94 protein-coding genes, 1 tRNA gene and 1 pseudogene (1 of these 96 cut by a window edge) are annotated in these 105,675 nt (G+C 40.5%); 90 read left to right on the top strand and 6 right to left on the bottom strand.

Annotated elements, in window-relative coordinates; genetic code table 11:
• From BLO53_RS07545 to thiI, 12 genes are all read left to right on the top strand, one after another.
• Positions 1-255, top strand: the final stretch of a protein-coding gene (locus BLO53_RS07545) for a pyridoxal phosphate-dependent aminotransferase (protein WP_092060217.1). Its footprint begins 942 nt before the window's first position; 255 of the gene's 1,197 nt are visible here — the last part of the coding sequence; the start codon falls outside the window, past its left edge; its stop codon occupies positions 253-255.
• Between the two features lie 99 nt (positions 256-354).
• Entirely contained in the window at positions 355-843 is a 489-nt protein-coding gene (locus BLO53_RS19190) for a DUF6465 family protein (protein WP_092060219.1), read from the top strand.
• 419 nt (positions 844-1,262) lie between these two features.
• Positions 1,263-5,564: a S8 family serine peptidase gene (locus BLO53_RS07555; RefSeq protein WP_092060221.1), complete on the top strand. Its 4,302-nt coding sequence runs from the start codon at positions 1,263-1,265 to the stop codon at positions 5,562-5,564.
• Positions 5,554-6,351, top strand: a complete 798-nt coding sequence (locus BLO53_RS07560; RefSeq protein ID WP_092060223.1) for a hypothetical protein — start codon at positions 5,554-5,556, stop codon at positions 6,349-6,351. Before BLO53_RS07555 ends, BLO53_RS07560 begins: the two co-directional genes overlap by 11 nt.
• 224 nt (positions 6,352-6,575) lie before the next feature.
• Positions 6,576-7,607 (top strand): heat-inducible transcriptional repressor HrcA, encoded by a 1,032-nt coding sequence (hrcA, locus tag BLO53_RS07565; protein WP_092060225.1) that lies wholly within the window; start codon positions 6,576-6,578, stop codon positions 7,605-7,607.
• A 45-nt stretch (positions 7,608-7,652) separates the two neighbouring features.
• Complete coding sequence (gene grpE, locus BLO53_RS07570) at positions 7,653-8,327, top strand: nucleotide exchange factor GrpE (protein WP_242875334.1); 675 nt, start codon at positions 7,653-7,655, stop codon at positions 8,325-8,327.
• Positions 8,328-8,400: 73 nt separating this feature from the next.
• On the top strand, positions 8,401-10,284 hold the full coding sequence (gene dnaK / locus BLO53_RS07575) for a molecular chaperone DnaK (protein WP_026488990.1): 1,884 nt from the start codon (positions 8,401-8,403) through the stop codon (positions 10,282-10,284).
• A 94-nt stretch (positions 10,285-10,378) separates the two neighbouring features.
• Positions 10,379-11,554, top strand: a complete 1,176-nt coding sequence (gene dnaJ / locus BLO53_RS07580) for a molecular chaperone DnaJ (protein WP_026488991.1) — start codon at positions 10,379-10,381, stop codon at positions 11,552-11,554.
• A 248-nt stretch (positions 11,555-11,802) separates the two neighbouring features.
• Positions 11,803-12,840 carry a 50S ribosomal protein L11 methyltransferase gene (prmA, locus tag BLO53_RS07585; RefSeq protein WP_092060227.1) on the top strand — a complete coding sequence of 346 codons (1,038 nt, stop codon included), beginning with the start codon at positions 11,803-11,805 and terminating at the stop codon, positions 12,838-12,840.
• Entirely contained in the window at positions 12,840-13,592 is a 753-nt protein-coding gene (locus BLO53_RS07590) for an RsmE family RNA methyltransferase (protein WP_092060229.1), read from the top strand. The genes prmA and BLO53_RS07590 overlap by 1 nt, the downstream gene beginning before the upstream one ends.
• 96 nt (positions 13,593-13,688) lie before the next feature.
• Positions 13,689-14,846, top strand: a complete 1,158-nt coding sequence (locus tag BLO53_RS07595) for a cysteine desulfurase family protein (RefSeq protein ID WP_092060231.1) — start codon at positions 13,689-13,691, stop codon at positions 14,844-14,846.
• 14 nt (positions 14,847-14,860) lie between these two features.
• Positions 14,861-16,063: a tRNA uracil 4-sulfurtransferase ThiI gene (gene thiI, locus BLO53_RS07600; protein ID WP_092060233.1), complete on the top strand. Its 1,203-nt coding sequence runs from the start codon at positions 14,861-14,863 to the stop codon at positions 16,061-16,063.
• A gap of 98 nt (positions 16,064-16,161) precedes the next feature.
• On the opposite strand, the gene BLO53_RS07605 is transcribed toward thiI, so the two are convergent.
• Complete coding sequence (locus BLO53_RS07605) at positions 16,162-16,392, bottom strand: HPr family phosphocarrier protein (protein WP_013282005.1); 231 nt, start codon at positions 16,390-16,392, stop codon at positions 16,162-16,164.
• 120 nt (positions 16,393-16,512) lie between these two features.
• Between BLO53_RS07605 and mtaB the strand changes: the two genes are divergently transcribed.
• The 13 genes from mtaB to BLO53_RS07670 all read left to right on the top strand — a co-directional run bounded on the left by mtaB (position 16,513) and on the right by BLO53_RS07670 (position 28,208).
• Entirely contained in the window at positions 16,513-17,883 is a 1,371-nt protein-coding gene (gene mtaB, locus BLO53_RS07610) for a tRNA (N(6)-L-threonylcarbamoyladenosine(37)-C(2))-methylthiotransferase MtaB (RefSeq protein ID WP_242875335.1), read from the top strand.
• A gap of 115 nt (positions 17,884-17,998) precedes the next feature.
• A complete protein-coding gene (locus BLO53_RS07615) occupies positions 17,999-18,277 on the top strand; it encodes an IreB family regulatory phosphoprotein (RefSeq protein ID WP_026488997.1) in 279 nt (92 codons plus the stop codon).
• Entirely contained in the window at positions 18,277-18,702 is a 426-nt protein-coding gene (gene ruvX, locus BLO53_RS07620; protein WP_026488998.1) for a Holliday junction resolvase RuvX, read from the top strand. The genes BLO53_RS07615 and ruvX overlap by 1 nt, the downstream gene beginning before the upstream one ends.
• Positions 18,703-18,704: 2 nt before the next feature.
• A complete protein-coding gene (locus BLO53_RS07625) occupies positions 18,705-18,968 on the top strand; it encodes a DUF1292 domain-containing protein (protein WP_026488999.1) in 264 nt (87 codons plus the stop codon).
• Between the two features lie 60 nt (positions 18,969-19,028).
• On the top strand, positions 19,029-20,708 hold the full coding sequence (locus tag BLO53_RS07630) for a ribonuclease J (RefSeq protein WP_092060235.1): 1,680 nt from the start codon (positions 19,029-19,031) through the stop codon (positions 20,706-20,708).
• A 30-nt stretch (positions 20,709-20,738) separates the two neighbouring features.
• A complete protein-coding gene (locus BLO53_RS07635) occupies positions 20,739-21,191 on the top strand; it encodes an endolytic transglycosylase MltG (protein ID WP_092060237.1) in 453 nt (150 codons plus the stop codon).
• Entirely contained in the window at positions 21,184-21,825 is a 642-nt protein-coding gene (locus tag BLO53_RS07640) for an O-methyltransferase (RefSeq protein WP_304528431.1), read from the top strand. Before BLO53_RS07635 ends, BLO53_RS07640 begins: the two co-directional genes overlap by 8 nt.
• Positions 21,826-21,872: 47 nt before the next feature.
• Positions 21,873-23,138 (top strand): peptidase U32 family protein, encoded by a 1,266-nt coding sequence (locus BLO53_RS07645; protein ID WP_026489002.1) that lies wholly within the window; start codon positions 21,873-21,875, stop codon positions 23,136-23,138.
• 97 nt (positions 23,139-23,235) lie between these two features.
• The gene (locus tag BLO53_RS07650; RefSeq protein ID WP_026489003.1) at positions 23,236-25,347 is read left to right on the top strand and encodes a glutamine synthetase III family protein; all 2,112 of its coding nucleotides are present in this window, start codon (positions 23,236-23,238) and stop codon (positions 25,345-25,347) included.
• Between the two features lie 130 nt (positions 25,348-25,477).
• Positions 25,478-25,550, top strand: a tRNA-Gln gene (locus tag BLO53_RS07655).
• 118 nt (positions 25,551-25,668) lie between these two features.
• Entirely contained in the window at positions 25,669-26,394 is a 726-nt protein-coding gene (locus BLO53_RS07660) for an acyl-[acyl-carrier-protein] thioesterase (protein WP_092060239.1), read from the top strand.
• A gap of 54 nt (positions 26,395-26,448) precedes the next feature.
• Positions 26,449-27,282, top strand: coding sequence for a CvfB family protein (locus BLO53_RS07665; RefSeq protein WP_092060240.1), 834 nt, complete (start codon positions 26,449-26,451; stop codon positions 27,280-27,282).
• Between the two features lie 11 nt (positions 27,283-27,293).
• Complete coding sequence (locus BLO53_RS07670; protein ID WP_092060242.1) at positions 27,294-28,208, top strand: CPBP family intramembrane glutamic endopeptidase; 915 nt, start codon at positions 27,294-27,296, stop codon at positions 28,206-28,208.
• A gap of 159 nt (positions 28,209-28,367) precedes the next feature.
• Here BLO53_RS07670 and BLO53_RS07675 read toward each other — a convergent pair whose 3' ends face one another.
• Positions 28,368-28,556: a YjfB family protein gene (locus tag BLO53_RS07675; protein WP_026489006.1), complete on the bottom strand. Its 189-nt coding sequence runs from the start codon at positions 28,554-28,556 to the stop codon at positions 28,368-28,370.
• A gap of 282 nt (positions 28,557-28,838) precedes the next feature.
• On the opposite strand from BLO53_RS07675, the gene BLO53_RS07680 reads away from it, so the two are divergent.
• From BLO53_RS07680 to BLO53_RS07815, 28 genes are all read left to right on the top strand, one after another.
• On the top strand, positions 28,839-29,921 hold the full coding sequence (locus BLO53_RS07680; RefSeq protein ID WP_026489007.1) for a PucR family transcriptional regulator: 1,083 nt from the start codon (positions 28,839-28,841) through the stop codon (positions 29,919-29,921).
• Between the two features lie 41 nt (positions 29,922-29,962).
• Positions 29,963-30,703, top strand: coding sequence for a cell division ATP-binding protein FtsE (gene ftsE / locus BLO53_RS07685; RefSeq protein ID WP_051197022.1), 741 nt, complete (start codon positions 29,963-29,965; stop codon positions 30,701-30,703).
• Positions 30,693-31,589, top strand: a complete 897-nt coding sequence (gene ftsX, locus BLO53_RS07690; RefSeq protein WP_026489009.1) for a permease-like cell division protein FtsX — start codon at positions 30,693-30,695, stop codon at positions 31,587-31,589. Before ftsE ends, ftsX begins: the two co-directional genes overlap by 11 nt.
• A gap of 21 nt (positions 31,590-31,610) precedes the next feature.
• Positions 31,611-32,813: a murein hydrolase activator EnvC family protein gene (locus BLO53_RS07695; protein WP_242875337.1), complete on the top strand. Its 1,203-nt coding sequence runs from the start codon at positions 31,611-31,613 to the stop codon at positions 32,811-32,813.
• A gap of 18 nt (positions 32,814-32,831) precedes the next feature.
• Complete coding sequence (locus BLO53_RS07700) at positions 32,832-34,148, top strand: S41 family peptidase (protein ID WP_242875338.1); 1,317 nt, start codon at positions 32,832-32,834, stop codon at positions 34,146-34,148.
• A gap of 137 nt (positions 34,149-34,285) precedes the next feature.
• Complete coding sequence (locus BLO53_RS07705) at positions 34,286-35,068, top strand: PP2C family protein-serine/threonine phosphatase (RefSeq protein ID WP_092060244.1); 783 nt, start codon at positions 34,286-34,288, stop codon at positions 35,066-35,068.
• 6 nt (positions 35,069-35,074) lie between these two features.
• Positions 35,075-36,121, top strand: a complete 1,047-nt coding sequence (locus BLO53_RS07710) for a serine/threonine protein kinase (RefSeq protein WP_092060246.1) — start codon at positions 35,075-35,077, stop codon at positions 36,119-36,121.
• Positions 36,118-36,363 (top strand): hypothetical protein, encoded by a 246-nt coding sequence (locus BLO53_RS07715; RefSeq protein WP_092060248.1) that lies wholly within the window; start codon positions 36,118-36,120, stop codon positions 36,361-36,363. Before BLO53_RS07710 ends, BLO53_RS07715 begins: the two co-directional genes overlap by 4 nt.
• 77 nt (positions 36,364-36,440) lie before the next feature.
• Positions 36,441-38,432: an excinuclease ABC subunit UvrB gene (gene uvrB, locus BLO53_RS07720; RefSeq protein ID WP_092060250.1), complete on the top strand. Its 1,992-nt coding sequence runs from the start codon at positions 36,441-36,443 to the stop codon at positions 38,430-38,432.
• A gap of 49 nt (positions 38,433-38,481) precedes the next feature.
• Positions 38,482-41,358, top strand: a complete 2,877-nt coding sequence (gene uvrA, locus BLO53_RS07725) for an excinuclease ABC subunit UvrA (RefSeq protein ID WP_092060373.1) — start codon at positions 38,482-38,484, stop codon at positions 41,356-41,358.
• Positions 41,359-41,548: 190 nt separating this feature from the next.
• The gene (locus BLO53_RS07730) at positions 41,549-42,541 is read left to right on the top strand and encodes a rod shape-determining protein (protein ID WP_013281982.1); all 993 of its coding nucleotides are present in this window, start codon (positions 41,549-41,551) and stop codon (positions 42,539-42,541) included.
• A 90-nt stretch (positions 42,542-42,631) separates the two neighbouring features.
• The gene (locus BLO53_RS07735; RefSeq protein WP_092060252.1) at positions 42,632-43,462 is read left to right on the top strand and encodes a flagellar hook-basal body protein; all 831 of its coding nucleotides are present in this window, start codon (positions 42,632-42,634) and stop codon (positions 43,460-43,462) included.
• A gap of 115 nt (positions 43,463-43,577) precedes the next feature.
• On the top strand, positions 43,578-44,414 hold the full coding sequence (locus BLO53_RS07740; protein WP_092060254.1) for a flagellar hook-basal body protein: 837 nt from the start codon (positions 43,578-43,580) through the stop codon (positions 44,412-44,414).
• A 30-nt stretch (positions 44,415-44,444) separates the two neighbouring features.
• The gene (locus BLO53_RS07745; protein ID WP_026489019.1) at positions 44,445-44,852 is read left to right on the top strand and encodes a hypothetical protein; all 408 of its coding nucleotides are present in this window, start codon (positions 44,445-44,447) and stop codon (positions 44,850-44,852) included.
• A gap of 165 nt (positions 44,853-45,017) precedes the next feature.
• Complete coding sequence (gene recD2 / locus BLO53_RS07750; RefSeq protein ID WP_092060256.1) at positions 45,018-47,288, top strand: SF1B family DNA helicase RecD2; 2,271 nt, start codon at positions 45,018-45,020, stop codon at positions 47,286-47,288.
• Positions 47,272-48,042, top strand: coding sequence for a ComF family protein (locus BLO53_RS07755; RefSeq protein ID WP_092060258.1), 771 nt, complete (start codon positions 47,272-47,274; stop codon positions 48,040-48,042). Before recD2 ends, BLO53_RS07755 begins: the two co-directional genes overlap by 17 nt.
• Positions 48,043-48,061: 19 nt before the next feature.
• Positions 48,062-48,469, top strand: coding sequence for a class I tRNA ligase family protein (locus tag BLO53_RS07760; protein ID WP_092060260.1), 408 nt, complete (start codon positions 48,062-48,064; stop codon positions 48,467-48,469).
• 9 nt (positions 48,470-48,478) lie between these two features.
• The gene (locus BLO53_RS07765) at positions 48,479-48,874 is read left to right on the top strand and encodes a hypothetical protein (protein WP_026489023.1); all 396 of its coding nucleotides are present in this window, start codon (positions 48,479-48,481) and stop codon (positions 48,872-48,874) included.
• 4 nt (positions 48,875-48,878) lie between these two features.
• Entirely contained in the window at positions 48,879-49,823 is a 945-nt protein-coding gene (locus BLO53_RS07770) for a hypothetical protein (protein WP_026489024.1), read from the top strand.
• 2 nt (positions 49,824-49,825) lie between these two features.
• Positions 49,826-50,683 (top strand): diadenylate cyclase CdaA, encoded by an 858-nt coding sequence (cdaA, locus tag BLO53_RS07775; RefSeq protein ID WP_026489025.1) that lies wholly within the window; start codon positions 49,826-49,828, stop codon positions 50,681-50,683.
• Entirely contained in the window at positions 50,680-51,963 is a 1,284-nt protein-coding gene (locus BLO53_RS07780) for a CdaR family protein (protein WP_092060262.1), read from the top strand. The genes cdaA and BLO53_RS07780 overlap by 4 nt, the downstream gene beginning before the upstream one ends.
• Positions 51,964-51,976: 13 nt before the next feature.
• Positions 51,977-53,326, top strand: a complete 1,350-nt coding sequence (glmM, locus tag BLO53_RS07785) for a phosphoglucosamine mutase (protein WP_092060265.1) — start codon at positions 51,977-51,979, stop codon at positions 53,324-53,326.
• Positions 53,326-53,589, top strand: a complete 264-nt coding sequence (locus BLO53_RS07790) for an HPr family phosphocarrier protein (RefSeq protein ID WP_092060267.1) — start codon at positions 53,326-53,328, stop codon at positions 53,587-53,589. Before glmM ends, BLO53_RS07790 begins: the two co-directional genes overlap by 1 nt.
• A 20-nt stretch (positions 53,590-53,609) precedes the next feature.
• Positions 53,610-54,806: a DUF3048 domain-containing protein gene (locus tag BLO53_RS07795; protein ID WP_092060269.1), complete on the top strand. Its 1,197-nt coding sequence runs from the start codon at positions 53,610-53,612 to the stop codon at positions 54,804-54,806.
• Between the two features lie 75 nt (positions 54,807-54,881).
• On the top strand, positions 54,882-55,757 hold the full coding sequence (gene rfbD, locus BLO53_RS07800) for a dTDP-4-dehydrorhamnose reductase (RefSeq protein WP_092060271.1): 876 nt from the start codon (positions 54,882-54,884) through the stop codon (positions 55,755-55,757).
• A gap of 27 nt (positions 55,758-55,784) precedes the next feature.
• Complete coding sequence (locus BLO53_RS07805) at positions 55,785-56,243, top strand: divergent PAP2 family protein (protein ID WP_092060273.1); 459 nt, start codon at positions 55,785-55,787, stop codon at positions 56,241-56,243.
• A 26-nt stretch (positions 56,244-56,269) separates the two neighbouring features.
• The gene (locus tag BLO53_RS07810) at positions 56,270-58,072 is read left to right on the top strand and encodes an LIC_10190 family membrane protein (RefSeq protein WP_092060275.1); all 1,803 of its coding nucleotides are present in this window, start codon (positions 56,270-56,272) and stop codon (positions 58,070-58,072) included.
• Positions 58,073-58,197: 125 nt separating this feature from the next.
• Positions 58,198-58,635: a CAP domain-containing protein gene (locus BLO53_RS07815; RefSeq protein WP_092060277.1), complete on the top strand. Its 438-nt coding sequence runs from the start codon at positions 58,198-58,200 to the stop codon at positions 58,633-58,635.
• A gap of 60 nt (positions 58,636-58,695) precedes the next feature.
• Here the strand turns inward: BLO53_RS07815 and BLO53_RS07820 are convergent, their stop codons facing one another.
• Positions 58,696-59,637: a GDP-L-fucose synthase family protein gene (locus BLO53_RS07820; protein WP_092060279.1), complete on the bottom strand. Its 942-nt coding sequence runs from the start codon at positions 59,635-59,637 to the stop codon at positions 58,696-58,698.
• Positions 59,638-59,652: 15 nt separating this feature from the next.
• Entirely contained in the window at positions 59,653-60,744 is a 1,092-nt protein-coding gene (gene gmd / locus BLO53_RS07825) for a GDP-mannose 4,6-dehydratase (protein ID WP_092060281.1), read from the bottom strand.
• 170 nt (positions 60,745-60,914) lie between these two features.
• On the opposite strand from gmd, the gene BLO53_RS07830 reads away from it, so the two are divergent.
• The 15 genes from BLO53_RS07830 to BLO53_RS07900 all read left to right on the top strand — a co-directional run bounded on the left by BLO53_RS07830 (position 60,915) and on the right by BLO53_RS07900 (position 76,614).
• Positions 60,915-61,784, top strand: a complete 870-nt coding sequence (locus BLO53_RS07830) for an AraC family transcriptional regulator (protein ID WP_092060283.1) — start codon at positions 60,915-60,917, stop codon at positions 61,782-61,784.
• 102 nt (positions 61,785-61,886) lie between these two features.
• Positions 61,887-62,825, top strand: coding sequence for a glycosyltransferase family 2 protein (locus tag BLO53_RS07835; protein ID WP_092060286.1), 939 nt, complete (start codon positions 61,887-61,889; stop codon positions 62,823-62,825).
• Positions 62,825-63,571: a glycosyltransferase family 2 protein gene (locus tag BLO53_RS07840; RefSeq protein WP_092060288.1), complete on the top strand. Its 747-nt coding sequence runs from the start codon at positions 62,825-62,827 to the stop codon at positions 63,569-63,571. Before BLO53_RS07835 ends, BLO53_RS07840 begins: the two co-directional genes overlap by 1 nt.
• An 18-nt stretch (positions 63,572-63,589) precedes the next feature.
• A complete protein-coding gene (locus BLO53_RS07845) occupies positions 63,590-64,996 on the top strand; it encodes an exopolysaccharide biosynthesis polyprenyl glycosylphosphotransferase (RefSeq protein WP_026489036.1) in 1,407 nt (468 codons plus the stop codon).
• Between the two features lie 23 nt (positions 64,997-65,019).
• A complete protein-coding gene (locus BLO53_RS07850) occupies positions 65,020-66,156 on the top strand; it encodes a hypothetical protein (protein ID WP_092060290.1) in 1,137 nt (378 codons plus the stop codon).
• Positions 66,157-66,167: 11 nt separating this feature from the next.
• A complete protein-coding gene (locus tag BLO53_RS07855) occupies positions 66,168-66,995 on the top strand; it encodes a glycosyltransferase (RefSeq protein ID WP_242875339.1) in 828 nt (275 codons plus the stop codon).
• Positions 66,992-68,122 carry an EpsG family protein gene (locus tag BLO53_RS07860; protein ID WP_092060294.1) on the top strand — a complete coding sequence of 377 codons (1,131 nt, stop codon included), beginning with the start codon at positions 66,992-66,994 and terminating at the stop codon, positions 68,120-68,122. The genes BLO53_RS07855 and BLO53_RS07860 overlap by 4 nt, the downstream gene beginning before the upstream one ends.
• Before the next feature lie 14 nt (positions 68,123-68,136).
• Positions 68,137-69,075 carry a glycosyltransferase gene (locus BLO53_RS07865; RefSeq protein WP_092060296.1) on the top strand — a complete coding sequence of 313 codons (939 nt, stop codon included), beginning with the start codon at positions 68,137-68,139 and terminating at the stop codon, positions 69,073-69,075.
• Positions 69,076-69,077: 2 nt separating this feature from the next.
• Positions 69,078-70,367 carry a glycosyltransferase family 4 protein gene (locus BLO53_RS07870; RefSeq protein ID WP_092060298.1) on the top strand — a complete coding sequence of 430 codons (1,290 nt, stop codon included), beginning with the start codon at positions 69,078-69,080 and terminating at the stop codon, positions 70,365-70,367.
• A gap of 5 nt (positions 70,368-70,372) precedes the next feature.
• Complete coding sequence (locus BLO53_RS07875) at positions 70,373-71,584, top strand: glycosyltransferase family 4 protein (protein WP_242875340.1); 1,212 nt, start codon at positions 70,373-70,375, stop codon at positions 71,582-71,584.
• Between the two features lie 5 nt (positions 71,585-71,589).
• Positions 71,590-72,813, top strand: coding sequence for a hypothetical protein (locus BLO53_RS07880; protein WP_092060300.1), 1,224 nt, complete (start codon positions 71,590-71,592; stop codon positions 72,811-72,813).
• A complete protein-coding gene (locus BLO53_RS07885) occupies positions 72,806-73,813 on the top strand; it encodes a glycosyltransferase family 2 protein (RefSeq protein WP_092060302.1) in 1,008 nt (335 codons plus the stop codon). Before BLO53_RS07880 ends, BLO53_RS07885 begins: the two co-directional genes overlap by 8 nt.
• A gap of 11 nt (positions 73,814-73,824) precedes the next feature.
• The gene (locus BLO53_RS07890; RefSeq protein ID WP_092060304.1) at positions 73,825-75,435 is read left to right on the top strand and encodes a hypothetical protein; all 1,611 of its coding nucleotides are present in this window, start codon (positions 73,825-73,827) and stop codon (positions 75,433-75,435) included.
• 37 nt (positions 75,436-75,472) lie between these two features.
• Positions 75,473-76,042, top strand: coding sequence for a chromate transporter (locus BLO53_RS07895; RefSeq protein ID WP_330388843.1), 570 nt, complete (start codon positions 75,473-75,475; stop codon positions 76,040-76,042).
• On the top strand, positions 76,039-76,614 hold the full coding sequence (locus BLO53_RS07900) for a chromate transporter (RefSeq protein ID WP_092060308.1): 576 nt from the start codon (positions 76,039-76,041) through the stop codon (positions 76,612-76,614). The genes BLO53_RS07895 and BLO53_RS07900 overlap by 4 nt, the downstream gene beginning before the upstream one ends.
• A gap of 143 nt (positions 76,615-76,757) precedes the next feature.
• Here the strand turns inward: BLO53_RS07900 and BLO53_RS07905 are convergent, their stop codons facing one another.
• Positions 76,758-78,512, bottom strand: coding sequence for a DUF6044 family protein (locus BLO53_RS07905; RefSeq protein ID WP_092060310.1), 1,755 nt, complete (start codon positions 78,510-78,512; stop codon positions 76,758-76,760).
• Positions 78,509-79,654: an N-acetyl sugar amidotransferase gene (locus BLO53_RS07910; RefSeq protein WP_092060312.1), complete on the bottom strand. Its 1,146-nt coding sequence runs from the start codon at positions 79,652-79,654 to the stop codon at positions 78,509-78,511. Before BLO53_RS07910 ends, BLO53_RS07905 begins: the two co-directional genes overlap by 4 nt.
• Positions 79,655-79,734: 80 nt before the next feature.
• Between BLO53_RS07910 and BLO53_RS07915 the strand changes: the two genes are divergently transcribed.
• The 22 genes and pseudogenes from BLO53_RS07915 to BLO53_RS08020 form a co-directional block, all read left to right on the top strand.
• Positions 79,735-80,871, top strand: coding sequence for a glycosyltransferase family 52 (locus BLO53_RS07915; protein ID WP_092060314.1), 1,137 nt, complete (start codon positions 79,735-79,737; stop codon positions 80,869-80,871).
• Positions 80,872-80,885: 14 nt separating this feature from the next.
• On the top strand, positions 80,886-81,578 hold the full coding sequence (pseF, locus tag BLO53_RS07920; protein WP_092060316.1) for a pseudaminic acid cytidylyltransferase: 693 nt from the start codon (positions 80,886-80,888) through the stop codon (positions 81,576-81,578).
• A 2-nt stretch (positions 81,579-81,580) separates the two neighbouring features.
• A complete protein-coding gene (gene pseI / locus BLO53_RS07925) occupies positions 81,581-82,615 on the top strand; it encodes a pseudaminic acid synthase (RefSeq protein ID WP_092060318.1) in 1,035 nt (344 codons plus the stop codon).
• A gap of 18 nt (positions 82,616-82,633) precedes the next feature.
• The gene (locus BLO53_RS07930) at positions 82,634-83,218 is read left to right on the top strand and encodes a formyltransferase family protein (RefSeq protein ID WP_176757209.1); all 585 of its coding nucleotides are present in this window, start codon (positions 82,634-82,636) and stop codon (positions 83,216-83,218) included.
• Positions 83,215-84,240, top strand: a complete 1,026-nt coding sequence (pseG, locus tag BLO53_RS07935; RefSeq protein ID WP_092060322.1) for a UDP-2,4-diacetamido-2,4,6-trideoxy-beta-L-altropyranose hydrolase — start codon at positions 83,215-83,217, stop codon at positions 84,238-84,240. Before BLO53_RS07930 ends, pseG (BLO53_RS07935) begins: the two co-directional genes overlap by 4 nt.
• Positions 84,237-85,268 carry a glycosyltransferase gene (locus BLO53_RS07940; RefSeq protein ID WP_092060324.1) on the top strand — a complete coding sequence of 344 codons (1,032 nt, stop codon included), beginning with the start codon at positions 84,237-84,239 and terminating at the stop codon, positions 85,266-85,268. Before pseG (BLO53_RS07935) ends, BLO53_RS07940 begins: the two co-directional genes overlap by 4 nt.
• A 26-nt stretch (positions 85,269-85,294) precedes the next feature.
• Entirely contained in the window at positions 85,295-86,383 is a 1,089-nt protein-coding gene (pseG, locus tag BLO53_RS07945; protein WP_092060326.1) for a UDP-2,4-diacetamido-2,4,6-trideoxy-beta-L-altropyranose hydrolase, read from the top strand.
• A 27-nt stretch (positions 86,384-86,410) separates the two neighbouring features.
• Positions 86,411-88,165 carry an ABC transporter ATP-binding protein gene (locus tag BLO53_RS07950; protein WP_092060328.1) on the top strand — a complete coding sequence of 585 codons (1,755 nt, stop codon included), beginning with the start codon at positions 86,411-86,413 and terminating at the stop codon, positions 88,163-88,165.
• A gap of 14 nt (positions 88,166-88,179) precedes the next feature.
• Entirely contained in the window at positions 88,180-89,313 is a 1,134-nt protein-coding gene (locus BLO53_RS07955) for an acyltransferase (protein WP_092060330.1), read from the top strand.
• Between the two features lie 104 nt (positions 89,314-89,417).
• Positions 89,418-91,067 (top strand): hypothetical protein, encoded by a 1,650-nt coding sequence (locus BLO53_RS07960; protein WP_143003224.1) that lies wholly within the window; start codon positions 89,418-89,420, stop codon positions 91,065-91,067.
• Between the two features lie 10 nt (positions 91,068-91,077).
• A complete protein-coding gene (locus BLO53_RS07965) occupies positions 91,078-91,569 on the top strand; it encodes a GtrA family protein (RefSeq protein ID WP_035789528.1) in 492 nt (163 codons plus the stop codon).
• Positions 91,570-91,572: 3 nt separating this feature from the next.
• On the top strand, positions 91,573-92,709 hold the full coding sequence (rffA, locus tag BLO53_RS07970; protein WP_092060334.1) for a dTDP-4-amino-4,6-dideoxygalactose transaminase: 1,137 nt from the start codon (positions 91,573-91,575) through the stop codon (positions 92,707-92,709).
• A gap of 12 nt (positions 92,710-92,721) precedes the next feature.
• Complete coding sequence (locus tag BLO53_RS07975; RefSeq protein ID WP_092060336.1) at positions 92,722-94,530, top strand: hypothetical protein; 1,809 nt, start codon at positions 92,722-92,724, stop codon at positions 94,528-94,530.
• Positions 94,530-95,075, top strand: coding sequence for a GNAT family N-acetyltransferase (locus BLO53_RS07980; protein WP_092060339.1), 546 nt, complete (start codon positions 94,530-94,532; stop codon positions 95,073-95,075). The genes BLO53_RS07975 and BLO53_RS07980 overlap by 1 nt, the downstream gene beginning before the upstream one ends.
• A complete protein-coding gene (locus BLO53_RS07985) occupies positions 95,075-96,022 on the top strand; it encodes a glycosyltransferase family 2 protein (protein WP_092060341.1) in 948 nt (315 codons plus the stop codon). The genes BLO53_RS07980 and BLO53_RS07985 overlap by 1 nt, the downstream gene beginning before the upstream one ends.
• Positions 96,009-97,685 carry a DUF6020 family protein gene (locus BLO53_RS07990; protein ID WP_092060343.1) on the top strand — a complete coding sequence of 559 codons (1,677 nt, stop codon included), beginning with the start codon at positions 96,009-96,011 and terminating at the stop codon, positions 97,683-97,685. Before BLO53_RS07985 ends, BLO53_RS07990 begins: the two co-directional genes overlap by 14 nt.
• 97 nt (positions 97,686-97,782) lie before the next feature.
• Positions 97,783-100,383, top strand: a complete 2,601-nt coding sequence (locus tag BLO53_RS07995) for an O-antigen ligase family protein (RefSeq protein ID WP_092060345.1) — start codon at positions 97,783-97,785, stop codon at positions 100,381-100,383.
• Positions 100,376-102,316 (top strand): polysaccharide biosynthesis protein, encoded by a 1,941-nt coding sequence (locus BLO53_RS08000; RefSeq protein ID WP_092060347.1) that lies wholly within the window; start codon positions 100,376-100,378, stop codon positions 102,314-102,316. The genes BLO53_RS07995 and BLO53_RS08000 overlap by 8 nt, the downstream gene beginning before the upstream one ends.
• Positions 102,317-102,318: 2 nt before the next feature.
• The gene (locus tag BLO53_RS08005) at positions 102,319-103,590 is read left to right on the top strand and encodes a DegT/DnrJ/EryC1/StrS family aminotransferase (RefSeq protein ID WP_176757210.1); all 1,272 of its coding nucleotides are present in this window, start codon (positions 102,319-102,321) and stop codon (positions 103,588-103,590) included.
• 1 nt (position 103,591) lies between these two features.
• Positions 103,592-104,215, top strand: a complete 624-nt coding sequence (locus BLO53_RS08010; protein ID WP_092060349.1) for a sugar transferase — start codon at positions 103,592-103,594, stop codon at positions 104,213-104,215.
• Between the two features lie 10 nt (positions 104,216-104,225).
• Entirely contained in the window at positions 104,226-105,323 is a 1,098-nt protein-coding gene (locus BLO53_RS08015; protein WP_092060351.1) for a glycosyltransferase family 4 protein, read from the top strand.
• Between the two features lie 133 nt (positions 105,324-105,456).
• Positions 105,457-105,675, top strand: a pseudogene (locus BLO53_RS08020) (nucleotide sugar dehydrogenase); the annotation flags it as partial.

Raw genomic sequence — 105,675 nt, forward strand, 5'->3', positions numbered from 1 at the left:
GATACCCTTGTAGAGCTTGGCTTTACAGTAGTAAAGCCCGGGGGAACCTTCTACATCATGCCTAAGGCTCTTGAAGAGAGTTCAATAGAATTCTGCAAAAAAGCCAAGAACTACGACCTTATCTTTGTTCCTACCGATGGTTTTGGGGCACCTGGGTTCTTTAGAATGGCTTATTGCATAGATACCGAGAAGGTTGAGCGTGCAATGCGGAGATTAAGGGAGTTTGTAAAAGCAGAGTATAATCAAATGCGTTGACAATGCGGGTTAAGGGGTGTAAACTCTATTTCGTAAACTGCTTTATTGTTTTAACGAGTTGCATAAATCACTTTTGATTTTTGAGGAGGAGAAAAAGAGATGGCCGAAATCAAGAAGACAGAGGCAACTGTAAAACCCGTTGCTTCAATCAAGACACCCGTTGTTGCAGAAGCTAAGATAGCAGAGGCTCCAAAGGCTACAGTTGCAGCCAAGAAGCCAGCAGCTAAGAAGCCTGCAGTTAAGAAGGCAGCAGCTACTACAGCTAAAAAGCCTGCAGTTAAGAAGGCTGAGCCCAAGAAGGCAGCAGCTCCAGCTACTAAGAAGGCTCCTGCTAAGAAGGCAGCAGCTAAAAAACCAGCTGCCAAGAAGGAAGTAGCTCAGACTACATTAAAGACAAACATTGTACTTCAGTATGCTGACAAGAACGTGACCTATGATACTCTTGTTGAGAATGCTGAGAACGTTTATCAGTATGATATGGGCAAGAACGTTTCAGATATCAAGAAGCTTGATCTCTACGTTAAGCCTGAAGAGAATACTGTATACTTTGTTGTTAATGACAAGGAACACAATCAGTACGGATTATAATTTTATAGTGCTCAAACAGTTTATAAAGTCCTGGTCAGCTGCTTGCAGTTGGCTGGGACTTTTTGCGTTAAAACAAATGATTGTATACAAAACGTTCTTTACGTAAAAAAGAACATTAATATTACACTTATTCTCGAAGGTGCATAGAAACTGCTTATCGCTGGCGATAAAATTTTATTTTAATAATTTTTTTAGAAATTGATTATTTTTTCTTGACTTAAATTAATATCGCTCGTACACTATTATCAATACGATGAAGTATGAGAGTGCTTCATTTTTTTTACCCTAAATACTTTAATGCTTAAAAGTGGTAATGGGGAAACGCTTTAAATCAAATCAGTTTTGTCAGACTATTACGTATTATCGGTAAAAATGCCCTTTTAGGTGCTTTTTTATAATATTATGTGGAGGAAAAGTGTATGAAAAGAAAAGTGGGACCCGCTAGGGTGCTCGCAGTGATCTTAAGTGCTACATTTGCACTTACTAATGTGGTCACTGTTTCAGCTACATCTGGGGATGACGCAGCTAACCTTTCCAGCAGCCAGGAAGAGGCAGCACAGGAAACAAGCGCAGCAGCTGAAGAAAGCACAGATGAGAGCGGAGTAGCTGCTTCAGAAGCAGCTGAAGAAGTTTCAGAAGATGCGCCTTTGTTCGAGAAGGTTAATCCTGAAGATGAGGATTACTTGAATGAAAAGGAAGTTTTTGAAGGTGATGTAGCAGAACTTCCAGTTGAGGAGAGAGATCCTGAGGAGCAGACTCGTGTAATCATCGTTATGGAGGGCGATAGCGTCCTTGATAAGGGATATGACACAGAGAACCTTGCTGACAATGATGCAGCTATGAATCTTTCAGAGCAGATCGTTGCCGAGCAGGAAGAGACAGTAGAAAAGATCGAGGCTGAGGCTCTTGATGGAGAAACACTCGATGTTAACTACAATCTTTCAATCATCACAAACGCTGTATCTGCAGACGTTGCTTATAAGGATATCGCCAACATCGTTGATGTTGATGGTGTAGAAGCAGTTTATGTAGCACAGCAGTATGACCCAATGGTAGAGACAGCTAACCCTGAGACAGTTACAGCTGGAGAGATGGTTGGCAGCTATACATCATGGGCTACAGGTTACACAGGTGCAGGCACAAGAATTGCTATCATCGATACAGGTATTGATTCAGATCACCCTTCATTCGATGAAGGAGCTTTCAAGGCTCACCTTGAGGAGACAGCAGAAACTAACGGTAAGAGTGTTGAGGACTACAACCTTCTGACAGCAGAGGAGATTGCATCAGTTCTTCCAAATCTTAACGTGGCACAGAGAAGTGAAGGCGTTACAGCAGATCAGCTCTATTTAAACGAGAAGATTGCTTTCGCTTTCAACTATGTAGACAAGAACCTTAATGTTACACATGACAATGATGATCAGGGTGATCATGGTACACACGTATCTGGTATTGCTACAGCAAACTACTATGTTCCTAACGCAAACTCAGATACAGGATATGCTAGACAGGATATCGGTGTTGTAGGTGTTGCTCCTGATGCACAGCTCATCACTATGAAGGTATTTGGTGCTAAGGGCGGTGCTTACAGTGATGACTATATGGCAGCTATCGAGGATGCTATCCTTCTTAAGGCTGACGTAGTTAACCTTTCACTTGGTTCATCAGCAGCTGGTTATTCAGCTGATTCTGAAGCTTACATCAATGATGTATTTAACAAGCTTCAGGGAACAAGCACAGTAGTATCAATCTCAGCTGGTAACTCAGGTCGCTGGTCTGATGATTCTTCATATGGTGTTAACCTTAGTGCAGATGTAAACCAGGATACAGTTGGTTCACCTGGATCATACTACAATGCACTTACAGTAGCTAGTGCTGTAAACAGCTCAATTACTGCCAAGTATTTTGATGTTGCTGGCCAGAAGATCTTCTATTACGATGGAAATGATACAAAGGCTCCTAAGTTTGCAACACTTGCAAAAGACGAGGATGGAACAGAGTATCCATACGTATTCCTTAATGCTAAGGGATTGCCTGCTGATTATGAGGGAGTTGATGTAACTGGTAAGATTGTATTTGTACAGCGTGGCGAGTGCACATTCGGTGAAAAGCAGATGAATGCTGAAGCTGCTGGTGCAAGCGCTGTTATTATCTACAATAACCAGCCAGGTACTATTAATATGACACTTCAGGGAAGCACAGCTGTTATCCCTGCAATTTCTATCACACTTGCTGATGGAGAGGCAATTGCAGCAGCTTCCACACAGGTTTCTGATAAGGTTTACGAAGGAACACTTACTGTAGTAGACAAGCTCGGCGTTAATTACAATGTTGCTGATGGATACACAATGAGTGATTTCTCATCTTATGGTGTTCCTGGAACACTTGATCTTAAGCCTGAGATCACAGCTCCTGGTGGAAATATCTACTCAACAACAGACAACGGTACATACGGAATCATGAGTGGTACATCAATGGCTGCTCCTTCAATCACAGGACAGAGTGCACTTGTTGAGCAGTATATCCGTGAGAACGGACTTGATGCACGTACAGGACTTTCAGTTCGTACACTTGCTCAGTCACTTCTTATGAGTACAGCAGTACCTCTTCACGAGGGTAATGATCCTGAGGGACTTGAGTATTCACCAAGATCACAGGGTGCAGGACTTGGAAATGCATACAATGCAGTTACAACACCTGTTTATGCTCTTGTTGGTGACAAGGAAGGCAACGACGGTAAGGTTAAGGCAGTTCTCGGAGATGATCCAGAGAAGAGTGGTAACTACAGCTTCTCATTTGATCTCTACAATTTAACTGATGAACCTCAGTATTACGAGCTTGATGCATCTGTTCTTACTGAGCAGATCTATGAGCAGAGCGGACTTACATTCTTTGCTGGAACATCACACAAGCTTAACCCTTCAGTTTCACTTACAGCTGATAACACAGTTCCTATTTTTGATCTTGATGGAAACGGTGTAACAGATAAAGCTGATCAGAAGGCGTTCCTTAAGGTTGTAAATGGAACACTTGAGAATGAAACATTTAAGGCACATCCAGATTTATTCGACCTTAACGATGATGGTGCTGTAAATACTAAGGACGTATATCTCTTTACAAAGAAGGATCTTTCTTCAGAGAAAGCTTTAGTTGAAGTAACAGATAAGACAACAGTTAATGTAAATATCAACCTTTCAGACAGCGACAGAGAGTATCTTGCATTGTTTGAAAATGGTATGTATGTAGATGGTTTCGTATATGTTGATGGCGATGTAGATCTTTCAGTTCCATTCCTTGCATTCTATGGAAGCTGGGCAGATTCTTCAATGTTTGAGCCATATGACTTCTTCGAAGCTAGATACAACAAGGATTATGCAGGACAGACATATTCAGGAGTTTCAAAGACTAACTTCCTGTCAGTGTTCCCAATTGGCGATACTGATGAGTACTACTTCACTCCTAACATGTTCGTAGATGAGGATGAGTACTTACCACAGAGAAATGCTATCAGTTCAGAAAATGGAACATTACTTGGTTCACAGTACTACTCACTTATCAGAAATGCTAGCAGAGTAATTACAACAATCAAGGATAAGAACACAGGTGAAGTTTACTTCGAAGATACAAAGACAGAGAACTATGCAGCATTTGTATATCAGGGAGAGTGGCAGAATTATATCGACAATACAGAGCTCAACTGGGCTGCTACAGACAAAGAGGGTAAGCCTCTTCCAGAAGGAACAGAAGTTGAGGTAACTCTTCAGGCGATTCCTAGCTACTATGACAAGGTTGAAGATCCTACTACTCTTCAGAATGCAGGTCTTTACCTTAGAACACCTATGACAGTTGATAACACTGAACCAGAGATCGTAAATGTTGCTCCAAATGCTGAAGACCCAACAAAGATCGATGTAACAGTTAAGGATAACCGTTATGTATCAGCACTTCTTGTATATGACAAGAATGGAAAGAGCCTTGAAAAGCATGCTATCAACCAGACAGAAGAAGGCGCTGAGACTGTAGTAACAATCAATAATTATGATAAGAAGATCTTTATTGATGTAGCAGACTATGCTCTTAACATTGTTGAGTATCGTATAAACAACACAGACCATGAAGAGACAGAGTTCGTTGAGTCTATCACAATTGACCAGGGTGAAGAGATCATTCTCGGAACATGGGTAATGGATAACTTTACAGCAACTGTTGGTCCTGATTGGCTTGCAGAGGGCGCTGATGGTGTTACATGGTCATCTTCAGATGAGGATGTATGCTATGTTCTTTCATCAGGTCTTTTCCTTACATTTAGTGAGGGCGAATGCATAGTTACAGCAGAGACAGTCAATACAACAGTTGATGGTGAGCACCTTACAGCTCAGATCAAGGTTATTGTAAATGATGAGCTTTATGAGGGCAGCAAAGAGCTTCCTGAGAACCTTCCTGAGGATGTTCCAGCAGAGTTCAGAGCACGCTTTGAGCAGATCAAGGCTGCAAGAGCAGCTAAGGCAGATGACAGCGCTTCAGAGGCATCAAGTGAGGCTTCAAGCGTAGTTGCTGAAGATGAAAAGACAGATGATGCAGCAGTAGCAGCTTCTTCTGAGGTAGTAGAAGAGGCATCTGACGAGGCATCTACAGGCGCTTCTGATGATGAAGTAGTAGAGGATCAGGCTGGAGAGGCTGGTTCAAATGAAGAAGTTGTAGGAGGAGAGAATGATGATTAAATTATTGAATAGGGGAGTCGTTCTCGGATTAACAGCAGCAGTTCTTTTCTCAGTAGCACCAGCACAGACAGTTGCGGCAGCAGATGTTGCCCCACTTCACACAAGTGTTACTGTTGATGGAAAGGATTCAAAGCAGACAGTTACTTATGATCTTAATCTTGATACAGTTACTACTACAGATGGTAGAGTTGCTGTAACATACGATCCTGAGGTACTTGAGCTGACAAAGGCAGCTGATAAAGTTAATTTTGACATAGAGGACTTCAATAGCGATTATTCAGATGAGGATTCAAAAGGTGTAGCATTTGCTTATGTTAATGCTAAGCCAAAGAGCCGTAACGGAAAAGTTCTTCACGTAAAGTTTGCTGTTAAGGACTGGACTAAGGCTCAGGACACTGTTATCAAGACAGAGGTATTTGGTATCAACAACGAGGATCAGGAGGTTGTTCCTGCAACTGTTATCGAAGATCAGGTTTCAGTTGGAAGAAATAAGCCAGTTACTCCTCAGAACGTTACAGCTACACAGGTAGTTGGCGGTGTTGAGATCAAGTGGACCAAGGATGAGAACGCAGATTACTACGTAGTATATCGTGCAAAGTCCGAAGAAGGACCTTACCAGAAGGTTGGTACTTCTAAGGGTGATTCACTCCTTAATGTATTCGTAGGCCAGAAGGACTACTACTATAAGGTAGTTGCTCACCAGACAGGTTCACCATCTTATGATTCAGAGCCTTCAGCTCCAGTTAAGGTTACTGTAACAAAGCTTCTTGGAGTTATTGGTGGCTGATAAGAATTTACATTAAATAATGAAGAGACCTGCATCAATTAAGGTGCGGGTCTCTTTTTTCTTTTTTTATAATTCATACATTATTAATAAATGTAGAGGTTGACATTGGATGTAGGGAGTGATATTTTATGATACAGAAGATGTTAGCACTCAAACCTAGTGAGTGCTAACACTCAAAAATACCATTCCAATGAATTTAACCGGTGAATGCAGAGGAAAGGCCTATGGAACTAGACGAGAGAAAAAGAAAAATACTTCATGCTATAGTTAAGAATTACCTGGAAACAGGAGAGCCTGTAGGAAGTCGTACCATTTCCAAGTATACAGATCTTAACCTTAGCTCAGCCACAATCAGAAATGAAATGGCTGACCTTGAGGAAATGGGACTTATCTTACAGCCTCATACTTCAGCAGGTCGTATCCCTTCAGATCAGGGCTACAGAGTATATGTAGATGAGATGCTAAGGGACAAGGAGCAGGAAGTTGAGAACATGAAGGAGATGCTTCTTGACAAGGAAGAGAAGCTTGAGAACCTGCTCAAGCAGGTTGCCAAGACTTTGGCTGTAGATACTAACTATGCAACCATGATATCTGCACCTCAGATCAGGAAGAATAAGCTTAAGTTCATACAGATTTCCAAGGTGGATGAGGGACATCTTTTAGCTACCATAGTAATTGAAGGCAATGTCATCAAGAACAAGATCATTCCAGTTGATGAGGTTTTGGATGATGCCACAATGCTCAAACTTAACATCCTTATGAATACAAGACTTGATGGTCTTGCAGTTGAGGATATTAACTTAGGTCTCATCGCTGCTGTCAAACAGGAGGCAGGTATTCACAGTGAGATCATTGGAAATGTTATAGATGCCGCAGCAGAATCTATCACAGCTGATGAAGATCTGCAGATCTACACAAGCGGAACAATGAATATTTTCAAGTATCCTGAGCTTACAGACAGTGCCAAGGCCAGCGAACTGATCAGTACTTTTGAGGACACCAAGGATCTTACCAGCATTGTTGAGGGAACTCTTTCAGCAGATACTGAGGAGACTGGAATACAGGTTTATATTGGTAATGAAACTCCCGTACAGGCCATGAAGGATTGCAGCGTAGTTACAGCAACCTACGAGCTTGGAGATGGCATGAAGGGTACAGTAGGTATAATAGGACCTAAGCGAATGGACTATGACAAGGTTATATCGACTCTTAAGAACATGAGACATGCGCTGGATGATCTTTACAAGAAGGACTAGCGCAGTTTGACATAGATTAGTGATTATCATCAGGAGGCAATTGATTTGAGTAATACAGACAAGAAAGAGAAACAGGTTTCCGAGCAGGAGAAAGAGGTTCTCGAGGATATCATGGAAGAGCTCGAACAGGAAGCAGAAGAGAGAGCTGAGAACAAGGAATCCGAGAACAAGGAAACAGAGAGCAAGGAAACAGAAAATATGGATTCAGCGGACAAGGCTGAGGCGCCTGCAGATGCTGAAGCTCACAAGAAGAAAGGACCTTTTGCCAAGAAAGAGAAAAAGGATCCACTTAAAGAGAAAGTTGAAGAACTCAATGACCGTGTCATGAGACAGATGGCCGAGTTCGATAACTTCAGGAAGAGAACAGACAAGGAAAAGGCTCAGATGTTTGAACAGGGCCAGGGTAGTGTCCTTGAGAAGCTTCTTCCCGTTATAGATAATTTTGAGAGAGGCCTTGCAGCAGTTCCAGAGGCAGAAAAGGATGGAGCTTTTGCAGATGGTATGAACAAGATTTACAAGCAGCTTATCAAAGAACTTGAAAATCTTGGAGTAACCCCAATTGAAGCTGTGGGTAAGGAATTTGATCCTAACCTTCACAATGCAGTAATGCAGGTTGAGAGTGCGGAGTACGAATCCGGAATAGTAGCACAGGAACTTCAAAAGGGATATAAGTTCCACGACACCGTGCTGAGACATAGCATGGTTGCTGTTTCACAGTGATGATCGCTTTGAATGCGATCTGAATAAATAAGATATATCAGATTATTTGTAATTATAAACGGAGGAAAAAATCATGAGTAAAATTATCGGTATCGATCTTGGTACAACCAATAGCTGCGTAGCAGTTATGGAAGGTGGTAAGCCAACTGTTATCGCTAACGCAGAAGGCGCTAGAACAACACCTTCTATCGTAGCTTTCACAAAGAATGGAGAAAGAATTGTTGGTGAGCCAGCTAAGCGTCAGGCAGTAACAAATGCAGACAACACAATTTCATCAATTAAAAGAGACATGGGTACAGACAATGGTCGTACCATTGATGGCAAGAAGTATTCTCCACAGCAGATTTCAGCTATGATCCTTCAGAAACTTAAGGCTGATGCTGAGCAGTATCTTGGCGAGAAGGTTTCTGAGGCAGTTATCACAGTTCCTGCTTACTTCAATGATGCTCAGCGTCAGGCAACAAAGGACGCTGGTAAGATTGCAGGCCTTGAGGTAAAGAGAATCATCAACGAGCCTACAGCAGCAGCTCTTGCTTATGGCCTCGACAATGAGAAAGAACAGAAGATCATGGTTTATGACCTTGGTGGTGGTACATTCGATGTATCAATCATTGAGATTGGTGACGGCGTTATCGAAGTTCTTTCAACAAACGGTGATACACATCTTGGTGGTGATGACTTTGACCAGGCAATCATCAACTGGATGGTTCAGGATTTCAAGAATAAGGAAGGCGTAGACCTTTCAGGCGATAAGATGGCTATGCAGAGACTTAAGGAAGCTGCAGAGAAGGCCAAGAAGGAACTTTCTTCTTCTACAACAACAAATATCAACCTTCCTTTCATTTCAGCAGGCGCTGATGGCCCTAAGCACTTCGATGTAGATCTTACAAGAGCTAAATTCGAAGAACTTATCCATGATCTTGTTGAGAGAACAGCTATTCCTGTTCAGAACGCTATGAAGGATGCAGGTCTTACAAATGCAGATATCAGCAAGGTTCTCCTTGTTGGTGGTTCAACTCGTGTTCCTTGCGTAGTTGAAAAGGTTAAACAGCTTACAGGGCATGAGCCTTCAAAGAGCCTTAACCCAGATGAGTGCGTAGCTATCGGTGCTTCTATCCAGGGTGGTAAGCTTGCAGGAGATGCTGGTGCTGGTGATATCCTTCTTCTTGATGTAACACCTCTTTCACTTTCTATCGAGACAATGGGTGGTGTTGCTACAAGACTTATCGAGCGTAACACAACAATCCCTACCAAGAAGAGCCAGGTATTCTCAACTGCTGCAGATAACCAGACAGCTGTAGATATCAACGTACTTCAGGGTGAGAGACAGTTTGCTAAGGATAATAAGTCACTTGGACAGTTCAGACTTGATGGAATTCCTCCAGCAATGAGAGGAGTACCTCAGATCGAGGTTACTTTCGATATTGATGCAAACGGTATCGTTAACGTATCTGCTAAGGATCTTGGAACAGGCAAGGAGCAGCACATCACAATTACAGCTGGTTCTAACATGTCTGACGAGGATATCGATAAGGCAGTTAAAGAGGCTCAGGAGTATGAGGCTCAGGACAAGAAGCGTAAGGAAGGAATCGATGCTCGTAACGATGCAGATGCATTTGTATTCCAGACAGAGAAGGCTCTTCAGGATGTAGGAGACAAGATCGACGCATCTCAGAAACAGACTGTAGAAGATGATATCAAGGCTCTCAAGGATCTTCTTGAGCAGACTAAGGATAAGGAACTTTCAGACTCTGAGATTGATTCACTCAAGAGCCAGAAGGAAAAACTCATGAACGATGCACAGGCTCTATTTGCTAAGATGTATGAGAATGCACAGGGCGCAGCAGGCGCAGGCCCTAATATGGGTGCAGGTGCAGGCCCTGATATGGGATCAGCTTCACAGAACACATCAACTGGTGACGACAACGTTGTTGATGGAGATTACAGAGAAGTTTAAGTCTTTGTTAATGGATATCTACGTTGAGTGAGAATATAATAATAGCCAGGCGGGATTTTCCGTCTGGCTATTAAGAGAATTTATCAGGAGTAATATGGCAGAACAGAAGCGAGATTATTATGAAGTCCTTGGTGTCAGCAAGGGCGCCAGTGAGGACGAAATAAAGAAAGCATACAGAGTGCTTGCCAAGAAGTATCACCCAGATATGAATCCGGGAGATGCATCTGCAGCTGAGAAGTTCAAGGAAGCATCTGAAGCTTATGCTGTACTGAGCGATCCAGAGAAGAGACGTCAGTATGATCAGTTTGGTCATGCGGCCTTTGATGGTGGTCAGGGCGGCTTTGGTGGCTTTGACTTTAATGGTGCAGACTTCGGAGATATTTTTGGAGATATCTTTGGAGATTTCTTTGGAGGCGGCAGAGCCAGAGGCGGAGCTAGAACAGGCCCTTCAAAGGGTGCGAATCTTCGTGCCAGCGTACGTATAACTTTCCTTGAGGCAGTCTTTGGTTGTGAGAAGGAACTTGAGCTTACTATCAAGGATCCATGTCCAACTTGTCATGGAACTGGTGCTAAGCCTGGTACATCTGCGCAGACATGTTCTAAGTGTGGTGGTAAGGGACAGATTGTTTATACTCAGCAGTCTTTCTTTGGCACTGTCAGAAATGTTCAGACATGTCCAGAATGTGGTGGTACTGGTAAGGTTATCAAGGATAAGTGTACAGATTGCCATGGTAGTGGATATATTGCCAGCAGGAAGAAGATCAAGGTTACAATTCCTGCAGGTATAGATAATGGACAGAGTGTAAGGATCAGAGAAAAGGGTGAGCCAGGTGTTAATGGCGGACCAAGAGGAGACCTTCTTGTAGAGGTTATCGTATCTGATCATCCTATTTTCCAGAGAGAGGGATACGACATTTATTCTGTAGTCCCTATGTCTTTTGCAATTGCAACACTTGGAGGAACAGTTATCATTGATACTGTTGATGGTAAGGTAGCCTATGATGTCAAGCCTGGTACACAGACTGATACAAGAGTAAGACTTCGTGGAAAAGGTGTTCCTTCCCTTAGGGACAGAGATACAAGAGGCGATCACTATGTAACCCTTGTTGTTCAGGTTCCTGAGAAGATTTCCAAGGAAGCCAAAGAACTTCTCAAGCAGTTTGATGAGAAGACAGGAGATAGTCTTGGAGCAGCTGATCGTGTTATGGGTTCTGGTGATAAGGGACCAGATAACGGTGGCGGCAAGAAAAAGAAGGGATTATTCAAATAACAATAATCTAAAATATAAAAATCGAGGAGAGACCTCCTTTCAGCGTTGTTCAGAGAAGTCGGTCTCCCCTCGATATTTTTGATTTTACACATCTGTATTTGTATATTTAAGTAAGTATATTTGGTTATAGATTGTTCACATATTCTTGTGATATATGTTATACTTCGTTGGTTGTAATGTTGTATACTTTGAGTGATGACTATCAAAAATACTTGGATAGATATATTGTTTGAAAGGATAAGATTCTTATGAAATGGATGAGGTTTAGGGTTCGTACCAATGAAGAGTCAGAGGATATAATTGTTAGTTATCTTGAGGACATTGGACTTGAAGGAGCGCAGATTGAGGATAATGCGCCTCTGACTGCGGCTGAGAAGGAGCAGATGTTTATTGATGCGCCTGAACTTGAGCCTGATGAGGCACCTAGCGGAATAGAGAGTGGCGTAGCTTACCTTAATTTCTTTTTGGAAATAGATGATGAGAATATGCTGACAGTAGAGCTTCCAAATGAGGATGGGGACTATGTCAAGGAGAAGAGGACTCCTGAGCAGATGCAGGCTGATATTAGGGAGAAGCTTGATGAACTTAAGACTTTTTCTGATATCGGAGATGGTACAATATCTGTTGATGTAACAGAAGATATAGACTGGATCAATAACTGGAAGCAGTATTTCCACAAGTTTTATATAGATGATATTCTGGTAATTCCTTCCTGGGAAAAGGAAACTGAGGATGACGAGAACAAGGCACAGATGGTTCTGCATATTGATCCCGGAACTGCCTTTGGTACTGGAATGCATGAGACAACACAGCTTTGTATCAGAATGCTCAAAAAGTACGTTAATTCAGAAACTGAGCTTCTTGACGTAGGTACTGGTAGCGGTGTATTATCTATTCTTGCATTGATGTTTGGTGCCAAGCACGCAGTTGGTACAGATCTTGATAAATGCGCTATTCCAGCGGTAAAAGAGAATATGGAAAATAACGGTATTGCGCCTGAAAAATTCGATATGATGATTGGAAATATTATCGATGACAAAAAGGTTCAGGATACTGTTGGATATGATAAATATGATATAGTAGTAGCCAATATTCTGGCTAATGTACTAGTACCTCTTACTCCGGTGATCATGAATCAGCTCAAGAAGGGCGGAATATATATAACATCCGGTATTATAAATACCAAGGAGGAAGAGGTTAAGAAAGCACATCTTGATGCTGGACTTGAGATACTTGAAATCCATCATCAGGGCGACTGGGTTTCAATCACATCGAGGAAAAACTGATGTACCATTTCTTTGTTGACGGCTCACAGATAACACCTGATTTTAAAAGTGTAGAGATAACAGGGAGCGATTATAATCACATAGCCAATGTTCTCCGAATGCAGAAGGGAGAGCAGTTTTCAGTAAGTATAAGAGACGATGATGAGGGTAAGGAAATCTTCTATGAAATAGAGGAGATCACGGATTCATCAGTTATTGGTAAACTCTGTTTTATTGAGAAGGTAGGCAATGAACTTCCTTCCAGGATATATCTTTTTCAGGGACTTCCCAAGGTGGACAAGATGGAGCTTATTATCCAGAAGGCGGTAGAACTTGGGGCGTTTCAGGTGATTCCTATGGCAACCAAGAGATGTGTTGTTAAGCTTGATGATAAGAAGGCAGAGAATAAGATAAAGAGATGGCAGGCTATTTCTGAGGCTGCGGCCAAACAGAGTAAGCGTGCCATTATTCCTGAGGTTACAATGCCTGTTACAATGAAACAGGCTGTAGAACTTGCCAAGGATATGGATGTGAAGCTTATTCCATATGAGAATGCCAAGGGCATAGAAGAAACCAAAAGGATTATAGAGGCCATAGAGCCTGGCCAGAGTATAGCCATATTTATTGGGCCTGAAGGAGGCTTCTCTGAGCAAGAGATTGAGCTTTGCCAGAACAATGATATTAAGCCTATCACGCTAGGAAAGAGAATCCTTAGAACTGAGACTGCAGGATTTACAATTATTTCATGGCTTATGTATCATCTTGAAAAATGATTTTTAAGCTTTGAAGTTTTCTGATTGATAAGTAGTTAAAAGGCAGATTACAGCCATTGCCATATTATTATAAGTTTTAAGAGTTAGGATACAAAAATGCAGGCATATTTAGATAATTCAGCGACAACAAGGGTCTACGACGAGGTGGCCCAGGCGGTCTATAAGACAATGACAGAGGAATATGGAAACGCATCAAGCGTTCACCATATGGGTACAATTTCAGGAGAAAGAGTTGCAGCGGCTAGGGAAACTATAGCTAATACGTTGAAAGTAGATCCTGCAGAGATTCTTTTTACATCAGGAGGAACAGAGTCTGACAATCTTGCTATTATTGGAACTGCCAGAGCTAATAAGTGGAGAGGCAAGCACATAATAACAACCTCTATCGAACATCCTGCAATTCAGGAGACAACAGCTTTTTTGGAAAAAGAGGGATTTGAAACAACTTATCTTCCTGTTGGACCAGATGGAGTGGTAAATCTTGAGGACTTAAAAGCTGCCATCAGACCAGATACTATTCTTGTTTCCATGATGTTTGTAAATAATGAGATTGGAGCTATTGAACCTATTGAAGAGGCTGGCAAACTTATAAAGTCTGTAAATCCTGAAATTGTCTTCCATGTTGATGCGGTTCAGGCTTATGGCAAGGTTTTGATAAGGCCAAGATCTATGAACATAGATCTTTTGTCAGTTAGCGGGCACAAGATTCATGGCCCCAAGGGAATAGGCTTTTTATATATCAAGAAGGGAACAAAAATTGTCAATATCTGCTATGGCGGAGGCCAGCAGAAGGGAATGCGTTCAGGAACAGAGAATGTTCCAGGCATTATTGGGCTTTCACTCGCAGCTAAAATGTGCTATGAAGACTTTGATGCCAAGATAAAGAAGCTCTATGATCTTAAGAAGTATCTCATAGATTCACTTAATGAGCGTCTTACTGATATTAAGATAAATGGACCAGAGTGGGATAAGGGAGCACCTCACATTGTGAGTGTTTCTATAAAGGGGCTTGCAGCAGAAACTGTTCTTAATATGCTGAGCAGCAAGGAAATATATGTTTCTGCGGGAAGTGCTTGTACTTCAAATAATCCTCATGTTTCAGACACTCTTAAGGCTATCGGACTTGATAAGAGCCTTTTAGAGTCTACAATCAGGATCAGTATGTCATTTATGACTACCAGGGAAGAGATAGATTATTTATTGGATACACTTTGTTCACAGGTAGAGACCATGAGAAAGTTCTACCGCCACTAAGAAAGGAATTATTTATGCAGTACCATGCTTTTATCATCAAGTATGCCGAGATTGGAGTAAAGGGCAAGAACAGATATATTTTTGAAGAGGCTTTAGTAAGACAGATAGAGAGAGTTCTTTCTAAATGCGATGGCTCTTTTTCTGTATCAAGAGTAGCAGGTAGAATCTATATTGAGGCTGAGGGCTTTGATTTTAACGAGGTTGTAGATCACCTTGGAACAGTTTTTGGAGTGACAGGAATCTGTCCTGCAGTAACAATTAATAGAGATTCAGAAAACCATCTTCCGGATATAGATGGCGTTACCAAGGCTGTTCTTGATTTTATAGATGGAGTTTACCCAGACAAACACAAGACTTTCAAGGTTAAGGTTAGAAGAGTTGATAAGAGCTATCCAATGGATTCAATGGAAATGGGAGCTGAGCTTGGTGCCAGAATACTTGGCGCATATCCAGAAATGAAGGTTGATGTCCACAATCCAGAAATTCTTCTTAATGTTGAAGTTCGTGAGAAGCTTAATATCTTTTCCGAAATTATTCCTGGACCTGGCGGAATGCCAATAGGAACAGCAGGTAAGGCAATGCTTCTTTTGTCAGGTGGTATTGATTCTCCTGTTGCTGGATACATGGTTGCTAAAAGAGGTGTAGACATTGAGGCTGTATATTTTAATGCGCCACCTTATACTTCAGAAAAGGCCAAGCAGAAGGTTGTTGATCTGGCTGGAGTAATTGCCAGGTACACAGGTAAGGTTAAACTTCATGTTATCAACTTTACTGATATTCAGATGTATATTTATGAGAAGTGTCCTCACGATGAGCTTACTATCATCATGAGAAGATATATGATGAAGATTGCTGATATTATCGCAGGTCAGACTGGCTGTATGGGACTTATAACCGGTGAGAGTATTGGACAGGTGGCTTCACAGACCATGCAGAGCCTTATGTGTACAGGAGAGGTTGTAACAGATATGCCTGTTTACAGACCACTTATAGCTTTTGACAAGCAGGATATTGTGGATATCTCTTTTAAGATAGATGCTTATGAGACATCAATTCTTCCCTATGAGGATTGCTGTACTATTTTTGTGGCCAAGCACCCTGTAACAAAGCCACGTCTTGACATTATAAAGAAGCATGAGGAAAATCTTGCAGAAAAAATAGATGAACTCATGAAAGTTGCTCTTGAGACTGATGAAGTGATCACTATAGAGAAATGAAAATAAGACCTTAGCAAGTGCTTTACACAAAAGACCATCTTAGGAAACCCTAAGATGGTCTGAAACATCTTTTTAATATGGATCTAATCCTATTAAGATTAGATCATGTAAGGCTTGAGAATCTCAAGAACCTCATCTGCGCCGTCTTCTGCATGGATATTGAGATCGATTGGCTTAGAAAGATCCAATGAGAAAATACCCATAATAGACTTCGCGTCGATAACGTATCTTCCAGAAACGAGATCGAAATCATAATCAAACTTCGTAATATCGTTTACAAAAGATTTAACCTTATCGATAGAGTTTAAAGAAATTTTAACGGTCTTCATTGAGCAAATACCTCCTTCTTTATCTTATTTAATAGTAACTAGATAAATGATAAAAGTCAATGACCTAAGAGTTAAAAGGTAATGAGTTTTTGATAAAAATAAGAAAGATTAAGAAATATTATGGACAATATTCAAAATAACGTTAATGGTATGAGAGTTGCTCTTCATAACCTTGGCTGTAAGACGAATAGTTATGAAATGGATGTAATGGCTATAAAGCTTCGCGAGGCAGGCTGTGAAATAGTGCCATTTACGGATGAAGCAGACATCTATATCATCAATACCTGCACAGTTACTAATATTGCTGATAGAAAGTCAAGGCAGATGCTGCATAAGGCCAAGAAAGAAAACCCGGATGCTATTGTAGTTGCAGTTGGATGCTATGTTGAGACGGGCATAGATGGAGTTAAGAAGGATGAGAGCATAGATCTGGCTGTAGGTAACAATAAGAAGTCAGAAATTGTCGAAATACTGAATACATTCCTTGATGCAAAGGAAACAAATAAGGACAAGACTCTTGGCGGAACATCAATCATAGATATTAACCATACAAATGAGTTTGAAAATATGCTACTTTCAGAGCTCCCTGAGCATACTAGAGCATATATCAAAATTCAGGATGGCTGTAATCAGTTCTGCACTTATTGTGTTATTCCTTATGCAAGAGGAAGGGTACGCAGCAGGGAGATGAAGGATATTCTTGCTGAAATCAAGGGTCTTATCCAGAAGGGCTGCAAAGAGGTCGTTTTGACAGGAATCCATATTGGCTCCTATGGTGTTGACCAGGGCCAGCCTATGTTGGTTGAACTTGTGGAAAATATTGCCCAGCTTGCCGGAATAGAGAGAATCAGGCTTGGATCAATAGAACCACGACTTGTAACTGAGGAAAATGCCAAGAGACTTGCGGCGGTTGATAAGCTCTGTCCACACTTCCATTTGTCTTTGCAGAGCGGATGTGATTCAGTTTTAAAGCGCATGAACAGACATTATACTGCAGCTGAATTTGCTGAAGGTGTCAGACTATTAAGAGAGGCCTTTGACAGACCTGCTATTACTACAGATGTTATTGTTGGTTTCCCTGGCGAGACAGAGGAAGAATTTGAAGAATGCAGGAAATTTGTAGAGGACATTAACTTCTATGAAATGCATGTGTTTAAGTATTCTCCGAGAAAAGGTACCGTTGCTGCCGGAATGAAAGATCAGCTTACTGACAGAGAAAAGTCAGAAAGAAGTGATGTACTTATAGATCTTACTGAGAGGCAGTCTCTTATCTACAGGAACTCTTTTATCGGGGAAAAGGTAGGCGTACTCTGGGAGGACCAAGAGGAAATCAAGGGCAGAACGTTTATGATTGGTCATACGGACAGATATGTCAGGGTGGCTATGGAAGAAACTGAGCTTGGTTTTGGAAGAGCAGTATCTGGCGAAATCACCATGGAGACTATATCTGGGCTGCTTAACTCGGATACTCTTCTTGCTGCAAAAGAATAATAGTGATTTGCTTAATTTTTTTGGCTGGTGTAGAATTAATCTAAGTATACGCAAAAGAATAAGTGAGGGTGTCGGTAGCGACACGCTCTAAATAATAAAAGATTGGAGAAAGAATATGGCAGATCAGGATTTAGGAAATACCCAGTATTTTAAGGTAGAAGTAGAACCAGAGACTGGTGTTAAGAAGGTTCTTTCTGTGGTTTATGATGCTCTTTTGGAGAAGGGCTATAACCCTGTTAATCAGATTGTTGGTTATATTATGTCAGGTGATCCTACTTACATTACAAGCCATCAGGGGGCCAGAAGCCTTATCATGAAGGTTGAGCGCGATGAGCTTGTTGAAGAGATGCTCACAGAATATATTAAAAGTAACGATTGGGCACAGCACAAGTAATGAGGATAATGGGACTAGACTACGGCTCCAAGACTGTGGGAGTTGCTATCAGTGATGAACTTCTGTTAACAGCTCAGGGTCGTGAGATAATCCGTAGGAAAGAAGAAAATAAACTACGCAGAACTTTAGCGCGCATTGAGGAGCTTATTCAGGAATATGGGGTGGAGAAGATTGTGTTGGGACTACCTCTTAATATGGATCAGACTCCCTCTGAGCGCTCACAGTTGTGCCTTGAATTCAAGGATAAGATTGAGAGACGAACAGGAATCCCAGTGATCATGTGGGATGAACGCCTTACAACAGTTGAGGCTGATGAGATCATGGATGAAGCAGGGATCAAGGGTCGAGATCGAAAAGAGTACGTTGATATGATAGCGGCGCAGATCATTCTGCAGGACTATTTGGATAACAGAGAACGGAGTTGAATTTGGAAAAGATCATATTTAGCCCAGATGGAGGCGAACCAGTAGAATTCTATTGTTTGGAACAGACTGTTATTGGTGCCAAGACTTACCTTCTTGTCACAGATGAAGAAGATGGTGACGGAGAGGCGCTTATTTTGCGCGATGACTCCGATATTAAAGATGAGCAGGCGCTTTATGCGATCGTCGAGGATGACCTGGAACTGGAGGCAGTTGCAGGTGTATTTCGCAAGCTCCTTGCCGAGGATGATATAGATCTGGATATTTAACGGGGACTTTGGTTAATATCCTATTCTACATCTCCGCCAATTACTTATGGAGGAAATAATTTGAACAAAAAGAAAATTGCAAATGCGTCCAAGCTGCAGATCATCCCTTTGGGAGGCCTTGAGCAGATTGGAATGAACATCACTGCCTTCAGGTATGAAGACAGTATTATTGTGGTGGATTGCGGTTTGTCATTCCCAGATGATGACATGCTTGGAATCGACCTTGTTATTCCTGACATTACTTATTTACAGGAAAACATAGATAAGGTAAAGGGGTTTGTAATAACCCACGGACATGAGGACCACATCGGTGCGCTTCCTTATGTACTTCACGAGCTTAATGTCCCTGTTTATGCTACAAGGCTGACAATGGGTATTATTGAGCACAAACTTGAGGAGCATAATCTTCTTAAAAAGACAAGGAGAAAGGTGGTCAAGTTTGGCCAGTCTATTAACCTTGGTCAGTTTAGAGTTGAATTTATAAGAACAAACCACTCTATTGTTGATGCTGCTGCTCTTGCTATCTATTCGCCAGCAGGAACTGTGGTTCACACTGGAGACTTTAAGGTTGACTATACACCTGTTTATGGAGATCCAATAGATCTTCAGAGATTTGCAGAAATTGGTAAAAAAGGAGTTCTGGCTCTAATGTGCGATTCTACAAATGCAGAGAGACCAGGATTTACAGCTTCTGAGAAAACTGTAGGAAGAGCTTTGGGCTTTCTGTTTGAGGAGCATGCTAACAACAGGATTATAGTAGCTACCTTTGCTTCTAATGTAGATAGAGTTCAGCAGATCATCAATATAGCTCATAAGTGCGGGCGTAAGGTTGTGGTAGAAGGCCGCAGCATGGTCAGCATTATTGATATAGCTCAGAAACTGGAGTGCATCCAGATTCCTGAGAATACGCTTATAGATATCGATCATCTCAAGGATTACCCTGAGAACAAGACAGTTATTATTACTACAGGAAGCCAGGGAGAGAGTATGGCTGCTCTTAGCAGAATGGCCAACGGACAGCACAGAAAGCTCTCAATTGGTGCGGGAGATACTGTTATCTTTTCCTCCCATCCAATACCTGGTAATGAGAAGGCTGTTACCAACATAATCAATGAACTTCAGATGAAGGGCGCGGATGTAATATTCCAGGATGTTCACGTATCAGGACATGCCTGTCAGGAAGATATCAAGCTTATCTATACACTGGTTAAGCCTAAATATTCAATTCCTGTTCACGGTGAGTACAGGCATCTGCAAGCTCAGGCTAATATCGCAAGAAGCCTTGGTATTGATAAAGAGAATATCTTTATCCTCCATTCAGGAGAGGTTTTAGAGCTTGATGATGAGAGTGCCAAGGTCAAGGGTAAAGTCCCTGTTGGAGCTATTCTGGTTGACGGACTTGGAGTAGGAGACGTTGGTAACGTAGTTCTAAGAGATAGACAACATCTTGCAGAAGATGGTATTGTAATAGTTGTATTTGGACTGGATCAGGCCAATGGACAACTGGTTTCAGGACCAAGTATTGTTTCAAGAGGCTTTGTATACGTAAGAGAGTCAGACAAGCTGATAGATGATGCAACTGATCTTGTGCTCGATGAGGTAACAGAGGCTCTAGATAAGGGAATCACAGATTGGGGCAAGCTTAAGAGCATTGTTAAGGATGTCCTGAGTGATTATATCTGGAAGAAGACAAAGAGAAGACCTATGATCATGCCAATCATCATGGATACAAATTATTGATGATGTCATGAACTTGGTTGGGAGAGATGCATGAGTGCTAGAAAATTTGCATTAGGCTTTCTTGATACTGCAGTCAAGGTAGTCTTCGTGATCTTAGTTATTATGCTCATCAGTAAGTATTCCAAAGTGGCTTATGACTATGGTTACCATATTTTTAATCAGGTCCCTGTTTCTTCAGGAACTGGCAGAACGGTTTCAGTCACTATAAAAAGTGGCGATTCTACAAGCGATATTGCTGATAAGCTGGCTGAAGTGGGACTTATAACTGACAAGACATTATTTAAATTACAGGAGAGGTTCTCAGATTATCATGGACTTGAGACTCCTGGTACCTATGAACTTAGTACAGCCATGACACCGGAAGAAATGTTACAGATCATGGCTGCAGGATCTATTGAGGCAGCTGAGTCTGGTTCAGAAGCAGCTTCTACAGAGACGGCTCCTGAAACTAACGTGGCAGGCGAGGAATCAAGCGGTGGTTGAGCAGGATAGAATGACGGCATTTATAAATTCTCTGGATAGGGGAAATGCTCCTTATCTTGATGAATTGGAGAAGAGGGCCAAGGCGGATGATGTCCCTATCATCCGCAAGGATACTCAGGCTCTACTTAAGTTCTTAATGGCACAGAGTAGACCTAAAAACATTTTGGAGGTCGGCTGTGCTATTGGCTTTTCTGCCCTACTAATGGCAGAGTACAGTGACTCTGACACCAGGATCACGACTATAGAGAAGTTTGAGAAGAGAATTCCTATAGCTAAAGAGAATTTCATACAGTATGACACAAATAATAAAATCACACTCTTAGAAGGTGATGCGACAGAAATACTTAAAACGCTATCCCCGGGGTATGATTTTATTTTTATGGATGCGGCAAAGGGGCAGTACATCAATTTCCTGCCTGATTGCCTTAGAATCCTGAATAAAGGGGGACTACTGGTATCTGATAATGTTCTTCAGGATGGAGATGTTATAGAGTCCAGATTTGCGGTAACCAGGAGAGACAGGACAATACATGCCAGAATGAGGGAGTATCTTTATGAACTCAAACATAATGATGCCCTGAATACGGTTATTCTGACTGTGGGAGATGGCATGACCTTATCTGTGCGGTTATAAGCATGATGTAACGATTTTTGTTTTAGCTTAGAAATGTGGAGAAATCAATGAAAAAACCTGAATTACTGATTCCAGCAAGTAGCCTGGAGGTACTAAAAACAGCTGTTATTTTTGGAGCAGACGCAGTTTATATTGGCGGAGATGCTTTTGGACTGCGTGCCAAGGCCAAGAACTTCAGCCCTGAGGAAATGAAGGAGGGCATAGAATTTGCACATGCCCATGGAGTAAAGGTTCACGTAACAGTTAATATCCTCGCTCATAACTACGATCTTGACGGAGTTGAGAAATATCTTCATGAGTTAAAAGAGCTAAAGCCTGATGCTCTTATAATAGCTGACCCCGGAATCTTTATGAAGGCTAGAAGGATCTGCCCTGAGATAGATATTCACGTATCGACACAGGCTAACAATACTAACTATGAGACATATAATTTCTGGCATGATCTAGGAGCCAAGAGAGTAGTGGCTGCAAGAGAACTTTCACTTCGCGAGATAAAAGAGATCACGGAAAAGATTCCTGAAGATCTTGAGATGGAATGCTTCATTCACGGAGCTATGTGCATTTCCTATTCAGGAAGATGTCTTTTGTCTAATTATTTCACAGGAAGAGATGCCAATAAAGGAGCATGCACACACCCTTGCAGATGGAAGTATTCTGTTGTTGAGGAAAAGAGACCTGGAGAATATCTTCCTGTCTATGAAAATGAGAGAGGAACTTATATCTTTAACTCCAAGGATCTATGCATGATAGAGCATATTCCAGAGATGGTAGATGCAAGGATTGACAGCTGCAAGATCGAGGGCCGTATGAAGACTGCTCTTTATGTAGCTACTGTTGCCAGAACTTATAGAAAAGCTATAGATGATTTCTTTGAATCTGAGGATAAGTACAGACAGAATATGCCATGGTACCTTGATCAGATATCAAAGTGTACATATCGCCAGTTTACTACGGGATTCTATTTTGGCAAGCCTAGCGATGAGGCACAGATTTATGACAATAATACTTATGTTAATGAGTATATCTACCTAGGAATTGTAGGGGAAATAGATAACAGAGGTTATGCTAAGTTTGAGCAGAGAAATAAGTTCTCTGTGGGTGATGAAATTGAAATCATGAAGCCTGACGGAACGGATATAAAGGTTACCGTTAAGGGAATGTATGCGGAAGATGGAACACCTGTAGAATCATGTCCACATTCCAAGCAGACACTTTTTGTAGACCTTTCAGAAAGGCCTGAGAAATACGATATTCTGAGGGTGAAATCTAGCTCGCCGGAAGTTGAGACTAATCTTCCAGATTGCGGTGCCTGAAAAAAGTGCTTTGCGTTTTGCACAATGTGTTGTAATATGTAACGGAAAAATTGAATTATAAGATCAAGGTCTTGTAGCGAAAGGAATGTGAAATCACATGGGGAACAAGGTAAATGTTGAAGAGATTTTTGGGCAGAATGTCTTTACTCTTGCCAAGATGAGAGAGAGATTACCCAAGAATGTTTACAAGGAAGTTGTAAATGTAACTGAGCATGGCGGAGAGCTTTCCAAGGAATCTGCAGATGTTGTGGCAAATGCTATGAAGGAGTGGGCAGTAGAAAATGGTGCTACTCACTATACACACTGGTTCCAGCCACTTACAGGTATTACTGCTGAGAAACATGATTCTTTTGTTGGTTCAGCTGACAAAGATGGCCGTATGCTTACTTCTTTTTCAGGAAAAGAGCTCATTAAGGGCGAGCCTGATGCTTCATCATTCCCTTCAGGAGGTCTTCGTGCCACATTCGAGGCAAGAGGATATACAACCTGGGATATCACTTCACCTGCATTTTTGAAGGAATCTGGCGCAGGTGTTACACTTTGCATTCCAACAGCGTTTTGTTCATACACAGGAGACGCTCTTGATAAGAAGACTCCACTTCTTCGTTCCATGGAGGCTGTTAATAAGCAGGCTCTGAGGATTGTAAGACTTTTTGGTAACACAACTGCTACTAAGGTCAATGTTTCAGTTGGACCTGAGCAGGAATACTTCCTTGTGGATTGGGATAAGTCCATGAAACGAGAAGACCTTATTTTCACTGGAAGAACATTGTTTGGTGCTCAGCCTCCTAAGGGACAGGAGATGGAGGATCACTATTTTGGTGTTATCCGTGAAAGAGTTGGCGAATTCATGAAGGATCTCAATGTTGAACTCTGGAAACTCGGAGTTCCTGATAAGACTCAGCACAACGAGGTTGCTCCTGGCCAGCATGAGCTTGCACCAGTCTATGAGACTGCCAACATTGCAGTAGATCACAATCAGATCATTATGGAGACAATGAAGCGTGTTGCTGAGCATCACCACATGAGATGCCTTCTTCACGAGAAGCCATTTGCAGGTGTAAATGGTTCTGGTAAGCATGATAACTGGTCACTTTGCACAGATGATGGTGTTAATCTTCTTGATCCAGGCGATACGCCTAACAAGAATGTTCAGTTCCTTTTTGTTCTTGCCTGCATTTTGAAGGCAGTAGACACACATGCAGACCTTTTAAGGCAGAGTGCTGCTGATGTTGGTAACGATCACAGACTTGGTGCCAACGAGGCTCCGCCTGCAGTTATTTCTGTATTCCTTGGAGAACAGCTTGAGGATGTTGTAAGACAGCTTATTGAGACTGGTGTTGCCAAGTCCAGCAAGAGAGGCGGTAAGCTCAAGACTGGTGTATCTACACTTCCACAGTTTGAGAAGGACGCGACAGATAGAAACCGTACTTCACCGTTTGCATTTACTGGTAATAAATTTGAGTTCAGAATGGTTGGATCATCAGATTCAATGGCCAGCTCAAATACGACACTTAATACAATCGTTGCTGAGGCTTTCTGCGAGGCAGCAGATAAGCTTGAAAAGGCCAAGAATTTCGACGAAGCTGTTCATGATCTTATCAAGGAGTATCTGACAGATCATCAGAGAATCATCTTCAATGGTGATGGATACTCAAATGAGTGGATCAAAGAGGCTGAGAGAAGAGGACTTCCTAATATCAAGTCTACAATCGAGGCAGCAGACACACTTATTACTAAAAAGGCAATTAAGCTTTTTGAGGATTTTGGTGTATATACCAAGACTGAGCTTGAGTCCAGAAGAGAGATCATTTTTGAGAACTATGCCAAGACTATCAATATCGAGGCTCTTACTATGATTGATATGGCTTCCAAGCAGATCATTCCTGCAGTAATGAAGTATGCAGGAAGACTTGCAGCAGATATCAATGCTATAACAGCGGCTGGTGTTAGCGCATCAGTTGAAATAGATGAACTCAAGGAAATCCAGATGCATCTTGGCAAGATGAAGGAGGCTCTTGATAAGCTTAAAACTCTTGAGGGCAAGGCATCAGTTATAGAAGATCAGAGAAAGAGAGCATTTTTCTATAAGGATAAGGTTCGCCCAGTAATGGATGATTTAAGAGAACCTGCTGATAAGCTCGAGCTTTTGTTAGATAAGAAGGATTGGCCATTTCCAACCTACGCCGATCTATTATTTGAAGGTTAATGAAGCGCCGCTATCTGTGTTTTAAAATACGGATAGCGGCATATTTATAATCGAATTAACGATTTTTATAAAATTTTAAAAAAAGTGCTTGCATTTTATTTTTTACATGCGTATAATTAACACTTGTCGATGGGCTATCGCCAAGCGGTAAGGCAACGGACTCTGACTCCGTCATTACGTAGGTTCGAATCCTACTAGCCCAGCTATTCAAACGGGATTGTTGGTCACAACAGTCCCGTTTTTTCTATATTATTTTTGCTTCATATTTTTTGAGTAGACCTATAACTGCTTCATTTGTTTGTTGACTCTTGGGGAGGAATTATGTACAGCTTTGACTCACGTATCAGGTACAGCGAAACGGATAGTAATGCCATTTTGACGCTGGAAGCACTTATTGACTATTTTCAGGATTGCTCGACATTTCAAACTCAGGATGGACCAGCAACCATGGAATACCTGAGAAAGCAGGGCATAGCATGGGTTTTAAATTCCTGGCAGATAGAGATCGGGCGCTTGCCAAGGCTCTGTGAAGAGGTGACAATAGGCACAATCCCATATATGTTAAAGGGACCTTTGGGACTACGTAATTTCTTTATGAAGACCAAGGATGGAGAGATGCTGGCTGTAGCTAATTCTGTATGGACCTTGTTTGATTTCAAAAAAGGAGTTCCTACAAGAGTTACTAAAGAGATAGTAGAGGCCTATCCATTAGAGGACAAGCTCGATATGGTATATGAGGATAGGAAGATTACTATTCCGGAGGGAGTTAGCTACAAGGCTGAAGAGATTGTAGTCAGGAAGAATCACCTTGATACTAACAATCATGTCAATAATGGTCAGTATATCAGAATGGCCATAGACAGCCTCGGACAGCAGGAGCAAAAAGTGATATCTATGAGGGCTGAGTACAAGAAACAGGCCCTATTGGGTGATGTTTTGTACCCTGTTGTTATCAGCAGCAATATAGGGGATAATAAGGTTTATACAGTAAGTCTCCAGGATTCAGAAGGACTTGGAGTATGTACTGTTCAGTTAAAAATGGATTAAGATGTAGTTGTTTAGCATGTGCATAGCATGTACAAAGAAAGGACGGAAGACATTATGATCAAACTTGGAGAAAAACAGAAACTAACAGTAGTTAAAAAGGTGGATTTTGGCGTATACCTGTCAGAACAGGCCGGAGCGGAGGAGAAGGTTCTTCTTCCTGCTAAACAGGTTCCATCAGGAACAGAGGTTGGATCAGTAGTAGAGGTATTTATTTATAAGGATTCTGATGACAGACTGATCGCGACTACTAATGAGCCGAAGATAATGCTGGGTGATGTAAGAATGCTCAAGGTTAAGGAAACCAGTAGAATTGGTGCTTTTATGGACTGGGGACTTGAAAAGGATGTTCTTTTACCATTTAGAGAGCAGACTAAAAAGGTTAAGGCCGGCGAAGAGGTTTTATGTGCTCTTTACATTGATAAGAGCAGCAGACTTGCGGTTACAATGAATGTATATCCATATCTTAAGACAAACAGCCCCTATGCCAAGGATGACAAGGTTATAGGTACAGTTTATGAGATGAGCGATAATTTTGGCGCCTTTGTGGCTGTTGATGATATTTATTCAGGACTTATCCCTAAAAAAGAGCTTTTTGGCAATGTGAAGATTGGTGACAGTGTTAATGCCAGGATTACTTCTGTCAAGGAAGATGGGCGCCTGAACCTCAGCATAAGGGAAAAAGCATATCTTCAGATGGATACAGATGCTCAAAAGCTTCTTGATATGATAAAAGACTGTGGTGGAAGACTTCCATTTACAGATAAGGCATCTCCTGATCTTATCAGAGAAAAGACTCAGATGAGCAAAAATGAGTTTAAGCGTGCAGTTGGCCGCCTTCTCAAAGAAGGAAAGATCACTATTGGCAAGGATTCTATTGATCTGGTTTAAGGAGAATTCTGATGGATTACAGGAGAGCTAACAGAACGTATTTGTATATGATATTGTCTACACTTGGACTAGTGCTTGCAATGTCGCTTTGGTATGCCAATGGAGGACCTACAGTATCAATTCTGGCTAATAACATCTTAAGTGAAGGAGTTGTACTTATCCCTGCACTGGCAGCGGTGTTTTACAGTGGTGAGAAGCTTTCTGTCATGATACCTTTTCATAAGATCAGGATTAAGACAGTGCTACTTGTGATCCTTTATGTGATAATGCTATTTCCGATGGTGACCTTTGTAAATGCAGTGTCCATGATATTTGTGGAAAATACTGTATCGGCTATAAGCGGGGACGTTTTAAAGATGCCGATGTGGGTGATGATTCTTTCTATCGGCATTCTGGGGCCTTTGGTTGAGGAGATTGTATTTAGAGGAGTTATTTTGCAGTCATACCAGAGAACAGGAAGAATAGTTGGTTCAATTCTTCTTTCATCTGTTTTGTTTGGTATGATGCACATGAACTTCAATCAGTTTGCTTATGGAGCTGTAATGGGAATCATGCTGGCTCTTTTGTATGAGGCAACAGGTACGATAACAGCATCATTTTTGGCTCATGCGACCTTTAACACTATAGAAGTTGTGATGATGTATGCGAATAACAGTGCACTGGATGAAGCTGCGACCATGGCTGAGGATTACATTGGCGCATCAGGTCTTGATACTATTTATTATGTCTATCTTTTTGTGGCAGCAGCCATATTTACAGTGGGAGCAATACTTATTTTGCGTCTGATCGCTACTATTGAGGGCAGGATAGAATTTCTGGAAAGTATTCCAGGAAGAAGCAGATTTGGTCTGGAACTTATAACACTACCGCTTATCATTGCCATGGTAATATCAATTTCCTACATGTATTTATATACTTTGCTATAAGAAAGCATGTTGCTTGCAACATGCTCGCGCCGAGCGCGGTTGCATTTATGCAACATTTGCCTATCGCGCGAGTGCGCATCCTTTGCGGAGCGTTTTTTATGATATAGCTATATCATAAAAAAAGACACCCATAACCTTTCGGCTATGGGTGTTTTTTTCTCAGATCCTAATGTCGATATTGGCCCCAAGGTTCGGGTTTACAGAAAGCTCTGCAGCCGAATCGATGGTGGATACTAGCGCTTCTCCAGCGCTCTCCATAGTATCCAGGCTTTTTGATAACATGGCCACACCAACATCATTAAGAACTTTGTTCTGAGATAGTGCCATTGATAAAGCGGGAATATCCATAAGCACCTCCTGTGCGACTGCAATGTACCTAAACTACAGGGGTTCATGTACATATACACTTTATCCTATCAAGTATATCGGCTAGAAGATTGGAAGCTTAATAGGGAAAAGAGTCATTATCCACACAAAAAACAGTATATGTTTTTGTAGAATATGACGGAGAAAATTGAAAAATAGACAAAAAATGCTGTTCCTTGGCTAGATTTTTTTGTACAAATATATTAAAATGTCTTTAAGTTTTTTATTATCGTAGCATATTATGTGCTGCAGAAAGAGTGATAAATGATATCGAATCAAATTCTTCAGAATACCATTGATGGGCTTAAGACTATAGCTCACGTGGATCTTTGTGTTCTAGACATTGATGGCAAGGAGGTGGCATCCACTACTACAGATATTGGAAATGTGTCCATGTCTGCAAGAAATTTTGTGGATTCTCCAGCAGATTCTCAGGAAATTCAGGGACATCAGTATTTTAAGATATATGACGAGCAGCAGCTTGAATATATTTTGATCTGCACTGGTAGTGGCGAGAATACCTATATGCTTGGCAAGATGATCGCTTACCAGATCCAGAGTCTTTTAGTTGCCTACAAGGAGAGATTTGATAAGGATAACTTCATCAAGAACCTATTGCTTGATAACCTTCTTTTGGTGGATATCTACAGTAGGGCCAAGAAACTACATATACAGACTGACGCCAAGAGAGTGGCTATGATCATAGAATCAGTAAATGGCAGAGACAATAATGCTCTTGAGATTACAAGAACTCATTTTGGAAATGGTAATGATTTTGTAACCGAGGTTGATGAAGACAATGTTATTGTGGTCAAGGACGTGAGCGATATGCTCAAGCCTTCCGAGATTTCAAAAGTGGCAGATGAAATGCTCATGGCCCTTGAGAAAGAGGGACTTACGGGAGTCAGAGTTGCCTATGGTACAGTAGTCGGTGAGATCAAGGAAGTGAGCCGTTCCTACAAGGAAGCTAAGATGGCCCTCGATGTCGGAAAGATATTCTTCGACGAACGCAAGGTTATCTGTTACAGCGAACTTGGAATTGGACGTCTTATCTACCAACTGCCAATACCTCTTTGCAAAATGTTCATCAAGGAAATATTCGGGGGTAGGAATCCTGATGATTTTGATCAGGAGACCCTTACTACTATCGACAAGTTCTTTGAGAATAGCCTGAACGTTTCTGAAACATCCAGACAGCTCTTTATACACAGAAATACACTTGTATACAGACTGGATAAGCTTCAGAAGAGCACAGGACTAGATCTTAGAGTTTTCGATGATGCGATCACCTTCAAGATTGCACTTATGGTAGTAAGATACATGAAATACATGGAGAAGTTTACATAAGCTCTTTTGCTTAAATAAGACTATCTCCGGGGGAGAATATTATGGAAAGAGGATATAGAAGAAAAAGAACAAATAGGCAGATACCGGAGGATGAGGTTATCACGCTTGAGAACGTGACTAAATCTTATTCTACGGGTGCGCCTGCATTAAACGGAGTCACCCTTCATATTAAGAGGGGTGAATTTGTTTTTATAGTGGGAGACAGTGGATCAGGTAAGTCTACATTGATCAAGCTCCTTTTAAGAGAACTGGTTCCAACTGACGGAGAAATCACAGTTCTAGGTTATAACCTTAGGAGGATCAAGCACAGCAAGATCCCTAAGTTTAGGAGAAATCTTGGAATCGTTTTCCAGGATTTCAGACTTCTCAAGGATAGGAATGTCTATGAGAATGTGGCTTTTGCCCAGAGAATCGTACAGACACCTACAAGAGATATCAAGAGAAATGTTCCTTCTATCCTTGCCACTGTTAATCTGGCTGGCAAGTACAAGAACAAGATAAACCAGTTGTCAGGTGGTGAACAGCAGAGAGTTGCGCTGGCAAGAGCACTGGTCAACAAGCCGGCAATTCTTTTGGCGGATGAGCCTACTGGAAACCTTGATCCTAACAATTCATGGGAGATCATGAAGCTCATGGAGCAGATCAATGAGAACGGAACAACTGTTATTGTGGTAACCCATAACAGAGAAATCGTTAATGCCATGAAGAAACGAGTGATCACCATGAAAAAGGGCGTTATCATAGAAGACGAGGAAGAAGGTATGTACATCGATGAGGATTAATAGTTTCTTTTATACCATTGGTCAGGGATTTAAAAATCTTGGAAGAAATAAGTGGTATACACTTGCTTCTGTAGCAACTATCAGTGCATGTCTTTTCCTTTTTGGAATGTTCTATGCCATCATCACAAACTTTCAGCATGTGGTAAAAACTGCAGAAGAGGGAGTCTCTGTAACAGTGTTCTTTAATGAGGGTACTACAGAGGACCAGATACTTGCTGTAAAGAGTGATCTTGAGAAGAGAGCAGAGGTCAGAGAAATCGTATATGTTTCTGCTGACGAGGCCTGGGAGAGCTTTAAGGGAGAGTATCTTGGCGAGTATGCGGATGGATTTACTGAGAATCCTCTTGCAGATTCAGCAAACCTTCAGATTTACTTAAATGATGTCTCAATGCAGCCAGCACTGGTTACTTATGCAGAATCTATAACAGTTGTCAGATCAGTTAATCGTTCAGAGGTGACAGCCAATACTCTTAGTGGTATTAACAAACTGATTGCTTATGTTTCTGCAGGTATCATAATCATTCTGCTGCTGGTATCTATTTTCCTTATCAGCAACACAGTTACAATGGGTATCTCAGTTCGTAAGGATGAGATCAATATTATGAAATATATTGGTGCTACGGACTTCTTTGTAAGAGCACCATTCGTGGTTGAGGGTATTTTGATTGGAATCATTGGATCTCTGATTCCCTTGACGATAGTTTATTTTGTCTATACAAGAGCAATCACCTATGTAGCTACTAAGTTTACAATGCTGAGCTCATTGCTTAACTTTTTACCGGTTGAGGTGATCTACAAACAGCTTATACCTATTTCTCTGGCTATAGGCATTGGAATCGGCTTCTTTGGAAGCTTTACAACAGTAAGAAAACACTTACATGTGTAAGAAGAAAAGGAAGTTTGGATTTTGGGAAAGAGAATTCTGTACGCTCTGTTGAGCCTGGTCATGATACTGACCTTGTGCGGGAGTAATCACATAATTGTTCACGCTGAGGTCACGGAGGAGAGCATCAAGGAAAAGGAAAATCAGATTTCCAACGCGAAAAAGGAAAGGGATTCCTTGAAAAATGCCAAGACGGATCTTGAGAAGGTCAAGAAGGAGCTTGAAACTAGCAAATCTAATCTGAATAGCTATATTACCAAGATAGATTCCTCATTAACTGAGGTTCAGAGTAATATCGATAATCTTAATGAGCAGATAACTGCCAAAGAAGCGCAGATCCAAACGACTACGGCTGAACTGGCTGCAGCGGAAGAGGTTCAGAAGAATCAGTATGAGGCCATGAAGAAGCGTATCAAGTTCATGTATGAACGTGGAGATACGATGTACATGGAGCTTTTGATGAAATCTGGAAGTTTTGCGGAGATGCTGAATAAGGCGGACTATATTGAGATGTTGTCAGCCTACGACAGGCAAAAGCTCGAGGAATATAAGGCTACTACGCAGCTGATCTCTGTGACCAAGCAGGCTCTTGAAGAGGAAAAGAAAACTCTGGATGAAGCTAAGGCGACGAAAGAGTCGGAGCAGGCTAATCTTGAGACCCTCCTGCAGCAAAAGAGCTCAGAGCTTAATACTGTGCAGGCTAACATCACAGACAAAGAGGCGGCTATCAAGGAATACGAGGAAGAGATCAAGGCTGAGAATGCAGCTATAGCGGCTCTGGAAAGAGAGGTTGCTGCAGACAAAGCTGCGCTATATAGCAGGTATACATATGATGGCGGAATGTTCACCTGGCCATGTCCGGGATATACCAGAATCTCTGATGATTACGGAATGAGAATGCATCCCACTCTTGGAATTGAGAAGATGCACAATGGTATTGATCTTGCAGCTCCGGGAGGAACACCTATTCTTGCGGCCTATAATGGAACAGTAGTGGCTGCAGCTTATGAAGGCTCAATGGGTAACTACATAATGATAAGCCATGGCGCAGGTCTTTATACGGTTTATATGCACTGTTCAGCGCTTTATGTTTCAAAAGGACAGGACGTTACAGCAGGAACCAAGATTGGAGCAGTAGGTACTACTGGCCGGTCGACTGGAAACCATCTTCACTTTGGTGTAAGACTAAATGGTGCCTATGTCAGCCCGTGGAACTATCTAAAATAATTTTTGAGGTATAAATAAGTGGACAATAAAGATTTAAATGAGACAAGGCCTGAGGCCATGTCCGTTGATGAGATACTTACTAAGGAAAATCCTGTAAGGCAAGAAAATGTTAAAGACAGAAAGCTTGCAGGAAGATTTATAGCTGGAATACTGGTAGGATTTTTGGTGGCAGTTCTGGTGGTATCTTCCCTTGCGTTTTATCTTTTGTATTATACAAGGGCCAATTACGCCGCAAGTCTTGGATTTGAAAATAGTGAAATCCTGGATGAGTCTGTGGCAAGCAAGATAAAGGCTCTTGAGAGCGTTATAGATACTTACTATTACAAGACAGATGTGGATAAACAGGAAGAGATAAATGGAATGTACAAGGGACTTATGGATTCCCTTGGAGATCCTTACTCAGTTTATTACACTGAGGAAGAACTCAATGAGATAATGAACAGCACCAAAGGTATTTACTTTGGAATAGGTGCCTATGTTAGCTTTGATAATACTCTTAAAATGGCCAGAATTTCAGGGGTTATGCCTGGAAGCCCTGCTGAGGAAGCACAGCTTTGTGTGGATGACATAATTTATCAGGTTGACAAGGTTTCTACTGAAGGCCTTTCACTTGAAGAAGTTGTTGGGATGATCAAGGGAGAAGCTGGAACTACAGTACATCTCACTCTTGTAAGATCAGGTGAAACAGAAAATGTTGAAGTTGATGTAGAAAGAGCACAGATAGAGGTTCCTACAGTAAGCACACAGGTTTATGAAGATAACATTGGTTATCTTAAGATAACAGAGTTTGACGAAGTTACTACTGAACAGTTTATAGAGGGAATGGCTGAGCTTCGCGCCCAGAATATAGAAGGCCTGATTATTGACCTTAGATCCAATCCGGGCGGAAACCTTTCTACTGTCTGCGATATAGCAAGGCAGCTTCTTCCCAAGGGCGTAATAGTGTACACCGAGGACAGAGATGGTAACAGAGAGGATTACAACTGCGATGGAGAAAACGAGATCGATATTCCTGTAGTTGTACTGGTTAACCAATATTCAGCAAGTGCAAGCGAGATTCTTGCTGGGGCTATCAAGGATTATGAGAAAGGAACTCTTGTAGGTAAGACAACCTATGGCAAGGGAATTGTCCAGAGGATATTTGACCTTAGAGATGGAACCGCAGTTAAACTTACAGTCAGCAGCTACTTTACACCAAACGGCGTCAATATCCATGGCGTTGGAATCGCACCTGATATAGAGGTCGAATATGATCCTGAAGCTTATGCTGCAGACAAGACAGATACTCAGCTTGACAAGGCTCTAGAGGTTATGCAGGAGATGCTTGACAAATAATTTCATAAATAGTATTATTCATGACTGTGTCTTTTTTATCTAAAAAGGCACAGTTTTTTCTTTTTATTCAACAGCTCGTATCGAGCACTTATTCCACTTAGGATTTGATTGTTGTTTGTAGTAAGGAAAGGGATTTTATGAAAGTAAAAGCATGTATTTATACTGACGTTGGTCAGACCAGGAACATTAATCAGGATTCTGCGCTTGTGAAGGTTGCAAATACCAGAAACCATGGAAGAATATCTTTTGTGGCAGTATGTGATGGTATGGGCGGACTTTCCAGAGGTGAGGTAGCAAGCTGCAAGGCAATAAGGACCTTGGAGTCTTGGTTTCATGAGGAGCTGAGCCTTATGCAGAATATGTCGGAAAGTGAATTATGGGATGCCATAGAAAGCTCTTTTGTCAGAATGATCAGCAGAATAAACGGGGACTTGCGAAGGTACGGCAAGCATAGAGGCCTGCAGCTTGGAACCACGCTTACGGCTCTTTTGCAGATTGGAAATAAATATATGTCAGTTAACGTAGGAGATTCAAGACTTTATGCAATTAAGAGCAGGGAAGTAGTGCGACTCACAAGGGATCAGAGTCTGGTGCAGGACAAGATAGATAAGGGAATGATCACAGAGAGTCAGGCTATAAATGATCAGGAAAAGAGTGTTCTACTACAGTGCATAGGAACGAGTCATGCCCCTGTTCCAGAGGTAAAAAGAGGAACAATAGAAGGAAATACTACTATTATCGCCTGCAGTGATGGCTTTTGGCGGACTCTTTCAGCAGAAGACATGAGGACAAAGCTTTGCCCTCAGATGTGCATAACTGATGCAGATATGTTGGATCAATGCAAGAAATTGGCGAATCTGGCTATTTCAAGAAACGAAGAGGATAATATTTCGGTAGCAGCCATGTGCCTGGAAATGTGAGGTATTATGGACAAGATTAAGCTACTAGAGCCTCTTGGAAGCGGTGGAAACAGCAGAGTCTTTCTGGGAAAAGAGATTTTTACAGGAAGAAAAGTCACTGTGAAGATGTGTAAGAGTGGAAATCTATGGGAAGCAGGTAAATATGAAAATGCAGAAGCTGGCGAAAAGAATGCTAAAGCCATGAGAAAGCTTCTTGCAGAGAAGAAAAACCTGGACAACGAGGCTAGAATCCTTGAAGGGCTAGACCACGAAGGAATTCCTAAGTTGTACCAGAGAAGCTCTGACGGCATAGTGCTTGAATTTATACCAGGTATAAGTCTTGAGAAAGTTCTTTTTGCGGAGGGTGTGCTAACGGAAAAAGAGGCTGCCAGAGTGGGATGCGAAATTGCGGAGATACTCAGGTATTTGCACGGTAGAAGGCAGCCAGTTATCTACAGAGATCTCAAGCCTGCCAATATAGTCAGAAAGCTTGATGGCCACGTGTGCCTCATTGATTTTGGGGCAGCAAGATTTTATGAGGCTTTGGAAAAGTCAGATACTCTGAATCTTGGAACATTAGGATTTGCAGCGCCTGAGCAGTTTGGAAATCTTGGACAGACTGATCCGAGGACTGATATTTACTGCCTGGGAATGACACTTCTGCAGTTGGTATCAGGAGCAAATGTTGGTGACCAGGAGGAAGTTACATCTTTTTTAAAGAAGGGCATAAAGGGCGTTTCTCCAGAATTTCTAGGGATAATCAAAAAGTGCACAAGGCCGGACAGAGAGGATAGATTTAGGTCAGTTAAAGAGATTGAGAAAGCTCTTTTGGAATATCCAAAGAAGGTAAGGCTAAGAAAGGCCAAAAGCGGGATCAAGGTTGTGGTAGCGGCAGTTATGATGTCGCTTGTAATTTCAGGCTGCCTTATAAAAGGAGAGGCTGTAAGAGAGGCAGCTGCTAATGATATGGCAGTTAGGCTTCCTGCAGTCAGAGAAAGACTTTTTGCTGCAAGAATCTGGATAGAGGGCCAGGTGGAAAACATATTAGATAGCGAGGTTTTACAGAAAAAATGATAATCTTTGTATATACGTTTGTGATAGTTCTTTTTGCTCTGGTGGTGATACTGGGAGTTGGAAGCCTTTTAGGGGATGATGCAGAGGAGCCTGTTAAGGCAAAGGAAGGCAAAGCTACGGCAGCTATGTGTACGACCCAGCTTCTTGAAAGTACAGATTATAGCCGGGAATTTGCGGAAGAGGATTTTGTTATAGAGCAGGATCTTGTATATACCTACGATTCATTGAATCTCAGCATATAAAAGAACAAATGTTCTAAAAATAGTGGACTTTGATTGTATAAAATGTTATACTTGCTCCAGAGAGGAACTGAATCGATATGGAGTTCAAATTACACAGTGAATTTAAGCCTACAGGCGATCAGCCTCAGGCAATAAAAGAGTTGGTGGAGGGTTTCAAACAGGGTAACCAGTTTGAAACCCTGCTTGGCGTTACAGGTTCAGGTAAGACCTTTACTATGGCTAATGTAATAGCTGCTCTTAACAAGCCTACGCTCATAATAAGCCATAACAAGACGCTGGCTGGACAGCTTTATGGCGAGATGAAGGAATTCTTCCCGGAGAATGCCGTAGAGTATTTTGTCTCTTACTATGATTACTATCAGCCAGAAGCTTATGTTCCCCAGACTGATACTTATATAGCCAAGGATTCGGCCATAAATGATGAGATAGACAAGTTGAGACTCTCCGCTACAGCTTCACTTGCAGAGAGGAAGGATGTCATAGTTGTAGCCAGTGTTTCCTGCATTTATGGACTGGGCAGCCCGGAGGAATTCAAGGGTATGTCTATTTCATTGAGACCAGGAATGCAGAAGGACAGAGATGATCTTATCAAGGATCTGGTGGCAATCCAGTACGACAGAAATGATCTGGATCTTAACAGGTGTAATTTCAGAGTTCGAGGCGATACAGTGGAGATTTTCCCTGCCAACGCGGATGACTATCTTATAAGAGTAGAGTTTTTTGGAGATGAGATAGACAGGATCTGTCAGATAGAACCAGTTACAGCCAAGGTCAGGAGCGAACTTACCCATGTGATGATATATCCAGCTTCCCATTATGTTGTCCCACAGGAGAAGATAAATATGGCCTGTGACAATATAGAGAAGGAACTTGAGGAACAGATAAAGTTTTTCAAGGGCGAGGACAGGCTTATTGAGGCCCAGAGAATATCTGAGAGAACAAACTTTGATGTTGAGATGATGAGGGAAACGGGATTTTGCTCTGGAATCGAGAATTATTCAAGGCATCTCAATTTTATGAAGCCTGGGGAACCACCGCTTACTCTATTGGACTTCTTTGATAGAGATTTTTTGATCATAGTTGATGAGTCACATATGACTATTCCTCAGGTTGGAGCCATGTACCACGGAGACAGAAGTAGGAAGCTTACTCTTGTAGATTATGGATTCAGGCTTCCATCTGCATTGGATAACAGACCTCTTAACTTTGAGGAGTTTGAATCCCATATAGATCAGATGCTATTTTGCTCGGCTACACCTGGTAAGTATGAGGAAGAACATGAACTGTTGAGAGCAGAGCAGGTTATAAGGCCCACAGGACTTCTTGATCCTGAGATTTCTGTACGCCCTGTTGAGGGACAGATAGATGATCTTATAGGTGAGATCAGGACAGAAGTTGACAAGAAGAACAAGGTGCTTGTTACTACGCTTACCAAACGCATGGCAGAGGACCTTACTGAATACCTTGCAGAGTCAGGGATCAGAGTAAAATACCTTCATTCAGATATTGATACTCTGGAGAGGTCTGAAATCATCAGGGATATGCGACTTGATGTGTTCGATGTACTTGTTGGTATCAACCTTCTTAGAGAGGGCCTTGATATTCCTGAGATTTCTCTGGTGGCTATCATTGACGCGGACAAGGAAGGCTTCCTTCGTTCAGAAACATCCTTGATACAGACTATAGGACGTGCAGCCAGAAACTCTGAGGGAAGAGTCATCATGTATGCTGATAACATGACTGATTCAATGCAGAAGGCTATTGACGAGACTAAGAGACGTCGTGCCATTCAGGAGAAATATAATAAGGAGCATGGCATAACACCTCAGACTATCAAGAAGGCAGTCCGTGATCTTATCGCGGTTACCAAGGCAGTTGCCAAGGAAGAAGTACGCTTTGAGAAGGATCCAGAGTCTATGGATCAGGCAGAACTTGAGAAACTTATTGGTGATGTTCAGAAGAAGATGAAGAGGGCTGCTACAGAGCTTGATTTCGAGACTGCGGCTACTCTGCGTGACCAGATGATCGAGTTGAAGAAGATACTTAATGATCTAACGGAAGGTAAGTAAGGGACTACTTACTGATCAGGAGTGAAATATGAGTACAGATAACAGAAATATGACCAAGAAGAACACCACGACCAAGAGGATACTACCCTCTGATATTCATGATTATATAAGAGTTCGTGGTGCCAATGAACATAATTTAAAGAATGTAAGTGTCAAGATTCCAAGGGAAACACTTACAGTATTTACGGGACTTTCAGGCTCGGGTAAGTCATCGCTTGCATTTGACACAATTTTTGCAGAGGGACAAAGACGTTATATGGAGTCTTTGTCTTCCTATGCCAGAATGTTTTTAGGACAGATGGACAAGCCTAATGTTGAGAGGATAGAAGGGCTTTCGCCAACTATTTCCATTGATCAGAAGTCCACTAACAAAAATCCAAGGTCAACAGTAGGAACTGTTACTGAGATTTACGATCATTTCAGACTTCTGTATGCCAGGATTGGTATTCCTCACTGCCCTAACTGTGGTCGTGAGATCAGAAGGCAGACTGTAGATGAGATGTGTGACCAGATCATGGCGCTTGGGGAGAATACCAAGATCCAAATCCTGGCTCCAGTTGTAAGGGGTAAGAAGGGTGAACACGCCAAGACACTCGACAGAGCTAAAAGAGCTGGCTATGTAAGAGCCAGGATCGATGGAAGCCAGTATGAAATATCAGAGGAAGAGATAAAGCTTGATAAGAACATCAAGCATTCTATCGAAATCATTGTAGATAGAATCGTAGTTCATGAAGACAATGAGAACCTTAGAAGACGACTTACAGATTCTGTGGAAAGCGCACTTGCTTTGGCTGATGGCCTTCTTCTGGTGGATGTTGTGGATGGCAAAGAGCTTAGCTTTAGTCAGAATTTTGCCTGCCCTGACTGTGGAATAAGCATTCCGGAAATTGAGCCTAGAAGCTTTTCTTTTAACAACCCATTCGGAGCATGTCCTGACTGCTTTGGACTTGGCTACAAGATGGAATTTGATGAGGATCTTATGATTCCGGATAAATCCCTTTCCCTAAATGACGGTTGTATCGTTGTTATGGGATGGCAGTCATCCAACAAGGAGGGAAGCTTTAGTAATGCTACCTTAAAGGCTCTTGCCAAGGCTTATAAGTTCAGTCTTGATACTCCTTACAAAGACCTTCCTGAAAAGGTAAGACATATGCTGGTTCATGGGGCAGACAAGACGGTCATGGTACACTATGAAGGCAGCAGAGGAGTTGGGGATTATCCGGTTCTTTTTGATGGCCTGATAAAGAATGTGGAGCAGAGATATAAAGAGACCTTTTCTGAGAACATGAAGGCGGAGTACGAGGAATTCATGAGAATCACCCCTTGTCCACTATGCGGCGGTCAGAGACTTAAAAAGGAATCTCTTGCGGTAACTATTGATGACAAGAACATTTTTGAGATCACCTCTATGTCGATTGGTGAGCTCCACGACTATCTTGAGAACCTGAAACTTTCTGAGCAGCAGATGCTTATTGGAGCTCAGGTACTCAAAGAGATAAGAGCAAGAGTAGGCTTTCTTATAGATGTGGGGCTTAACTATCTGTCTCTTTCAAGAGCGACAGGTACTCTTTCAGGCGGCGAGGCTCAGAGAATAAGACTTGCGACACAGATTGGCTCAGGACTTTGCGGAGTATGTTACATACTGGATGAACCTAGTATAGGCCTTCATCAGAGGGATAATGATAAGCTGCTTAATACTCTAAAGAACCTTAGAGACCTTGGTAATACGCTGATAGTGGTTGAGCATGACGAAGATACTATGAGGGCAGCAGATTACATTGTAGATGTTGGCCCTGGAGCAGGATCACACGGAGGCAAGATTGTTGCCTGCGGAACAGCAGAAGAGATAATGGAAGTCAAGGAATCCATAACTGGTCAGTATCTTTCTGGAAAGCTTAAGATTGAAGTTCCTGACGTGAGGCGCACACCCACAGGTTTTATCAAAGTGATAGGAGCTCAGGAGAATAACCTCAAGAATATTGATGTGGAGATTCCGCTTGGCGTTATGACTATTGTAACTGGCGTTTCCGGATCAGGAAAAAGTTCACTTGTTAATGAGATTCTTTATAAAAGCCTGGCAAAAGAGCTTAACAGGGCGAGAGTAATACCTGGTAAGCACAAGGCAATAGAGGGACTTGAGCAGGTTGATAAGGTTATTGCTATTGATCAGTCTCCAATCGGACGTACCCCAAGATCAAATCCAGCTACTTATACGGGTGTATTTGATATGATCAGAGATCTTTTTGCAGGTACTCCGGATGCCAAGGCAAGAGGGTATAAGAAGGGAAGATTTTCATTTAACGTTAAGGGCGGACGTTGTGAAGCCTGCAGCGGTGATGGAATAATCAAGATAGAGATGCATTTCCTTCCTGATGTCTATGTTCCATGTGAGGTATGCGGTGGAAAGAGATATAATCACGAAACTTTGGAAGTAAAGTACAAGGGAAAGAGCATCTACGATGTACTTGATATGACCGTTGAGGAGGCGCTGGGATTCTTTGAAAACGTCAAGACAATAAAGCGTAAGATCCAGACTCTTTATGATGTAGGACTTGGATATATAAAGCTTGGACAGCCTAGTACAGAACTTTCCGGTGGTGAAGCACAACGTATCAAACTGGCTACAGAGCTTAGCAAAGTTGGAACTGGTAAGACGGTTTATATTCTGGATGAGCCTACTACAGGACTTCACTTTGCGGACGTGCAGAAATTGGTTAAGATAATGCACAAGCTTGTAGAACAGGGCAATACAGTGGTTGTGATCGAGCACAACCTGGATGTAATAAAAACAGGTGATTATATCATCGATATGGGACCTGAAGGAGGATCTGGAGGAGGAACTGTGGTAGTGCAGGGAACTCCAGAGGAGGTTGCAAAGTGCAAGAAATCCTATACAGGTGCATATATAAAGAAAATGTTAAAGTGAGTATTTGAGTTTTAGGGGGACATGTACGCATGTCCCCCTAAAGTTTGCGCTGATATCAGCCGATATAACATTAGGATGGAAGGCCCTCTTTTCAAGGCGATAAAATTGGTTTATAATCGTAGTGATATTATGAGCTAATTGGCAGAACTGTAGTGTTTTGCTTTACATTTGAAAGGGGTACTTAGGAATTATGCAGTACGCAGATATTGGAATTGATTTAGGAACAGCCTCTGTACTTGTTTATATTAGAGGCAAGGGCGTAGTACTTAAAGAGCCATCAGTTGTGGCTTATGACAGAGATACAGAAGAGATCAAGGCTATTGGTGAGGATGCCAGACTTATGCTTGGCCGTACACCAGGCAACATTGTTGCTGTCAGACCACTTCGTCAGGGCGTTATCTCTAACTACAAAATTACAGAGCAGATGATGAGATACTTCATCAAGAAGGCTATTGGACGCAGAATACATCGTAAGCCTTTCATAGCAGTATGTGTACCAAGTGGAGCTACTGAGGTTGAGAAGAAGGCCGTTGAGGATGCAACTAGACTTTGCGGTGCCAGAGATGTTAAGACTATCGAGGAACCTATTGCAGCAGCTATCGGCGCAGGTATTGATATTACAAAGCCATGTGGAAACATGATTGTTGATATAGGTGGTGGTACATCTGATATCGCAGTAATTTCCCTTGGTGGAACAGTTGTCAGCACATCTGTTAAGGTTGCTGGTGATGATTTCGATGAAGCTATCGTACGTTACATGAGAAAGAAACACAATCTTTTGATTGGTGATCGTACTGCTGAAGATATTAAGATCAAGATTGGATCAGCTTATCCACGTGCTGAGGATGATTACATGGATGTCAGAGGAAGAAACCTTGTAACAGGTCTTCCTAAGACAGTAAGAGTATCATCTGAAGAGACAGAGGAAGCACTTAGAGAGCCTACATCGCAGATTATTGAGGCTATCCACAGTGTACTTGAGAACACTCCTCCAGAGCTTGCTGCAGATATCGCGGATAGAGGAATTGTTCTTACAGGTGGTGGAGCACTTCTTCGTGGACTTGAGGATCTTATCTATTCCAAGACTGGTATCAACACTATGACCGCTGAGGATCCTATGACAGCAGTTGCCATAGGAACAGGCCGTTATGTAGAATTCATTGTTGGATATCACGAGGACTGATCTGTTGTAACTAAAATGGCTGCATTGCAGCAATTGTCGTTCACGGATAGAACGTCTAACGATAAGACCAGGATGGTATGAGGAAATTGTATGGTAAAGGGTCTATACACTGCTTACACCGGTATGATCAACGAGCAACACAGAATGGATGTGCTCACCAACAATCTTGCGAATGCCAACACAAATGGTTATAAAAAAGAAGGCGCAACTGCTCAGGCTTTTAGAGATCAACTTGCGCTGAAAATAAAGGATTATACTGATGCCCCTAACACTGCACGTGGACTGGGCATCATTAATCCTGGTGTAAAAATTGGAGAAGGCTATGTCGACTGGACAGAGGGGCCAATGAGGGAAACTAATAATACCTTCGACCTCGCTATCGGTGGATATGGCTTTTTTGGTGTAGAATACACGAATAAGGCTGCTAATATTGAAAGAGATACAGCCGGTGTTACAAATACAATGTACACTAGGGACGGTAACTTTACTCTTAACAGTGAAGGTTTTCTTGTAACACAAGACGGGGATTATGTTTTGTCAGCAGAGGGCGGAAGGATCCAGCTTGATCCTAACCTTTCAACGCAGATCAATGTTCTTGGTGAGATTGTTCAGGATGGTGAAGTAGTGGCTAGAGTCGGAGTCTTTGACTTTGAGAAGACTGTTTATCCTGATGGAAGAATAAGCTATGACAACTTGGAGCACTATGGAGAGAACTTCTTTATTCCGATAGATGGCGCTGCTACAGTTGATGCAACCTACACAATTTATCCGGGTTTTTTGGAACAGTCTAATGTATCTGTTGTAGATGAGATGGTTACAATGATTGCTGTTCAGCGTAATTATGATACTAACCAGAGAATGATAACTACAATTGATGGTACCTTGGATATTGCAGCTAACCAGCTTGGACGACTTGGATAAAATTTAGAAAGTTTTAATAATATATCATAGGGAACGAACCGATATAAAGAAAGAGCAGAGATTACCAGTCACGGAGGACGGTAAGAATACTTTTTATCTCGATCGGAGGTGGCTTATGGTAAGAAGCTTATGGTCCGCTGCGACAGGTATGAATGCACAGCAGACAAATGTAGATACAATTTCTAATAACCTTGCAAACGTCAATACGACAGGTTACAAGGCACAGGGAGCACAATTTAAATCCCTTCTATATCAGGAGCTTCAGACCGTTACAACTACAGCTAACGGAGATCCGAAGCCAACGACTTCTCAAGTGGGACTTGGTGTCCGTACTTCTACAATAAACCAGTTTTTTAGACAGGGATCTTTTTTAAATAGTGATAATCCGGCAGCCATGGCTATCAGCGGTGATGGTTTCTTTGGTTATCTTGATACAGATGGAACAACACAGCTCTATACAAGAAATGGTAACTTTACCTGGGCATTAGCAGAGACTGGCGGCACAGACCTTGTCCTTACAACAGCAGAAGGTAATAAGGTCCTTGGAATAGATGATCAGGAGATAAGAGTTACAGGAAACCTTGTGGCTAGCCGTATAACAATCGGCGGCGATGGCAAGATTTATTATCCTGATGCAGATGGTGTTCCACAGCAGATACAGAATTTCCAGATTGAAATGTACCAGTTCCCTAACAGGGAAGGACTTGAAAGAGTTGGAAGTGCAGCCTGGAAAGAAACTGCTGCAAGTGGTGCTGTGATAAAAGAAAGCACAGCTGCTGGAAATGGTATAAAGCCAAGTGAGATTGTTCAAGGTTACCTTGAGGGATCAAATGTAAATGTAGCAACGGAAATGGTTAATCTTATTGTTGCACAGAGAGCTTATGAAATGAATTCTACAGCAATACAGACTACAGATGAGATGATGCAGACAGCTAACAGCTTGAAGAGATAATAGATGGCAATAGGCCAATGGGGGATAAACATGGCAGGATTGGATATCACTGGACTTAATGCTACGGCCATAACTGAATTTGCAGCAAACGAAAGCAAGAATGCTGCCACTATTGCACTTCAGAAGAAACTTGAAAATGTTTCAGACAAATCTTCTGATGATGAACTGTGGGCAGCCTGCAAGAGCTTTGAAGCATATTTCCTTGAGCAGATGTTTAAAGAAATGCAAAAGTCTGTAGATGCACTTAAACCAGAAAGTGGTGATAAATCTAACGAGACGCTGGTTGATTACTTTAAAGGACAGACTCTTCAGGATATTACAGCTACAGCTGTAGAGAAGCAAAGTAACGGATTTGCCCAGATGTTGTATGAAAATCTCAAACGAAATTACGACATACCACAGGCTCCAGGCCAGGTGGAAACTGAGTCAAACGAGTAAACGGATTCATTTGAACTTATTAGCGCATAATTCTTAAGAAAGATTAAGAATTATGCGCTTTTTATTGTGGTATCATATGATGATATAGGAATTTCGGAGAAATTTCCTATATCATAAATAATTATATGTTTTGACTCGAACAAATATGAGGAATTAATCAGAAACATGTCAGAAGAACTTGAAATAGTAAAGGGATATATAGAACATTTTATATACAAGAATGCAGAGAATGGCTATGGAGTAGTGAACCTGGTGACGGATGAAGATGAGATCATCTGTACTGGTAATTTCAAGAATGCGGATGTAGGGGATTTTCTGGAGATAAAGGGAAACTATGTGACACATCCTGTTTATGGAGAACAGCTCAAGGTAGATAGCTTCAGAGAAGTGGTTCCGGATGATGCAGTTTCGATGCAGCGCTATCTGGGGTCTGGTGCTATCAAGGGGATTGGAGAGGCCCTTGCAGCCAAGATTGTAAAGAAATTCGGAGATGATACTTTTAGGATCATAGAAGAGGATCCGCTCCAGCTTGTAGAGATAAAGGGAATAAGCGAGAAAAAGGCCAGAGATATAGCATTGCAGATGGCTGAGAAAAGAGAAATGCGTGATGCCATGATCTTTTTGCAGCAGTATGGAATTAGCAACACCCTTGCAGTGAAGATTTTTAATAAGTACGGTAGCAGGATATATAACATTATCAAGGAGAATCCTTATCAGCTGGCGGATGATATCAGCGGTGTTGGTTTTAAGACTGCAGATGAAATAGCAGGAAAGGTTGGGATAGCAGTTGATTCCGCATACAGGATCAAGTCAGGAATCCTATATTGCCTGCTACAGGCATCTCTTGATGGCAATACATATCTGCCCCTGGAACAGCTGATAGATAGGACTATAGGGATATTATCCAGTGGACCGGAGGCTGTTTTTGACAAGGAAAACATTAAGGTGCAGATAGGAAACCTTATGATGGAAAAGAAGCTTATCAGCAAGAATGAAAATAATATTTTTGCTGCAAGTTTCTATTATGAAGAACAGGGCTGTGCCGCTATGCTTCATGAACTTAATCTGACTGAACAGGTGTCAGCTTCTGAGAAGGAAAGATATCTCAAAAAAATCTGCGAAATTGAGGAAAAGAGAGGTATATCCTTAGATGATCTTCAAAGAGAAGCAGTCTTAAAGAGCATTTCCAATGGAATAGTGATCATTACAGGTGGTCCTGGTACTGGTAAGACTACTACTATCAACACAATCATAAATTATTATGCCAGTGAGGGACTGGATATTATGCTGGCTGCGCCAACCGGGCGTGCTGCAAAGAGGATGACGGAAGCGACAGGTTATGAAGCCAAGACAATTCACAGACTCCTTGAGGTTTCAGGACAAGTTAGTGAGGATGATGATGTAAGGTCTGGCGGAGTTCATTTTGAAAAGAACAGAGATAACCCCCTGGAGGCGGATGCCATTATCATAGATGAAATGTCTATGGTTGATATTCATCTTTTTTACGCCTTATTAAAGGCTCTTGTTCCGGGAACTCATCTTATTCTGGTGGGAGACAGCTCTCAGCTGCCAAGCGTTGGGCCAGGGCAGGTTTTGGGTGACCTTATAAGGAGTGGCAGGTTTCCAACAATCATATTGCAAAAGATATTCAGACAGGCAGAAGAGAGCGATATTGTAATGAATGCTCATAGGATCCACAATGGTGAGATGCCTGTTCTTGATAATAAGAGCAAGGATTTCTTTTTTCTGGAAAGAGATGACAGCAACGTCATTTATAAGCACATGATACAGCTTATAAGAGACAAACTCCCAGGGTATGTGGGAGCTAATGCTTATGATATTCAGGTCCTTACGCCTATGAGAAAGGGACCACTTGGCGCGATACAGCTTAATCTGGTACTGCAGGAATATCTTAATCCTCCGGCACCTTCCAAAAAAGAGCATACCTACGGGGACTTGATTCTCCGTGAGGGTGATAAGGTAATGCAGATCAGGAATAACTACCAGGCAGAATGGGAAGTTGTGGGCAAATATAACGTACCTATTGACTCGGGAACAGGGATTTTTAACGGCGACATGGGTATTGTAAGAGAGATAAATGAGTATTCTCAGGATGTAGTTGTGGAATATGACGAGCACAGAAGGGTCAGATATCCTTTTTCTGATCTTGATGAAATTGAGCTATCCTATGCTATTACAATTCATAAGTCCCAGGGAAGTGAGTACCCTGCAGTTGTCATGCCAATCCTGGGCGGGCCCAGAATGCTTCTTAACAGGAACTTGCTGTATACGGCGGTTACAAGGGCCAAGAGCACAGTGTGCATACTTGGAAGTAGCCAGACACTCTTTAGCATGGTCGATAATGAGCAGCAGTTAAAGAGATATACAGGACTTAGAGATAGGATAGAAGAGTTTTTTAATGCTTCAGAAATTTAGTGATAATATATGGGATTTAAAAGAGGGCGTTGTCACGGCAATTTTTCCAAGGAGATGCCCGGTTTGTGATGATATTGTTGAATCCATAAAGATTAGAAATGGAAAGCTGATCATTGGGCAGCTGATCCATGACAACTGCAAAAAGAAGATAAGGTACGTAAGGGGTGCAACATGCATGAAATGTGGAAAACCCCTTGGGCAGGCAGATAGTAGTAAGGAATTCTGTTACGATTGCAATCGGGTCAGACACGTTTATGACAGAGGTTTTTCGGTGTTTGACTACAGAAGTATTTCTGGATCTGTGTATAAATTTAAGTACATGGGAAGACAGGAATATGCAAGGTTTTATGGAAGAGCTGTATATGAGCGTTATGGCAAGGCTATCCGAAGTCTTGGGATAGATGCTATAATACCGGTTCCAATGTACAAGGGTAAACAACTTACAAGAGGATATAATCAGGCAGAAGTTCTTGCCAAAATGGTAGGGAGAGAGTTGGGAATTCCTGTGTATACAGATGCTGTTGTCAGGAATAAAAATACCCTTCCTATGAAGGAACTTGATGCCCGCGGACGCCGCAATAATTTGAAAAAGGCTTTTAATATAACGCGAAATGATGTAAAATTTAAGTGCATACTTATTATCGATGACATCTATACAACTGGAAGTACTATTGACGAGATCGCCCATGAGTTTCGGATTGCCGGTACCAGGAAGATATACTTTCTGACATTAGCAATCGGGCAAACTACTTAAAATAGACGGAGGTCACTATATGAACTTACGGAATTGTGCAAGATGCGGTAAAATGTTTAACTACATTGGAGGTCAGCCTGTGTGTGATGCCTGTAAGAAGGCTATAGAGGAAGATTTCCAAAAGGTAAAGCAGTACATAGTCGATAATCCAAGAGCAGGGCTCAAAGAGATTGCTGAAGAAAATGGTGTTACTACCAAGCAGATTCAGCAGTGGATTCGTGAAGAGCGTTTGATGTTTACTTCTGATTCTCCACTTCAGATACAGTGCGAGAATTGTGGAGCACAAATACAGACAGGAAGATACTGTGCTAAATGTAAGGCATCTATGGCTAACAACTTGAATAATACATTTGCAAAGCCTCAGCCTGCAATTCAGCAACCAGTCAAGAAGGAAGGTAAGGCTGGAATGCGCTTCCTGGATACATAAGGAGTAGCAATGTTGGATGAAGAAAAAGTCATTTTGATGACCAAAATGGCTGCATTCATAGATCGAGAAGGTAAGAAGAACGATTCTATAAACACTTATTTTAAGAGTGACTATATAGGCTATAACATTATAAAGTCAGTGATAAGTGCAACGATTGTATATGGTATTTTTCTTGGCACCTATGTTCTATGTAATTTTGAAGAGGTATTATCAAACCTCTATAATACAGAGAATCTATTGTCAGTTGGCAGGAGGTACTTGATACTATACCTCCTGCTTGTTGGCGTGTATTCACTTGCATCATATGTCATTTATTCATATCGATATTCCAAAATGCGAAAGAGTATGAAGACATATTATGGAAATTTAAAAAAGCTAGCTAGAATGTACGAAAAAAAGGATTGATAATATGACTTCATTACTTGAACTCAAGCAATACATCAACAAATTTTATATTAAATACGAAACCTACATTTCCTATGTCTGGAAATTTGTTCTTGCCCTTATAACAATAGCTGTTATCAATAACAAGTTGGGCTATATGCAGCCACTTAATAACATAGCTATTGTCCTGATGGCTTCTTTGTTGTGTGCTATTCTGCCATCCAATTGCATTGTCCTGATGGCTGCAGTGTTTATGCTGGGACACTTGTATTCACTGGCTGTAGAGAGTGCACTTATAGCTGCTATCATTATGCTGCTTATGTTCCTTTTATACTTTAGATTTTCTCCAAAGGATACATTGGCAGTACTCCTTACACCAATATTTTTCTATTTGCATATTCCATATGTGATGCCACTGGCTATGGGACTTTTGGGACTTCCTACATCCATCGTTTCCGTATCTTTTGGAGTTATCATTTATTACATGATCACATATTTTTCATCAGGAGCTAATGTTGCCAAGCTTGGAACAGACGTTGAGGAAGCATCCAATCAGTTCCAGGCAGTTCTTAAGGGTATTCTTGGAGATAAGGCCATGATGGTCATGATAGTAGCGTTTGCAGTAGCTCTTATTCTGGTATATGTGATTCGCAGATCTTCTATAGATCATTCCTGGAGAATAGCTATTGGTGCTGGAGCAATCAGCCTTATAGTTTGTATCCTTATCGGAGATTTGGTTTGCGAGACAAATATCTCCTTCTTTGGAGTTATAGTTGGAACAGTAGTTTCAGCTGCTTTGATGCTTGTTGTGGAATTCTTTGCATTTAATGTGGACTACAGCAGAACTGAGAAGGTTCAGTTTGAAGACGATGACTATTATTACTATGTTAAGGCAGTTCCAAAGGTTACAGTATCTGCTCCAGAGAGAAGGGTTAAAAGAATAAATCGTGCCAAGGAAAGGCATAGATAATTATGGATTTTCTTTTTGATTTTAACAGAACAACTTTACACATGCCCACCATAAGATTTTTCGATGTGCTTGAAATCTTTATCATAGCATTTCTTGTATATCACATTTTGGTATGGGCCAAGGATACAAGACTATGGTCTCTTCTAAAAGGGGTCATAGTTATTGTTGTGTTTATACTTATTGCAGCTATTTTCAATATGACCACTATTTTGTGGATTGTTGAAAAGGTAGTAGGAATAGCCATCACTGCTATGGTCGTTATATTGCAGCCTGAGCTTAGAAAGGCACTTGAGGAATTGGGACGAAAGAACTTTATATCGAATTTCTTTACCATCGGAGATGGCAGAGTAGAAGAGAGATTCTCAGATAAAACTTTGAATGAGATCACAAGAGCCTGCGTAGAGATGGGGAAGGTGAGAACAGGAGCTCTTATTGTTATTGAGCAGAGCCACCCTCTTACTGAGTTTGAGAGAACAGGAATTGATGTGGATGGAATAGTAACAAGCCAGCTCCTTATCAATATTTTTGAACACAATACACCTCTTCATGATGGTGCAGTTATCATCAGAGGCAACAGGATAACTTCAGCCACATGTTATCTTCCTCTTTCAGACAATATGGGGATTGGTAAGGATCTTGGAACAAGACATCGTGCAGGTATCGGTGTATCAGAGGCAACAGACGCCCTTGTTATCATAGTATCTGAGGAAACGGGCAAGATCAGTGTTGCCTATGAAGGAGAACTTGAGAGAGCTGTTGACAGTGACAGACTTCGAGAGAGGCTTAGAGTTATTCAGAACAAGCACAAGACAGATGCTCCTGTCAAGCATTTTGCCAGAAAGGCCAGGGCTAGGAAATGAAGAAATTAACAGCCAACTGGGGATTGAAACTGGCATCACTGATATTTGCAGTAATAGTGTGGTTTTTGGTAACTAATATCAATGACCCTATCACTTCAGTTAGATACACCAATATCCCGGTAACTATCAAGAATGGAAACCTGATAACTGACAAGGGTCAGGTTTATACAATACTGGATGGCAGTGATACGATAAGCTCTGTGGCTATTTACGCTCCAAGAGCTGTGATAGATTCGCTCAGCCCCAGTAACATAGTTGCTACTGCTGATATTCAGAATCTGTCCAGTCTCAATACTGTTAAGATTGATGTGACTACCAACAAGTATGTTGATAAGATTCAGAATTATTCTCTTAGTTCAGATGTGGTCAAATTGAACGTTGAGAGAAAGGCCAGCAAGAGCCTTGCTCTTAGTGCCTCGACTTCCGGAACAGTAGCTGATGGCTATGTTATAGGTGATGTTACTACAGAGCAGAATATGGTCAGGATAAGTGGACCAGAGTCCTTTGTAAACAGTGTAGTGAAGGCTTCTGTTGACGTAGATGTAACAGGCTTTACATCAAACATCGGTACTGATGCGGATATAGTTCTGTATGATGCTGAGGGTAATGCTCTAGATATAGCTCAGTCCGGTGTATCTATGAACATAAGGACTGTAAGGGTCAACATTCAGATTCTGGAGACCAAGTATGTTCCTGTCAGGTATATAGTCAAGGGTGAACCGGCAACTGGATATGCTCTTACAGGGCAGATAGATTCTACTCCTGATGAAGTATTGGTTGCAGGCAGGAGCAGCGCAATATCTTCCATTGACGAACTGATCGTAGAAGATGATAGTCTTGATGTAGCTGGACTTACAGCTAATCTTACTACTTCGGTTGATCTATCCAGTGCGCTTCCTTCAGGAATCAGCTTTGGAGACAGTGATTTTAATGGTACAGCTTCTGTAGTAGTGTATATTGGTCCGGTCGTTGAGAAAACTTTTGATATCAGCACCGATAAGATATCAATTGACGGTTCAGTAGACGGATTTGATGTTTATATCGATGATAGTGAGTATACTCAGGTGTCCTTGACACTTCAGGGACTTAGGAGCAATATAGATGCGGTAAAAGAGTCAGATATTACTGGTTCAGTCAGCATAAGTGATCTAATGACAGCCAATAATCTGACAGAGCTAAAGGCCGGAACCTATGATGGTTACATCTCCTGGAAACTGCCAGAAGGTGTATATGTTAAATCGGCAGTTAGTGCTTATGTTACTGTAAAAGAAAAGGAATAAAGAGGTTTTATTTATGAGTAGATTATTTGGAACAGATGGTGTAAGAGGTGTAGCCAATGATGAGCTTACTCCACTTCTTGCAATGCAGCTTGGACAGGCAGGAGCGTATGTGCTTTCAAAAGAAGTTAATCACAGACCTACTATCATGGTTGGCTGCGATACTAGACTTTCAGGAGATATGCTATCGAGTGCTCTTATGGCGGGGGCATGTTCTGTCGGAGCTGATGTAGTAAATGTTGGAGTAATTCCTACACCTGCTGTGGCCTATCTTACTAGGAAATACAGAGTGGATGCAGGTGTTGTTATTTCTGCTTCCCACAATCCTATGGAATTCAACGGAATCAAATTCTTTGATGGCAATGGATTCAAACTTCCAGATGCTATGGAGGATGAGATAGAAGAGCTTATCAGAAACAACATGGAAGGCGTTAAGATGCCTACAGGAGCTGGAGTTGGTAAGATCAAGAATCGTACAGATGCAAGAGAAGAGTACATCAACCACAATTTAAATGCCGTTGATATTAATCTTTCCGGAATGAAGGTTGTAATGGACTGTGCAGAAGGCGCATCTTTCTATACTTCTGTCGAGGCTATAAGACAGCTTGGTGCAGAGGTTGTAGTGATCCACAATAATCCGGATGGAACCAATATCAATGCTAACTGTGGCTCAACTCATATGGAAGAACTTATGGGAAGAGTAGTTACTGAGAAGGCTAACATTGGACTTGCCTTTGACGGCGATGCTGATAGATTCCTTGCTGTTGATGAGAATGGCAAAATGGTAGATGGCGATGAGATCATGGCTATCATCGGTAAATTTATGAAGGACAATGGCAGACTCAAGAAAGACACTATTGTTGCTACAGTAATGAGTAATCTTGGATTTTTCAAGATGGGTGATAGAGAAGGCATCAAGATTGAAAAAACTAAGGTTGGAGACAGATATGTACTTGAGCATATGAAAGAGATTGGAGCTAATCTCGGTGGTGAGCAGTCAGGACATATTATTTTCCTGGATGATAATACTACTGGAGATGGACTTTTGTCAGCGCTTCATCTTTTAGAGGTAATGGTTTCCACAGGCAAGCCTCTTTCAGAGCTTGCAAAGGTTATGGAAGTAATGCCTCAGGCACTTGTTAATGCTCACGTTCCAACACACAAGAAGGATTCTTATATGGAGTATCCTGAGATTGCTGGTGCAATTGCAAATCTTGAGAAACAGTTTGCAGGCGATGGAAGAGTTCTTATAAGGCCTTCAGGAACAGAGCCACTTGTACGAGTTATGATCGAAGGTAAGAATCAGGAGCAGATCGAAGAGGAAGCAAAGAAGCTTGCAAAGCTCATCGAGGAGGTTATGCTTTAATGGTAAGCCAGAAGGTAGTAATTACAAACCCTACAGGACTTCATTTAAGACCTGCAGGCAATCTGTGTAAGGTAGCTATGAACTATAAGTCACATATTACTTTTAGCTATGGTGAGAATACAGCTAATGCTAAGAGTGTTCTGAGCGTCTTAGGTGCTTGCATAAAGTGCGGAGATGAGTTGGAATTCAGGTGTGAGGGCCCAGATGAGCAGGAGGCAATGGATGCTCTTGTTCAGGCCATTGAAAGTGGACTGGGTGAGTAAAACAAAAAAGGGGAAGATGAATGAAGAGATTTAAAGCTTTTGTTTTGGCGGGAATAACAGCTTCAATGCTTATTGGCTGTGGTAAATCAAGCGATGATGCTGTAGTTGGTATCAGTATTGAGAAGCTTGAAGACATAGCTCCAGTTGTTGAGGCAACAACAGAGGTTTCTGAAGAAGTTGTTAATGAGGATGAACCACCACGTGAAGGAATGGTCAGAAGCTATTTTACAAACGAGTGGGTTGATGAATCTGTTAATACAACAAGGCCTTTGGCTGTAATGTATCCTATCAACAAGGAGGCACAGCCACAGTACGGACTTAGCAATGTGTCAGTATTCTATGAGATCATGGAAGAAGGCAGCATGAGCCGTCAGATGGGTATCGTTCAGGACTGGGAAAATCTTGAGAGAATCGGTAATGTAAGAAGTATCCGTGACTATTTTGTATATGCTGCTCTCGAGTATGATCCTGTAATCATTCACTACGGCGGTCCAGAGCTTTATGTAAGCGGTATTCTTACAGGTAAGACAAGACCCAATAAGGTTGATGATGTAGATAACTTAAATGGTGTTGGTGGTAAGGCAATGGGACCAGATTATGGTGCATTCTTCAGAGTTCCTGAGGGAAGTACCTCTGAGCACACAGCTTTCACAGATGGTTCACATGTAAAGGCTGCTATTGATAAGGCAGGATTTTCACTTACACACAGGGCTGAATATTTCCAGGAGGGTTCACATTTTACTTTCACAGGTTATTCAAACCCTAATACTCTTGATGCATATGCTGATGCAGTAGAAGCAACAGATATTGACATGTCTGGCTGCTACCCTGTTACCAAGTCAGCTCTTACATATGATCCAGAAAAAGAGGTATATCTTAAGACTCTTTACGGGTCAGCTCAGAAGGATGCCATCACAGGTGAACAGCTTGCTTTTGCCAATGTAGTCATCCAGAGAACTTATCATGAGGTTCGTGACAGTAACGGATATCTTGCTTATCAGATGCATGACAAGACAAGAGATGGTTACTATCTTACAAAGGGCAAGATGATCCATGTTACTTGGGAAAAGACATCAGACTACGAACCAACCAAGTACTACGATGACAATGGAGAAGAGGTTGTATTCAATACAGGAAAGACTATGATCTTTGTCATTCAGGAAAAGGGCGGTTCATTCTCAACCTTTAAGGTTAATGGGACAGAGTACGCTGATTAATGAATTGTATTTACTGCGGACGGCAGAAATGCCGTCCGTTCTGTTCAAAAAGAAATGATTTAAGGAAGGCATTTTATGGATAAGATTATTGTTACAGGCTGTAATGGTCAGCTTGGAAGAGCAATCAATAAGGAACTTTGCACAAATAGTAACATTGAGATAATTAATACAGATGTGTTTCAGGGAGATGGAATTACTCCTCTTGATATAACAAATGTTGATGCTGTAGTAAACCTTGCAAGGAAAATCAAACCTGCAGCTATTATCAACTGCGCTGCGTATACTGCTGTTGACAAGCAGGAATCCGATGTTGATCTGTCTTATAAGATAAATGCCATTGGACCTAGAAACCTTGCTATTGCAGCTACAGAAGTGGGAGCCAAACTCGTACACGTGTCAACTGACTACGTATTTGAGGGTAATGGAACAAGACCATATATAGAGTTTGATAAGACTGGCCCTGTCAGTGTATATGGCAAAACAAAGCTTGCCGGAGAAGAATTAGTCAAGCAGTTTGCAGATAAATACTTTATTGTAAGAACTGCATGGCTTTATGGTGATGGCAAGAACTTTGTAAAGACAATGCTCTCTCTTTCAGAGAAGATGGATGAGATCAGTGTTGTAATGGACCAGCAGGGAACACCTACAAGCGCCAAAGAGCTCGCTAAGGCTATATGCTATCTTTTCCCTACAGATAATTTTGGAACATTCCATGGAACTTGCGAAGGAAGCACAAACTGGGCTGACTTTACAGATGAGATTTTCAGAATTGCCGGAAAGAGCACTAAGGTTAATCATGTTACTACCAGAGAATACCTTGAGAAAAATCCTCAGGCTGCTCCTAGACCTGCCTACAGTATTCTTGAAAACTATATGCTTAAGCTTACATCTGACTATATGTTTGCAGATTGGCACGATGCGATAGAAGAGTATTTGAAAGAACTTCTGTAACAGAGGTAGGAAAGTTTGGAGAATTATATGCAGTATATTTATGAGATACTTAGTAATAAGATACTTATCGCATCATTTTTTGGCTGGCTTTCAGCACAGTTTTTAAAGACTATTATTTATATACTTGTAAATAAAGAATTTAATGCGGAAAGACTTCTTGGAGATGGCGGAATGCCAAGTTCACATTCAGCTACAGTAATGGCTCTTGTTACATCAACAGCATTTTATTATAGCTTCAGTAGCTTTGAGTTTGCAGTTTCTGCAATTATGGCTCTTATCGTTATGCATGATGCTATGGGTGTCAGAAGAGAAACTGGAATTCAGGCTAAGGTCATAAACAATATGATGGAATGGTTTCAGGAGATGAATAGCGATATTCCAGTAGAACAGAAGCTAAAAGAGTTTGTCGGACATACACCACTTCAGGTTTTCTTTGGCGCAATCCTTGGAATAGTGATAGGTATAGTGGTTTGCAACTTTTTATGATTTTTTGATGCGGGGGCAATTAGTACATGCTATCTGTTGTACTTATTTGGATATATGTTTTAATCACAACTTATTTGACGGGGTTTGCTTTTCTTAAGTTTGTAACATCGCTTGAGTGTATGCATTCGCAGAAAGGCAGTAAGGGAACCTACAAGAAATATAATACACATTTCAGGGCGAGCTTTATAGTAGCTGGTCTTGTGGTTAATACAGTTTACGCTGAACTTTTTAGTATCTTTGCAGGCGTTGGTATTGCTGCAAATGTACTTATGATTGCGTTCTGTGTACTTATTGCAGTTTATTACAGAGAGGAACTGATTGGCGACTTTATTGATGTGAGTCGCCTTTTTGTAACTGGTTATACAGGATACTACTATCTTTTGATCTTTCTTATAATGGCCTATGGAACATCACATGGGTTAATGCATTACGACTCAGATTTATATCATGCGCAGGCAATCCACTGGATAGAAGATTATGGCGTTATTAAGGGGCTTGGAAATCTTCATGTCCGTTTGGCTTATAATAGCGCTTCCTTCGCATTATCAGCGCTCTATAGTATGAGCTTTATAACAGGACAATCCTTCCATGTTATGGCTGGCTTTTGTGCTCTGATGCTAGCCTGGCAATGTCTTGATCTAAAGGATATCGTAAGGAGAGGTCATCCAATAATATCTGATTTTGCAAGAATAATGGGCATATACTATCTGTTCATGGTGTTTGATGAAATAGTAGCCCCAGCATCAGATTATTTCCTATCAACATTTATATTTTATATTGTAATAAGGTGGCTTGATATGAATGTCAAGCATGAGCGCTCTTATGTGCCTTACATCATGTTGTCACTTCTTGGGGTATATGCTGTTACTATTAAACTCTCAGCTGCTCCGATACTGATACTTGCGATCATCCCGATATACAGACTCTTATCAGGTAAAAATCCAGGCAAAAGAAAAGCGCTTTTGATCTCAGTATTATTAGCTTTTATAATTGCAATCCCATATTTTATCAGGAATCTGATAATATCGGGCTGGCTGGTCTACCCGGTAACAGCCATAAACCTCTTTGGTGTAGATTGGAAGATCCCTAAGGGAATTGCCGATTATGATGCCAAGGAGATCAAGGTTTATGGCAGAGGATTTACTGATGTTGAGACTTATGGTGATATGCCCTTAAGTCAGTGGCTTCCGCAGTGGTTTGCAGGTATTCATGGACTAAACAAGATCATGGTGATACTTGATATAGCAGCTATAGCAATCTACCTTGTTTGCCTGGTGTATTTCTTTGCTGTCGCAATCAACAAAAAGACAGAGTTTGGAAAGAAAAAGGTATTTAACATAAGTCGCCATAGCATGCTAAATTTTGCTGATTTTATTACTATTAGCACTACCATGGTTGTATGCCTTTTATTCTGGTTATTTACGGCACCACTTATAAGATATGGAGAGGTCTATGTTTGCCTTACCTTTGCAATTATCTTTGGAAGACTGCTTGTCCGTGGTTTTAATCTACTTGATGCTGATGGCATATTTGCAAAGAGACTAATCGCTATAACTGCCATCATAATAGCTGTATGGGTAGGATATAAAGGTGTAAATGTGGTCAAAGAGGATATGCCAAGGTTTAATCCGGATTATCTATTAGTTCAGCAGGATTATGGCAGGTATGAAGCAGATACTTTCCAAATATCGGGAATGACATTCTATTATCCAGTTGAAGGAGACAGGATAGGATATGATCTTTTCCCTTCTGCTCCTAAGAACATGGATGGAGAAATTGAATTTAGAGGTTATGATATTTTCAGTGGTTTCATGCCATTGAAAAATTAGTAAAGAAATTCTAAACAAATGATAAGAACCTAAAAAAAGAATAAAAAAGTCTAAAAAAGCGTTAATTTATCACGCTTAAGCTTCGAAATAAAGTATCATACTAGTAGGGAAAGAGGTGATACTTTATGAAGAAAGCATTTGCGATTTGGTTAGCTTTTTTGATGGTATCGATGATCTTAACACCAGTAACTGCCAGAGCGTCCAGTGAAGAGGATGTTCTTGATCTGATGAATTCTGTGAGGGAATCTGCAGGGCTTGATGCTTTCACAATGGATTCAGATTTGCAGGAAGTTGCCTATGTGCGGGCAGAGGAGTGTGCAGAGAAGTTTTCTCATACTCGTCCTAATGGGCAGGCCTGGTATACAGTATCAAATCTCACTAAGGGCGAGAATCTTGCTCATGCAAGAAACTTTAATCAGCAGAAGCCAGAAAATGTGGTCTATGCCTGGACATTAAGTAAAGGGCATTATGCAAACCTGGTGAGAGGGAGCTTTTCCTCAGTAGGAATTGCATATTATGTTGCCGATAACGGCGATACATATATTGCTTGTGAATTTAAATAAAAATGATCATAAAAATATACCCGGAAGAATGATTTCTTCCGGGTTTTCCTTTGCTTAATTTTATCTCTCTGCACGCATTGGATTATTGAGGAAGTCTTCATATGCAAGACGGATTCCATCATCCAACTCTGTAGTATATGTCCAACCAAGATTTGCAGCCTTAGAAACATCAAGTAATTTACGAGGAGTTCCGTTTGGCTTAGAAGGATCCCAACGAATTTCGCCTTCGTAACCAATGATCTTAGCAACCTTCTCTGTAAGCTCTTTTATAGTGAGCTCTTTACCTGTTCCAGCATTGACAGTCTCGTTGCCGCTGTAGTTATTCATAAGGAATACACAGAGGTTAGCAAGGTCGTCAACATAGAGGAACTCACGAAGTGGACTTCCATCGCCCCAACATGTAACGTAAGGAAGATTCTGCTCCTTGGCCTCGTGGAATCTACGGATAAGAGCAGGAAGTACATGTGAATGAGTTGGGTGATAGTTATCATTTGGACCATAAAGGTTTGTTGGCATAACTGAAATGTAGTCGGTTCCATACTGTCTGTTAAGGAACTCGCAGTATTTAAGCCCTGAAATCTTAGCAAGAGCGTAGGCTTCGTTAGTCTTCTCAAGCTCAGAAGTCAAAAGACATGACTCCTTCATAGGCTGTGGAGCCATTCTAGGGTAGATGCAGGATGAACCAAGGAACTCAAGCTTCTTACATCCATTTCTCCATGCAGCATTTATAACATTCATCTCAAGGATCATGTTGACATACATAAAGTCGGCAAGGGCTTCTGAATTACCCATGATACCACCAACCTTGGCAGCTGCAAGGAAAACATACTCGGGCTTTTCCTCTGCAAAAAACTTCTCTACAGCATCTTGTCTTGTGAGATCAAGTTCTGCATGAGTTCTGGTGATAATATTGGTGTAGCCCTGTTTTTCTAATTCTCTGACAATGGCAGAACCAACCATTCCGCGGTGGCCAGCCACATATATTTTTGCATTTTTCTCCACTTTATTTGCCTCCAATTACTTGTCGATACCCTTTTCAAGGAACTCGGCAAGGTTGAATTTTACGTGCTCATTGGCTCTTTCTACAGCAACCTTCTTCATGTCGTGCTCAACCATGATTCTTACGAGCTCTTCAAATGATGTTGTCTGTGGATTCCAGTGAAGCTTTTCTTTTGCCTTTGTAGGATCTCCTAAAAGGTTAACAACGTCAGTAGGTCTGTAGAAGTCAGGTGACACCTCAACGAGGACCTTACCTGTAGCCTTGTCATAACCCTTCTCATCTGCGCCTTCACCCTTGAATTCAAGTTCAATTCCAGCGTAGTGGAATGCAAGCTGTGCAAATTCACGAACAGAGTGCTGAACACCTGTTGCGATAACGAAATCTTCTGGCTTGTCATTCTGAAGGATGAGCCACATACACTCTACATAGTCCTTGGCATATCCCCAGTCACGAAGTGAAGAGAGGTTTCCAAGATAGAGTTTATCCTGCTTGCCCTGAGCAATTCTGGAAGCAGCAAGAGTGATCTTACGAGTAACGAAAGTCTCACCACGACGCTCTGACTCATGGTTAAAAAGAATACCTGAGCAGCAGAACATGTTGTAAGCTTCGCGATACTCCTTGATGATCCAGTAACCGTAAAGCTTGGCTACAGCGTATGGGCTGTATGGATGGAAAGGAGTCTTCTCGCTCTGAGGAACCTCCTCAACCTTACCATAAAGCTCTGATGTAGAAGCCTGGTAAATACGGCAAGTATCAGCAAGGCCACACTGACGAACAGCCTCAAGAACTCTAAGTACACCGGTTGCATCAACATCAGCAGTGAATTCAGGTGAATCGAATGAAACCTGAACGTGTGACTGTGCAGCGAGGTTATAGATCTCGTCTGGTCTAACCTTTCCAACTACACCGAGGATACTCATTGAATCTCCAAGATCTCCATAGTGAAGGTGGAAGTTAGGATGTCCCTCAAGGTGTGCGATTCTTTCTCTGTAATCAACAGAAGATCTACGAATGATGCCGTGAACGTCATAGCCTTTTTCAAGCAAAAACTCTGCAAGGTATGATCCGTCCTGACCTGTTATTCCGGTAATAAGTGCTTTTTTTGCCATACATTTGTCCTTTCAAATAAAAATATTTGCATATTTCTCTCACATTATAGTGCTGAAATTTTGCGATTAGAATTCACTTTCTTGATTTTGATTTGCATTATCTTGACGAGAGGATTACACTACAGATATCAGAACTATGTAGAGTCTGTGTTTTTTCAAAGGAAGGTATTATGGGAGAGAGACTGTTTCAAGGTGAATATGTATCCTCAGATAGGATGCTGTATACTCCATCAGAGTTTGCCAAATCAAATTTATTGTATTTACAGGAAATTGGAAGCCTGAAGGCTAGAAAGACCCACACCAGTAAAAGACAGAACCTTGACTCTTTTTTATTCTTTTATGTCAAGGAAGGAAGCGGAGTTTTAGACTATGGAGGACGAGAATATGTGGTAAGAAGCGGAGACTGCGTGTTTATAAACTGTAAAAACCCGTATTCTCACAGAACGTCAGAAGATCTTTGGAGTCTTGAGTGGATACACTTTAATGGAGAAAGTGCTCTTCCAATATATCTTAAATATGTGGAAAGAGGTGGGCAGCCAGTATTTCATCCAGATAAGGAACTAATGACGGAGGGGTTGTGGGATAGTCTTAATGCCATAGCCAGGTCTTCTGACTATATCAGAGATATCAAGATAAATGAAAAGCTTTCAAGCCTTATTACCTTTCTGATGAGTTTTAGCTGGAATCCTGAGACTGTACCAACTTCTGGCAATGCTTCTACACTTACTAATCTTAAAGACTATATCGATACCCACTATAATGAGAAAATAAGTCTTGATATGCTGGCGGATATGTTTCTTATAAACAAATACACTCTTTCAAGGGGGTTTAAGGAGCAGTTTGGAACCTCTATCATAAATTATCTTTTGATAACAAGAATTACCCATGCCAAGCAGCTTCTTAGATTTACAGATGAAACTGTCGAGGAGATTGGGAATAAATGTGGGATTTCGCCGCTCTATTACTTCTCAAGGATCTTTAAACAGATAGAGGGTATAAGCCCTCTTGAATACAGGTCGCAATGGAGTAGAAGTGTATAAGGGCCTCAGACGTTGAAAGAACCTTCCGATAAGTGTAAAATGTTTGGTAGGATTGCGTATCTATGCGCAAAAATCATAGCCATTTATGATGGGAGCAATAGTATGAAACTATTAAGTGTTATTGTCCCCTGCTACAATGAGCAGGACAATATTTTTGATTTCTACGATGAACTCATGAAGAATGAGGCATTTTTTAAAGAGAAAGATGTTGAGATAGAGCTTATCTTTGTTAATGATGGATCCAAGGACGAGACAGCAAAGCGTGTAAGAAATCTTCATGACAGAGATGAAAGAGTCCATCTGATAGATTTTTCCAGAAACTTTGGGAAAGAGGCTGGAATGTATGCGGGACTTAAGAGAGCTAAGGGAGATTATGTGGTTGTTATGGATTGTGATCTACAGGATCCACCAGCTCTTTTACCTGAGATGTACAAATATATAGTTGATGAGGGCTATGACAGTGTAGCCACAAGACGTGTTGACAGAAAGGGTGAGCCGCCTATCAGGTCGTTTTTTGCAAGGCAGTTTTACAAGCTGATCAATAAGATGTCCAATGCAGAGATAATTGACGGAGCCAGAGACTACAGACTTATGACCAGGCAGTTTGTGGATTCTATCCTTTCTCTTGAGGAATATAACAGGTTTTCCAAGGGTATATTTGGATGGGTTGGCTTTAATACTAAGTGGCTGGAATTTGAAAACATTGAGAGGAAGAAAGGTGAGACCAAGTGGTCATTTTGGAAGCTTTTCCTCTATGCTTTGGATGGTATTGTGGCATTTTCAACAGCACCACTTGCTATGGCATCAGTCTTTGGTGTTTTGTTCTGCTTTTTAGCTTTTATATTTATTATTTTTATAGTTGTGAGACAACTTACAGTAGGTGATCCCAATAACACTGTGGGCTGGGCTTCAACAATCTGTATAATCTCATTGGTGAGTGGAGTGCAGCTCTTTTGCCTTGGAATCGTAGGTCAGTATCTTTCAAAGGCGTATTTAGAGGTCAAGAAACGTCCAATGTATATTGTTAAAGAGGAGTTATAATGGTTAGCATTATTGTTCCTGTATATAATGCAGCGAAATATATAAAACATACTATCGAGATGGTGTGCGAGCAGACCTACAGGGATTGGGAACTCATTTTAGTGGATGATGCATCCTCAGATGGTAGCTGTGATGTGATTGAAAAGATAATTAGTAGTCAGGGAAAGAGGATAAGGCTGATCCGTAAGGATCGCAATGAAGGGGTGGCAGCCGCCAGAAACAGTGGAATCGATGCTTCTTCTGGAAGATATATAGCTTTTATTGATGCGGATGATGTTTGGAAACCAGACAAGCTGGAAAAACAGGTGGCCTTCATGGAGAAGACTGGTGCAGCTTTTTCTTTTCATTCCTATGAGTTTGGAGATGAGGAGGCAAATCCTACCGGAAGAATTGTGAGAGCCCCCAAAACTCTTAAGTTCAAAGAAGCTTTATCCAGAACAGTTATCTTTACTACTACTGTTATGTTTGATACTGAGAAGATTGATATGGAGATCATCCATATGCCACAGGTTCCAAGTGAGGATACGGCTACCTGGTGGAGAATCTTAAAGAGTGGCTATGTGGCCTACGGACTTGACGAAAATCTGGCAATTTACAGAAGGCCGGGCAAGTCTCTTTCCTCAAATAAATTTGTTGCTATCGAGAGAATATGGTTTCTATACAGAAATATTGCGGATCTGTCAGTCATTAAGTCCTTTTACTACTTTGTGGGCTGGGCTGTGAGAGCAACACTTAGAAGATTGTGATCCAAAAGGGGATTTGGTATGAAAAATGTGGAGTCAGCTAAGAGAGTCTTAGTATTATTCCTTGGATTTATAGGACTAACCATGCAGACCTTGGTGTATGCCTGGTTTTGGTTTAAAACATATTATCCAATTGTATCTGCAACTCGTGTGAGTCAGGATGGATACGTTCTTGGTAACGGACTTAAGTTGTATTTCAGAGGTCATTTGTTGATACTTGGAATCTATTTTATACTTCTTTTGTTCTTTTCTAACACCTATGGAGGGCTTAAAATAGGCTATCTCAAGCCTATGGATGTGTTCTTTTCACAGATTTTTGCTCTTTTCATGGTGAATTTCATTTCTTATTTTCAGCTTTCACTTTTGAGAAACTGGCTTGTGAGGGTTACACCTATGGTGATGATCTTCATAATTCAGCTAATCATTTCGTTTTTGTGGGCATATACCACGAACTGGCTCTACATGAGGATATTTAAGCCTAGAAGACTCCTTCTTGTAAGCGGCAAATACCCGGTTGATGATATTACCCACAAGTTTAATTCAAGGAAAGATAAATATCATATTGTAAGATCAATGAATATTTCAGAGGGCATTGAGAAGATTTACGAGGAATGCCTTGGTGATTATGACGGCGTTATTATCTGGGATGTTCCAAGTGAGTATAGGAATGGCCTTGTAAAATATTGTTATGGTAGAAACATAAGGATTTATGTTATGCCTAAGATCACAGATGTGCTATTAAAGGGCTCAACACAGTTGCACCTGTTTGACACACCTGTTCTGCTCTTAAGAGAATATGCTATAAAGATTGAGCAGAGAGCTATAAAGAGACTTATAGATATCGTACTGTCTCTTTTGCTGATAGTTTTATCATCACCTGTCATGCTGATAACAGCTATTATCATCAAGCTCTATGATGGTGGCCCTGTACTGTACAAACAGGTGAGGTGTACTCAGAACAGGCGTGAGTTTAAGATCATGAAGTTCAGGAGTATGAGGGTTGATGCGGAAAAGGATGGAGTAGCAAGACTTGCGTCCAAGAATGATTCACGTATCACACCTATCGGTAAGTTCATTCGTGCATGTAGGATTGATGAGCTTCCACAGCTCTTTAACATATTGGTTGGAGATATGGCATTTATAGGCCCAAGGCCTGAAAGACCTGAGATTATTGCTCAGTATCTTGAAGAAATGCCGGAATTTGCCTTCAGAATGAAGGTTAAGGCCGGACTTGCCGGATATGCGCAGGTTTACGGCAAATATAACACCACACCATATGACAAGCTCAAGCTTGATCTGACTTATATAGAGAATTATTCAGTATGGCTTGATATAAAGCTTATGCTGTTAACAGTAAAGATCCTGTTTACGCCAGATAGCACAGAGGGTGTTGATGAGAACCAGATTACAGCCCAGAAAAAAGGGTAATAGCTGGCCTTTGGGAGAAGTGTATGGAAAGAGGAAGTAAGGGACATTTAGATGAGAGTTTAAATCTAAGGAGCTTTTATCTTAGATTACTTAGGAAGATTTGGATCATTCCGGTTGCAGCGCTTGTTGGCGCACTTTTGGCAGCAGGGCTGTATACTCTTGTGACTGTGACTTTTGGACCAGCCAAGACCTACAAAGCTGTGGCCAGGCTTTACATAAGCTTTGCCTATGACGAGAATAAGGGAACCCTGGTTGATTATTATAATGCTTACACCTGGGATAAAGAGCTTTTGCCAACAGATGATATTTTAAATCCTATAATTTCTGAGCTTGAAAATGATCAGATTTTTGTAGTAGGGGACGATGGTGCATCTTCCACCTATGGCGATGCAAAAGTTATTACCAGAGATGAACTTTTGGATGCAATCACTGCTGATATTCCTTCAGATGTAAGGGTTATGAGGCTGACTGTAGAATGCCAGGATAAGGAAATGGCAGATTTAATACTAAAAGCTTCAGTTAATTCCATGGAAAGCTTTGGAGATAACAATAAAGCCTTTGATTCTATAAAGCTTCTTGGCATTGAGAATGCCAAGCTTGTGACCTATTCTGACAGAAGCGTAGTTGCAGCAGTATCTGGCGCTGTAGTTGGAATTGTGGCTACAGTTCTTTTTCTTATGCTTCTGGCTGCTTTAGATGATGCAATCTATGTTCCAGAGGATGCGGAAAAGAGATATTCAATAAATGTTCTTGGATGTTTATGCGATAAACCTGTGGATTTCTTTAAAAATGAACTTGTGGCAGCCACAGGCAAGGCTGTAGAGGGTATGTCTGAAGTTACAGTTATTTCTACAGATAGTCTGTCAGATGATAAAAAATCTTTGGCTGATCTTGCTTCTTTTGTGGAAATCATTGCAGGAACAGAGGCTTCTAGTAATGTAAAATATACAGCTATGGCTGTCCCAGGTACAGTTCTTGATAATTACAGGAAAATAGGGACCTGCGACGGCGTTATTTTGTGCGTGCCTTACGGGGTAAGGAAGGGCGCAATGACAGAACATGTAATTGCTCAGCTCAAAAAACATGAATGTCCTATCATTGGTATATTGATGGTTCGTGTGGATAGTAAATTTATAAAAAGATATTACGGTCTCAGATAATGGGGAAAAATATGGATAAAAAAAGACTCCAGATGCTGGTGTCAGCTGTTAACAAGAAGGCTCTGGATTTGCCGGGCATAATGAATATTGAATCAGATGCCATAATTGTGGACCAGCTAATTGGTGATGCAGGAAAAGAGTTTGAGAGCGAGCCAAGTGACCAGGAAGAGATCATAAAAGGCAATACTATCAGGATACTTCGCAGATGTGAAAAAGGTGTAGGACTATCTAGAAACACAGGCCTTTTTAATGCGGAATCTGAGATAATCCAGTTTGCAGATGATGATATCATCTATGATGATGGCTATAGTCAGAGAATTCTGGAGGAGTTTGATGCTCATCCGGAAGCAGATATTCTTTTGTTTAATGTTAAAGCTCAGGCTGGAAGAGAAACTTATTGGAATAAGGATTATGCAAGGATTTCCTGGATGAATTACGGAAGATATCCAGCCTATGCTATTTGTGCCAGAAGAGATAAGCTGATACAGGCTGGGATCAAGTATTCCCTTTTATTTGGTGGCGGGGCACCATATATGAATGGAGAAGACAGTCTCTTTTTGCATGATTGCCTAAAGGCAGGACTTTCAATTTACAGAACCACAGCAGTTCTTGGGCACGAACAACAAAATGAGTCCACCTGGTTTAAGGGTTATACTGAGAAATTCTTTTTTGACAGAGGCGTTTTGTATCATTTCCTCTATGGGAAAATGGCTTTTGTATGGGGCTTTAGATTTTTGCTAAAAAATAGAGCAGAAATGTGCAGTGAATACGGATTGTTTAAGAGCTACAGAATACTGTTGTCTGGAGTAAGGCACGGAAGGACGATAAAAACGCAGTGACAGTTTATTTATCACTTACTGTAGTAGTGCTTTTGACAGCACTACTTATCAGAAAAACTGAACTAAAGAGCGAGCATAGTGCACTGATCTACAGGGGCATGAGTAGACAAAAGATGGTTAATATAATTTGCTGTCTTATTATATTTGTGCTGCTGTTTTCAGTTTCAGCTTTAAGACTTAATGTGGGTAATGACTATTTGAATTATGTTGAGTTTATGCATCTTGCCTACAGCAGAGCTTATGTTCCAACAGAGATTGGATTTAATGCGCTTGCTTGTATTGTTTATTATCTGTGTGGATTTGAGAATTACCTTCTTATCTTTGCTATATTTGCTTTTGCTACTATTTTCTTTTTTATGAAGGGAATGCTTGATCAAAGCAGATGGTTTACTTTGAGTTTTGCCATGTTTATGCTACTTGGCTACTATTTCCAGTCTCTTAGCACGGTCAGATATTATCTTGCTCTGTCCATGGCATTTTTTTCCATAAAATATGTTATAAACAAGGATTGGCCTAGATTTGTGCTGATAATCCTGATAGGAAGTTTATTCCACAAATCACTACTTGTGGTTCTGCTCTTATATGTGATTGCCCAGATAAAGTGGAACAGATTTATGTATGTGGCGCTGTTTATCCTTGGATGCTCATGCTTTGTACTAAGTGATTTTTATCTGAAGATTGTAGTGCAGCTCTATCCATCCTACAAAGACACAGTTTATCTCGAGGGCGGAACAAGCATTGTAAATATTTTAAGATGCCTTGCGGTATTAGGACTTACTTTGTGGCTTTATAGGGATGTGGTAATGGAGAGCAGAACTTACAGGTTCTATCATATATGCAATGTACTATCAATTGCTCTTTATGTGTTTGGATCTTTTTTGCCAATAATATCAAGGATAGGATATTATCTTACAGTTACACATATCTTGTTTGTGCCTGCATTATTAAAGAGTATCAAGGATGACAGGAAAAGAAAAATTGCAATAGCATGTGTTATCATGGCCTGCATTCTATATTTTGGACTATATATGAGGGGAGCTTCAGCTGACGGCGTCAGGATTTTACCATATCAAACGTTCTTGTTCCATGACCTGCCACTGACACTTTCTGAAAGAGGCTACTATTAAGGGAGTATAAAGATATGAAGAAACCATTTTTTACAATTATCATAGTGTCATATAATCCCGGGGAGAAGCTATTTGAAACTATTAGAAGTGTAGAAAAGCAGAACTTTACTGACTATAGGATTCTGATAAAGGACGGAATGTCAACTGATGGATCCATTGATAAATTAAAAATAGCATACGATATCGGAATTGCCGGCGAAGATGAAGGAAAAGTCATAACTCTTTTAGAGAGCTGTGATAATGGCATTTACCACGGTATGAATATTGCTACGGCTTTTCTTGAAGGCAAGATCAAGGAAAAGAGAGCTATGAGAGAGGAACTCGATGATCCTCAGGAGGTCAAGCTTTTAAAAGCTGGTGAGGAACCTTCATATGTCTTTTTCCTGAACTGTGGCGACAGGTTCTATGATGAGAATGTCTTAAGAACTGTGCATGATGAGATAGAAAAGAGAATTCACAGGAATGGTACTACGCTTCCTGCAATCTATTATGGCGATATATTTGATGCTCAGACAGGGCATATTGTAGCTTCAAATCCTACAATAAATGATTACGCGTGTTATAGAAATGTGCCTTCACATCAAGCTTGTTTTTATGATGAGAGACTGATCTACAATAATCCATTTGATCTGAAATATAAGGTAAGGGCTGATTATGAGCAGTTCCTTAGGTGCTACTACAAGGATAAGGCAGAAACTCATTATATAAAGACTCTTATTTCAAGCTATGAGGGCGGAGGGTTCTCAGATCAGAATAAGAAGCTTTCTGAAGAGGAGCGAAGTGAGATAATCAAACATTATCTAACCAGGTCTCAGATACGGAAGTATGATTTCCTTAGGGTTGTTACTTTGTCTGGATTTAGAACATTCTTAGCGAATAATAGAATAACGTCAGGTTTATATAACGCCATCAAAACAGCAGTATATAAGGCAAAGGGTGGCAAGGAGGATTGATATTGAAGGTTCTTTGGTTATGTAATATTATGCTTCCAGCTTATGCCAGAGCTCATGATCTTAATTTTTCCGTAAGAGAAGGCTGGCTGTCTGGCTGCTTTAACAGAATAACAAAGGCAGGAGAGTCAGAGAGAGAGGTTTTGCTTGGTGTATGCTTTCCTGCTTGTGGAGAGATTGCCTCATCTAGTGAAGTTATAGATGGGGTTACTTACTACGGCTTTGAAGAGGATTTAAATCACCCGGAGAACTATGATGAAGCTTTGGAAAATCGATTTGCCCAGATTCTGGAAGATTTTAAGCCGGATATAGTGCATATCTTTGGAACTGAGTTTCCACATGCGCTTGCAATGCTTAAATCTTTTGATGATTCCAAGAAAGTACTTTTGGGGATACAAGGATTATGCGGAAGAATTGCTGATGAATATATGGCCATGCTTCCTGAATCAGTTCAGAGATCGGCTACATTTAGAGACAGGCTCAAAGAGGACTCTCTTTTGCAGCAGCAGGAAAAGTACAGAATAAGAGGCGAGAGGGAAAAGGAGACAATTCTTCTGGCTGGAAATATCACAGGCAGAACTGAGTTTGACAGGAAAGAGACTAGTGCAATAAATCCGAACGCCAGATATTTCGCCATGAATGAGACAATGAGGCCTGCTTTTTATGAAGGCAAGTGGCAGGAGAAGAATGCAATTCCACATAGTATCTTTTTGTCTCAGGGAGATTATCCTCTCAAGGGCTTTCATTTTATGTTGGAGGCTATGCCTAAGATTTTGGAAAAGTATCCTGATGCACATTTGTATGTGGCTGGCAATAATATCATAGGCAAGGGACAGAGTAAATATCCTTATTTTCTGAGGGCAAGTGCCTATGGCAAGTATTTAAGAGGCCTTATATCTTCAGGGAAACTCAAAAAGAAGGTAACTATGGTGGGAATGCTTAGCGAGCAGGAAATGAAGGAAAAGATGCTGCAGAGTAGTATTTTTGTATGTCCATCTATTCTTGAAAATTCCCCCAATTCACTGGCGGAAGCAATGCTCCTTGGAATGCCAATTGTGGCTGCAAGAGTTGGTGGTATTCCCAGCATGATACAGAACAACAAGGAATGTACCTTTTTTGAAGGCGGAAATAGCGATCAGCTTGCTGATGCCATAATTCAGATGTGGGATGAACCTGTGATTTCTGCAGTTTACGGAGATAATGCCAGAAAGCATGCGCTTATTTCCCATGATCCTGACGCTAATTATCAGAAGCTCATGCAAATATATAGAGAAATAGTTGATCATAAAGGATGAAACCAGTGGAAAGACAGATAGTTGTTACTTTTGTCTCTAACTACATAAATCATCATCAGCTTCCTTTTTGCCTTGCTATGAACGACATGGAAAATGTGGAATTTCATTTTGTCCAGACAAGCCCTATGGAGCAGAAGAGGCTGGAAATGGGCTGGGGAGTTGATACAAAAGATTACCCTTTTGTAACACTGTTCTATGAGGAAGAAGAAAAGGCCAGAGAATTGATTCTTGATAGTGATGTTACAATTTTGGGATGGTCTGATGGGGTAATTGCTGATATTGAAAAGACAAGGCTTTCTTCCGGTAAGCTTACCTTTAGAGTAAGCGAGCGTATCTATAGGGAGGGACAATGGAAGTTTATAAGTCCCAAGGGGCTTATGCGCAAGTATCAGGAGCACATAAAATATAGGAAAAAACCGGTATATCTTTTGTGTGCAGGAGCTTATGTGGCTTCTGACTTTGAGCTGATAAACAGCTACCCTGGGAAAAAGTATAAGTGGGGCTATTTTCCGCAAAGGCAGGCAGAGAGCTCTTTTACCAAATCTGAGATCATAGGGCCATTAGACACTATAAATATCTGCTGGGCTGGAAGACTGATAGATCTAAAGCACCCGGAATTTGCAATAGAGGCGGCAAGAAGGCTAAGGGACAAAAATTACTCTTTTCACATGGACATAATTGGAGATGGAGATAAGAGAGAAGAGCTTAGTGGCCTTATAGACAGATATGCTCTTGGCGGTCTAGTTTCTTTAAGAGGTGCCATGAAGCCAGTTGAAGTGGTAAGTTACATGGAAAAGGCAGATGTATTTCTCTTTACGAGTAATTATCTCGAGGGCTGGGGAGCAGTAGTGAATGAGGCTATGCAGAGCGGCTGCGCAGTAGTTGCTTCTTTCGAAGCAGGAGCTGTGCCATTTCTGATTATGGATGAGATAAATGGTCTTACCTACAATAGCGGCAGTTTTGAGCGCTTTTTTGACAAGGTATTGTATTTATTTGAAAATAGAGATAAAATTCGAGAGTTTGGTAATAGGGCAAAAGATACTATTTGCTCAAGATGGAATGCAGAAAGCGGAGCCAGGGAGTTTGTGAGGTTTGCAAGAGAGTACCTTGATGGGAAAGAGCCGCAGCCAAGCCCTGAGGGACCTATGAGTATAGCACCCATATTGACACCTCCTGGATTTTTCAGAACTCTGCAGGAAAAGAATAGATTGGAATAAGCTTTATGAGAATGATTGACAAGATTTTTGAAGTGGAATTTAAGTTTGGAAAGGTGAAGCTAAAGTGTTTTGATATACTGTGCGCCATGGTGCTTACAGCTATGGGGCTTCTTTTTCGCTTCTCTTTGTATGATATTAAGTCTGGCGATTATGTAACAGCCTTTGCCGACTGGATGAGAGAGTGCCACGAGGCTGGAGGATTTGCCTATCTCGGAATTCAGCCCGGCGTGACAGCTGCCAGTACATTTGACTATAACTGTATGTTTCAGTATTTGATAGTGATACTTCATTACATTGGCGGACATGTTGAGGATATGTATCTGGTAAAGAGTTTATCAGTATTATTTGACTTTGTATGTGCAGTGAATCTGGCCCGCATTACTTTCCAGGTAACAGGCGGAAATATGCAAAAGACAATGCTTTCTTATTATGGAGTTCTTTTCCTGCCTACAGTCGTATTAAATAGTGCTGCCTGGGCTCAGAATGATTCGATTTATACTGCCTTTATACTGCTTGCTCTTTTGCATATAATAAGAGGCAATGATTTCAGGGCATTTATGTACCTTGCTATTTCATACAGTTTCAAGCAGCAGGCAATCTTCTTTATGCCTTTCATAATAATCATGTGGCTAAAGAATAGGATAAAGATCAGATATATCCTTGCTATACCAGTTTTTCACGTACTTGCGATGATTCCTGCAGCTATTGCTGGCAGAAGCTGGGGAGATCTTCTTGGAATATATGGCAATCAGGTTTCTATGTTCTCAAGACTTACTATGAATTACCCTAGCATTTACACTATTATCACTTCTGATCTTAAGAAGGGAACAAGGCAGCTTGTAATAAGAGCTGGAGTGTTGGCCACAGTTATTATTTTTGGAATGTTGGCTTCATATATTTATCACAAGAAGTTTAAGATTACGGATAAATTTATAATCACACTTGTTATTTTTACTGCAGAACTTTGCTGCTTCTGCTTGCCTGTAATGCATGAGAGATATGGCTATATGCCAGAAATGCTGGCTGTTGTTTATGCACTTTATAGCTATAAGAGGCTTCCAATCTGTGCATTTTTGCAGGTGATATCCATGATCACATATACAAGATATTTATTTGGCTCTACAGTTACAATGTTATGGCCATTGACGGTAGCTATGCTTGTTATTATTCTTACAGTTGGCTATGACCTGTATCAGCAGATGCAGATTTCGGAGGAAGCAGATGCCTGACTTTAAGGACAAGATTTCAGTAATAGTGCCGGCTTATAACATAGAAGACCTTTTGCCCAAGTGCGTGGAGTCTCTAGTTGCGCAGGATTATCCGGCAGATCTTTTTGAAATTATTGTTGTAGATGATGGCTCAACTGATGAAACTGGAAAAGTGGCTGATGATCTGGCTGGGCGCTATGGAAACGTAAAGGTATTTCACAAGAAAAACGGTGGATCCAGTAGTGCCAGAAATCTTGGCATCAGCAGAGCAACAGGTGATTATATTGGTTTCGTGGATAGCGATGACTTTGTTGATGAGCACATGTACAGCACTATGATGAAGGCAAGCCTTGAATATGATGCAGATATGGTGCAGATTTCAAGAAATGAGATTGCAGAGGATGGAAGTTTCCTTCCAGATGTTGTTATCCCTCCTTCTGAGATTACCACGATTACTCCATCTGAGCATCTTAGGACGCTGCTCATGCATATAGGAGATGCATCTTTTTGCACCAAACTTGTAAAAAGAGAATTCTTCGGAAAAGATATGCTTTTTCCTGAGGGAGAGCTTAACGAAGACTTTTATCTGATGATCCATATGCTGGAGAAGGTTAATAAAGTCGTGATTCTTCCGCAGCAGTATTATCATGTGTTTTATAGAACTGGCAGTAATTCTCGCAAAAAGGCTGAGGATAAGGATTATTTCCCATCAGTATTTACAGATATAGTAAGAAATAGCGATGTTGTACTTGAACTGGTAAAAAGAAATCATCCTGAGCTTACTGATATAGCACTTAGGTTTGGATTTGTCCAGAGACTGGACTACCTTCTTCATATACCGATTTCCAAAATGACAAAAGACAATTCTTTTTACAGAGCTGTTGTCAGATTTATCAGAGGAAATCTAGGGGAGATATTTGCAAATGATTATCTTACTGGCAAGCAGAAGGCATATCTTATGATCCTTGCAGTAAACCCAAGGGGAATCAGAATGCTTCACGCCAGAATTCGCGGCTTATAGAGGGTTTATAAATGAAACGAATAGGTATAATATTGATTTTCGTGTTTTCTATAATAGTAAATGTTTACTTTGGCTTTCAAAAAGCCGGATTTCACGAAGATGAGTATTATACCTATTTTTCTTCTAATAGAACAATGGGGCTTTACCAGCCAGACAGACAGTGGCAGGATAGGCAGACTATTCTCGATGAATTTGTTGTAAAACCAGGTGAGGGATTCAGGTTTGGGCTGGTACGGCTGGTTCAGTCATGGGATGTTCATCCACCTTTTTACTACTATATATTTCATACGGCTTGTTCTATTGTTCCTGGTGTTTTTACAAAATGGACCGGAATCATAACAAATCTTTTGGCTTTTGCCCTTTGTTTCTGGATTTTATATCTGATCCTTGAAAGACTTAGGGTTTCAGTTGGGATGCAAGCTGCAGCTCTTTTGTTTTATGGAGTAAATCCTCAGATTATATCTTGTAATATGCTGATCAGGATGTATGCCTGGTTATCACTTTTTGTTGCTCTGTGCGCTTATCTTCATGTGAGAATGGTGCAGGAGGAAGAAAAAGAGAATTCAGAGAGAAAATTCTTTATTGGACATATGCTTCCAATAATGATTGTTTCATATTTCGGATTTCTGACACAGTATTTTTACCTGTTTTTCTTTGTGGCTATAGGCGTTTCCTATAGCGCTTATGTTGTATTCTGGAAAAAGAATCTAAAAAGAGGAATACTATATGTCTCTTCCTGCGCTGTTTCTCTTTTGCTGGCGGTAATTAGTTATCCGGCAAGCGTGCGTCACCTCTTTGGAGGCTATAGAGGAAGTGAAGCGGCGGGAAGTATCTTTGATCTGGGAAACACATTTATGAGACTATCTTTCTTTACAGATCTTCTCAATGACTTTGTTTTTGGCGGATTCTTTTACCTGATAGTGATCTTGTTACTGGTGATGGTTATTGCGTCTTATATTTCTAAAAAAGTGATACAGAAAAGTGATGGAAGCAGACAGATCAGCCAAAAAGATTCTTTCGGGCCGGAATATATCATTCTTACCCTTGGGACGATAGGATATTTTCTTCTTACAGCTAAAGCAGCTCTTTTGGTTGGAAGTGCTTCGAACAGATATGAGATGCCAGCGTATGGATTGATCATAATTATAGTGTTTGCATCTTTTAACCTTGTTTTTAATTTAAAGACAGACACTAAAAATATCAGAAAAATCAGGAGCTATACAATAACAATTGTTTTTGCTGCGGTGGTTTTCTTATTGATCAAAGGAATAAATATCAACGATAGAGTACTGTTCCTATATAGGGAAGATACAGAAAAAATAGAATACGCTACTCAAAATAGTGAAGGTGTTGCGGTAGTTATGTTTAATCCTGCTACTCCGCATAATGTATGGAGACTTACTGATGAACTTCTAGAGTACAGGAAAGTGTTCTATATGGATGAGGAAAATCTTGACAAACTGACTGAACCAGAAATCGTAGATGCAACAAGGATCACTTTATATGTAGCAGATGATGATTATCAGGAAGAAGCGATTAACAATCTTATGGACAGCGTAGAGCTTACTAACATTAGTCAGTTATTTTCTGAGGATATGTGGAAAACTTATGAGATATATTGACCTTTTGTGGAAAAAGATATTGTGAGGAAGAATAGTTTTGCTTATTGATTTGTTTTTTACCTTTTTTAAAATTGGCCTTTTTACCTTTGGCGGTGGATATGCCATGATATCCCTCATTCAGGATGCTTGTGTTGAGAGGAAAAAGTGGATAACTGACGAAGAGATGATGGATATTACAGTGATAGCTGAATCAACACCAGGTCCTGTTGCTATCAACTGTGCTACCTATGTTGGATATAAAAAGAGTGGGCTAAAAGGTGCAATTGCGGCTACTATTGGAGTTGTACTGCCATCCTTTGTCATCATCTATCTTATATCATTGTTTCTTGACAGTTTTCTGGAAATTACTTGGATAGCCAGCGCTTTTAAAGGAATAAAGATAGCTGTTGGAGTGTTGATACTTGATGCAGCACTTAAGCTCATCAGAAAAATGCAAAAAAAACCTTTTCAGGTAGTGGTGCTCATTACAGCATTTATTATAATGATGGTTGTTAACCTTTTTGCCGTTAAGATTTCATCCATAACACTAATGCTGATTGCTGGTGCGTGCGGGCTTTTAGTATATGCCCTTGCGAAAATTAAAAAGAAGGGAGATTGTGCCAGATGATTTACATTGACCTTTTTCTTGGATTTTTAAAGGTAGGCCTTTTTTCTTTTGGTGGAGCCTATGCAGCGATACCACTTATCAGGGATGTGGTACTTTATTATGGTTGGATAGATGATGAAAAGCTCTCTTACATGATAGCAGTCAGTGAGAGTACCCCAGGGCCTCTTATGGTCAATATGGCAACTTATATAGGAAGTACCATGGCAGGTTTGCCTGGAGCGGTGATAGCAACTTTTACAGTTGTTCTTCCTGCGTTTATCATTATCGTTTTGGTACTGGTTGTTATGAAAAACTTAATGGGTAACCCTTACGTTCAGGCGGTTTTAAACGGATTAAAGCCTTGCATTATGGGAATCATCCTGGCTATGGGAGTTAATATGATCCTTCAGAGCACGGTTATATCAGGTACAGCGGAGAGCTTATCATTAAATGGTGATACTAGGGCTATACTATTGTGCTTTATATTTGTAATTGTGTACTTCGGATCAAGGAAAGTTGTAAAGAAAGGTATTTCTGCCATTACACTTATTGGCTTATCAGCCATTGCAGGAATTATCGCTTACGGAGTATGAGAAGTGTTGTCTGAAGCAGGACAGGTCAAAAATATATCTAATAAGAAAATGCCATAGCCCGCATCACGGACTATGGCATTTTCTATTGTAGTATTACTTACAGTCCTGCAAGTTTCAATTGCAGACCGAGGGCGTTCATGCAATCAGATTCCTGTGTCATATACGTAGATAGTGTAAGGACTGGACTCATCGGTGTATGTTCCAATCAGGGACAGACCAAGCTCAGAAGCATTGGAAAGCTCAATCCTTGAGAAAATGTACTTGCAATCAAGGCTCTTTAATCCGTCCATGTTCACAATAAGCCGCTTGTCAGTTACTTCAAGATTACGAAGCGGTGCATAAGTATTCTCATCAGAGCCGGAATAAAGACTAACTCGAGCGCCCCATCCTTCAAAGTAGGACTTAAGGGAAGGCGATCCTTCCAGAGCAGGCTCAATGATACTTGTCCACTTCTCCTTGTATTCCTGAGAATACATTCCCAGATAACCATCCACAGAAGCTATACCGTTGTAGTTAAGTACAGCGGGATGCATTCCGTAAGCAACAGACCATTCTCCGTTGTAATCAATATCATCGATTATTTTATCAAAAAGCTTGGTTGAATAGAACTCATTATAGTTAACATAGGTTGTATCCCTGTGTTTGATGATCTTGAAGGCCTGATTATAACAGGTGTAATAGAAGTCGTTATACACCTGAGGCACAAACATTACAACTAAAACAGCAAGAGTTACGATAACATTTGCTAGTGGCTTGAGGTTTTTGCCAGCATGATCATACATTCTGACACAGACAAGTAAAAGCTCTGCATACCACAAAAATGTATTGAAGAAAGCTGTTCTGGCAAACTCAAAGCCTGTAAGAGGTGGTACCAATGTTTCAAACAAATGTCTGAATGGCGCATACTGATACAGACCAAAGATTAGAACATTGAATATCATCCAGAGAAGCACCAGGTTAATGGAGTCTTTGAGGATAAGCTTTGATTCTTTTCTCTTAATGTATCCGATATTAATAATAACTACCGCTATTAAAACAACACCAAGAATCACATATGTATGAGAATCTTCTGAGTGGAAGGAAGCATTAACAAACTCGCTAAATGCAGTGGCCATGGCCTGACCAAAGCTTATCTCACCATGTTCCATGGTGGTTCTGATAGTTACAGTATCTGACAGAAGCATCTCTTTAAAGAGCCTGTATTCAAACAGAATATAGCCAAGAGAGAGAATTACTATTGAAGCAAATGTACTCTTTGGAAAACGCTTGTCTTTTATCCAAAGAATAATAACAGCTACTACCATATATGACAGGATAAAGAAACCATGGTAGGAAAAGTATGATAACAACGGATATAAAAATACCCCGATATAGAAAGGGAGTCTTTTCTTAAAACTGTCAGCAAAATAAAGTTTTCTGAGGAAGAGCACTATAAGCGGAACTGAAGTAAAGGCAATACCATAAGTTGGGAAAACAGGTATAAGGCCAAATGCAACAGAAATAACAACGATGATAGGTTTGTACTGTTCATATCTGTCTTTATACACATCCTTGGCAAGGAGCCTGAAAGAAATAATACCAACTGCTATCTTTGCGGCGTAGCCAGCAAGATAAGCCCAGACCCCAGGAAGCAGGATATAAAAGAGATTGTATATCAGAAACTCACTTCCAAATAAATCTCTTGGAACTCCGTGAAGGATAGGAGCGTTTTGTCCCTGAGAAAACCACAGACCGGCTTTTTTCAGCATTTCGTAGTGAGCCATGAACAAATCTAAGTTGTCGTGGATCTGGAAATAGCTTTCTCCTCTAAACACAAGAAACACTGCGGCCTGTAATGCCAGCAGTGCTCCTGTCAGATATAGATACCAATACTTTTTTATAGTATTTGTCTTTATCATGATTCGTAATCTTCTCCTACAGTAAACTTAGGTACCCACTTACCATCTTTCTTTTCGAAAAGATCTCTGTTTACGTACTTATCAACAACTTCCCAGAATTCCTCTTTGGTTATTCCAAGATAATCGCAAGTTTTCTGGATGTATTGATCTCCGCATTTGCCATCATATTCGTTTACATACCACTTGCCATCTTCTCTTGTGAATCGACCTTCTCTGATATCATAACAAATCTCGTCTGTAGCAAATCCAAAGCCAAATTTAAGGTATTTGATCATCTGGTTTGGAATCTGAAGATCACAGTCAAGGGCTGCATATCTTCTATAGCGTCCGTGATCGTGAAGATCTCCATCTCTTCCTAATAAGCCTCTGGCAACTGCAAAGTCTGCATTACCAACCTGAGACCATTCTCTTACATAGTACTGAAGGAAGATAGCCTTGATGCCTTTGGCCTGCATCTCTTCGACAGTAGGTATCTTATACAGGAAGAGGTCTTTTTCAGTGATATTATTTGAAAGATCAACAAAGCTGTCTACACTTGCTCCGCGGATTGTTTCAAGCTGCATGACAGAAAATGCATTTCCAGAAGCTTCCTGGTTCTTGGCAGCGCCAAGTGTAAGAGCGGCATTTTCTCCCTGGATAATAAGTGGGATATTGAACTTAACAGCCATAATATAAGCTGAAGCCCAGAGACAATACTCAGATGCAGCGATGATATTTCCTCTTTCAAAGAAAGACTTTCTGGCCAGCTTCTTGGCAACTATGGGGTTTGGTCTGATGGAAATAATATCAAATCCCAGATTATTAAGGTTCTCTATATTCTTGCGTCCGACTTCTGTAATTTCATCAGGCATACAGTTAATAAGAAGTGGATTAAGTCCCAGCTTCTCTTTAGCATATACAGCCTGGAATGTGGAATCCTTACCACCTGATACTCCAATGATACAATCGTAGGTATTTCCGCGCTTTTTAGCCTCGGCCTTGGCCTCATCAGCAAAAGCCTGAAGTTCAGCGTGGCGCGCTTCCCAATCTATAGTTGCCTTAGACTCTTCATAACGGCAGGCAAAGCAAACCTGCTCATCGTCAAAAATGATGCCTGGTCTTGTGTCTGGCTGCAGGCAACGTTTGCAATAACGCATTTTCATGTGCGTAATCTCCTTTTACACTTACAATTTATAAATCCAAGAAATTATACTACTTATAAATAAGGTAAGGCAAGTAGAGGATGACAAGGCAAGGGATTGATTATATAATAAATGGCATGAAAAAGGTTAGATCAGGCAGACGAGTGTATATCTGCCACACGTATTATCATGCTTATATAGCAACTGTAAAAGAACTAGTAGGAAGACAACAGATTGGGGGCAGTGCCGATATAATACTGAGCACTATGTCCAACAATTTTGAGAGCCTTGAAGGGAGACTTGTAAGATCTGGAGTCTTTGATAATGTTTACATGTTCGATGAAAAGGAAGATGTTACCTCAGATGAAGTGATGAAATATCATCAGGATAGGGGAAATATCATCCTTAATTTGTTGCAGAGAATTAAGTATACTAAGATGCTTGGTAAGCTTCAGGAAGATTACATACCAACAGATATTTCAAAATATGATGATGTCTATGTGTTCTGTGACTCAGATCCAATTGGATACTATCTAAATTACAAGAAAATCTATTATCACGCTGTGGAAGATGGGCTTAATTCAGGACGACTTGATGATCAGGCTAGAAATGCCAATAAGGGAGCCTGGCCTTTGAAAAAGGCTATGGCTAAACTTGGTCTTATATTCATCGAAAGTGGGTATAGCAAGTATTGCCTCGACTATGAAGTTAATGATATCAGTGCCAACCATAGTGTTCCGGATAATGTTGTAGAGATCCCAAGAAAAGAGCTTGATAGCAAACTTACAGAGGAAGATCATAAAATACTTGTTGATATTTTTTTGGAGAATCCCGACAGAGTGCTAGCACAGCTTCTTGGAACAGAATCTGATAATAAGGACAAAAAGCCCAATGCCATGATACTTACAGAGCCTTTATGTGAGCTTGATGTAAGGGAAAAACTATTTGGTGATATCATAAAAGAGTATGAGAAGGATCATCGTATCATAATCAAACCTCATCCAAGAGATCTTCTTGACTATGAAAAGGCCTTTCCTGATGTCGTAGTTATCAAGGACAGGTTTCCTATGGAGGTTTTGGGAGATATCAAGGGATTTGAAGTTGACAAGATGATTTCTGTTATTACTCAGATGGATAACACATATTATGCCAAGGAAATAGTTTATTTGGGTCTGGATTTCCTTGATAAATATGAGGATCCTTCTATCCACAGAAAGACAGAACTTTTAGACAAATAACAGGAGATGGACAAATGTCTAGCGTAGCTATTATTACTGCCCGCGGAGGCAGCAAAAGAATACCTAAGAAGAATATAAAAGAATTTTGTGGTAAGCCAATTCTGGCCTATAGCATAGAAGCTGCACTTAAAAGCGGAGCATTCGATGAAGTAATGGTATCAACTGATAGCCAGGAGATAGCGGATATTGCAAGAGAGTATGGTGCTGTGGTTCCATTCATGAGGTCTGAAGCTAACAGTAATGATGTTTCAACTACGGCGGATGTTCTGGAAGAAGTGATAAGTGAATATGAAAAGATAGGCAAGGACTTTGATACTCTTGCTTGTATTTATCCTACAGCTCCTTTTGTAACAGGGGAAAAATTATCTGATGCCATGAAAAAGATGCAGGAAAGCGGGGCTGATGCACTTGTTTCTGTGGTTAAGTTTGGTTTCCCTCCCCAGAGAGCTTTTGTAATAAGGAATGAAAAAGTTTGTTATCAATATCCTGAGTATGAGAGAGCGAGAAGTCAGGATCTTGAGAAGATATATCATGATTGTGGACAATTCTATATTCTTAAGAAAAAGGCTCTTTATCAGTATCATTCACTGATAGTACCTAACACTATTCCTTACGAGATTCCTGAGGAAGAGGTTCAGGATATTGATACTATGTCTGACTGGAAGATTGCGGAAGTTAAATATACAGTTTTGCATCAGGGAGAATAAGGATGTTTAGGATTTATGACAAGATAAATAGTGGAGAAGTATATATTATAGCAGAGATGAGCGCTAATCATGGCGGAAGTCTGGACAATGCTTTAAAGATAGTCAATGAAGCGGCCCAAGCAGGGGCGGACTGTCTCAAAATTCAGACCTATACTGCAGATAGCCTGACAATAGATTGTGACAATGAGTACTTTAAGGTAAAGGGCGGTCTTTGGGATGGATACAAGTTATATGACTTGTATCAGGATGCCGGAACTCCCTATGAGTGGCAAAAGCGCATAAAGGAAGAATGTGATAAATGCGGTATCGACTTTTTGTCTACCCCTTTTGACAATGCCGGGGTAGATTTTTTGGAGGAACTTGGAGCAGAAGCTTACAAGATAGCAAGCTTTGAGCTTATTGATATTCCACTTATAAAGTACGCTGCTTCAAAGGGAAAACCCATGATTATTTCAACTGGAATGGGGAGTCTTGAGGATATCCAGGATGCTATAGATGCATGCCATAGTGTAGGCAATGACAAGATTATATTGCTCAAGTGTTGCAGCGAGTATCCTGCACCATGGGCAGATATGCACCTTGGAAATATTCAGGACATGAAAAAGAGATTTGGCCTTCCGGTGGGACTTTCAGATCACAGCGAGGGAAGTCTAGGAGCTGTCGTTGGAGTAACACTCGGAGCAGTGGTTGTTGAAAAACATATTATGCTTGAAGGTGTTGAAAGTGCTGATAGTAAATTCAGCATGCCAGTCAAAGATTTTGCCAAGATGGTGAGTGATGTGCGCAATGCATGTCTTATAGCGCAAGGGCCAAATTATGACCTTACTGATGGTGAAAAAGCTTCAACTGTTTTTAGAAGAAGCATTATAGCTGTAAGAGATATCAAGGCTGGAGACGAGATACAAGAAGAAGATCTCAGAGTAATAAGGCCCGGATACGGAATAAAACCTAAGTATCTTGGTGAAGTAATAGGTTCCAGAGCAAAATGCGATATACCAAGGGGCACTCCAATCAAGTTTGAGCATTATAAGGATTAAATAGATGGGAGTCTTATCGTGAAAATTCTGTGTTTATATAATAATGACTGTGCTATTGAACTTTTTGACTATATTAGAAATCTTGGCCATGAAACTGTTCTCTGGAGTGATAAATTAACAGAAGAATTTATACAAGAACAGGCTTTTGACCTGGCTGTAAGCTATACATATAGATATATCCTGCCAGAAAATTTTATTTTGGCGCTAAAAGAAAATGTAGTGAATATCCACAATTCTTTTCTCCCCTTTAATAGAGGTGCAGATCCTAATATGTGGAGTATAGTTGATAATACGCCGAGAGGTACGACTCTTCATTACATAAATACTGGACTTGACAAAGGCAGTATCATAGCTCAGGAGATGATATCTGATCTGTCTGATGAAGAGACGCTTGCTTCAACTTATAACAATCTGGATAAGGCAGCCAAAGACCTCTTTAAAAAAGCTTTTGAATATTATGATAAGTGGCCAGCCATGCGGAAAACACCTGAGGGTAAAGGAAGCTACCACTCTGTTAAGGATGGAGCAAGGATAAAGGAGCTTATTACATCCTTTGACATCACAATTGCGGAGTTCAGGAAAATTTTGAGGGAACAGGCATGAGAGAGCTATATTTCAGAGTTGATACCAATGATGTAGTAGCTACTGGTCATATAATGAGATGCCTTTCCATAGCTGATGCAGCAAGAAATCTTGGCATCACCCCGGTCTTTATTCTTGCTGATGATACCGGCAAGAGAAGGGTTGAAGAGAGAGGCTATCGGTCTATCATACTTGATTCTAAATGGGATGACCTTTATTCTGAATCAGATAAACTAAAAGAGGTCATAATAAATAATGACATAAAAGTTCTAGTGGTAGATAGTTATTATGCATCTGATGAATATTTCAGTAAAATATCAGAGATTACAAATGTTATTTATATAGACGATCTTGGTAGCTTTGAATACCCTGTGTCGGGGGTTGTCTGTTACGCAAATTACTATGACAAGTTTGATTATCCGAAAAGATTTGTGGATTCAAAGGTCAATTTCTATTTGGGATGCGACTATGTACCTTTGAGGAAAGAATTCGAAAAGATAGAGCCTAAGAAAATAAAAGAAAACATTGAATCAGTCCTGCTTTTATCCGGTGGAGGAGACCAAAATCATGCTCTAAAGACATTTGTTCAAAGCTTAAGTGCAGATTTTGACTTTAAGATCATTGCAATATGTGGACAGTATAATACAGATTACGATGAGCTTGAGAGAACTTATTCTGAGGATGAACATGTTAAGATTTACAAATCTGTCGACAACATGCTTGAGTTAATGCAAGGAGCTGATCTTGCGATTTCAGCGGGAGGAACTACGCTTTATGAATTAAGTGCCTGCGGAACTCCGACGATAACCTATTCTTTTACAGACAATCAGCTGGATAATGTGTATCAGTTTGAAAAAGACAGACTTATGAAATATGCTGGAGATATGAGAAATGGCAGCGTAATAGAGGCTATAGAGAGACACATCAATTTTTATAGTAGTAAGGAAAAAAGGAAAGAAGCATCACTTGGTCTAAAAAAGCTTGTTGATGGCTTGGGGGCAAAACGCCTGGTTGAGAAGATAGTGAGAGATTATAAATTATGAAGCTTAGTATAATTGTTCCTGTTTTTAACATGGCAGGAGATGAAAAACTAACTTACTGTCTGAATAGTCTTTTAGGACAGAAGCTGAACGATTATGAGATAATAACAGTAGATGACTGTTCAACAGATAATTCACTTGAAATTTTAAAAGAATATGAAAAAAAATATCCTGATAAAATAAGAGTAATCCATAGCGAAGTCAATAAGCATCAGGGCGGAGCTAAAAATATCGGAATGCAGGCGGCGCGCGGAGAATGGATTGGCTTTATTGATGCTGATGACTGGATACATCCGGATATGTACAACAGGATGATCAGTAGAGCAGAGGAAACCGGTGCTGATATGGTGGGATGCGATCTTACTATGGTTGATAGTCACACAATGGAAGTGTCTGATATTATTGAAAAAAATGGAGACGCAAGCCAGAGCGGTATTTTGGATCATGATAAGAAAAAGCGCCTTATTCTGGATGGGGGCCGACTGGTTACAAAGATATACAAAAGAGATACACTTCAAAGGAACGATATTCATTTTCCGGAAAATATTTTCTATGAAGATAATGCCATGAGCAACTCTTTTTTGCTGACTGCTCAGCATTATGAGCATATATCTGAGCCGTGGTACTATTATTATCAGCACGATGCTTCTACAGTGCATTCCTTTTCTGAGAGAAAATGTCTTGATAGAATGGAAGCAGGAAGAATTATCCTAAGTGAAGCAAAAAGGCTTGGTTTTTATGAAGAGTTTAAAGACGAAATAGAGTTTATGTTTATACAACTTTTTTTCGTAAATACTCTATTTACCTACATGCCCTGTGTAAGACCTACAAAACTGTCATTTGTTAAAGGGCTTACGAATGAGCTTTTGAATACTTACCCTGAGTTTGAGATAAATAGATATTATAAGGATAGGGTTAATCCTGAGGAAAAGAAACTGATCAAAATGCTATGCAATTCACCACTTAGATTCTATGCGTATTATAAGCTTCTTTGGACATACAGGAAATTTAGAAGATTGCTTAGTAAATAATAGTTTTGTTTGTTTTGAGGTGAAAGATGGAGAATAGGAAGATCTGGATCAAGGCCAACGGAAATGAAGACATAGCTACTGGGCACATCAGAAGATGCATGACTATTGCTGATGAACTTATAAGAAGAGGAATGGATGTGGAGTTTATTCTGGCGGATGACGACAGCGCCCACGTTCTTAGAGTTCTTTCTGACCAGGATAATATTGTTTTCGATGCCAGAATTTTGCATACAGATTATTCCAAGCCGGAGGAGGAACTTGAAATCTTTGCTGAATTTTTCAAAGAAGAAGCTCCGGACTTTTTCCTGATTGATTCCTACTATGCAACTCCTGATTATTTTGCGGATTTAAAGGATCTTATTGCAGAGAGTGGAAGGAATATCAAACTTGGGCTTATTGACGATTTTGGCAAAAATGATTATCCTGTGGACTTAATTGTTAATTATGATATTTCCGGGGGAAAAGATATTTATAGCGCCGGGATAAAGCTTCTTGGGGAGCAGTATGCGCCTATTCGCCCTGCGTTTTCAAAAACAGACTATCAGGTAAGGCCAAGAGCCAGGAAAGTGTTTTTATCTACTGGTGGAACAGACCCATACTTTGTTATAAAAAATATTCTGACTGAAATTTACGAGGGTGACAGCCCTTGCAGAAAGGTCCTTGATGTTACAGGCCTTGAATGTGAGGTTATAGTAGGGACATTTTTTGAAGAGGACTATAGGAGAGAATTAGAAGCTCTTTCTGACAGGCATAAAGAGATAACTCTTCATGAGCACGTTACAAATATGCCTGAACTTATGAGTAGCTGCGACTATGCTGTTTCTGCTGGAGGCGCTACTTTGTATGAGCTATGTGCAGTTGGAGTTCCAACGGTAGCTTTTAGCATGGCTGATAATCAGGTTGATTTTGCCATTGGTTTTGATAAGCTTGGAGCAGCTAAATATGCCGGTGATGCCAGAAAGGATCATAGGCTGGTTCAGAAGATCGTTACCTGGGGAACTGCGGCTGTGGATAACCCTGGTTTTAGAAAAAGAATGAGCGATAAAGCCAGAAGTATCATAGATGGAAAAGGAACAGAAAAAATAGTGGATGCCATAGTCGGGCTATTGGTTTGATCCATTGGAAGGATTTTTTATTATTTTATGCGTAAGATTTTTAAGAAAATAAACATACTTCTTGATAGAAGACAGAAACTTCAGATGGTAGGTATAGTATTCCTGATGCTTATCGGCGGATTATTAGAAGCTTTAGGAATTGCAATTATTGCCCCTATCATGCAGATTGTTATAAACCCTGAGAAGGTAGAACAAAACAAGATTCTGGCGGCTGTTTATCATGGGCTGAACTTAAAAAGCACTATACAGCTTGCTGAGATCATCATGGTATGCCTTATCCTTGTTTTTGTGGTCAAGAATTTGGTTTTGTTCCTTATAAACGTTGTTCAGCTTAAGTTTACTTATACCAATCAATTTGCAACATCAAGGCGAATGATGATCAACTTCATGCAGAGGCCTTACGAATATTACCTTAATGCTGATACCAGCGTTATACAGCGTAGTATTACCTCTGATGTTAACAATATGTACGCACTTATTTTAAACTGCCTTCAGCTTACCAGCGAAGTTATTGTATTTATATTTCTTACAGCTATTCTGCTCAGACAGGATGCCAAGATGACTATTACAATAGCAGTTCTTTTAACGGCAGTTCTTCTTATAATCAAATATGTTATAAAACCGGTAATGGTCAAGGCTGGACAGGACAATCAGGACTATTACAGCGGACTTTATAAGTGGATAAATGAGTCTGTTACAGGAATAAAAGAGATAAAGATTGCAGGCAAGGAAAACTATTTTATCAATGGCTATGCTGATTGCGGAGCAGGTTATGTGTACGCAGTTCAAAAGTATAATCTCTATAATTCCACACCAAGGCTTCTTATCGAGACAGTTGCAATTGCAGGCATGGTGGGCTACATGCTTTTTGATATGTCTCAAGGAACAGCTCTTAAGGACCTGGTATCACAGCTTACTCTCATGGGAGTAGCTGCAGCAAGGCTTATTCCAAGTGCCAACAGGATAAATAATTATCTGACTTCAATTGCTTACTTTGAGCCGTTTATGATGAATGTTACTGACAATCTGCAGCAGGAAATAAATGATGGATCAGTATCATATAATAGCGATGACTATAGGAAAAAAGTAGAAGTAGAAAAACTTCCTGTTACCAAGGATATTGAAATGGTGGATATCTGCTACAAATATCCTAATACAGAATCCTATATTTTAGACAAGGCTTCCATGAAGATTCCTGTTGGAAAGTCAGTGGGAATTGTTGGAACATCCGGTGCTGGAAAAACCACAATTGTGGACGTATTACTCGGACTGCTAAAGCCTGAGAGTGGCAGAATCTGTGCTGATGGCGTAGATGTCATGTCCAATTACAAGGGCTGGCTTAAGAATATTGGATATATACCACAGACTATTTTTATGGTGGATTCTACAATCCGCAAGAATGTGGCCTTTGGCTATGCAGATGATGAAATTGATGATAACAAGGTATGGCAGGCTCTTAAAGAGGCTTCTCTTGATGAGTTCGTTAAGGGACTTCCAGAGGGCCTTGATACACAGATAGGTGAGCGAGGAATCAGGCTTTCTGGTGGACAGAGACAGAGAATTGGTATTGCCAGAGCTCTTTTTGAAGATCCCGAGGTTCTTGTTCTTGATGAGGCTACATCAGCTCTCGATAATGAAACTGAGGCAGCAATCATGGATTCTATTAATAGGCTCCATGGCAAAAAAACTTTGATCATTATTGCTCATAGGCTTCAGACCATAGAGAAATGTGACATGGTTTACAGAGTTGGTGATGGCAAGGCTGAAATAGAAAGACAGTAATAGTTGGAGGATATATGTCAGACGGGGTAGTGCTAGGAAAAAAGAGAAATGCAAACTTTGAACTCCTGCGAATAGTTGCAATGATAATGATCATTGTACTTCATTATAATACCTATTGTGATACACTGATCCATTTGGGAATGCCAGTTACAGGAGTAGACGTCTATGCAACTATTTTAGAGGCTTTTTGCATAACAGGTCTTAATACTTATGTATTCATAAGTGGATATTTCCTTTCTAATTCCAAGGTTAAACTGAGCCGTGTTTTGCAGCTTATCTGCCAGGTATTTTTTTACACGGTCATGATTTCTTTAGTCATGATGATTACTGGAACTTATGTTGTGAGGTCAAATGATTCCTTTTACAAGATAGTTCAGTATCTTTTTCCAATAACCTCTGAACACTACTGGTTTGTGACAGCCTATATAATCATGTATGTTCTTGCCCCTGTCATGAATTCAGCAATACATGCACTTTCTCGTAAGCAGCTCAAGACAGTTATTTTGGGACTGCTAATATGGTTTTGCTTTATTAAGAGCTTTGTTCCAGTTATGTTCGTTACTGATAAGTGGGGATATGACTACGGATGGTTTATTGTTTTGTACCTTATTGCAGCTTATATACGTAAATATGATGTAAGGGTGTTCTATAATGCCAGAAATAGCCTTATAGTCTTCTTTATATCCTGCATTATCATTGCCTTTATGAAGTTTGGAATTTACTATATAAACCTGACAAGGGGAGGCTTTATTTATTTCTTTGACGTTCCGTTTCATTTTAATTATTTCTTTACCCTCACTGGTTCTTTGGGACTTTTCTCTTTCTTTAGATATTTCAGGGTAAAAGAAAACAAGACTGCGGATGTGATCAGATTTATAGCGCCATTTACCTTTGGTGTATACCTTCTTCACATGCATATTGAGATGAAGGACAGATGGGTAGAGTGGATAGAACATATAATAGGAGAAGTGCCTGTACATAGTGTTCCTTTATATGCTCTGCACCTTGCGGCTTCAATAGTTATAATCTTTACAGCTGGTGTATTTGTTGACTGGATCCGAAAACTTGTATTTGGCTTTGTAGGAAGAGTTTGTCATGATACATGGCTCTTTAAGAAGATAAGACAATGGGATGAGTCGTTATGTTGAGTACTATCAGAAGTTTTTTCTATAAGTTCAAAAGATATCAGGCACCACTGGAAAAATATGTTTTTCCAGTGGCTTTACTATTATACCCACTCATAGGAGTAAATTTGGGAATAGATATAGCAGATACTACTTATAGCCTGACAAATTTTGAGTATATGTCTTCTATTGATCCAATGTGGATACTTTCTACATTTATCAGCAATCTTGTAGGAAAACTATTCATGCAATTACCCTTTGGAAATACTATGTTGGGAATTGGTATTTACTGCAGCTTTCTTATAAGTTTTGTGGCGCTTGTTTCGTATTATATGCTTCAGGACTATATGCCTGGTTGGATGATATTTATAGGACTATTTATTGCAGAAAGTCTCTGCTGGTGTCCAAAGGCTATATTGTATAACAACTTGTCCTATGTTTTTTTATCACTTGGTGCTCTGATGCTTTTAAAGGGAATGTTTGCCTGGAAGAGGCAGGAGCTATATTTGTTTCTGGCAGGAGTATTTCTGGGAATCAATGTGATGGTGAGATTTCCCAATATAGTGGAAGCTTCCCTGATCCTGATCCTTTGGTTTTATCTTTTTATCACAAAAGAGGAATTTCCAGCAGCAGCCCAAAAAACAGGCATCTGTATCGGTGGTTATGTAACTGGATTTGGCATTTTTTATTTGATAACATGCATTATGTATGGGCCGCTTGCATATTTTAATATGATTGGATCTTTGTTTAGCATGACTAGTGGCGCTTCGGATTATTCTTCTGGCGGAATGATCTCGATGATAATTGAGGGATATACCTCAGTACTTTTCAAGATGGCAATCATTGTGCCATGCATGTTGGCTGGAATAGTAATGTTCATGCTAAAAACAGATAGGTATATCTGGATCAAGAAAGGACTGTATGTGGCAGGACTTCTTATTCTTGTCAGATATTTCTTCGCTGTAGGAACCTTTACCAGGAACTATACATATTATGACAGCATATTTAGTGTTGCTATGATGTTTGTAATAATAGCTGTTATTATTGGAATCCTGGGCTCCACTGGCTTTTTAAATGGAAACAAGCAGGAACAGGCTCTTTCATTTGCTGTGGTGATGCTGATACTTGTTCTGCCAGTTGGAAGCAATAACTATACATATCCCATTTTAAATTGTCTGTTTATCATAGCACCTATTACTTTATGGCTTATCAGGCGCCTTATGCAAAGACTCGGGGATAAGGATATAAATTTTCCATGGCAGGCAATGATAACAATGGTTATCATAGTTCTTCTGATCCAGGGAACAATTTTCCATTTTAGATTTGCTTTCGGAGATGGAATGGATGGAACAGCAAGAGTCAGCTATGTTAGTGGAATCGAGAAGATTTCTGGTATGAAAACTACCAAGGCTAATGCTGATAGTCTAAAAGAGCTAAATGATTTCCTGGGTGAGAACTCACTTATGGATGAGAAAACCATATTTTTTGGCGGAGTTCCAGGGCTTTCCTACATTTATGATCTTGAACCCGCTATAAACACTACGTGGCCAGATCTTGACAGTTATTCTGTTGACAAATTTGAAACGGCTCTTTCTGAGCTGTCTGTTTCAGAGGAACCAGAGCCTATGATCATAGTTGGCAAGGACATGGCAGAATATGCTAATATAAATTCAAAATATGATATTTTATTGGACTATATGGCTGAACATGATTATAATAAGGTATTTGAGAACGAAAGATTGACAGTTTTCGTTACAGGATTTGAAAGTGAGGACTGATTTAGTTTTTATGGAAGAAAAGAAAGATATTTTTGACAGGATCATGTCTTTACCCATTCTGAACATATTTGAACCTTTTTATAAGAAGTACAAGGAAGGCTTGTTATACCTCTTCTTTGGAGGACTTACTTTCTTTTTGAGTATTTTCCTTTTTTGGTTCATGGATAGTGTTATGCACCTTAATGAGGTGGTCAATAACTCTATAGACTGGGTAATATGTGTTGCATTCCAGTTCTTTACCAACAGAACATGGGTATTTGATGGCAAGGTAGACACCAAAAAGGATTTCCTGAAGCAGGCAGGATCATTTACTTTAGGAAGGCTCTTTACACTAGTGGTTGAAGATCTTCTGATATTTATTTTCATCACTCTGATGGGGTTCCCCAAGATGCCGGTCAAATTGGGAGCAACCTTTGTTGTAATAGTACTTAACTACATTATTAGTAAACTTATAGTTTTTAAAAAGCCAGACCAGAAAGAGAAACTGGCCTCAGAGGAGTAACTTATGCGTATAAATTTTAATGTACCACCATTTACTGGAAAAGAATTTGATTATATCAAAGAGTGTGTTGAGAATCAGAAGATATGCGGAGATGGTCCATTTACAGCCAAGGCTAATGAGTGGATTGAGAAAAAGACAGGTGTATCCAAGGCACTTCTTACTACATCCTGTACTCACGCTACAGAGATGTCAGCTATACTGGCTGGGATCAAGGAAGGTGATGAGGTCATCATGCCTTCATATACCTTCGTTTCTACAGCAAATGCCTTTGTACTTAGAGGAGCCAAAGTTGTATTTGTAGATATCAGACCAGATACAATGAACATCGATGAAACAAAGATCGAGCAGGCTATTACTTCCAAGACTAAGGCTATAGTTCCTGTTCACTACGCTGGTGTTGCCTGTGAGATGGATACTATCATGGATATCGCCAAGAGACATAATCTTCTTGTTATAGAGGATGCTGCCCAGGGCGTTATGTCAACCTATAAGGGCAAGGCTCTTGGTTCAATAGGCGATTTTGGTAACTTTAGTTTCCATGAGACCAAGAACTACAGTATGGGTGAAGGCGGAGCCCTTCTTTTAAGAGATGAGACCTATGTGGATGATGCTATTATCATCAGAGAAAAAGGTACTAACAGGACTCTTTACAAACTTGGTAAGGTAGATAAATATAGCTGGATCGAGCCAGGCTCTTCATATCTTCCAAGTGAGATGAATGCAGCTTACCTTTATGCTCAGCTTGAAATGGCAGATGAGATCAATGATGCCAGAATGGATCATTGGAACAGATATTTTGAGGCACTTAGACCACTTGAGGAAAAGAAGCTTATTGAGCTCCCAGTAGTTCCAGAGGGATGCGTTCACAATGCTCACATGTTCTACATTAAGTGTAAGGACCTTGAAGAGAGAGAGCAGCTTATAAACTTCCTTAAGAGTAACGATATCCTTCCTGCTTCTCACTATGTACCACTTCATTCTTCAAAGGCTGGTAAGATATACAGTGAGTTCAGAGGAGAAGATAGATATACTACCAGAGAGAGCGAGAGACTTCTTAGACTCCCTATGTACTACAAGCTTACTAATGATGATATTGATGAAGTTGTTATGAGGGTTAAGGAGTTCTACAAATTCACATAATTGGGGAATAATATGGAAAAGCTTAGATCACTGAAGAGCTCAATAATATCTGCATTAGTTGTACTGGCTGTGCTTGTATTAACAGCATATTTTGGTGACTACTTTTTTGACCTTAACGATGATGTTTTAATGAAAGATATTCTCTCAGGAGCCTATACAGGAACTCCTGAGGGACATAATATCCAGATGCTGTATCCTATCAGCTTCTTTATCTCTGTTTTATATAGAACCGGGATAAATGCAGATTGGTATGGCATCTTTTTATGTCTTTTGCAATATCTGTGTATGTTTATCATTGGTAAAAAAGTATATGAGTATGGAGAAAATGCAAGGAAGGGCGTCCTTTATATTATTGCCTTTGCCAGTGCGGTTCTTGGATTTTTCTGGCCACACCTTCTTTATGTCCAGTACACTGTTGTCTGTGGCCTCTTATCGGCAACAGCGGCTTTCCTTATACTTTCATCCAGTGACAATTCCAAAAAGGATGACATAATAGCTATAATAATGATCCTTGTAGCATATCTGATAAGGTCAGAGATGCTTCTTTTGACACTACCTATGGTAGGCGTTGCCATTCTGATAAAATGGTGCCTTACCAGGCTGCGTCTTGCAGATGATAAAGGTATTTCAAAATGTGGCCTTAGAAAGCATCTTTTTGGCAAATATGTAAGACTTTGCGCTTTTCTGATCCTTGGACTTTTTGCTTGTCAGATGGCTCACAGAATAGCCTATAGCAATCCTGAGTGGAAGGAATTTAACAGGTTTTTTGACAACAGGACAGAGCTTTATGACTTTCAGTACATTCCTGATTACGCAGAGAACAAGGACTTTTATGACAGTATAGGTTTGTCTGAGAGTGAACAAAAACTCCTTCTTAACTATAACTTTGAACTTGATGATGAAATAAACGCAGATACCCTCAAAAAAATAGCAGACTATGCCGCAAGCTTAAGAGGAGAAGAGAAACCACTTAAGGACAGGCTGATGAATGCGGTATCTCTTTATATATACAGGCTTCATCATGTTGAAACTCCAAGGGCCTATGAGTATCCAATGACAGACTATCCATGGAATATGGGAGTTATCGCTCTTTATATTTTTGTATTTATCGCGTGCATTGTTATTTACAAAAAAGATAGAGCAGGACTACTTCAGAGTATTGGCCTGATGGTAGTTCTTTTTGCCTGCAGGAGTGTTTTGTGGCTTTACATCATAATGAGAGGAAGAGATCCTATAAGGATAACGCATCCTATGTACTTCCTTGAAATGTTGATACTTCTAGGAATGCTGACTCTGATTGTAAAAGACAGACAAAAGAAATTGTGGGTTCCTGCACTTTGTATCTGCCTGCTTGGAATGGTCACAGTGCCAATGCAGATCAAAGTAATTGAGAGAGAGCATTTCGAGAGAAGCCTGATGCTTGCTCATTATGAGACGCTTTACGATTACTTTAAAGATAATAAGGATTCCTATTACTTTGTTGACGTATATACAAGCGTTTCCACTGGGGACAATGTTGTTGGTGATGCCACTTTTTCTGAGAAAATGTTTTACAGAGTAGATAACAGCTTCTCTAACCACGATATACTAGGCGGATGGGCCAGTAAGAGTCCTGCCTACAGAGATAAGCTAAAAAAGGCAGGCTTTGAGAATGCCCAGGATGCGCTTTTATCTGAAAACGCATACTTTGTTATCAGGGATATGGATGATGTTACCTGGCTTTCAGATTATTACAGAGAAAAGGGAATAGAAGTTAATTTAAATAAAGTTGATCTTATAAATCAGATTTTTGCAATATACAAGGTAGAGAGAGTAGAGTAATGAACGAAAAGATTATCAAAACTGGAGAACAGGTCTGTCTTAGGCTTATAACAAGTGAAGATACTGAACTTATCGTTAAGTGGAGAAATAATGAAAGAGTAAGACAGAACTTTGTCTACAGGGTTCCATTCACAAGAGAAATTCACGAAAACTGGCTACAGACTCAGGTTTTTGCAGGTCGTGTAGTACAGATGATCATATGTGAAAAAAATAATGGAAACAGGCCAGTTGGTAGTGTGTATCTCAAGTACATAACAGAAGATAAGTCTGAGGCCGAGTACGGCGTATTTATCGGTGAGGATGATGCTACAGGAAAGGGATATGGGAATGAGACAGCAAGGCTTGCTGTTGAATATGCAAGAGATCTTGGGCTTAAGAGACTTATCCTCAGGGCATTTAGCTATAACAGTGTAGCTATAAAGAGTTATGAGAATGCCGGATTTAGAGAGTATCAAAAGCTTCCAATGGTTGAGTGCAGTGATGGCATAAAAAGTGATATGATACTCATGGAGAATCTTTTACAAACTGAAAGGGCAAATTCCTAATGCACAACAAAAAGATTAGTTTTGTGATTCCATGTTACAGGTCAGAAAAAACTATAGGATCTGTGGTTGATGAAATAAGAGATACCATGTCAGGCATGGCAGATTATACCTACGAGATCATCCTGGTCAATGATGGCTCTCCAGATAATACCTGGGATAAGTTAAAAGAGATAGCGGCCAAGGCTGATAATAAAGATGTAGTTGGCATCAATTTTGCCAAGAATTTTGGACAGCATGCTGCCCTTATGGCTGGCCTTCACAGGTCAACAGGAGACTATGTTATCTGCCTTGACGATGACGGACAGACTCCAGCTGATGAGGCTTACAAGCTTATTAACGCTCTTGAAGAAGGAGCAGACGTAGCTTATGCAAGATATAGCCACAAGCAGCACAATCTATTCAGGAACTTTGGAACCTTTATGAATGAAACTATGGCCTATGTGATGCTGGGTAAGCCCAAGGAGCTCTTTGTTTCAAGCTACTTTGCAGTACGCAGGTTTGTAGTAGATGAGATGGTCAAATATGAAAGTTCCTATCCTTACGTTATAGGTCTTGTGCTTAGGACCACCAAGAATATAGTAAATGTTGATGTTAACCATAGGAAAAGAGAAATTGGCCAAAGCGGATATAACTTTGCAAAACTCTTTGGCCTTTGGATAAACGGATTTACTGCTTTTAGCATAAAGCCCCTGAGGGTTGCAACCTTTACAGGCTTTTCCTTTGCAGCAATAGGCTTTATCTACGGTATTTATACAATAGTTAAAAAGTTTGTGCGCCCTGATGTTCCTGTGGGTTTTTCTGCCCTCATGAGTGCCATAATCTTTATTGGCGGGATGCTGATGCTGATGCTTGGAATGATCGGAGAGTACTTGGGGAGAGTATATATTTCTCAGAACAAAAATCCACAATTTGTAATTCGCGAGACTACAGAAGATGGAAAAGAGTGATTTGGGGAAGAACAAATTCAATAGAAACAGTAAGATAGCCTGGCTTATGTCAGGCTTATTTGGCGTTTTATCAGGGCTTTTTATGGTACTTGGATACCAGCTTGAAAATCAGTCCCGGATAAATCTTGCAGATAAAAATGCCATGTACATAATGGCCCTTATAATGGTGGTTTTGACAGTTGATGCCAAGCACGTGTGGGATAATTACACCAGCACCTTTTACGGCGAGAAACTGATGGGCCTGTTTAGACTTGATAAATACAGGGCAAGCTATGGCAAGAGCGACAAGAAGAGCAGATTTGTGCAGAACTGGCTTCTTATGATGGCTTTAAATATTCCGGTACTTCTTGGAACATTTCCTGGCTTTTTCGTGTATGACGCTCAGGATGAGCTCAATGAAGTACTGACCAGGACCTTTACCACACACCATCCGCTTTTGCACGTGCTTCTCTTAGGCGGCACAATAGCCCTTGCTCACAAGATTACAGGCTCCTGGAATGCAGGAATATTTCTCTATATTCTTCTTCAAATGATGGTGATCACGGCTATATTTGCCTATGTTACAGATTATCTTTACCAAAAGAAACTTGGAAAGACAGGAAATTTGATCACATGTCTTTACTACGGCCTTTTTCCAACCATAGTGATGTTTACCCTTTGTTCCAGTAAAGACGGCCTGTTTGGAGCTTTTTTGCTACTCCTTACAGTATTTTTATTCCAGATGGTTGAGGATTTGGAAGGATTTCTATCAAGTAGGATCAAGGTGGTCCTGTTTATCAGCACAGCTGTTTTAATGCCGCTCTTTAGACATAATGGCTTTTACGCCTATTTAGTATTTGTGCCATTTGCACTTTTTTATTTCAGGAAAAAGATAAAGAGTCTTGTAGCGCCTATGCTGCTCATTCCTGTAGCTTTATATCTGATCATCTCAGGGCTTTTTTCTGGAATTCTTAGCAGTGAAGGAACTCATCATCAGGAAATGCTTACGGTGCCTATAATGCAGATGGCGAGGGTATATACCTATGAGCCGGACATAATGACCCAGGAGGAAAAAGAGCTACTTATTAGCTATATACCAGAGGAAAACCTAAAACTGTATACTCCAAGGGTTTCAGATATGGTAAAGGTTGGCTTTGACAATGAGCTCTATGAGAAGGATTCAAAGTCATTCTGGAAACTGTGGAAAAGTCTCCTTGTCAAGAAACCAATGACATATTTAAATGCATGGTTTTTGACTTCCTATGGATACTGGTACCCAGCTTCTGTTATGAATGTTTACCAGGGGAATACAGTATTTACCTTTACCTACGAAGACAGCTCATATTTTGGCTATGAGGTAGAGGCACCAGGACATAGAGTCAGCCTTATTCCGGCACTTGACTCCTTGTACAGATATCTTTCAATTGGAAGTTTCCAGCAGGATGCGCCTGTACTTGCGCTTCTGTTCAAGCCTGGCTGTATTCTGCTTATCTACATGTTTGTTCTCTTTTACAGGTTATCAAGAAAAAGCTTTAGCGGCGTGTTGCCCTTTATGCCAATGATCTTAACCTTTTTGACAGTACTTCTGGGGCCTACATATCTAGTGAGATATGTAGTTTATCTCTGGACTTCTCTTCCTTTGCTGCTGGCAGGAAATCCTGCATCAAATGCGGGAATAGAGTGATAAGAGATACGCGTTTGGCGAGTTTGATTAAGAATTGCATGTATGTTAATATTTAATGATGGTTTTTTGCGCTTAAAAATAGTGGGAATACAGATAAATGAGAAAAATAATCAGTAAAAAAACTGGAGCTAAAATAGTGGTCATGTTGCTGACACTTCTGGTAGTGCTTAGCATATGGCCTTTTAGAGTATGGACAGATGTAAAGGAATATAGTGCCGGTGGCGAATACGTAGGGGCTACTGAGCAGAATGCCTCCTTTGAGAGGAGTTATCTACAGAATTTCATAACACAGTATGACAGGCTTAGCAGCATAGATGTATACATTTCAGAAATGGCAACTGGCAAATACATCATGGCCCAGGTTCTTGATGAGAATTATACAGAGGTCTTAAGAGTAGTTGTCGATACAGATGAGTATGAGATTCCTGGATTTGTTAATATTCCCATGGAACTTAATGTGGAGGTTGGCAAGAACTACAGCCTTGTTCTCAAGGATTGCAGGTCTATGTACAAGATTGGACTTGAGGATCTAAATGGAGAGGCCGGATATGTTGGAAGCCTCTTTTGCTCAGGCCAGGAGATACCAGCAAGGCATTTCTATGCAAAATATAATTACAGAGTTCCTATGCCAAAGAGCTTTTCTATGATCGCTATCCTGATTGCGCTTGTTGTAGCAATCACAGCATTTACCATCATAGAGCTGTTCTTTAAAAAATATCCTGAAAAAAATACCATTTCAACTGTTGAAAAAGCCCTAAGATTTATAGCTAATCCTGTGGCAGCAGTTTTTTTTGCTACACTTATGATAATGGTATTTCCTCTTAAGATGTTTGATTCGAGAGCAATAGATATTATCTTTTATGAGCTTGGACTTATCATCTGTGCAGGAATAGTATTTTACGGAATCAACCACAAGGTTGTGACACATAAGCTGGGGATTTCCTTCTGGGATGGAATAGCTGACAAAAATAAAGTCGTATATGTCCTTCAGATGCTTATGATAGCTATGGCAATCTGGTATGCAAGTGAATATATGAACGGTCTTTATGATATCTTCCATACTCTTTCACAAAGATGCATGGAAATATGCCTGTTGCTTTTGATATTACTGACATTTTCATTTAAAGAAGTTTTCAATGTCTTTAATCTGATATGGCTTGTGGTTTCAGTTATATGGTCCATAGGCTATTACGGACAAAATAAGCTTCCCATGTCAGATAAAGAGTACGATATAAGAAATCTTGCACTCAGATATTTCATAGTGATAGTCATTCTGGCAGGATTTGTTGTCATAGGTGTAGTAAGGCCGCTTGTCCATGGCATGATCAGCAATGTAAGGAGCAAAAAGCCTTTCTTTAGAACAAACTATTCACTGACAGTATTTGGCTGGTTCAGCCTTGCATTTTTTGTTTGTCTTGTTGTTTTTAGAAATACCAGAACCTGGGGAGTATTTATGGTCCTGATATTTGGAGCTCTTTTCATCAGAATGCTGATGTGGAGAGGTCGACTTGACTGGTACAAGATTCTTTCCGGGGGACTAATGCTGAACTTTGCTATATCCCTTGGATTTTCACTACTGCACAGATATTTTGCAGGATATATGCTTGGAAGATTTGGATTTATCTTCCACACAGTTACAGTTACTGCTGAATACTTCACAGCCATGGGAGCTGCTGCGACTGTAATGCTGGCTATAAAGGTTATTTCTTTCCCTAAGAACTCATCAAGGATCGAACTTTTTAAGACAGCCTGGAAAGAGATAGTTCTTTTTGGATGGATCATGTCCTATGCCCTGTTCACAGTATCAAGGACTACCTATGTGGCTATAGTTGCCTGCATATTTGCAGTGGTTATAGTTGTAATATCTTTCCACAAAAAACAGTTTGGAAGAATCCTTTGCACTATGATCCTTTCAGTTTTGGTGTGCTTCCCTGCGGCATTTACTATGCAGAGGATCATTCCTACAATGATAGCGGAGCCTGTTCATTATGAAATAGATGATACTGATGTTCAGATAAGAGGCGGTGCTGATTGGGATAACACTAACTTCATGTGCGTTGAGAGATTTGTAAAGCTCTTTGGACACAAAATTCTGGGACTTGATTGGGAGGGGTATAATTACCCTAATGATTCAGATAATTATGACAAGGATGGAAATCCTGTACTGGATATTTATGGTTATCCTATGCAGGGTGCTATCACTTTGCCAGAGCCTGTGGGCGGCTATCTTGTTTCAAACGGCTTCACCAGAGCTGAGCTCTTAATTCTTACAGAAGAGCTTGGCGGTTATGTTGATATGGACAATAAGCTTGACGTGATATCAGGTGGAAGAATCACCATCTTTAAGTCATATTTTAAAGAGCTTAATCTGACAGGCCATGATGTAATGGGAGCGGAGCTTCCGACTGGAGAGATAGCTGTTCATGCTCACAACGTGTATCTTCAGGTGGCTTATGACAACGGAATAATTACAGGAATACTTTTTATACTGCTTATATTGGGCGCGCTCATATATGGAGTAGTGCTCTATAAGAAAAATATAAACACTAACCCTCTTTCACTTATGGTATTTGCCATTACAATTGGATTTGCGGCTGCAGGTATTTCTGAGTGGGTATTCCACCTCTGTAATCCACTTACAGTTGCACTTATGCTTTCTTTCGGGGGAATGATCTTTAAGGAAAAGAGATATGAGTAAGAAAAAAGAACCTTTTAACTTTGCAAAACTATATAGAAGGACTGGTCTTATCGTATATGATGTGATGAGCATTATACTTGCCAGCTATATCGCGGTTATCATGCGATATGAGTTTAAGGTGGATGCTATTCCGGATTACTTTTTGTCTCCGGTCAACAAGTTTCTTCCAATAAACATACTGCTGACAATAGTAGTGTTCTATATATTCAAACTTTATGACAGCCTGTGGGCATACGCTGGTGAAAGAGAAATGCAGAACCTGGTAATGGCCTGCGTTGTATCTGGTGTTTTGAACGCTGTGGGACTTCAGTTCTTTAAGGCACATACCCAGGCAATGCCACAAAGTTATTACTTTACCTATACATTCCTATTGATCACACTTATTTTTATCAGCAGATTCTCCTATAGATTTCTTCGAAGTCAGAAACATCGTGTGGAGAACAGGAATAACAGTAAGGCAGTAATGATCATTGGTGCCGGAGAAGCAGCCAACATTATCATCAAGGAAATCATCACTAGCAATTTCTCTACAATGTCAATAAAGTGCATTATTGACGATGACAGTAATAAATGGGGCAAATACATTCAGGGCATCAGAGTTGTAGGTGGCAGAGACAGGATCGTTGAATGTGCAGACCTCTATGATGTGGATGAGATAATTGTTGCGATTCCTTCAGTTTCAAGGCCTGAACTTAAAAAGATCCTGGATATCTGTAAGAACACTAATTGTAAACTTCGTTCTCTTCCGGGAATGTACCAGCTTGTAAATGGAGAAGTTAATGTTTCGAGACTTCGTGATGTAGAAGTTGAGGATCTTCTTGGAAGAGATCCTATAGCAGTAGATATGGATTCTATTGCAGGCTATGTAAGTGGCAAGACAGTAATGGTCACAGGTGGTGGCGGCTCCATTGGTTCAGAACTCTGTAGACAGATAGCGGGACATAAGCCAAAGCGCCTTATAATTGTTGACATATATGAGAATAATGCCTATGAGATACAGCAGGAACTTATAAGAGCCTATAAAGAGCTTGACCTTGTTGTGCTCATAGCTTCAGTTAGAAATACCCTTAGGATAAACAGTATTTTTGAGCAGTATAAGCCGGATATTGTTTATCATGCGGCAGCTCACAAGCATGTTCCTCTTATGGAGACAAGCCCGGGAGAAGCTATTAAAAACAATGTTTTTGGAACCTGGAAGACTGCTATGGCAGCAGCTATGAATGGAACCAAGAAATTTGTGCTCATTTCAACAGACAAGGCTGTTAACCCCACAAATGTAATGGGTGCCAGCAAGAGAATCTGTGAGATGATCGTGCAGACTTTCAATAAGCACTATGATACGGAATTTGTAGCAGTTAGGTTTGGAAATGTATTAGGCTCCAATGGCTCAGTTATTCCGCTGTTTAAAAAGCAGATTGCCGCAGGAGGCCCTGTTACTGTTACTGATCCTAAGATAATCAGATATTTCATGACAATAACAGAAGCAGTTTCTCTTGTGCTTCAGGCAGGAGCATACGCCAAGGGCGGTGAGATATTTGTCCTTGATATGGGTGAACCAGTCAAGATCCTTGATCTTGCTGAGAACCTTATAAAGCTCTCTGGCTACAAGGTTGGAGAGGATATCAGAATTGAGTTTACAGGCCTTCGTCCGGGAGAAAAGCTCTATGAAGAGATGCTTATGGATGAGGAAGGACTTCAGGATACATCAAATAAAATGATCCATATCGGTAAGCCAATCGAGATGGATGAGATGAGGTTCTTTTCACAGCTTGAAAGACTCAAAACAGCAGCAGTTGAGGAATCTGCTGAGGTTAAGTCCATCGTTCAGGAGATAGTTACTACTTATCATCCAACAGATAATGAGGCAGACCACACCAAGGAGCATAAAGAGGCCTTGAGAAAAGTGGCTGATAGGATAAACGAAGAGGAGTAATCATGGAAATAAAGCCTTTTGAAAAGAAAGTTTGGCTGTCTTCACCAACCATGCACGGCGAAGAGATCAAGTATATACAGGAAGCTTACGATACCAACTGGATGTCTACAGTAGGTGCCAACATAAATGAAGCAGAAAAAATGATATGTGAAAAGGTAGGCTGTAAGGACGCAGTAGCTCTTTCATCAGGAACTGCAGCCCTGCATCTTGCCATAAGACTTGCAGGGGAGAAACTCTATGGCCAGCAGAGGGCAGGCCACGGAACCCTGGAAGGCAAAAAAGTATTCTGCTCAGACATGACATTTGATGCTACTGTAAATCCTATTGCTTACGAGGGTGGTGAAGCTGTATTTATCGATACAGAATATGACACCTGGAATATGTGCCCTAAGGCTCTTGAAAAGGCTTTTGAAATCTACCCTGAGGTTAGACTTGTTGTTATAGCGCATCTCTATGGAACTCCTGGCAAGATTGATGAGATAAGACATATCTGTGATCAGCACGGAGCTCTCATTGTAGAAGATGCAGCTGAGTCTCTTGGAGCTACTTATAAGGGAAAAGAGACAGGAACTTTTGGCGATTATTCCATCATTTCTTTTAATGGCAATAAGATAATCACAGGCTCTTCAGGCGGAATGTTCCTTACAAATAATCTTGAGGATGCTCATAAAGTCCGCAAATGGTCAACTCAGGCAAGAGAGGATGCCCCCTGGTATCAGCATGAGGAGCTTGGCTATAACTACCGCATGAGTAATGTTATTGCAGGCGTAGTAAGAGGCCAGATTCCACACCTTGAGGAGCACATTGCTCAGAAAAAGGCTATTTATGAGCGTTACAAGGAGGGCTTTAAAGACCTTCCTGTTAAGATGAGCCCATTTGATGCCAAGAACAGCGAGCCAAACTACTGGCTGTCCTGCATCCTTATCAATAAAGATGCGCTTAGTAAGCAGGTTCGTGGTGAAAAGGATGTTCTGTACATTACTGAACCTGGTAAGAGCTGTCCTACAGAAATTCTGGACACTCTTATGAAATATAATGCAGAAGGCCGTCCAATCTGGAAACCAATGCATATGCAGCCTGTATATCGCATGAATCCATTTATTACCGCAAGCGGAACAGGAAGAGCAAGAAGTAATGCCTACATAGACGAGGGTGCTATAGCAGACGTAGGAGCAGATATTTTTGCAAGAGGTCTCTGTCTTCCAAGTGACAATAAGATGACTCCGCAGCAGCAGGATGTCATTATTGAGATCGTAAAAAGGTGCTTTGAATAATATGTATAGTAAGTTTTTTAAAAGACTATTGGATATAATATTGTCACTGCTTGTAATAATCCTCTTTTCATGGTTATACATAATAGTGGCTATTCTAGTAAAGTTTAAGCTTGGAAGCCCTGTGATATTCAAACAGCCACGTCCAGGCATGAATGAAAAGGTCTTTAATATGTACAAATTCCGTTCTATGACGGATGAAAGAGATGAAAATGGAAATCTCCTTCCAGATGAAGTCAGGCTTACTGCTTTTGGAAAAAAGCTTCGTGCAACCAGTCTGGATGAACTTCCTGAGTTCTTTAATATATTAAAGGGTGACATGAGCTTTGTGGGACCCAGACCGCTTCTAGTCAAGTATCTGCCTTTGTATAATGAGGAGCAGAGACACAGACATGATGTAAGACCTGGACTTACAGGATGGGCGCAGGTTAATGGCAGAAACTTGCTTAGCTGGGAAGATAAATTAGAAAAAGATGTTTATTATGTCAGAAACATTTCTTTTTTATTTGACCTAAAGATCGTGTTAAAGACTATTGCAGTAGTTTTTAGACATAATGATATTAATAGTGCTACAAATGCTACGATGGAGGCGTTTACCGGTACTAAACCAAAGCAAAAGGTAGAATGAAAGCAATCTAATGAAGATACTGATTCTTACAAATTATGCCAACGGATTATATTTATTTAGAAAAGAACTAATAGAGCATTTTCAGAAGAACGGACACGAGGTTTTCGTGTCTGTTCCTTTTGATGAGAACTGTGTCAAACTAAAAAAACTGGGTGTTACGCTACTAGAGGCTCCGCTAGAGAGGCATGGTATGAACCCTGCAAAGGACTTTAAGCTCTTTAGGCAGTATATGCGCACAATAAGGAGAGTAAGACCAGGGGTAGTTCTGACCTATACTATAAAGCCCAATATTTATGGAGCGTTGGCGGCAAGAATAAAAAAAGTCCCGTATATATGCAATGTCACAGGACTTGGACAAGCCATTGAAAGAGGCGGGATGCTGAGTAAAATACTATTAAAGCTCTACTCGGTCTCTATGAAAAAAGCCAGAAAAGTCTTTTTCCAAAATGAAAGAAACATGAATTTCATGCAGGATAGAGGAGTTGCCACGAAAAATGCGGGTCTTTTGCCAGGGTCTGGAGTTAATCTTATAGAACACCCACTTTCAGAATATCCTTCTGAACAGGCTGGAATTCATATTCTTGCTGTAATGAGAGTGATGAAAGATAAGGGCGTTTCAGAATACTTCGAAATGATAAGAGCACTTAAACCAGAAAATCCCAATGTCTTTTTTGAACTTGCTGGAGAATACGAGGAAGATGAGAAAGCTGATTTTGAGCCAGAGATAAATGACCTTGTCAAGATGAATTATCTTAAGTACTATGGGCATATTGACAATGTGCCAGATGTTATGGCTGCAAGCCATATTGTTGTTCACCCTTCTTATCATGAAGGGCTATCCAATGTGCTGCTTGAGGCTGCAGCTTGTGGCAGGCCAGTACTTGCAACAGACGTTAACGGGTGTAAAGAAACTGTGGATTTAGGTAAGAGTGGATATCTCTTTGAAGCTCGTAATTCGAAGTCTCTGATAGAAGCAGTGGAACAAATCTTATCTCTTTCAGAAGATCAGAGAAAAGAAATGGGGCTTGCAGGTCGAAGATGGGTAGAAAAACACTTTGACAGAAATATTGTAATAAATGCCTATGATAAAGAAATAGAAAGAAAATGATCAGACCATTACGGCCTGATCATTTTTATGATATAGCTTATAAGTTATAATTTGCTCAGTTTGACATGCGTAGTATAATAACTATGTATGTAAATTTTTGAAAAAAGAACATGATTAGTGTGGAGGAAACACAATGAGTTTATATGAGAAGCTCCTTTCAGGAGAGGAGAAACTTTCACTTGTAGGACTTGGCTACGTTGGTATGCCAATCGCTGTAGCATATGCCAAGAAGATCAAGGTAGTAGGCTATGATTTCAATGCTGCCAAGGTTCAGCTTTATAAAAACGGAATCGATCCAACAAGAGAAGTTGGTAATGATGCTATCAAGGAGACAACAGTTGAGTTCACTGCA

Origin of the sequence: Butyrivibrio sp. INlla14 (assembly GCF_900102515.1) — a bacterium.
In the GTDB taxonomy this organism is placed as follows: domain Bacteria; phylum Bacillota; class Clostridia; order Lachnospirales; family Lachnospiraceae; genus Butyrivibrio.

Excerpts from the sequence above, each read along its gene's own strand:
- BLO53_RS19190 (WP_092060219.1), top strand. The coding sequence starts at position 355 with ATGGCCGAAATCAAGAAGACAGAGGCAACTGTAAAACCCGTTGCTTCA.
- BLO53_RS07555 (WP_092060221.1), top strand. The coding sequence starts at position 1,263 with ATGAAAAGAAAAGTGGGACCCGCTAGGGTGCTCGCAGTGATCTTAAGT.
- BLO53_RS07560 (WP_092060223.1), top strand. The coding sequence starts at position 5,554 with ATGATGATTAAATTATTGAATAGGGGAGTCGTTCTCGGATTAACAGCA.
- hrcA (WP_092060225.1), top strand. The coding sequence starts at position 6,576 with ATGGAACTAGACGAGAGAAAAAGAAAAATACTTCATGCTATAGTTAAG.
- dnaK (WP_026488990.1), top strand. The coding sequence starts at position 8,401 with ATGAGTAAAATTATCGGTATCGATCTTGGTACAACCAATAGCTGCGTA.
- dnaJ (WP_026488991.1), top strand. The coding sequence starts at position 10,379 with ATGGCAGAACAGAAGCGAGATTATTATGAAGTCCTTGGTGTCAGCAAG.
- prmA (WP_092060227.1), top strand. The coding sequence starts at position 11,803 with ATGAAATGGATGAGGTTTAGGGTTCGTACCAATGAAGAGTCAGAGGAT.
- BLO53_RS07590 (WP_092060229.1), top strand. The coding sequence starts at position 12,840 with ATGTACCATTTCTTTGTTGACGGCTCACAGATAACACCTGATTTTAAA.
- BLO53_RS07595 (WP_092060231.1), top strand. The coding sequence starts at position 13,689 with ATGCAGGCATATTTAGATAATTCAGCGACAACAAGGGTCTACGACGAG.
- thiI (WP_092060233.1), top strand. The coding sequence starts at position 14,861 with ATGCAGTACCATGCTTTTATCATCAAGTATGCCGAGATTGGAGTAAAG.
- BLO53_RS07605 (WP_013282005.1), bottom strand. The coding sequence starts at position 16,392 with ATGAAGACCGTTAAAATTTCTTTAAACTCTATCGATAAGGTTAAATCT.
- mtaB (WP_242875335.1), top strand. The coding sequence starts at position 16,513 with ATGGACAATATTCAAAATAACGTTAATGGTATGAGAGTTGCTCTTCAT.
- BLO53_RS07615 (WP_026488997.1), top strand. The coding sequence starts at position 17,999 with ATGGCAGATCAGGATTTAGGAAATACCCAGTATTTTAAGGTAGAAGTA.
- ruvX (WP_026488998.1), top strand. The coding sequence starts at position 18,277 with ATGAGGATAATGGGACTAGACTACGGCTCCAAGACTGTGGGAGTTGCT.
- BLO53_RS07635 (WP_092060237.1), top strand. The coding sequence starts at position 20,739 with ATGAGTGCTAGAAAATTTGCATTAGGCTTTCTTGATACTGCAGTCAAG.
- BLO53_RS07645 (WP_026489002.1), top strand. The coding sequence starts at position 21,873 with ATGAAAAAACCTGAATTACTGATTCCAGCAAGTAGCCTGGAGGTACTA.
- BLO53_RS07650 (WP_026489003.1), top strand. The coding sequence starts at position 23,236 with ATGGGGAACAAGGTAAATGTTGAAGAGATTTTTGGGCAGAATGTCTTT.
- BLO53_RS07660 (WP_092060239.1), top strand. The coding sequence starts at position 25,669 with ATGTACAGCTTTGACTCACGTATCAGGTACAGCGAAACGGATAGTAAT.
- BLO53_RS07665 (WP_092060240.1), top strand. The coding sequence starts at position 26,449 with ATGATCAAACTTGGAGAAAAACAGAAACTAACAGTAGTTAAAAAGGTG.
- BLO53_RS07670 (WP_092060242.1), top strand. The coding sequence starts at position 27,294 with ATGGATTACAGGAGAGCTAACAGAACGTATTTGTATATGATATTGTCT.
- BLO53_RS07675 (WP_026489006.1), bottom strand. The coding sequence starts at position 28,556 with ATGGATATTCCCGCTTTATCAATGGCACTATCTCAGAACAAAGTTCTT.
- BLO53_RS07680 (WP_026489007.1), top strand. The coding sequence starts at position 28,839 with ATGATATCGAATCAAATTCTTCAGAATACCATTGATGGGCTTAAGACT.
- ftsE (WP_051197022.1), top strand. The coding sequence starts at position 29,963 with ATGGAAAGAGGATATAGAAGAAAAAGAACAAATAGGCAGATACCGGAG.
- ftsX (WP_026489009.1), top strand. The coding sequence starts at position 30,693 with ATGAGGATTAATAGTTTCTTTTATACCATTGGTCAGGGATTTAAAAAT.
- BLO53_RS07705 (WP_092060244.1), top strand. The coding sequence starts at position 34,286 with ATGAAAGTAAAAGCATGTATTTATACTGACGTTGGTCAGACCAGGAAC.
- BLO53_RS07710 (WP_092060246.1), top strand. The coding sequence starts at position 35,075 with ATGGACAAGATTAAGCTACTAGAGCCTCTTGGAAGCGGTGGAAACAGC.
- BLO53_RS07715 (WP_092060248.1), top strand. The coding sequence starts at position 36,118 with ATGATAATCTTTGTATATACGTTTGTGATAGTTCTTTTTGCTCTGGTG.
- uvrB (WP_092060250.1), top strand. The coding sequence starts at position 36,441 with ATGGAGTTCAAATTACACAGTGAATTTAAGCCTACAGGCGATCAGCCT.
- uvrA (WP_092060373.1), top strand. The coding sequence starts at position 38,482 with ATGACCAAGAAGAACACCACGACCAAGAGGATACTACCCTCTGATATT.
- BLO53_RS07730 (WP_013281982.1), top strand. The coding sequence starts at position 41,549 with ATGCAGTACGCAGATATTGGAATTGATTTAGGAACAGCCTCTGTACTT.
- BLO53_RS07735 (WP_092060252.1), top strand. The coding sequence starts at position 42,632 with ATGGTAAAGGGTCTATACACTGCTTACACCGGTATGATCAACGAGCAA.
- BLO53_RS07740 (WP_092060254.1), top strand. The coding sequence starts at position 43,578 with ATGGTAAGAAGCTTATGGTCCGCTGCGACAGGTATGAATGCACAGCAG.
- BLO53_RS07745 (WP_026489019.1), top strand. The coding sequence starts at position 44,445 with ATGGCAGGATTGGATATCACTGGACTTAATGCTACGGCCATAACTGAA.
- recD2 (WP_092060256.1), top strand. The coding sequence starts at position 45,018 with ATGTCAGAAGAACTTGAAATAGTAAAGGGATATATAGAACATTTTATA.
- BLO53_RS07755 (WP_092060258.1), top strand. The coding sequence starts at position 47,272 with ATGCTTCAGAAATTTAGTGATAATATATGGGATTTAAAAGAGGGCGTT.
- BLO53_RS07760 (WP_092060260.1), top strand. The coding sequence starts at position 48,062 with ATGAACTTACGGAATTGTGCAAGATGCGGTAAAATGTTTAACTACATT.
- BLO53_RS07765 (WP_026489023.1), top strand. The coding sequence starts at position 48,479 with ATGTTGGATGAAGAAAAAGTCATTTTGATGACCAAAATGGCTGCATTC.
- BLO53_RS07770 (WP_026489024.1), top strand. The coding sequence starts at position 48,879 with ATGACTTCATTACTTGAACTCAAGCAATACATCAACAAATTTTATATT.
- cdaA (WP_026489025.1), top strand. The coding sequence starts at position 49,826 with ATGGATTTTCTTTTTGATTTTAACAGAACAACTTTACACATGCCCACC.
- BLO53_RS07780 (WP_092060262.1), top strand. The coding sequence starts at position 50,680 with ATGAAGAAATTAACAGCCAACTGGGGATTGAAACTGGCATCACTGATA.
- glmM (WP_092060265.1), top strand. The coding sequence starts at position 51,977 with ATGAGTAGATTATTTGGAACAGATGGTGTAAGAGGTGTAGCCAATGAT.
- BLO53_RS07790 (WP_092060267.1), top strand. The coding sequence starts at position 53,326 with ATGGTAAGCCAGAAGGTAGTAATTACAAACCCTACAGGACTTCATTTA.
- BLO53_RS07795 (WP_092060269.1), top strand. The coding sequence starts at position 53,610 with ATGAAGAGATTTAAAGCTTTTGTTTTGGCGGGAATAACAGCTTCAATG.
- rfbD (WP_092060271.1), top strand. The coding sequence starts at position 54,882 with ATGGATAAGATTATTGTTACAGGCTGTAATGGTCAGCTTGGAAGAGCA.
- BLO53_RS07805 (WP_092060273.1), top strand. The coding sequence starts at position 55,785 with ATGCAGTATATTTATGAGATACTTAGTAATAAGATACTTATCGCATCA.
- BLO53_RS07810 (WP_092060275.1), top strand. The coding sequence starts at position 56,270 with ATGCTATCTGTTGTACTTATTTGGATATATGTTTTAATCACAACTTAT.
- BLO53_RS07815 (WP_092060277.1), top strand. The coding sequence starts at position 58,198 with ATGAAGAAAGCATTTGCGATTTGGTTAGCTTTTTTGATGGTATCGATG.
- gmd (WP_092060281.1), bottom strand. The coding sequence starts at position 60,744 with ATGGCAAAAAAAGCACTTATTACCGGAATAACAGGTCAGGACGGATCA.
- BLO53_RS07830 (WP_092060283.1), top strand. The coding sequence starts at position 60,915 with ATGGGAGAGAGACTGTTTCAAGGTGAATATGTATCCTCAGATAGGATG.
- BLO53_RS07835 (WP_092060286.1), top strand. The coding sequence starts at position 61,887 with ATGAAACTATTAAGTGTTATTGTCCCCTGCTACAATGAGCAGGACAAT.
- BLO53_RS07840 (WP_092060288.1), top strand. The coding sequence starts at position 62,825 with ATGGTTAGCATTATTGTTCCTGTATATAATGCAGCGAAATATATAAAA.
- BLO53_RS07845 (WP_026489036.1), top strand. The coding sequence starts at position 63,590 with ATGAAAAATGTGGAGTCAGCTAAGAGAGTCTTAGTATTATTCCTTGGA.
- BLO53_RS07850 (WP_092060290.1), top strand. The coding sequence starts at position 65,020 with ATGGAAAGAGGAAGTAAGGGACATTTAGATGAGAGTTTAAATCTAAGG.
- BLO53_RS07855 (WP_242875339.1), top strand. The coding sequence starts at position 66,168 with ATGGATAAAAAAAGACTCCAGATGCTGGTGTCAGCTGTTAACAAGAAG.
- BLO53_RS07865 (WP_092060296.1), top strand. The coding sequence starts at position 68,137 with ATGAAGAAACCATTTTTTACAATTATCATAGTGTCATATAATCCCGGG.
- BLO53_RS07880 (WP_092060300.1), top strand. The coding sequence starts at position 71,590 with ATGAGAATGATTGACAAGATTTTTGAAGTGGAATTTAAGTTTGGAAAG.
- BLO53_RS07885 (WP_092060302.1), top strand. The coding sequence starts at position 72,806 with ATGCCTGACTTTAAGGACAAGATTTCAGTAATAGTGCCGGCTTATAAC.
- BLO53_RS07890 (WP_092060304.1), top strand. The coding sequence starts at position 73,825 with ATGAAACGAATAGGTATAATATTGATTTTCGTGTTTTCTATAATAGTA.
- BLO53_RS07900 (WP_092060308.1), top strand. The coding sequence starts at position 76,039 with ATGATTTACATTGACCTTTTTCTTGGATTTTTAAAGGTAGGCCTTTTT.
- BLO53_RS07905 (WP_092060310.1), bottom strand. The coding sequence starts at position 78,512 with ATGATAAAGACAAATACTATAAAAAAGTATTGGTATCTATATCTGACA.
- BLO53_RS07910 (WP_092060312.1), bottom strand. The coding sequence starts at position 79,654 with ATGAAAATGCGTTATTGCAAACGTTGCCTGCAGCCAGACACAAGACCA.
- BLO53_RS07915 (WP_092060314.1), top strand. The coding sequence starts at position 79,735 with ATGACAAGGCAAGGGATTGATTATATAATAAATGGCATGAAAAAGGTT.
- pseF (WP_092060316.1), top strand. The coding sequence starts at position 80,886 with ATGTCTAGCGTAGCTATTATTACTGCCCGCGGAGGCAGCAAAAGAATA.
- pseI (WP_092060318.1), top strand. The coding sequence starts at position 81,581 with ATGTTTAGGATTTATGACAAGATAAATAGTGGAGAAGTATATATTATA.
- pseG (WP_092060322.1), top strand. The coding sequence starts at position 83,215 with ATGAGAGAGCTATATTTCAGAGTTGATACCAATGATGTAGTAGCTACT.
- BLO53_RS07940 (WP_092060324.1), top strand. The coding sequence starts at position 84,237 with ATGAAGCTTAGTATAATTGTTCCTGTTTTTAACATGGCAGGAGATGAA.
- pseG (WP_092060326.1), top strand. The coding sequence starts at position 85,295 with ATGGAGAATAGGAAGATCTGGATCAAGGCCAACGGAAATGAAGACATA.
- BLO53_RS07950 (WP_092060328.1), top strand. The coding sequence starts at position 86,411 with ATGCGTAAGATTTTTAAGAAAATAAACATACTTCTTGATAGAAGACAG.
- BLO53_RS07955 (WP_092060330.1), top strand. The coding sequence starts at position 88,180 with ATGTCAGACGGGGTAGTGCTAGGAAAAAAGAGAAATGCAAACTTTGAA.
- BLO53_RS07965 (WP_035789528.1), top strand. The coding sequence starts at position 91,078 with ATGGAAGAAAAGAAAGATATTTTTGACAGGATCATGTCTTTACCCATT.
- rffA (WP_092060334.1), top strand. The coding sequence starts at position 91,573 with ATGCGTATAAATTTTAATGTACCACCATTTACTGGAAAAGAATTTGAT.
- BLO53_RS07975 (WP_092060336.1), top strand. The coding sequence starts at position 92,722 with ATGGAAAAGCTTAGATCACTGAAGAGCTCAATAATATCTGCATTAGTT.
- BLO53_RS07980 (WP_092060339.1), top strand. The coding sequence starts at position 94,530 with ATGAACGAAAAGATTATCAAAACTGGAGAACAGGTCTGTCTTAGGCTT.
- BLO53_RS07985 (WP_092060341.1), top strand. The coding sequence starts at position 95,075 with ATGCACAACAAAAAGATTAGTTTTGTGATTCCATGTTACAGGTCAGAA.
- BLO53_RS07990 (WP_092060343.1), top strand. The coding sequence starts at position 96,009 with ATGGAAAAGAGTGATTTGGGGAAGAACAAATTCAATAGAAACAGTAAG.
- BLO53_RS07995 (WP_092060345.1), top strand. The coding sequence starts at position 97,783 with ATGAGAAAAATAATCAGTAAAAAAACTGGAGCTAAAATAGTGGTCATG.
- BLO53_RS08000 (WP_092060347.1), top strand. The coding sequence starts at position 100,376 with ATGAGTAAGAAAAAAGAACCTTTTAACTTTGCAAAACTATATAGAAGG.
- BLO53_RS08005 (WP_176757210.1), top strand. The coding sequence starts at position 102,319 with ATGGAAATAAAGCCTTTTGAAAAGAAAGTTTGGCTGTCTTCACCAACC.
- BLO53_RS08010 (WP_092060349.1), top strand. The coding sequence starts at position 103,592 with ATGTATAGTAAGTTTTTTAAAAGACTATTGGATATAATATTGTCACTG.
- BLO53_RS08015 (WP_092060351.1), top strand. The coding sequence starts at position 104,226 with ATGAAGATACTGATTCTTACAAATTATGCCAACGGATTATATTTATTT.